The organism is Verrucomicrobiia bacterium (assembly GCA_019634625.1).
Lineage (GTDB): Bacteria > Verrucomicrobiota > Verrucomicrobiia > Limisphaerales > CAIMTB01 > CAIMTB01.
Genome location: JAHCBA010000019.1, coordinates 1 through 115,343, shown reverse-complemented (window position 1 = coordinate 115,343; position 115,343 = coordinate 1). Strand labels below are relative to the sequence as shown.

The window sequence follows — 115,343 nt, the reverse complement described above, 5'->3', positions numbered from 1 at the left end:
TGAGGTTGTTCACGCACTTGATGCCGTGGGCCTTCATCTTTGCCTTGCTCAGCGCCGGCAGGAGCATGGAGGCGAGGATGGCGATAATGGCGATGACCACGAGGAGTTCGATTAGGGTGAAGGCGCGGCGGGCCGGACCGGGATCGATACTATGCCGTGGGGGGAGCGGGAGCTGGCGCATGATAGGCATGGGACTGGTTTGGGTCAGGGTAGGGAAGCGGGCCCTGGGACGGCAATGGCCATTTCGAGGGCACAGTCGGGAACGGTGCATCCCGGAGTTGTGGGGGAGAGGTGCGAACGCCGCCAAGCGGCGCTTCGGAGGGCCGGGTTCCACGGGGCCGCAACGGTGTGGAGCGTTGGGTTGAGGACTCGCAGAGCTCGTCCCTCCGATTCGCTGCCTCCTCACCCACCACTCCGGGATGCACCGCAAGTCCGGGGGCGGAGCACGGGCCGCTTTACCGGGGAAGGGGACCCGGTAAGGTCGGGGGGACATGAGTGCCGCCGTCGAGTTTGCCACGCCGACCCAGCCGGATTGCGGGGGGCATTTTGGGCCATACGGGGGCCGGTACGTGCCGGAGACGCTGGTGCATCCGCTGGAGGAGTTGGAGGCGGAGTACCGGCGGTGCCAGGGGGATCCGGCGTTTCAGGAGGAACTGGCGTACTACCTGCGGCAATTCGTGGGGCGCCCGACGCCCTTGTACTTTGCGGAGCGGCTGACGCGGGAGCTGGGAGGGGCGAAGATCTATTTGAAGCGGGAGGATCTGCTGCACACCGGGGCGCACAAGATCAACAACGCGGTGGGCCAGGCGTTGATCGCACGGCGGATGGGGAAGACGCGGGTGATCGCGGAGACCGGGGCGGGACAGCACGGGGTGGCGACGGCGACGGTGGCGGCGATGTTCGGGTTGCAGTGTGTGATCTACATGGGGGCTGTGGATTGCGAGCGGCAGGCGCTGAACGTGTACCGGATGAAGCTGCTGGGGGCGGAGGTGGTGCCGGTGCAGGCGGGTCAGAAGACGCTGAAGGAGGCGGTGAACGAGGCGATGCGTGACTGGGTGACGCATGTGCGGACGACCCATTACATTCTGGGGACGGCGTATGGGGCGCATCCGTATCCGATGATGGTGCGGAACTTCCACCGGGTGATCGGAGACGAGGCGCGGGCGCAGATCCTGGAGCAGGAGGGACGGTTGCCGGATCAGTTGGTGGCGTGCGTGGGGGGGGGATCGAACGCGATCGGGTTGTTCTATGCGTTCCTGAACGACCGGACGGTGCGGATGTGCGGGGTGGAGGCGGGCGGCTTGGGAATCGTGCCGGAACAGCATGCGGCGCGGTTTCACGGCGGGTCACTGGGGGTGTTGCAGGGGACGCGCAGCTACATTCTTCAGGATGAGCACGGGCAGATCCAGTTGACCCACAGCGTCAGCGCCGGGCTGGACTATGCGGCGGTGGGGCCGGAGCACGCCTGGCTGCATGACCAGGGGCGGGTGGAGTATCGCTACGCCACGGACGGGCAGGCATTGGAGGCGTTTGCGCGGTTGGCGCGGCTGGAGGGGATCATTCCGGCGCTGGAATCGGCGCACGCAGTGGCGGAGGCGATCCGGAGGGCGCCGGAGATGGGGCGGGACGAGGTGATGATCGTGAACTTGTCGGGGCGCGGGGACAAGGACGTGGCGCAGGTGGCGGAGCGGCGGGTTGGGTCCTGAACGGGTGGATGTGGGGGGCGTGGGGCGGTGATTTGGGTTTCTCCTGGGGTCTCGACGGGACTGGGCGGGTGTGCCTAGGGTCACGGCTCCCGAGGGCCCGGGGCGATGGGTAGCCGGTGCCGGGGGGATGTATGATCAGACGGACCGAGAATCTGCGGGTGACGGAGGTGAAGCGCTTGACGCCGCCAATCCAGCTCAAGGGACGATTGCCAATCCAGGAGGCGGCGAACCGGACGGTGGTGGAGGGCCGGGAGGCGGTGCAACGGATTCTGGACGGGACGGACCGGCGTCTGCTGGTGGCGATCGGGCCGTGTTCGATCCATGACGAGCCGGGGGCGCTGGAGTACGCGGGCCGGTTGAACGAACTGCGCCGGGAGTTGGGGGACCGGTTGTGCCTGGTGATGCGGGTGTATTTCGAGAAGCCGAGGACGACGATCGGGTGGAAGGGGCTGGTGTACGATCCGCACCTGGACGGGACGGACGACGTGGAGACGGGGTTGACGCGGGCGCGGGAGATTCTGCTGGGGATCAATGCGCTGGGGTTGCCGGCGGGGACGGAGTTTCTGGATCCGATCGTGCCGCAGTACCTGGACGACCTGGTGAGCTGGGCGGCGGTGGGGGCGCGGACGACGGAGTCGCAGACGCACCGGCAGATGGCGAGCGGGCTGTCGATGCCGGTGGGATTCAAGAACAGCACCGACGGGAGTCTGCAGGTGGCGCTGGACGCGTTGTTGTCGGCGCGTCATCCGCACAGTTTTCTGGGGATCGATTCGGGGGGGCTGACGAGTGTGATTCGAACGACGGGGAACCCGTACGGGCACCTGGTGCTGCGGGGGGGGAAGGGGGGGACGAACTACGATCCGGACAGCATTGCGGCGGCGGTGGGGGCGTTGCGGAAGGCGGGGTTGCGGGAGGGGCTGATGGTGGATTGCAGTCATGCGAATTCGTCGAAGGTGTTCGCGCGGCAGGAGGAGGTATGGAACAGCGTGCTGGAGCAGCGGGTGGCGGGGAACCGGGCGGTGGTGGCGATGATGGTGGAGAGTCATCTGTACGAAGGGAACCAGCCGCTGGCGACGGACCGTTCGCAGCTCCGGTACGGGGTGTCGATCACCGACCCGTGCGTGGGTTGGGAGACCACGGAACGGATGTTGAGGCGGGCGCATGAGGCGTTGAAGCCGTGACACCGACGCTGCCAAGGGAGACGCCGTCGTACGTTCCGAGGTCGGGTTGGCGCTATGCGCTGGCGGGGTTGCGATACTGGCTGGCGATGGCGAACCCCTGGGTGCCGTTTCCGACGGCGCGGGCGCCGCGGGTGGGGTTGGAGTTCTGGATCCACAAGCGGGATGCGGTGGGCCGGGAGATTTTCAAGACCGCGCTGTACGAGCCGGAGATCACGGCGTTCCTGATCCGGGAATTCCGGGAAGGCGGGGGGCGTTTCATCGATGTGGGGGCGAACCTCGGGTACTACAGCTGCCTGTTTTCGAGGATGGCGGGACCGGGCGGGCGGGTGCTGGCCTTCGAACCGGAGCCGGACAACCACGCGCTGCTGCTGCGGAACCTGCACCGGAACGGGGCCGGAAATGTGATGCCGCGGGCGTGCGCGCTGGGGGAGAAGGACGGGACGGCGCTCATGGGGCGGCACACGCGGAGCAACCGGGGGCGGCACTCGATGCTGACCGCCCGGCCGGGAGTGGGGATTGACGTGCCGGTACGGCGCCTGGACGGCGTGCTGACCGAGGAGGGTTGGGCGTCGGAACCGGTGCGGTGCCTGAAGATCGACGTCGAGGGGTACGAGCTGGTGGCGATGGCGGGGGCCCAGGAGGCGCTGTCCCGGACGGAATGGCTGTTGATGGAATGGTCGCCGGGCCTGATGGATCCGGACCCCCGGCCGGCGGAGGTGCTGGAGGAACGGGTGGGGCGCCATTTCCGGCGCTGTTATCGATTGGACCGGGAACGGCTGAGCCCGCTGGATGCGGCGGAGCGGGCGGCGTTGGACCGGCAGACGAATCTGCTGTGGTCCAGGTAGGGCGACGATGCGCGTGCCGGGTCCATGGACCGGATGGATCGACCGCTGGAAGGCGTACTTCGATCCGCGCACCTGGCGGACGTACCGTCGTGTCCGCCGCGAGCGGTGGCGGAGGGAGGGTGTGGAGGGTGTGGAGGGTGTGGAGGGTGTGGAGGGTGTGGAGGGTGTGGCCGCGGGCGCGGGGTCGGGGGCAGGTCGGGAGGTGTTGATCGACATCACGGGGCACCTTCTCGATCGGGACGTCGGGCGGATCGCGTACTTTGTGTGCCAGTTGTTCCGGTGGACGGGATTCCGGGTGTGTTTGCGGGACCGGTTCCGGTTTGTGGGGACGCTCGAACGGAAGCTCTACAAGCGGCTGCTTCTGCGGCATCCGTTCGAAGTGGTGGCGGGCCCGTCGTCGATGGGGCGGGGGTTCTGGTGGGTGACGGACCGGGACCCGGGGCTTCTTCCGGCGGGATGCGAACGGCTGGTGCTGCTGGACTACGAGGAGGGGGTGCCGGGGGAAGGGGAGATCCATCTGCCGTACTTTTTCAATCCGATGGTCCACGAGCACGTCGGGGGAACGGATTTGTCGCGGTACCGGTCCGGGGTGCGGCCGTACCGGGTGTTTTTTGCGGGGACGGTGAACCGGCGTTACGACCGGGACACGATTCCCAGGCGGTACGGGATGCTGTCGCGGTGCCAGGTGCTGGAGACGGTGCGACGGCGGTTCGGTCCGGACGACCTGGTGGAAGTGAACGGGTACGAAGCGTTGAAGGGGCTGGGGGAACGGGGGCGGGGGCGGATTGTGTTGTTGTCGCCGGAGGCGCCGCTGCTGTCGGTGGAGGCGTGGTTGACGGTGCTGGGACAATCGGAGGTTTTGTTGGCGGCGCCGGGGGTGAGCATGCCCCTGGCGCATAATCTCTGGGAGGCGCTGGCCGTGGGGACGGTGCCGCTGCTGGAGTATGCGGGGCAGTTGGTGCCGCCGTTGGAAGGGGGGCGGGAGGCGCTGGAGTATTCCGGGGCGGACGGGCTTGAGCGGGCGTTGCGGCGGGTGTTGTCGCTGGGGGCGGAAGCGTTCGGGCCGATGCGGGCGGCGGGGTGGGACTACTATCGGCGGCACGGGACGGTGGAGAGCTTTGTGGCCCGGGTGGAAGGGGTGTCCGGCCCGCGGGTGCGGGTACGGGTGTTTCCGTTCGAGGCGGAGCGGTCGGGCGAAGGAGGGAAGGAACGACGATGAAACTGCGATGGTGGGAACGGTTGCTGGGGAAGAAGGCGCGTTTGTGGCGGCTGGCGCGGGACGTGCGGGCGTATTACGGGGGACTGCCGCCGGACCGGGTTTCCGAGGAGGAACGCGAGGTGCTGGGCTATCTCGAGACGCGGGGGATCGACATTCTTCCCTACCGATTCCAGGACGAGTACCCGGCGGAGGGACCGGAGGTGTTCGAGGATGCGTCGGTGGGGTTGCATTACATGATGTGGGACGGGCGCCGGTTGTATCATCGGCCGACGCGGCGGCCGGAGCGGGTCCGAAGGTACTTCCGGGGATTGCAGATCGAGCAGGATCCGAGGTCGCCGCACCGGTATCTGGATGCAGAATTTGATGTCGAACCGGGGGACACGGTGCTGGACGTGGGGGCGGCGGAGGGGAATTTCGGGTTGAGCGTGGTGGAACGGGCGGGACGGGTGGTGCTGTTCGAGCCTTCGCCGGTCTGGGCGGGGCCGTTGGCGGCGACGTTTGCTCCTTGGAAGGACAAGGTGCGGATCGTGGGGCGGGCGGTGTCGGATGAACGTTCCGGCGGGACGGTCCGGCTGGACGACGCGGTGGGGGAGGGAGAGCGGGTGGACTTCATCAAGATCGACGTCGAGGGGAACGAGGAGCGGGTGCTGCGCGGGGCGGCGGGGTTGATCGGGCGGCAGGAGCGGATGCGGATTGCGGTGTGCACGTATCATCGGCAGGACGATGCCGGGCGGTTGTCCGGGATGCTTGAGGGGATGGGGTTCCGGGTGCGGTTCACGCCCGGCTACCTGCTGTACCATCACGGGCGCGGGAACGAGTTGCGTCCGCCGTACCTGCGTCGGGCGGTGCTGCGGGCGAGCCGGGGATGAGGGAATGGGAGGCGTGGACGATGAAGGAGGATGAGATGGGTCTGGAGCTGTCGATCGTGCTGGTGAACTACCGGGGCTGGCGGCGGTTGGGCCGGTGCCTGGAGGCGCTGGGCGGGCTGGGGGAACTGCCGTTCCGCTGGGAGGCGGTGGTGGTGGACAACGGGTCCGGGGACGGGCAACTGGAGGCCTTCCGGCGGCGATTTCCTTGGTGTGCGTTCCATGAGAGCCCGGGGAACTGGGGTTTTGCGCACGGCTGCAATGTGGGGGCGGGGAAGGCGGCGGGGCGGCACCTGTTGTTTCTGAACCCGGACACCGAGGTGGATGCGGCGGCTCTGGAGCGGTTGTGGGAGCTGGCCGGGAGACATCCGGAGTACGGGGTGGTTTCGTGCGGGCAACGGGACGACCGTGGCCGCGACACCCGGCCGTACGGGGAGTTTCCATCGCTGACGAATCTCACCGGGTTGCATCGGTGGGTGCGGCGGTTGTGGTGCGGCCGAGGGGCGGGTGGCATTGAGGGCGGGAGGGGGGAGGGGGGAGACGGGATGATCTTTCCGGACTGGGTATCGGGATCCCTGGTCTGGATGCGACGGGAGGTGTTTGAGGGATTGGGCGGCTGGTGCGAGGACTACTGGCTGTACTTCGAGGATGTGGATCTGTGCCGGCGGGTGCGGGAGGCGGGGGGCCGGGTGGCGTTGGCGACGGGCGTGGAGATCCGGCACAACCACGGGGGGGCGACGAGGTCGAATGAACGGATCAAGGCGTTGACGAAGTGGGAGGTGCGGATTTCGCGGCATGTGTATATGCAGCGGCATTTTTCGGGGTGGCGCCGGGGGATGGCCCAGGCGTTGCTGGTGACCGCGTCGCTGGCGGGTCACCTGGTGACGGGGATGGCGGGTGTGTTGCTGGGGTTTGTGCCGGCGATGCGGGTCCGGGCGCGGATTGCGGGGCACATGCTGGGGTATTACGCGGGGGCGTTGCGGCGGGGGACGTGGTTGAGTCCGCGATCCCCGACGGCGCGGCGTGCGGGATGGGGGAGGGGATGGGCGGACCGGCCTTCGTCGCCGGCATCAGGGGCCTGACGGAACGGGAGTGCGTCGGAAGGCGACCGGGGGGCCGGCGTTTTGGGAGACGACGAGATCGGGGTGGCCGTCGGCATCGAGGTCGGCGGTGAGGATGGCGCGTTGATCGCCCCAGACGACCAGTCCGGATTCGGCGGCGGAAAGGGGGGTGAAGGTGCCGTCGCCGCGATTGCGGAGCAGCAGCGCGCGACCGGCATCGAGGCGGTCGTCTTCGTCGCGGGTGGCGAACCAATTCTGGGCGCAGGCGAGATCGGGGAGGCCGTCGCCATCGAGGTCGGCGGCCACGACCGACATCATGGGGCTCCATTGGGCGGGATCGGGCAGGGGCCGGTGCAGGAAGCCGGCAGGGAGGTTGAGGAAGACCGCCGAGGCGAGGGTGGTGGCGCGCAGGCGGTGGACGGGGGCCTTGGCGGGGACGAGCAGATCGGGGACCGAAGCGCGGGCGAATTCGCGATGGGAGGGGAAGAGGGCGGGGAGCCATGGGAGATCGCGGGCGAGGCGGTTGCGGGGCCGGATCGGAACCATGGCCTGGAGGGTGGCATCGAAGCGGGCCTCGATGATGGCGGTGGCGCCGGAGCCGGTGAAATCGCCGAAGACGAGTTCCCAGGGTCCGTCGGGGGAGCGTTGGTGGGCGGAGTTGAGGCCCCAGTTGCCGGCGACCAGGTCGATGCGGCCGTCGCCATCGAGGTCGGCGGCGGCGAGGGACTGCCAGAGTCCGTGGAAAGGTGCGAGGCCGCGTTCGCGGGTGGCTTCGACGAAGGTCGGGCCGCGCTGGAGGAAGATGCGGATGGGGCCCCATTCGCAGGCCAGGGCGAGATCGACGAGGCCATCGCCATCGAAATCCGCCAGGGCGATGCCCGTCACCAGCCCGACCTCGCGGAGGGGGGCGGACCGTACGGGGTCGAAGACGAGCTGGCCGTCGCGGTTGAGGAAGACGCGGGTGTCGGTGGGGCGTGGGTAGTGGTGGGGGAGGAAGCGGCCGGTGACGACGAGGTCGGGTTGGCCATCCCCATCGAGATCGGCCGTGGCCATGGGGCCGGTGGTGGCGGGATGGGCGGGGAGGGAGGGGCCGGGTTCCCAGCGGGAGCCGTGGTGGTCGAAGCGGAGGACGGACGGGAGGTCGGGGTCGGAGGTTTCGAGCCGGGCGAGGCCGGCGAAGAGGGAAACGCGGCCCGGGATGAGTTCAAGGGCGAGCAGGCTGGTGATGTCGTCGGGGAGGGGGTCGGGTGCGGGGATGGGTTCCGGTACGGGACGGCCTCCATCGAATCGGAGGGCGGCGAGTGTGCCGCCCCGCGCGCCGCCAAGAACCAGGAGCCCGCCTTGAGGACGGGCGATCCAAGCGAGGGGCGGACCGAGACGGCTGAGCCGGTGGGGAAGGAGGGGCTGGGTGACGAAGTCGTCGAACTCGGATTCGTGGTGGGTGAATGCGGAGGGCAGGGGGAGGGAGTGGAAGAGCGGTTGGGAGAGGGACGGCGGGGCGGGGGCGGGTTGGGGTTGGGGTTGGGGTTGGGCCCCGGCTTCATGGATTTCGTAGAGGCGTTGAGGCCGGACTCCGGCGACGCGGGAGTGGCGGCCGGAGCGCCAGAGCACCTCGATTTCGAGATGGGAGGCGGTGCCGGTGGCGAAGGCGATCTGGGGCTGGTCGGACGACAGGTAACGGGCGCCGGACCGGACTTCCTGTTCCTGGACGGGGACGGGACCGCCCTGGAGTCGCACTCGGGCGCCGAAGCCCTGGGTGTTGGGGGGAATACCGCGGAGACGGACGGCGACCCTGGGTGCGGTGGCGTCGTTGCGGTAGATGAGGGGACTGTCGTTCCAGGTATTGGCGACGAGGTCGAGGTCGCCGTCGTTGTCGAGATCGGCGAGGGCCATGCCATGGGTGATGCGGAGGGAGTCGAAGCGCCAGGCTTGGGAATGGTTGGCGAAGCGGAGATTTCCGAGGTTGCGCCAGGCGGCGTTGGGAGGGGTGAGGGGTGGGTAGTCGAGGAGGATGTTGCGGGCGGTCTCCTGGGCGCGCCGGGCCGGTTCGTTGGCACGCCGGGCGTTGATATCGAGATCGTTGAGATCGTGGGGATGCCCGTTGGAGACCAGGAGATCCTCGAAGCCGTCGAGATCCACATCGAGGAAGATCGGCGTCCAGGACCAGTCCGACATGGCCACACCGGAGAACCAGGCGATTTCGGCGTAGGTGCCGTCGCCACGATTCCACTGGAGGGTGTTCCTGGGAAACTCGGGTCGGGCCAGAAAATCGCCGGGGGGCCGGACGACGGGTTCCATGGGGCTGGCCTGGGCGGCGTGCCGGGTGTGGTCGCGGCTGAGCATCTCGACGACGACGAAGTCGAGGTGGCCGTCGCGGTCGAGGTCGGCGGCGTCGATGCCCATCGAGGCGTAACTCATGTTGCGGAGCGCCAGACGGGGTATGGCGCGGAAGGTGCCGCGGCCATCGCCGAGCCAGAGACGGTCGGGGGTTTGAAAGTCACCGCAGGTGTAGATGTCGGGATTACCGTCGCCATTGAAGTCGCGAATCTGAACCGCGAGGGTGAAGTCCTGGGGTGCCGAGGCCATCGGGCGACCGTCCTCGTCGAGAAAGTGGACGTTCCACGGGGCGGGGGTGAACCGTCCCTGGCCATCGTTCAGGAAGACGATGTCTGCTTCGCCGAGTTCGATGAGCTGCCCTTTTTCGATCCGGAGCCGGTGGGCATTAGGGCCTGTGACCTGGGGGCGTCCACCGACCGTGCGGAAGACGAGCCGGGCGCCGTCGCCGCGGATGGCTTCGATGCCGAAGCGACCGAGGTAGAGATCGAGGTCGCCGTCGCCATCGAGGTCGGCGAAGGCCGCCGAAGTATTGCCGCCGGAGGTGATGAGACCGGCGGCGGCGGTGACATTGGTAAACCGGCCGTTGCCGAGGTTGATCAGCAGGGCATCGGGTCCGAGGAAGGAGGTGACGTAGAGATCGGGCCATCCGTCGCCATTGACATCGGCCGCCACGGCGCCGGTGGCGACGAGGTGGGGGAGGGCGACGCCAGCCTGGGCGGTGATATTGGTGAAGCGCCAGCCGCCGAGGTTGCGGTACAGGGCGCTGCCGCCTTGTTTGTGGCACACGAAGATGTCGCACCAGCCATCGCCGTCGAAGTCGGCCAGGGCGACCCCCGCACCGTTCATGAGATTCCGTCGGGCGCCGTAACGGGCTGGGGAGAGTTGGTTGGTACCATCGATGCCGATGGACCTGGCGCAGAGGAGGGTGAAGCCGGTTTGGGCTGGGGGAGGATTCGGGAGGGGTGCCCAGGTGAAGCTGGCAGCGGGAGGGGCGGTGCGGTTGGCCGCAGGAGCAGACAGCAGGGCTCCCCCAGCGATGGCAACGCCAAGGCCACATGGACCGAACCAACGGGGCATGCCGGGACGTTGGCGGGAGGGGGAGGGGAGCGGCAAGCGCTGAACCTGAACGAACCGAGTAGATCCAGGATTGTTTAGGCGTTTGCGGAACACTCGATCGAGTCGAGTGGAGCGTCGGAGTGCGGTGACAACATTATTACGCCTGACTCATTACAAACAAGGCAAAGTCAATAACATAATGTCAGGCTTATTGAGTTGGTGGAGTTGGTGGTGGTAGAGTCAACAATATATATTTGGTCAGGCTTACTGAATGAAGTTAACAATATACTGTCAGGCAATTTGAAATTGACTGCTGCCAGCGGCTTGCCCGGGGGGGCCAGGGTTCTACTGTGCGGGCCATGAAGCGCGGCGTTCTGTATGCGACGGCCTTTCTGGTGCTGGTCAACGTGGCCCTCCTGCTGGCGTTTCTGTTTCGCACGCCGGATCGCGGGGCGGCGCGGAGCGGAGATGATGGGAGGGCGGGGGCGGGTCAACCTGGGGTGTATGCGGTGACCGGGGTGGTGAGTGAATTGAGGAGGGACGGCTCGAATGTGGTGATCCGGCATGAGGCGATTCCCGGGTTCATGGCGGCAATGACGATGACCTTCCGGGCGCGGGACACACGGGAGGTGGCGCGGTTGCAGGCGGGAGACCGGGTCAAGTTCCGGCTGTTGGTGACGGATGAGGAGAGCTGGATTGATGGGGTGGAACGGATCGGGGTGGGGGAGCTGGCGCCGACGTTCGAGTACGAGCATTCGCGGATTGTGCGGGATGTCGAGCCGCTGGAGGTGGGGGATTCGATGCCGGACTACGTGTTCACCAACCAGTTCCGGCAACCTGTGCGCCTGGGCGACTACCGCGGGAAGGCGGTGGGGCTGACCTTTGTGTTCACGCGCTGTCCACTGCCGGATTTCTGTCCCCGGATGCTGAAGAACTTCGCGGCTGTGGAAGCGGCGCTGCGGGCCAATGCATCCGGGCCGACCAACTGGCATTTGGTGAGCATGACGATCGATCCGGCGTTCGACACGCCGGAGGTGCTGCGGGCGCAGGCCGAGAGCTACCGGTACGATCCCCGTCGGTGGACCTTTCTGACGGGCGCATTGATCGACATCGATGCCCTCACCGAGCAGGTGGGCCTGGTGTTCCGCAGGCAATCGCCGGATGCCCTGCCGGACCACAACTTGCGGACGCTGGTGATCGACCCGGAGGGCCGGTTGGCGAAGATCATCGTGGGCAACACGTGGAAGCCGGAGGAACTGACCGCCGACATCCAGGCGGCGGCGAGGGGGCTGCCGGTCGAACGGTAACCGCAGGGCAGGGGCAGGGCTACCGGGGCCCGAATCTTTGGCTGAAAATAAGATGACAGTCGAAAAATATGTTGACCTAGGAAATAAAATATTAAGTCAGGCTTATAATGTTGACCGCGAGGTTGAGTTCTACGAGGCCGCAACGGTGTGGAGCGTTGGGTTGAGGACTCGCGGAGCTCGTCCCTCCGATTCCCTGCCTCCTCACCCACAACTCCGGGATGCACCGGGGTTGGGTTGCTGGGGCGGGGAGCTTTCGACACGACAGCCGGGCGGGGATCGGTCAGGGTCGGGGGAAGGGGAATCAGGACATGGCCACGCTCGTGTTTGACATCGAGACCGCGGCGATGCCGGCGACGGCATTCGACGAGGCTCAACTGGAATACCTGTTTCGGGATGCTCAGCGGTTTCCGGAGGGACCGGAACGCGAGGCGCGCCAGTCGGAGTTGGAGCGGCAGTTCAGTCTTTACCCGCTGACCGCGCAGGTGGTGTGCATCGCGATGGTGAACGCCGACAGCAGTCGCGGGCAGGTGCTGCACCTGGCGGACGATTTCGAGCCGGACGACGAGGGGGAGGTGAAGTTCGTGCCGTTCGCGGAGGAGGGAGAGCTGCTGCACGATTTCTGGGAACTGGCGAAGCGGTACGACCATGTGGTGACGTTCAACGGGCGGGGGTTCGATGTGCCGTTCCTGTACCTGCGCTCGGCGGTGCTGGCGGTGCAGATCTCGAGGAAGGACTGGTTGGGATACCGGTTTCAGACGGAGCCCCACTGCGATCTGGCGGAGCAGCTCACGTTCTATGGGGTGAGCGGGAGGGACGGCGCGGCGCGCCGGTTCAACCTCGATTTCTACTGCAAGGCGTTCGGCATCGCGTCGCCCAAGGGGGAAGGGGTGACCGGGATGGATGTGACACGGCTGATGGAGGAGGGGCAGCACCGGCGGATCGCCGAGTATTGCCTGCGGGACGTTCGGGCTACGGTGTCGTTGTACCAGATCTGGAAGGAGCGGCTGGCGGGGGTGAAGTAGGGGGAGTGGGGAGTGGGGAGTGGGGAGTGGCGAATCGGGGGGGGCAGGGGACGTTGTGATTTGTCCCTCGTGGTGCACGCCGTTCATGGGGACTGATGTCGGTGCCCACCGGGATTGGAGGGGAGTTTTTGGGGAGCTGGAGGCGATGCGATCGGGTTGAGGTTGGTGCAGGCAGGCGTCAGGGTCCGATGCCGTGATACCGAAGTGGCGTTCCCCCTGGCGGCTGGTCATGGCACAGATGCGGGTGGATCCGGGCGATTGCAGGGTGCAGCCATGTGGGGCCGATCGTGGCCGGGGAATGGGCGGGTTGGGAGACGATCGGATGCTCGATGGCGGTGGCGGGGGTGGGGGATGAGATATGCCGGGGGCCTTACGGGGAGGAGGCGCTGCTGCCGGTCAACCTGGTGCTTCCCGATCCCGCGGCGGGGAGGGGTGACGGAGGTGTGGTCTAAGCCGTAGCCATGCAGCAAGGTCGGGCGCGCTGGCTTGATCTTTTCGGGCAAGAGCTTCGTCGTTCGCTCGTTACGTATCCCGGTTTCGATACGCGCCTCGCTCACTCCTCGCCCTGCCCGAAAATCTGCGGCGCCATCGCTTTCCTCCTTACTGCATGGATACGGCGAAGGGGCGGGTGACTTTATGCGTGCCGCCAAACGACCATTGCGCCGGGCGGGCCGGGAGGGGTACCAGTCGGTCATCGCCATCGGGCGAGAACCGGAATGAAGACTCAGCGCACATCGAAGCGGACCCGCCCTGCGGGATTTACCCTGATCGAACTGCTGGTGGTGATCGCCATCATTGCGATTCTGGCGAGCATGCTGTTGCCGGCGCTGGCCAAGGCGAAGGAGAAGGCGCACCAGGTGAACTGCCTGTCGAACCTGAAGCAGCTCAATCTGGCGCTGTTGCTGTACGCGGAGGATTTCGACGGGATTTTTCCGGGGGCGGCGTCGCGGGGTTCGTATGAGCCCATGCGGGAGGACTGGATCTTCTTCAATGTGAACCGGGCGGTGTCGGACCGGGAATTCTTCAACAACCCGCGCAACAGCGCGATCGGGCCGTACATCGGGAGTTTCAACACCAATCTGTTCCGCTGCCCGGGGGACCGGGATGTGATCCAGCGGGCTCTCCAACACTCGCGCAATCCGAGTTCGGGCAACCCCTATCTCTACAGCTACTCGCTGACGAGCATTGTCGAGGGCGGGGTGAACAAGGGGATTTCCTCGATCTACGGGCCGGGGGTTCCACCGCTGCACTTCCGGATCACGCAGATCCGGAATCCGACGCGCAAGCCGACGTTTGTGGAGGAGAACGGCGAGGCGATCCGGGGGGATGTGATTGACGACGGCCGCTTTGTGGCGCCGGGGAACATCCTGAGCGGGCGGCACAGGTTCCAGACGGGTGTCCGGGTTCCGATGCCGACCTACCGGGACCGGGGTCGGGCTTCGGCGGGGTTTGCGGACGGGCATGTGGAGGTGATTGCGCCGAGCTACACGCTGCTGCCGGACAACTACGATCCGACGCGTTGAGGCGGTGCATCGGCGGTTCGACAGGCGGGGGCGGGGCTGGTAGAAGCGCCCGGTGATTCGCCCGAACATCCTGGGCTGGCGGCAGATTGCGGCCCGGCGACGGCTGCTGGTCGTGGCCGGGCCGTGCGTCATCGAGAGCGAGGCGATGTGCATCGAGGTGGCGCGGGCGATGAAGCGGGCCTGCGACCGGGTGGGGGCGGCGTATGTGTTCAAGGCGAGCTACGACAAGGCGAACCGGACTTCGGCGGAGTCGTTTCGGGGTCCGGGTATGGAGGAGGGGTTGGGGGTTCTGGCGCGGGTCCGGGAGCGGGTGGGGGTGCCCGTTCTCACCGATGTGCACACGGAGGAGGAGGCGCGGGCGGCGGGGGGGCGGGTGGACATTCTGCAGATCCCGGCGTTTCTCTGCCGGCAGACGGAATTGATCCGGGCGGCGGTGGGGACGGGGCGGATGGTGAATCTGAAGAAGGGGCAGTTTCTGGCGCCGGACGACATGGCGCAGGTGGTGAGGAAGGCGCAGGGTTTCGGCGGGAGCCGGCTGCTGGTCACCGAGCGGGGAACGACGTTCGGGTATCACAATCTGGTGACGGACATGCGGGCGTTTCCGATTCTACGGCGCACGGGTTGTCCGGTGGTGATGGACGCCACGCATGCGGTGCAGTTGCCGGGCGGCGGGGGGGACCGGTCGGGGGGGCAACGGGAGTATGCGCCGGTGCTGGCGCGAGCGGCGCTGGCGGCGGGGGCGGACGGGGTGTTTGTCGAGACGCATCCCGAGCCGGACCGGGCCCTGAGCGACGGTCCGAATTCGATTCCGCTGGACGCCATGCCGGCCCTGTTGCGGGGTTGGGCGAAGCTGTTTGAACTCTGCCATGTCTGATGTGACCCCTGAACTCCATGAGCGTCTGGCGCGGGTGCGGATCCTGCTGTGCGACGTGGACGGCATTCTGACCGACGCCTCGATCTATGTGGGCGAGGACGGGGAGTACAAGCGCTTCAATGTCCGGGACGGGCTGGGGTTGGTGATCTGGCGGCGGGAAGGCTACCGGGTGGGCTGGGTGTCGGCGCGGCCCTCGGCGGCGACGGCGCTGCGGGCGGACGAGTTGGAGGTGGATTTCCTGGTGCAGCAGAAGGGCTCGAAGGTGAAGGCGATCGAGCAGCGGCTGGCGGCGGATGGGGGCACCTGGGAGGAGGTGTGCTACATGGGGGACGACATTGTGGATTTGGGCCCGCTGGAGCGGGCGGGACTGGCGGTGTGCGTTCCGACGGGTCATCCGGAGGCCCTGGCCCGGGCGCATTACGTCACGACGCTGGGGGGAGGCCAGGGGGCGGTGCGGGAGGTGATCGAACTGATTCTGCGCGCCCAGGGCCGATGGTCGCGCATCGTTGGGGAGTATCTGGCATGAACGCGATCGCTGCCCTGGCGCGGGTCGCCGTGACGGTTGCCGTGACGGCCACCACGGTCGCGATGATCGTCCGGGAGGTTTCGGCGCAGGAGCGGACGGGTCCGCAGGTCACCATCGAGGGTGGGTTTCGGGCACCGATTGGAGACGGCACACGGACGGTGGCGGTGGTGAGCGGGCGGGATGCGCGGCCTAGCCTGGTGGCGGGGGTGATGGAGGTCACGGAGTTCCGGTTGGAGACGTTTCGGGACGATCCGGCGCGCACGACCCAGCTTGAGGTGACGTCGCCGCTGGCGGTTTTCGCCACCGCGGGCGGGCGCGGGGCGACTTCGGATCGGGAGATTCATTTGCGGAGTGCCGACGGCCGGTTCGAGGTGAGCGGGCAGGGGTGGTCATGGACTCAGGCGAGCGGGATGCTGGTGGTGTCGAACCGGGTGCGAACCCTGTTGCGTCGGGCGACGGGTGGGCCTGATCGGGCGCCGGTGGAAGTGACCGCGGGGCGGCTGGAGTACAACCTGCGGACGGGCGACACGCGGTTTGTGGGCGACTGTCTGGCCGTGGATCCGGGGGAAGCGACGTTGCGGGCGGGTCAACTGGTCTCGGCGCTGGGTCTGGACACGGATCGGCCGCAGCGGATCGAGGCGAGCGATGAGGTGGCGATCGAGCTGGTGCGGCCGGGGCGGTTGGGGCGCGCCACCGGGGCGCGGGCGACCTACGTGGCGGACACGCCGGGCGAACGGATTGTCCTGAGCGGGGCGACGACCTGGCAGTATGGACCGGGGGAAGGGGCGGCGGATGAACTGGAGCTGCATCCGGGGGAGGAATCGTATGTGGCGCGGGGTGCGGCGCGGCTGCGACTGCAGCCGCCGGTGTCCGAAGGCGAGGATACCGCGAGCCGGGAGCCTGTGGACGTGCTGGCGGAGGTCATTGAGGCGAGGCCGGGGCGACTGGTGTTTTCGGGGCCGGTGACCGCACGGCAAGGGGAGGGCCTCGAACTGGAGGCGGCAGCGATGGAGGTGTTGCTGGCAGACGATGCGGGCGCGTCGTGGGGTGCGGCGGCGGTCCGCCAGTTGACGGCGACCGGGGCGGTGCGGGCGCGGGTTCCGGTGGCGGGCGACCGGCTGGAGTTGGGTGGGGAGCGGATGGTTTACAGTGTGGGCGAGCACGCCCAGATCGACTTCACGGGAGACCCGGTGTGGCGGGCCCGGGGTTATGCGGGGCGGGCCGGCCGGCTGGTGATACATCCCGAGGTGCCGGCTTTCCAGGCATGGGAGCGGGTGAGGGTCCATTGGCAACCGGAAGGTTCGGGGTCGGACGGCGCGGGTGGGGCAGGTGGCGCGGACGGGGCAGGTGGCAGCGGTGCCGGGCCGATCGAGCTGGAGTCGGAGCGATTGCGGGTGGAGGGACGGGCGGCGTGGGTGACGGGCGGGGTGACGATCCGTCGGGCGGACTGGGAGTTGCGTTCGAGCGAGGTGGAATTGGGGTTGGGGCCGGAAGGGGGGCTGCGCGAGATGGCGGCCGGGGACGGAGTGGAACTGGATTATCGCATGACAGAGCGTCCCTCGGGGGGGGGCACGGAGGGGCAGCCGTTTTTTGCCACGTTGCTGCGCGAGGCGGCTGCGGAGGCGAGTTTGTGGCGGATGCGGGCGGACCGGATGCGTGCGGTGCTGGCGCCGGGGACCTCGGCGCTGGCCTCCCTGGACGCCGACGGCGCCGTGCGGATCGGGCATCCGGCATTGAGCGCGGAGGGCGGCGGGCTGGCGTACCGGGTTGAGGACGGGACGTTGCGCCTGCTGGAGGGGGCCCGGATCTCGATGATCGACGGGATGGAGATCGTGGGGCAGCCGGCGACGGCGCTGGCACTGGATCTGGCGTCGGGACGATTCCGGGTTGAAGGACCGGTCCGGAGGATGACCCTTCCGGCGCGGTCTCTGCCGGGGTCTGGAACGCCGGCGGAAGGAGCGTCGAGGCGCCGGCGATGAGAGGGTGGAGGTCCGGGAGAACGAGATCGACAGGTGTCATCATGGGATTGCTGAAAGTCGAGGAACTGAGAAAGAGCTACCGTGGGCGGGCGGTGGTGAACGGCGTTTCGATCCGGGTGGAGGCGGGCGAGGTGGTGGGGTTGCTGGGTCCGAATGGCGCGGGCAAGACCACCAGCTTCAACATGGTGGTGGGGTTGATCCGGCCGGACGGGGGTCGGGTGGAGTTTGAAGGGGCGGAGGTGACGCGGTTGCCGATGCATTTGCGGGCACGGCGGGGGATCGGGTACCTGACGCAGGAGCCCTCGGTGTTCCGGAAGCTGACGGTGGAGGAGAACATCCTGGCGATTCTGGAGACGTGCCGGGGGACGCGGGCGGACCGGGCGATGCGGCTGAAGTATCTGCTCGAGGAGCTGGATCTGACGCGGCTGGCGCGGAGCAGGGCGTACCTGCTCAGCGGCGGCGAGAAGCGGCGGCTGGAGATCACGCGGGCGCTGGTGACGCATCCGAAGCTGCTGCTGCTGGACGAGCCGTTCAGCGGCATCGACCCGATTGCGGTGCACGAGGTGCAGAAGATCGTGCGGCGGCTGCGGGAGCGCGGGCTGGGCATTCTGATCACGGACCACAACGTCCGGGACATTCTCAAGCTGGTGGATCGCGCGTACCTGATTTACCGGGGCGAAGTGGTGTACGAAGGCCCGGCCGAGCAGCTGGCCCGCGATCCGAAGGCCCGCGAGATCTATCTGGGTCCGGAGTTCAACCTGTAACCGCCATGGGCACGTTCAGCGACGTCATCATTCCGCAGGTCACGGTCGAGCAGTTCGTCAACGAGTGCGGGGAGCGCCTCGACATGAAGTTGATCTCGGGGGAATCGGGGATGAAGCGGCTGATCCGGGAGCCGACGTTGAACCGGCCGGGGCTGGCGCTGTCGGGGCACACGCGGTTTTTTGCGTGTCACCGCATCCAGGTGCTGGGGAGCATGGAGCTTCATTTTCTCCGGGAACAGACGGCGGCGGACCGGGCGTTGGCGTACAGCATTCTGTTTGCCTCGACGGTGCCGTGCGTGGTGATTGCGCGCAGTTTGCGGCCGGACGCGGGGATGCTGGCGGCGGCGGAGCATGCGGGGATACCGGTGTTCCGGACCCGGCAGATCACGATGAAGTACATCAACCGGGCGACGATTGTCCTGGAGACCATGTCGGCGCCGCGGACGTCGCTGCACGGGAGCATGGTGGACATTCTGGGGGTGGGGGTGGTGATCCAGGGGGAGAGCGGGATTGGCAAGAGCGAGGCGGTGCTGGCCCTGATCGAGCGCGGGTACGGGCTGGTGGCCGACGATTTTGTCCGGGTGCGATTGCACGACGACTGCGAGTTGCAGGCGTCGCCGAGTCCGCTGGCGCAGCATCTCATGGAGGTGCGGGGCATCGGGATTGTGGATGTGGCGCGGATGTTCGGGGTGCGGGCGGTGCAGGAGCAGAAGCGGGTGGACCTGGTGGTGAGCCTGAAGCCGTGGTCGGAAGTGGCCGACGTGGACCGGTTGGGGATTGACCAGGAGTTCGTGAAGATTCTTGGGATCGACATTCCGCACATTGTCATTCCGGTGCGGCCGGGCCGGGATCTGGCGCGGTTGATCGAGGTGGCGGCGCTGCAGGTGAAGCTGAGGGCGGCGGGGCACAATGCCGGGATGGAACTGAGCCAGCGGGTGCAGCAGCGCATCCAGGCCGGAATCGAGGCGAACCGGGGTGAGACGGAGCGGGGCGAGGAGGTGGAGCCGAGTCCGCCGGCGGGGTGGTGACGGGGTGCCGGGTGGGGTCAGAGCACCGGGCCGAGGATCCAGGGGGCGAACTCCTCGTCGCCGATGCCGGCGAGTTCGCTGAGGGTTTTCTGGCCGCCGGCCATGGCGAGGATTCGTTCGAAGATGCGGTGTCCCACGGCTTCGACCGATTCGGTGCCGTCGAGGATGGTGCCGGCATTGAGGTCCATGTCCTCGTTCATCCAGTCGAAGAGGGGGGTGGTGGTGGCGACCTTGAGGCAGGGCGTGGGTTTGCAGCCGTACACGCTGCCGCGTCCGGTGGTGAAGACGGCGACGTTGCAGCCGCCGGAGACGAGGCCGGTCATGCTGACGGGGTCGTAGCCGGGGGTGTCCATGAAGCAGAGGCCGCGGGTGGTGACGGGTTCGGCATAACCGAGCACGGCGTTCAGGGGGGACAGGCCGCCCTTGGCGACGGCGCCGAGGCTTTTTTCGCGGATGGTGGTGAGGCCGCCGTCCTTGTTGCCGACGGAAGGATTGTTGTCGATGGAGGCGTGGTGGCGGCGGACGTGATTCTCCCACCAGCGGATTCGATCGAGCAGTTGTTCCGCCACGGCCGGGGTGGCGGCGCGGGCGGTGAGGAGGTGTTCGGCGCCGTAGATTTCGGGGGTTTCGGCGAGGACGGAGGCGCCGCCGTGACGGACGAGGAGGTCGGAGGCGACGCCGAGGGCTGGGTTGGCGGTGATGCCGCTGGCGCCGTCGGAGCCGCCGCAATTGAGGGCGAGGGTCAGGCGGTCGAGGGGTTGGGGGGACCGGCGGAGGGCATTGGCGGCGGGCAGGAGGCGGGCGACGGCGTGGACGGCGGCTTCGACGGTTTTCCGGGAGCCGCCCTGGGCTTGGATGTTGAGGACGGCGGCGGGGATTTCGCCGTCGCGTGGGTCCTCGAGGAGTTCCTGCCGGAGGAGGGCGGTGGTCTGGTTGACCTCGCAGCCGAGCCCGATGAGGACGTAGCCGGTGATGTTGGGATGGCGGGCGATGCCGCCGAGCACGCGTTGGAGGAGGCGCGTGGGTTCGTCCGGCGACATGGCGCAGCCGCTCTTGTGGGTGAAGGCCACGACGCCATCGACGCCGGGGAAATCGCGGGCCAGGTCCGGACCGCGGAAACGGTCGGCGACGTAGCGGGAGACCGAGGCGGAGCAGTTCACGCTGGAGAGGACGGCGAGGTAGTTGCGGGTGCCGGCTTTGCCGCCGGGCCGCGAATAGCCGGGAAAGGTGCGTTGCTCCTCGAAGGGGGGTGGCGTGTGGGGTTGGGGCGGGGTGGCGGGGGCGTGCGGTGAGGAGGATTCACCCAGGGCGACGTTGTGGGTATGCACGTGGGCGCCGGCGGGAATGGCTTCCCGGGCGAGGCCGATGATCTGGCCGTACTTCAGGATCGGTTCGCCGCGTGCCAGATCGACGAGGGCCAGTTTGTGGAGGGGCGGGATTTTGTCGCGCACCACGAGCGACTGGGCACCGAGCTGGAGGGTTTGTCCGGGGAGGAGCGACCGCCGGGCGACGGCCACGGAATCGGACGGGTGCAACCGGATGACGGCGGGGAGGGGCGTCATGGAAGACGCTCACCACTCGCCATCGACGAGCAGGGAGGTGATGTTGCGGGCGAGGTTGCCGGCGAGGAGGGGCATGGACTGGCGCTCGGCGCTGGGGAGATCCGGCTGGATGCGGAGGAGGGTGTGACCCTGGACTTCACGGTCGAGGAGGACGCGACCGGAGGCTCGCTCGATGGCGGTGACGTGAGCGACGACCTGCCAGCGGTAATCGCGGAGGACGCGGGTATCCTGGGGCAGGAAACTTTCCTCGAGGCGGTCGATGCGCCGGACGACGCCGCTGACCACGATGTCGGCTTCGCTGCGGCGGGCGAGGCGGAAGGTGCCTTCCTGTTGGAGTTGTCCGCGCAGGGCCGTGGCGAGGCTGTCGGTGACGCGCGGTTCGAAGGTTTGGTTTTCGAAGGGGAGGACGGCGAGGGAACGTGCGCCGGCGGGGGCACCGGATGTTGGTCCCAGGCGGTAGGCGCAGCCGGCATGGCCAGCGACGATGGCCAGGGCCAGGAGCAGCGGTGCGGCGACGCGGGCCGGGCGGTTCATGGGGTGGGGGCGAGCGGGTCGAATGGAACGGCCGGGGTGACGGGCACGGAGGACTCGGCCTCGGCGGCGCGCTGGCGGCTGCGGCGCTGGCCGATGTCGGCGATGCGTTCGCGGGCTTCCTGGACGCGCGGGGCATCCGGTTCGTTGACGAACCGTGTGTAGAGGTCCACGACCTCGGCGTAGTAGATCACGGCGCCGTCGAGGCGGCGCTTGCGTTCGTAGTAGCGGGCGATGCGGTAACTGCCTTCGGCGCGGACGCGGTAGAGTTCGACGATATGGTCGCGGCACTCGGGGACACGGGGGTCATTGGGGAAGAGCGCGATGAAATCGGTGAAGGCGTCGATGGCCTTGCCGGCGGCGCTCTGATCGTACTCGGCTTCGCGGGCTTCCCGAAGGAGGGCCATGCCGGCGCGATGGAAGGCCTCGGCGGCGATCGCGGGCTGATCGTTGTAGCGGTCGGCAGCCCGTTCGTAGGCGCGGACGGCGAGGGTCCATTCGCGCTGCCGTTCGCGGGCGGTGCCGATGTTCATCTGGGCCTCGGGGGCGAGGGCGCTGTAGGGCCCGTTGCGGACGATCTTCTCGTACATGTCCACCACCTTGTCGCGGTCACGGCCGAGGGGGATGACGCCCCAGAGGTAGAACCACTTGCCGTCGAGGTAGAGGGTGGCGATGTCGAACTGGCGGCGCAGGACTTCCTCGTAGTTGTCGAGTTTCGGGTAACGTTCGATGAGATCCTGGTAGGCGCGGAAGCCGCGGTCGGCGCGACCGCGTTCCTCGTAGGCACGGCCGAGCAGGTATTGGGCCTGGGGTGCGAAATCGGACAATGGCCAGACGCGGGTCACCCGTTTGGCGGCCCGCGAGGCGAGGCGGAACTTGCCTTCGTCGAAGGCTTCCTGGGCCGTTTCGAGCTGATCCTTCGCGCGGTCCCGGCGCCAGCGTGCGCCGCCCACCGGTTCATAGGTCCAGCCTTCGCCGGGCCGGTAGATCAGGGGCGCCGGCGACCGGAACGGCAGGAGACAGAGGGCCAGCGCGATCAGAACCGGCCCGGACGAGCGAACGCGCATGGCGCGCACGCTAGGGAACGCTCTGCCGCGGCGTCAAGGAACCCGTCCCGTCGTTCGCATGCCGGCTTGCCATGGGGCAGGGATTCCGGGTTGGGTGGCGACGTCTCCCGCCGGTGCGATGGATCCATCGGGGAGCGACTCGAGCCATGCAATACCCATCCCAGTTCTCCCATTCCTTCGTCCTGCTGGCCGCCCTGGTTGCCGCCGGCACCGTCGTGGCCTCCGAGCCGACGGTGTTGACGTTTCAGCGCACGCAACTGAGCGACCAGTTCTGGGCGGAGGGCGCGCATTTCGGCGATCTGAACAATGACGGCTTCAACGACGTTATCGCGGGCCCGTGGTGGTGGGAGGGGCCGGATTTCTCCAGGCGCCACGAGTACTACCCGGCGACCGCGACGTTTGAGTTGAGGTTGACCCCGATGACGACGGTCCGGGTGCCGGGTTTCGAGGGGACGCTGGGATCGCGGAACACGTATTCGGACAACTTCTTCATCTGGACGTACGACTTCAACCGGGATGGCTGGCTGGACATCCTGCAGGTCGGGTTCCCAGGGCAGGAGACGGCATGGTACGAAAATCCGCGGGGACGGCCGGGCCACTGGAGGCGGCATGGGGTGCTGGAGGAGACCTCGAACGAGTCGCCGACCTTCACGGATCTGACCGGGGACGGGCGGCCCGAACTGGTGTGCATCAACGGGGGGCGGTACGGGTATGCGCGACCGGACTGGAGCGATCCATCGAAACCGTGGCGGTTTCATCCCATCACGCCGAACAAGAACTACGGGCGGTTCACCCACGGGTTGGGGGTTGGGGACATCAACGGTGACGGGCGCATGGACCTGATCGAGAAGGACGGATGGTGGGAGCAACCGGCATCGTTGGAGGGGGATCCGGTGTGGACCTTCCACCCGCAATTCTTCGGGACCGGGGGTGCGCAGATGTATGCGTACGATGTCGATGGCGACGGGTTGAACGATGTGATCACCAGCCTGGCGGCCCATGGGTTCGGGCTGGCGTGGTATCAGCAGTACCGCGAAGGCGGGCGGATCGGGTTCCATGAGCACATCATCATGAACAAGGAACCTTCGGAGAACCGGTACGGTGTGAAGTTCTCGGAGATCCACGCCATCGACCTGGTCGATATGGACGGGGACGGCGTGAAGGACATCGTGTTGGGCAAGCGGTTCTGGTCGCACGGGAGGACGGGAGACCCGGATCGGAACAATGCGGCGGTGTTATATTGGTTCCGGATTCACCGGTTGCCCGGCGGGGGCGTGGATTTCGTGCCGTACCTGGTGGACGACGATTCCGGGGTGGGCACGCAGGTGGTGGCGGGCGACGTGAATGGGAACGGCTGGCCGGACATCGTGGTGGCCAACAAGAAGGGGATTTACATCCACCACCAGGTGCGCCGCACGGTGGATCGGGCCACCTGGGAGAAGGCCCAACCGGCGCCCTTGCGGCAGTGACGATCCGTGCCGGGCACCGTGCACCCATCGCTCAGTCGGGCAGGCGCTGGCGGTAGCGCACCTGCAAGCGGACCGGCCCCGGCGGGGCGAGGGTCCGCGCGAAGCGCAGTTGAGGATGAGCCTCGACGGCGCGACCGAAGTCGCCGAAGGCGCCGAGGTCGGAAGGCGCGGATTGCGATTCGAGATTGCCGGAGACCGGGTGGAGTTCGAATCCCTTGGGAAAGGCCACGACCCATTCGAGCATGCCGGCGGTCAGCGGGATCTCGGGCAGGGCGAGGTCGAGTGACCCGATGAAGCCAAGGCGTTCCGGAGGCTGGGCCAGACGGATCGAGATGCTGACCGGACGCGACGGATGGTCGCGCGTGGGCAGGCGAACACGACACCAGCCGTCCTCGACCGGAGGGGCCGCGATTTCAGAGCCGTCCACCAGTACGGAGATGGGGCGTGCGCCTTCGGGCAGGCGGAGATGGAACAGGCCTTCGTGGGCGGCGGGCAGTTCGAACTCGGCAAAGTGCGTGCGGTCGCCATCGGCGTTGACGACCGTCAGGTGGCGGGCCTGGCGCAGCCCGATGCCGTACAGGCGCGACCGCGGGTCCGCCGCGTCGCCGGATTCTGGAACCGGGTGCGGGTCGCGATCGGGCCATTCCACGATGAGGACGGATGTGCCCTGCACGCCGACTTCGAAGTGCGCCCCGAGGTCATGCGGTGTGCGGGTCCAGACGTCGCCATGGCGGAAGGTCACGTCGGCCCGGTCGAGTTCGAGGAGCACGGTCCCCGGGAATGGTAGCAGCAGAGGGATCCGGGCCGTTCGCCGCCCTTCGGCGGTGTCCACTGGGACTCGGGCGGCGAACCGAACTGTGGCCCGGTCGCGAATCGAGGCGGTGAGCCCCACTCCCGGGGAGAGCTGAACGGACTCCATCGAGCCGTCGAGATCTGATTCCAGGACCCAGGACGTGATGTGCGCAGGGGTGTCGATGAGGGCGAGCGGGACGCTGCCGGGGCGGACAATTTCGAACGACGCCTCTCCTTCGACGGCGAGATGGCGGGCATCGGGACGGACTTGGTACCGGGCATGGCCGGGGGCGAGAAGGGGAGTGGCAGACGTGTTGGTGGCGGCGGGGGCAGGACGGGTCCACGTCTCCGGCAGCCGGATCTCGATGGATTCAGCGGGGGCACGGACGGGGGCCAACCCAGTGAGGAGCAGCAGGGCCGCGAGGCTGGGGGCAGGGGCTGTCGCACGACGGAGTGCCCGGTTCTGAAGGTCGATGAGAACGCCCAGCGTGAGCGTGCCGAGGCAGAGGAGAACCATGCCGCGATTCCATCCGGCGAATGCCGCCAGGGTCGGAAAGACCTGGTAGAGAATCAGGCCCAGCGGCAGGACAACCAGCCCGAGGCGCCGTCCGGTAATCCACCGGACATGGTTCGCCAGCAGGGCTCCCGGGATGACGGCCGCAAGCGTCACGGCGGCGGCCAGGGAGAACCGGGAACTCAGGTACACCACCAGGGGAAAGTAGAGGGCATACGCGGCGATCAACGTCAGCGTCTGCGGGACCCCGACGGATGGGAGCGGAAGGAGCATGGCCCCGACGGTGGCGAGGAAGAGGAGGCTGATGACGGGTCCCATCTCAAGCAACTGCAGCAGCGAGTGTTGAGGGCTGCGGCCATCCACCACCGCGGCGACCAAGGACTCCGGTCCAAGGAAGTCGAAGCGCTCCCAGACAAGGGGATCGCCGGCATCGGTGACCAGGCCGTCACCGGATTCGAAGTGGAGCGTGTCGATGCCGTGCCGGCGGAAGGTGATGCGGAGGTGGCGGTTCGGGAGTCCGTCGGACTCGACCACGCGGTAGGCGAGTTGTTGCAGCGAGGCGACCTCGTATTCCAAGGAGAACGAGGCGACCGAGCCTGTTCCGACTTTCCCGCTCCAGATCCATTCCTGCGGGGAGTCCTCCCGAATGCCGGGGATTGACGTCGCCAGTTGGAGGCGGTTGACCGGCCTTGACCCCGAGCGGTGGACGCCATCCAGGCGCGGGTGCGGGAACCGGAAGAGCAGGAAGACCTCCTCGGGAAGGGTGTTGGTGAGGGTGTAGATGGCACGAACGGTTCCGCCCATGTCGGTGACCGTGCGGAGACCGCGATGGTCCCGCCGGCCCCGCATGACGAACTCGATATCGCTGCGGTCCGGCTTGACGGGTTGAACGACGGCAATGTCGTCCGGGACGCGGCGCAGCATCAGGCGTGGCCCGTCCTGGACGAGGGATGCCCGGGGGGCGGGACCTGGGGCGCCGGAGAATTGGGGTCGATGCCGCATGAGTTGGTGGAGGCTGAAGAAGCCGCAGGAGACGACGATCCAGCCGAGGACGACGGCGGCGACCTTGAGTCGCATGGAGGAGGGGAGCGGGGATGCGGACATGGGCGTGAGAGTGAGGGTGATGCGACCAGGCGAGACCGAGCGCTGCGTACGGCATGCAGGTGACGCTGTGTACTATAGGATGCAAGGTAGTGTGCATAGCAAGCTAATAGGTATGAGATGGGTGATGGCCCGAATCCTTGGCGCTGGCGAAGGCTTTGGCTTGAGTGAGGATGGCTGAGGCCTTCCGGGGGGGGGCTTGGGTTTGAAGTTCGTTGGAGGGAGTGCGGGCGGGTTGAGGCACCCCATCGAGTCAAGAGTCAGGAAGGGGACAATCGGTCCGGGATGGAAAATAAAAAGCCTGGTGGAAAATAAAAAGCCTGGCAAAAAGAGGTATTGACCAAGCATTTAATAAGCCGGGCAGTTTAATGTTGATTGTTGACGATCCGCGACCCGGTGGTCTCCAGCGGTGGGACGGAGGGAGAGGATGGGATTGCTGGGGGATATCGAGCAGGAGCATTGCGACAATAATAAAATATAAAATGCCAGACCATATATAATTAAATCGGCAGGATTGGGGGGCGGAGAGGCACGCGGGGGTGGATTCGGAGGCGGTTCGGGCGGGATGGGTCAACAACAACGGATTCGCCCGGGGTGAGGGGGATGACTGCCGCTTGAACAGATCCCACCGTTGCAGATCTGGCACATCGACGACGGGGCCTTTCTTTGTACCTGGGGGTTGAAGGGGTTTGTTAAACAGCCTGGCAAATTGATATTGACCACGGAGGATGGGATTGATGGGGGATATCGGGCGGGAGTGTTGCGACAACAACAAAATGCCAGACCATCCACTTAGCATGACATCAACAACTAATTGGCTGACACACTATGCATTGTAACAGGGGGATATTGGGCGGGAGCGGCACGACAACAAGTAAATGCCAGACCATGTATTTAGTTTCCGATGCGGGTCCGGGGCCCCGCTCAACCGGCGTTCCGGCTTCAGCAGGCCATGGCCATGCGCCGGAGCCCGGCTTCAATCCCATTCCCGTACACGCGAAAGCGTGGACACCTGGCGGACGTTTGATTTCGATTTCTTGGGACATCGGCAGGGCGGGTCGCTCAGCATTCCCAAACGGAAAGGCCGGATCCCCTTGGGGGATCCGGCCGGATTGGCTGCGCCAGCCTGCGGATTACTCGGTGACCGAGATTTTGCGCGGCTTCAGGTGTTCGCGGCGGGCCAGGTGGAGGGTCAGGACCCCTTGGTCCACCCGGGCCGTGATCTTGTCGGTGTCGATCTCGGGATCGAGTTCGAACACCCGGCGGAAGTCTCCTTCCCCGGACTCGCGATAGTGCACGCCCTCGGTGGGCGTGATGCCTCGTCGGCCGAGCAGGGTGAGTTCGTTCCGGTCGAGGTAGATTTCCAGGCTGTCGCGGGTGACGCCCGGCATGTCCGCCTCGAGGAGATAACCCTCCGGGGTTTCGTAGATGTTGACCGGCGGAATCGCGTACTGGACGCGTTCGGTGGCGGCGTTTTCCGGTTCACGTTGGGCAACGGTTTTCATCGTTTGATCTCCTTCCTTGAAGGGTTCGTGTCTGGATGGGTCCCGGTTACTCGGCGCTGACGGCGATCTGCTTCGGGCGCGCCTCGGCGGCCACCGGGAGCGTGATGGTGAGGATGCCGTCCTTGTAGGAGGCCTTGACGCGGTCGGCCTCGACCGCCTTGGGCAGGGTGACGGAGCGCTGGAAGCGCCCGGTGAACCGTTCCGTCCGGTAGCCGGTAGCATCCTGGCGCTTTTCGTCTGCGCGTCGTTCCCCGGAGATGGACAGGACGCCGTCGTGAAGCCCGATTTCGAAGTCCTCCCGCTTCATGCCGGGGACTTCCAGTCGCACGAGGAGGTTTTCCTTGTCTTCATAGACGTCGAGGGCAGGGGCCCAGACATTGAAGAAGGGGCTGCCGACCAAGGGGTTGGCGGCGCCTTCGAACAGGCGTTGGAGGTCCTCCTGCAGGCGCGCCATCGGAGCAAGCGGCGAACGGCTCCAGAAGGAGGTGGGACGGGTGAGATTCAGAAGTGTCATGGCTGATCCTTTCTCGTTTGCGTTGTGTTGCAGACAAGAGGGAGGAAGCGGGTGGCATGCCAAGGGTGAAGACGAGTCATTTCGATGTCCATGTAGCTTATTTCCAGGATCTTGCAGAGAGGGGCGGCCGGTTGAAGCAAGGTGGCAAGTGCGCCAACATGACACAGTTGGATTTAATAAAAATATTGAGAGTCATATTGACTCTATTAAGGCCCATCGGGCCGGTGGGATGTGGGGGGAGGGGAGGGCTTGGGGGTGGTTTTGGAAGGCGGGTGTTCCGGGGGAGTCTGGTGTGGATGCAAGGCGCTGGGTGGCGAGCGGTGTGATGCTTCGCCGCTTCCTTTGGCCGGTGGGCGCCCTCAGCCCTCTGGTGGGGGGAGGTGGATGACGGTCAGGCGAAGCCCGTTGGCGTCGGCCCAGCCTCGATGCACGGCGATGCCCAGGCCAGGGGCGACCGTGGACGGATTCGGGAGGAGCCGGGGGTCCATCCACGAGTTCAGGGCAGCGGCGGCTCTGGCGGTCGTTTCCGTGAGGGCGGCCCAGCGGGTGGCATGGGCGAGGGCGGCGGCGAGGGGATTCCCGGGCGGTCCGAAACGGAGAGCGAGACTCTGGAGGTTGTGGTAGGCGAGGTATCCGCCTTCGGGGCCGCCGGCGAGGGTCAGGGCGGCGCGGAACCGAGGATCGCTTCGGAGCGGGCCCGGGATTGTTGGCTGGGTCAGGAGACGTTCCATGACTTGGGCATCGGGGGAGACGGCCACGTATCCGGGGGTTGCGGCAACGTGCACGAGGCCGGTGCTGCCCGGGGGCCATGGCCAGGGCAGCGCGGGCAGGGTGAGGCTGACCCAGGGGTTGCCGTTCCAGATCCGGGTGTCACGGGTGGGAGCCGGGGCGTTGGGAGGCAGGAACGCGGCGATGGCATCCGGAGTGGCGACGAGCTTGAGGGCGTGGGTGAGGGCTGCGGAGTCGCGGGTGCCGACGAAGAGAGTCCGGGTTGGCGGAGAATTCGTGGAGGAGCCGGAGACAGTGGCGACGATCCAGTCGTCGCCCAGCCGGTCGATCAGGTCGCGTCGGAAGTTGAAGTTGGGGTCTTCCCTGAGACCGGCGGTGCCGGTGAAGAGCTGGAGCATTCCGAGCAGCGAGGGGTTCAGATCACGGAGGAGACGTTCAAACCGCGTCCACGCCTCCGGACCGTCCCGGCGCAGCCGCTGGAAGGATTGGGCCTGGGCGGGGATGAAATCGGGGGGGACCAAGGTGCCGGGACCCGGTGCCAGAAGGGCCAGGAGGCCGCGACGTTCGGCGGCAGGCACGGCGAGGTGAAAGTCCAGGCGGCAACTGGAAGACGACGTGGCCCGGAGGGCCAGGGATGCCGAACGGACGGCCTTGAGTCCGAGGGCATCGACCATGCGGGGGAGTGGGGGCAGTGCGGGGAACGGACGATGGAGGGAACGGGTGGCGCTCAGCCGGTTGAGCCAGGCAGGGACGTTAAGGGCGGCATGAAGGAGAGTGTCATCGGGCGGCGGAGTCGTGCTGAGCCACGGGGGCACGGGTACGGGGTGGGATGCTGAGCGGTCGAGGCCTGCCAGGGCGGCTTCGAGGGCAGGGATTGAGGTGCTGACGAGCAGGTTGGCATGGAGCATGCCCACATGCAGGGCGTCGGGATCCGGGAATGGTTGCGGGGCCGGGGCCGGTCCGGTCCGGGGAAACGCGGCGTCGAGGGAGGTGCGAAGTCGGACCGGGTCGAGGGGCACCGTGTGGAATGGAACTCCTCCAATCGAAGTTCGTCGGGTTTCCGGAAGTGCGGCGAGGGCGGCGAGGCGGGTTTCGAAGTGCGGGCGGTGGGGTCCGGCGTCCATCAGCAGGAGGGGGGCGATCGGGCCTGGGCGGCCTTCGGCATTGGGTGGGTCGGGGATCAAGGCCAGGGTCCACTGCCCGATGGCGACGTTCATCCATGCGGGTCCGTCGATTCCGGTCAACGCCTGCAGGGGCATGAGGACATGGTGGTGCCACCGGTCGAGGAACTGGTTGCGGAAAGGGGCCATGGAGGGATCGGTCCAGGCGCGGGCAACGGCCTGGTGGCCCCAGAGGTCGCGGGTGTGGGCGAGGTTGGGGAAGCTCAGGAAGGCCAGGGTCTCGGCGGGGACCCAGTGCGCGGCCGGAGGAGCCTCCCGGGACGCGGCGGTGACCGGAAGGGTCAGGCTGGCGGTGAGGACGAGAGAGAGGGGCCGGGCGATCCAACGAAGGAATGAGGCGGGGCGCATGCCGTCGCACCGTATAGCGGCGGGAGGCGGGGCGGGCCAGAGCCAACCTCGGGGGCGGGGAGGGGGAGTGGGCGGCTGGGAGACTACGGCCGTCTTGCGGCGAGGACGGTTTCGAAGTCGCGACCCTTGGCCAGATAGACATTCAGGGCGAGCACGGTCAGGAGGGCGACCATGACGCCCACGGCGGAGCTGCTGAACGTGTTGTAGGTGGCATGGAGCAGGGAAGGCACAACGAGGGCCACGAGGAGGAGGGCTCGCTGGCGGGCGGGGTAGTGGGCGGCGAAGCCGATGAAGTAGCCGGCGATGCCGGTCCACATGGCGTGCAGGAACGGCAGCGAGGTCAGACGTAGGACATTCAGCATGTAGTAAACACCGGCGCCGTCCGCGGTGGCGCGTCCCTCGGGGAAGGAGATGCGGAGGTTGAGGGAGCTTTGGTAGGTGACGCCCTCGTAGATGCCGAATCCGAGGCCGCACATCAGGCCGTAGAACATCATGACCTGGGGGCGGGGGCGGCCTGGCCAGAGGAAGTAGAGCATGAACAACTTGGCCAGTTCCTCGACCCAGGCCACGCCCACGAGGTGTCCTGCCCAGCGGGTGGACAGGCTGGGTGCGGTGATCCAGATGGCGACCCATTCGATGGGGACGATCATGCGGGCGAGGGCGACCAGGCCGATCGAGAACACGGCCGATCCGACGAAGGCCAGCACGCAGGGAAGGAGGCGCACCTCGGGTTGGGAGAAGGTGATGTAGAAGAAGAGAGCCCAGAGGAGGGAGCTGTAGAGGGCGACGCCCCAGATGGAGCCGGCGAGGTCGCCGCTCCCGTGAAGGTAGATGAGCAGGACGAGCGGGAGCAGGCCGACGACGGCCAGCGCCAGGATGCGGCGGTTGTCGAGCCAGTGCAGCCGGCCGATGTCCTCGAGCGGGAGCATGAGGTGGCGGATCAGGCCGCGGGTCGAATGGGAGTCCGACGGAAGTGAAGGGGCTGATTCGGGGAGGCCGGATTCCCGGGGAAGCCGGGGCGGTGAGGCGTTTGAGAAAGGGCGGGCGGGCAGGTTGAGGACCTCGTTGAGGGGGCGGCCTGCCGGGTGGTCTTCCTCGGCGACGAGGGCGTGAGGATCGAGGAGCCCCCGGTCGCGGAAGAGGACGAGATCCTCGCGGGAGTATGGTCCTACGGCTCGACCCTCGGCATCGAGGAGGAAGTAGGCCATGGGGGAGGGGAAATCAGGTGGTGTTGGCTGCGCCTTCGGCCTCCTCGTATTCCCGTTGTTCGCGGCGCCACCAGACCTTGGCGATGAAGACGCTGATCTCGTAGAGGCCCTGCACGGGAATGGCCAGGAGGAGCATGGTGAAGGGATCGCCGGACGGGGTGATGAGGGCGCAGGCCACCATGTTGCCGACGATGAAGTAGGAGCGGTAACGGGTGAGCTTCTCGTAGTCGAGGACTCCGACCTTCACAAGGGTGAGGAGGATGACGGGCAGTTGGAAGCTGAGGCCGACCGCGAGCATCATTTTCAGGACGAAGTCGATGTAGTCCTCCGCCCGCCATTCATCGGCCTGGAAGCCGAGCCAGTTGGAGAACTGGACCGTGGCGAGCAGGGTGATCTGCATGATGATGAAGTAGCAGAACACCACGCCGACGATGAAGAGACCCACCCCAATGGCCACGGCCCGGTAGATGAACTGCTTCTCGTGGCGGCGCATGGCCGGAAGGACAAACTGCCCGATGAACAACATCACGAAGGGGGCCGCGAGGGACATGCCCCCGTAGAGGGCCAGTTTCAACGCGACGATGATGCCCCCGATCGGGCTGTAGTTCTTGAGCATCGGAACGTCGGGGTCGGTTCGGGGCGTGATGGAAAAAGGCTCCGGCTCGAGTTGGAGGGTGAAGTTTGTGCCGTCGGGCACGATGACCACCTGGAAGGAGGGGGGGAGGGCGGGAGCCGCGAGATTCGTGGCATGGCCTCCTATCGGGACACGGCCGATCACCATGTCGCCCGCGCGGATGACGGCGGTCACGTTGGTGGACGCGATCAACTGCTGGGACTGGATCAGCGGCCACGTCAGGAGCTGGACCAGTTGTCTGCCGGCGACGAGGCAGACGAACATCGAGACGATCACGGCCGCCAGGACCTTGATGACGGTCCAGCGCAGATCCTCGAGATGATCGAGAAACGGCTTGACGGGACCGCCGCCCTCGTCTTCCGGATCGACATCGGGCGGCGGCGGCGAATCCACAGCCATGCGGGGAGGGGAGCGGAGAGCTTAGGCGTGGGGGCGGGAGGAAGGCTCCTGCGCGGAAGGGGAAGCGTGCTCGGACGGCGCGTGGGCGGAGGGGTTGTGAGCGACGGGCCGGTCAGCGGGGCGTTCGGCCACGCGGCGGGGCGGTTCCTGCGGTGGGTGCTGGGGATCCTCCTCGATGGCCCGCTGGAGATCGTCCTGCACTTCGCGGGTCGCCTTCTTGAACTCCTTGAGGCCCTGGCCCAGGCCGCGGGCGAGTTCGGGTAGCTTCTTGGCTCCGAACAGGACGAGGACGACAACGAGGATTCCGATGATTTCGGGCCATCCGAGCATGGCCAGGAGGGGCAGATTCATAGTAACGACTTTCTTTCTGGGGCAACCTTCGCCGAGGGGGGGCCCATGTAAAGGACCAATGTCCCCTCTGAACGCTGAGCGATACGTTTCAGAGTGGCGGGTGGGAGGTTGGTGGTTGGGAGGACCGGACGCCGCGACTCATCGAGACCTATGAGGCCGCTGTCCGACGGCCATGTGAGCGATCCCTTGCCAAGGCCCACTCCGACGGGCAGGCATCCCGCACGACCCTGCGTGGAGCCCGTCGGGAGGCACGGGACGCCGCAAAGGCCCGAGGCCTCAGCGAGGCGACAGCAGGACGAATTCACCTCGGCGGTTTCGGCTCCAGGCGTATTCGTTCTGGCCTTGGACGGCGGGGCGATCCTCGCCGTAACTGATGGTGAACACGCGGCGCGGGTCGATCCCCTGGAGCGCAATTTCTTCGCGAACGGCCAGGGCCCGGCGTTCACCGAGGGATCGATTGTATTCCTCGGTGCCGCGTTCGTCGCAATGCCCCTCGACCTCGACGGAGGCGGCCGGGTTGGAGCGGAGGTAGTCAGCCACGGCGGTGACCTTGCCCCGCTCCGAGGTCTTCACGACAGAGCTGTCGAAATCGAAGTAAACCACATTGGCGGCAAAGAAGGAGCGATCTTCCCGGTACATCGAGCGGTCGAGGGGGCCCCCGGACATGGCGAGGTTCGTTCCGGGGGTCACGGGGGTTCCCAGCCCGCCGAGGTCGGTACCCTGAACGCCGGTTCCATCGCCGAACCCGCCGACGGTGTCGAAGCCGGCGAGATCGGACGGGCCGCCCGGTTGCGGGTACTGGATGTCGGAGGCGCCCATACGCGCGCCGTCGGGGAGTGGGGTGATACCGGTTGGCTTGCGGCGGCAACCCGACGTCAGAGCGATCACCAGGACGGCGGTCAGTGTGAACGCCTTGGTGAACAGTGCACTTTTCATGGTGATGTAGGTCGGAATCGGAGGAGGACTACCGCGCCCAAGTCGGCTGAGAACAGCTCCCCGAAAGACGGGGCAAATCCTTCGTTTGGCGGGTGGGAACGTCAAGCAGAGACAAAGCCCGGACCCCGCCCGAATGACGCCGGGTGTACACGATGTTGCGTGAGTTGGGTGCCCAGACGGGGTCTTCGCCCGGGACCAGGGCGGTGACGTCGCCTCCATTGGCAGGGACGACGCAGATCTCGAAGCCGCCGCCGCGCTGGGTGGTGAAGGCGATCTGCTGCCCGTCCGGGGACCAATCGGGTTCGGTGCCGTTGGTCACCCCAGCCAGGCGGAGGCGCCGGGGCGTTCCACCGCTGGCGGGAAGGGTATAGAGGGTCGAGGGTCCGCCGGAGCGCGAGGAGTAGCAGAGCGTTCGGTTGTCGGGCGACCAGCAGGGCGATGAGTCGCCCTGGCGATTGTTGGTGAGACGGGTGAGTCCGGAGCCGTCGAGATGGCTGACGTAGAGGTTGGGACTTCCGTCCTTGCTCAGGATCATGGCCACTCTCTGTCCGTCGGCGGAGACCGTTGCGGAAGTGTTCAGCCCGGCCTGACGTGAAAACGGGCGGCGGGAGCCGGAACTGAGATCGTGCAGGAAGATGTCGGGGTTGCCGAGTCGGTACGAGGTGTAGAGCAGGGTCAGCTTTCCGGGGACCCAGGTGGGTGCCGCCACGATGGATCCATCCCGCGTCACCTGCTGGGCGCCGTGCCCGTCGTAGTCCGACACGAAGATCTCCGACTTCCCCTGGGACAGTTCGCATTTGAACGCGATCCGGGTCTGGGCGATGCCGCGCCCGCCGAGGGCCTGCACGACGTCGTCGGACAGGGCGTGGGCCTGCTGCCGGGGGGTGCCTGCCGTGTAGGCGCGGCCGAGGAGCACGGTTCCGCCGCGGTCGGTCAGGCGCCCTTCCAACCGTGTTCCGGAGCCGGCCGCGAGTGTGTAGTGCGCCTCGGATTCGGGGACGATGCGGCATCCGGCGATTTCGAGGTCGAAGCGGAGGACCGCGGCGGCCTCGCCGGTGTAGCCGGTGAGGGCGATGGGGATGGGGGCCGGGCCTCCCAGGCGGGAGATGACGATCTGATTCTGGCCGAGGGTCACCGCCGGAATGGCGGCGGTCATCAGGCCGAGCCAGCGCCGACGGGAGAGGGGTATGGGGCAGGATGGCAACATGGGTACTCAGAGGGGACGTCTGTTCTGGAGATTGAAGCCGATGGTGAAGGTGACGGTGGCGTTGTCGGGAAGGGCGTCGAAGGGCTGAATGCGTTGCACGGCGCGCAGGGCACTTTCGACGGAGCGATCCAGAACGGCGTTGCCGGATCGACGGAGAATCCGGGAGTTCACGATGATGCCGGCGCCGCGAATGACCACTTCGACCTCGGTGGTTCCCGATGTATCGCCCGACTGCGAAGGGGTGGTCCAGGCGCGATCGTAGGCTTGGCGGACCTGCCAGGCCCGGGTGGCGGTTCCGCCACTTCCCGAAATCTGGACATCCACGGTGCTGCGGGTGGTGGATTGGGCGAGGGAGCCGGCGGCGTTGGCCAGTTGACGATCCAGGGATTGCCAACGGGGCGGCGAAGGCGCCTTGGTCGCGGGCTCGGGAGCCCGGGTGGCAGGCCGTTCCGCGGCCTTGGCCTTGCTGAAGTCGAAGGTGGGACTGGTGCGTTCGGGGGCCTTGGAGGCGGGGGGCGTTGACTTGCGGGCGGCGGCGGTGTCGGGGCGGGGCGTTTCCGGGAGGGCGGGACGGGGCGGGTTGTCGGTTCGGGGCCGCGGCGACTGAGCGGGCGGGGGTTGGGGCTGTCGGACGGGTGGAGTGACAGGTGGTGGGGTGACCGGTGGCGGAGTCGGGTCGGGTTGATGCGGCGGGGTTTCGCGGGGTTGCTCCCGGGGTGCTGGGGCGGGAGCGAGGGCGGCTTCCACGAGGGCGCTCGGGACCAGTTCGATGGGGGGGCCGGCGCTCAGCAGGTCGATGCGATGAGGGCGAAAGGCGGGCGCCAGGACGACCACGGCCAGCAATCCGGCATGGAGGAGCGCGGACGCTGCCAGGCATCGTCGTTGGAGTCGGGAGCCACTCATTCGGGGACGGTTCGGAAGTGGATGCGGGTGATGCCGCGACGCTGGCACCGATCGACGACGTTGGCCACGGATTCCCAGGAGGTTCGCCGGTCACCCCGGACGACGACGACCAGGCGGGGGTTGCGTCCGGCCTCATCGACCAGGCGGAGTTCAAGGGCGTCGAGGGACTGCGGTTCGCCATCGAGGAGGTAGGTGCCCTGGGGGGTCACCTCGACCGTTCTCAGGTCGGACTGTTCGAGTTGGGGATCGTCGGGACGTCCACCGCGGGGCAATTCGAGGGACATGCCCTGTTCGAGGAGCGGGGTGGTGATCACGAAGATGATCAGGAGCACGAACGCCAGATCGAGCAAAGGGGTGACATTGATATCCGACAGCGTCACCAGCGCATTCTTCTGGGAGAAGCGGCGCATGGGGGTCAGGGACGGGGTTCCTCCGCCGGGCCATGTTCCTCGAGGAACTCGACCTCCATCCGGGCGGCCACCTCCTGGGCGAAGTTGTCCATCTCGACCGTCAGGACCCGAAGGGTGTGAACGAGCCAGTTGTAACCGAACATCGACGGGATGGCGACCATCAGGCCTGCCACGGTGGTGATCAGCGCCCCGGCGACGCCGGGCGCCATCATCTGGAGGGTGGCAGCCCCGGTCACGCCGGCCGCCACGGCGGCGAAGGCGTCCATCACGCCCCAGACGGTCCCCAACAGGCCGAGGAAGGGGGCACCACTGACGGCGATGGCGAGGAGGATCAGGCCGGCTTCGAGCCTGAGAGATTCGCGGGCGACGCTTCGTTCCAGGGCTCCCTTGACCAGTTCCATGGATTTCAGGCTGAGTTCCCTGCCTTCGATGGCGGAGGACGGGTCGACCGTCGGGGAGGAGGACTGGAGGCGTTGGACCAGTTCGGCGCAGCCATCCTCGTAGATGCTGAAGAGGGGGCAGCCATCGACGTTGACCCGGCGGCTGTGGATTTCGACGACACTACGTTGCCTGAGGTACTCGGCCCGGAAGAGGGTATTGAGGCGCCTGGCTCTCCTCATCTGGAAGGCCTTGGAGGTCATGACCGACCAGGCGAACATCGAGAACACGATGAGGATGCCGATGACGATTTTGCCGGCTGGCGTCGCCCGGTCGAAGTTATCGAGCAAGCTGCTTTGGGCGAGGAGGCAGTAAAACGTCACTTGCATGCGGGGCGATCCACGACGAATGGCTGGCGCCGGGTGTACGGCCACAATCTGTTGAGGTCAAAACCTTTTCCGGTCCCAGCCTGGGGTTCTGCGGGGCGATAACGAAACAGATTGGGCGGAACGATGGCCTGAGGGACTCCTTCCGACCGTCCGGGAGAGTAACTTCTGGATGGGAGCCCATGCGTGGGCGGTGGGCGGGGCAATGTGTCTCACAGTGCGCCAAAGTGGCTCACCAGAGCGTGGGCGAAGGGTGGTTGGATGCTGTGGTTGAATTGCAAAGTGTTTATTTGAAGCGAGTTGGGAATTTTCAGCGGGTCTGGCATGGCGTGCGCTTGCCAGGAATGGGTATGGCGAAAGTCTTAGGCATCGATTTGGGAACGACGAATTCCTGCATGGCGGTGATGGAGGCGGGAGAACCCATCGTGCTGGAGAACTCCGAGGGTCGCCGGACGACGCCGTCGGTGGTGGCTTTCACGAAGACGGGGGAGCGGATCGTGGGGGAGGCTGCCAAGCGTCAGGCGGTGACCAACCCGCGCAACACGGTTTACTCGATCAAGCGGTTCATGGGGCGGAAGTTCTCCGAGGTGCAGGAGGAGATCAAACGGGTGCCGTACCGGGTGGTGGAGGCTTCGAACGGGGATGCCCACGTCGAGGTGGAGATGAACGGGGAGACGAAGCGGTTCAGTCCCCCGGAGATCTCGGCGATGATCCTGGCCAAGCTGAAGGCGGACGCCGAGATGCGGCTGGGCGAGACGATCACACAGGCCGTGATCACGGTTCCCGCTTACTTCAATGATTCGCAGCGACAGGCAACGAAGGATGCGGGACGGATCGCGGGCCTGGAGGTGCTTCGCATCATCAATGAACCGACGGCTGCGTCTCTGGCCTACGGGTTGGACAAGAAGAAGGATGAACTGATCGCCGTGTATGATCTTGGCGGCGGGACCTTCGATATTTCGGCCCTAGAGATCGGTGAGGGAGTCTTCGAGGTCAAGGCAACGAATGGAGACACGCATCTTGGGGGGGACGACTGGGACAACCGGCTGATCGACTGGATTCTGGACGAGTTCCGGCAGGACACGGGGATGGATCTGCGGCGTCAGCCGGATGCGCTGCAGCGCATCAAGGAGGAGGCCGAGAAGGCGAAGATCGCGCTGAGCTCGTCCCAGCAGTACGACATCAATCTCCCTTTCATCACGGCCGACGCCAGCGGTCCGAAGCACATTCAGAAGGCGCTGACCCGGGCCCGGCTGGAGCAGCTGTGCGACGATCTTTTCGAGCGGACCATCGCGCCTGTGCGGAATTGCCTGAAGGATGCGGGCATCACCAGCGACAAGATCGATGAGTTGGTTTTGGTGGGAGGGATGACGCGGATGCCCCGGGTGGTGGAGACTGCACGGAGTTTGGCGAACAAGCAGCCGCACCAGGGGGTGAATCCGGACGAGGTGGTGGCGATTGGGGCGGCGATCCAGGGAGGAGTGCTCAAGGGCGACGTCAAGGATGTGTTGCTGCTGGATGTGACACCGCTCTCGCTGGGAATCGAGACGCTCGGGGGTGTGTTCACGCGGTTGATCGAGCGAAACACGACGGTTCCGACGCGGAAGTCGGAAATCTTCTCGACGGCGAGTGACAGTCAGCCGGGGGTGGAGATCCACGTCCTGCAGGGGGAACGCCAGTTTGCGCGGGACAACAAGACGATCGGGAAGTTTCAACTCACGGACATTCCGCCGGCGCCGCGCGGGGTGCCGCAGATTGAGGTGACGTTCGACATTGACGCCAACGGGATCCTGCATGTCAGCGCGAAGGATCTTGGGACCGGCAAGGAACAGAAGATCACCATCACGGCGTCCAGCGGTCTGTCGAAGGACGAGGTGGAGCGGATGCGCCGGGACGCGGAGTCACACGCCGAGGAGGATCGGCGCCAGCGGGACATTGTGGAGGCACGGAACGAGGCGGACAACGCGGTGTACCGGTCCGAGAAGATGTTGAAGGAGGCGGGCGCGAAGCTCGGCGCGGACAAGAAGGCGGCGATCGAGGGGGCGGTGAAGGCGGTTCAGAGCGCATTGAAGGACGGGGACGCGGCGGCGATCAAGGCGGCCAGCGAGGCGTTGAACCAGGCGTGGCAGGCGGCCTCGGAGGAGTTGTACAAGGCCGCGGGGGCTGCGGCGGGCGCCGGAATGGGGGGAATGGATGGCGGAGCAGGGCAGCCGGGAGGAAACGCGGGGTCCGGCGATTCCGGGGGTTCTGAGGCGCAGGCCAAAGGGGGCAAGGAGGAAGGGACGATCATCGACGCCGAGATCGTGGACGAGAAGAAGAAGTAAGCGGGGCCGGGACAGGGATCGGCCGTGAGGCGGATCTGTTCCCGGAATGGATTTCAAGGATCCCCATCCCGTGTGTGCGGGCGGGGACGATTGAGAGCAAAACGCAGCGATCGTAACAACCGAAGGCAAAGTAACTATGGCACTGAATGTCAAACCTCTGGGGGACCGGGTTCTTGTCGAGCCCGTCGAGGAAAAGGAAGTGAAGAAGGGCGGGATCATCATCCCCGATTCCGCGAAGGAGAAGCCGATGGAAGCGGTGGTCCGGGCCCTGGGAACGGGCAAGGTGGACGACAACGGCAAGAAGGTCCCGTTTGAGGTGAAGGTCAACGACCGGGTCCTGATCAGCAAGTACGGGGGCACGGAGATCAAGCTGGACGGCAAGGAATACAAGATCCTGGGTGCCGACGACATTCTGGCGATCCTCGAATAGACCTGCGAAAACTTACACAACCAAGGAAGAATCAGACATATGGCAGCCAAGCAAATTGTGTTCGACGAAGCCGCGCGGCAGGCACTGCTCCGCGGGGTGACCGTGCTTTCGAAGGCCGTGGCGGCGACGCTCGGTCCGAAGGGCAGGAATGTGGTTTTGGACAAGAAGTTCGGATCCCCCACGGTGACCAAGGACGGCGTCACGGTGGCGAAGGAGATCGAATTGTCCGATCCGTACGAGAACATGGGCGCCCAGATGGTGCGCGAAGTCGCGAGCAAGACGAGCGATGCGGCGGGGGACGGCACGACGACGGCGACGGTCCTGGCCGAGGCCATCTACCGGGAGGGCCTGAAGCACGTGACCTCCGGCGCGAATCCGATCGGCATTCAACGTGGCATTCAGAAGGCCGTGGACGCCGCGGTCGAGCAGCTCGCCAAGATCTCCAAGAAGGTGAAGGACAAGGAGGAGATCAAGCAGGTCGCCACGGTGTCCGCCAACTGGGACACCACGATCGGCAACATCATTGCCGAGGCGATGGACAAGGTGGGCAAGGACGGAACGATCACCGTGGAAGAGGCGAAGTCCATCGACACCACGCTCGACGTGGTGGAGGGGATGCAGTTCGACAAGGGTTACCTTTCCCCGTACTTCGTGACCAACGCGGAGACGATGGAGACGAAGCTCGAGGACGCCTACATCCTGATCTACGAGAAGAAGATCAGCTCGTTGAAGGATCTGCTGCCGATCCTCGAGCGGGTGGCCAAGGTGGGCAAGCCGCTCTTGGTGATCTCCGAGGAGGTCGAGGGTGAGGCGCTGGCGACCCTGGTGGTGAACAAGCTGCGCGGCGTGCTGAATGTGTGCGCGGTGAAGGCCCCCGGCTTTGGGGACCGACGCAAGGCGATGCTCGAAGACATCGCGATCCTCACGGGCGGCCGGTGCATCACCGAAGATCTCGGGATCAAACTGGAGAACCTCCAGTTGGATGACCTGGGCCGGGCCAAGAGCGTGGTGGTCGAGAAGGAAAACACCACCATCGTCGAGGGCGGTGGCAAGAGCTCCGAGATCCAGGGCCGCGTGAACCAGATCCGCCGGCAGATCGAGGAGACCACGAGCGACTACGATCGCGAGAAGCTCCAGGAACGCCTGGCCAAGCTGGCGGGCGGCGTGGCGGTGATCAACGTGGGTGCCGCGACGGAGACCGAGATGAAGGAGAAGAAGGCCCGTGTCGAGGACGCCCTGCACGCGACCCGCGCGGCCGTCGAAGAGGGCATCGTTCCCGGCGGCGGCGTGGCTCTGATCCGCTGCATGGCGGCGATCGACTCCGTCGAAGGAGCGAACGACGACGAGAAGATCGGGGTCGAGCTGGTGAAGAAGGCGATCGAGTTCCCCCTGCGGGCGCTGGCGAGCAACGCCGGCGTGGACGGCTCCCTGGTGGTCCAGGAAGTGCGTCGCCGCAAGGGCAGCGACGGATACAATGTCGCGACCGGCGACTACGAAGACCTGGTGAAGGCCGGCGTGGTGGATCCGAAGAAGGTGACCCGCACCGCGCTGCAGAATGCGGCATCGATTGCGGCGCTCATGCTGACGACCGAGGCGCTCATCACCGAGATTCCGGAGAAGGAAAAGAAGCCGGCTGCCGATCCGCACCATGGCGGCGGCGGAATGGATTACTGATCGGGCGGCAGGAACCCGCAGACACGATCCCATGCACACGAGGGGCTGGCACTGAGCCAGCCCCTTTTTCTTTGGGCGTCGGCCGGGGCGGGCGAATTCGCGGGAGGCGCGACGCTGTCATGCCCGGCCCGCGGAAGGGTTCTCCGCGCGGAGAGGAGACCCGTGCCTCCCATTCAGGGACCGCGGAGGGCGGCGGCGAAGTCGGGGTGGGTTTCGAGAAGGATCTGGCGGATGACGCGGCGTTCGTCGTCGGCGAGGTAGGCGTAACGCTCGGGAGGGGATTCGGCGGAGAGAATCGCGTCGAGGCGTCGGAGGACGCTGGTCTTGAGTTCACGGGGCAGGGCGGCAAAGGCCTCGGAATGGATCAGGTAGCTGCAGCGCCAGCGGAAAAGTCGGGTTTGAAGGTCGAAGTCGCGGAGGCTGCGTCCCTGGGTGTCCGGACGGCGGGAGGCGGCGAAGGCGCGTTCGAAATCGCCGGCGCCGCGGATGCCGCCTTCAGGGAGCCGGATTTCGCCGTGGTAGAGGAGGGCGTCCACGATGCGTTCGGTTTCGCCCTGGACGACGCGGAGGGCGGTGCCGACCGGGACATCGCTGACGGGTTCGCCCAGTTCGAGCTGCAGCTGGCGCTGGTAATGGCTCCAGCGGCGGACGCGGAGGGCGCCTTCGGAGACGCGGTTGTGCATGACCACCTGGTGTTCGAGGACCATGAGGGCGACGATGTCGCTGTCCGGGCGCGGATAGCGGGCGGTGGCGAAGAAGGGGTCGAGGCGGGAGAGGTTGGCACCGGCCTCGGTGTCCACATCGGCGCCCCCGGGGACGGGTGTGGCGAAGAGATTGCCGAGATGCCGGGATTCGCCGTGCTGACCGGTGACGTACCAGCCGCCCCAGCGTCTTTCGAAGGGGGTGTCGTGTCCGACCAGGACGCTGCCGGCGGAGGTGATGGGTTCGCCGCGGAAGTCTGGGAAGACGGAGCGGATCATCAGGCCGGGCCAGTGACGGGTCATGGAACCGCCGTGGCAGGAGAGGCAGTCGGCGTCGCGGACGAACTGCAGGGGGCGGTCCGGGCGACGGGCTTCGAGGCGATAGAACACCATGCCGAGGTTGGGGTCGGTGATGGTGGCCTCGATGAGGCCGCCGGGTACCCAGCCGATGTAGAGGTCGTCGGAGAAGTAGATGGCGCGGGGTTGACGGGGGTGGATGAGGTCGCGTTGGAGGCTGGTGCGGGAGAAGACGAGGACCTGGGATTCCACGGGGACATCGAGTTCGGCCAGGAGCCATCGGAGCAGGTCGGCCTCGGTGCCGCGTGGGCGGTTGGCGGACCACGCCTCATCGAGGCGGGCCAGGCGATCGGAGGGGGTGGCGGTGCTGTAATGGATGGGGGGAAGCTCGTAATCGGGGATGCCCTGGGCCGGGGAATCCGGTGGCAGGGCGAGCAGGCAGAGGAGGATGCCGGCAGCGAGGGGGATGCGACAGACTGGGTGTGGGAGGCGTGGTGCCACGAAATGATGCATGCGCCGAGTGAGGCGATTGTCGAGGTGGAGTGCCTTGACGCAAATCAGAAGTTGGAGGGTTTTTGCCACCTCGGTGTATCCCGGAGTTGTGGGCGAGAAGGCAGCGAATCGGAGGGACGAGTTCCGCGAGTCGTCACCCCAACGCTCCACACCCTTGCGGCCTCGTGGAACCCGGCCCTCCGAGGCGACGCTTCGCGAAGTTCGCGCCTCTCCCCACAACTCCGGGATGCACGGATCCCGATGTCCAGGTGGGATTCCATCTTGCGTTCGGTGCTGCGCAATATTACTCATCGTATTGAGTTAATTGTATGAAACGACGCGTGCTGTTGGACCGGCTGCTCAAGCGCCTTTCCGAGAAGCGACGGTTTATCCAAGTCCTTGCCGGACCGCGGCAGGTCGGCAAGACCACGCTCGTCCGCCAGGCCATGGGCGAATGCAAGCTGCCTTCGCACTATGTCTCAGCCGACGAACCGACCCTTCGCGATCGGACCTGGATCGAGCAGCAGTGGGATCTTGCCCGCCTGAAGGCTGGTCAACATCCCGCGGGCGCACTCCTGATCATCGACGAGGTCCAGAAAGCGTCGGATTGGTCGAGCATCGTAAAGTTCCTCTGGGACGCCGACACCCGGGCCGGAATCTCTCTCAAAGTCGTTCTTCTGGGTTCGTCGCCGCTCCTGCTCCAGACCGGACTCTCCGAGAGTCTGGCCGGGCGGTTCGAGGTCATCGCCATCCCGCATTGGTCCTATGGGGAGATGCGCGAGGCCTTCGGATGGAACCTGGAGCAGTACCTATTCCATGGGGCATACCCCGGTGCGGCGCCCCTGATTGAGGAACCCGGGCGGTGGCGCGAGTACATCGTCCAGTCGCTGATTGAGACCACCGTCGCCCGGGACATTCTGCTGCTGACCCGCGTTGACAAGCCCGCCCTTCTGCGCCGCCTGTTCCATCTTGCGTGCGAGTACTCCGGGCAGGTGCTCGCCTACCAGAAAATGGTGGGACAACTGCAGGATGCGGGGAACACCACGACCCTGGCCCATTATCTCGAACTCCTCGAAGGCGCCGGGCTGGTGGCGGGACTTCCCAAGTACGCCGCCGGCAAGGTCCGTCAGCGCGCGTCGAGTCCGAAGCTTCAGGTTCTGAACACCGCTCTGATGACCGCTCAGGCGGGGCGTTCCCTGTCGCAGACCAGGGAGGATGGCGACACCTGGGGGCGCCTGGTGGAATCGGCGGTGGGCGCCCACCTGCGCAACAGCGCGGCGGGGACCGGCATCGAGGTCAGCTACTGGAGGGAACGGAACCACGAGGTGGACTTCGTATTAAGCCAGGGCCCCGCCGCGGTGGCGATCGAAGTGAAAAGCGGCCGGCGCCGGGATACGCTGGCCGGGATGGAAGCCTTTGCCCGCGCCTTCGAGCCGCAACGCAAGCTGATCGTCGGCAGCCAGGGCATTCCCCTTGAGGAGTTCCTCCTCCAACCCGCCGGCCATTGGCTGCCGTGATTCCGGTCCGCCTTTCGTCCGCCTTTCGTCTTGACCGATCCCCGTACCCTTCCCGCATTTTCCCATCAGATTCGGGAGCCCGCTCCCCTTATTTCCATCGCCCCCGCACCGCGGGTCCCAACGGTCATCGTCCTCCCTTCACCCACTTCCATGTCCTCGTTCCGTCGCGCCCAACGCCTCGCTCTGCGCTGGCGGCGCATTGCCTTGATCCTGCTGGCGCTTGCCGCGGTCCTTTCCGGCTGGCTTGGCGTTCAGTCCGTCACCCGCTCCGCCATTCCCGGTTGCGAGACCGCCGGGTGCGGGGACGTCCTCAACAGCCGGTGGTCGATGGTCTTCGGGGTGCCGGTCGCCTTCTGGGGCGCCGTGGCCTATGCCGCGCTCGCCCTCTTTGCCGGCCGTGCCTTGTCCCACCCGCAGGCCGGCCGCGCGAGGTTTCTTGCCCGGGTCCTGGCAGGACTCGTCCCGGGCGCTGCCGCGTGGTTCATCGCACTGCAGATCTTTCACCTCAACGCCTTCTGTCCGTGGTGTTGCGCCATCCATGTGCTGGCCTGCCTGGGAACCCTGTGTCTCCTGCCTGCCCGGCGCCAACCGGCTCCCCGATCCTCGCCAACGCCCTTCCGCGCCGCCGTTCGGTCCCGGGCCCCGGCGTTCGCGTTGGCCTGTGTCCTCCTGGGCGGACTGGCCGGCATTCAAGCCCTTGGCCCGGCCCCGACCCCTCCCCAGGCGCGCAGCGCCGTCCGCGTCGTCAGCACCTCGGCTTCGACCGCTCCCGACACGCTCCTTCTCCAGGGCGGGCGCTTCGCGTTCGATCCCTCCGCCCTTCCCCGGACTGGCCACTCCGAGGCCTCGCACCAGGTCGTCGTCATCTCGGATTACACCTGCTCCCATTGCCGTCGCGCCTCCCTTCTCCTTCACGAAACCCGCTCCCAGGCCGCCCTGGACGGTGTCGCCTACGTGCATCTGCCCGCCGCCTCCACGCCCAACGCCCGCGCCATCCACCATCTCCTGCTCGCCGCCTGGCACCTCGACCCCGCCGTCTGGAACGTCACTTCCCTCGATCTCCAGCTCGAACGCCTCCCCGCCCAGGCATCCGCCGTCCGCGCCGCCCTCGTCGCCCGGCTTGGCCACGAACGACTCGATGCCATCCTGACCCGGCATCAGGCCGATTTCGATCAGCTCCTCGAATCCACCCGCCAGGTCCGGGCCAGCCACCGCGAACTCACCGGAAGCGGGGGCATCCCCCAGTTCGTGCTTGGCAATCAGGTGATCGTCGGCGCCCCCGCCGACACCGCGGAAGTCCTTCGCTGGTTCGAGGACCACCTCGGCCTGGCAGCCGCCTCGACGCCACCGGCCAACCTCGTTCCCACCCCGCTTCCCGCCCCGGATCCCGCGCCCGTCCGTCCTCCCGGACCGGCCGGGCTGCCTCCGCTTCCGACGTCCGCCTTCGCCTCGGTCGCCTCGATCCACTCCGCAGCGCAGCTCTCCACCGCCGCGTCCACCGCCGCGTCGGCCGCCCCGGAAGCCCGTGTCCTGACGGAACCCCCGCCCGCTTCCCGAAGAGCCCTTCGTCCTGCCGGCCCGACCTCCGCCACCTCCGCCAACGCCTCCGATGCCGGCTCCGGGTCAGGCTCCGGGTCAGGCTCCGGACTCGCCGTCCATGACGCCATCCTGGCGCCCTACGCCCCGGCCATCCCCAGCCTGATTCCCAGTGTCGAGGCCGGTTCCACCCGGTTCACCCGCATCGGCACCGCCCGCGCCGGCGGACCCCCGGTGGGAAAGGTCTTCCAGCTTGTCAACCAGGGCAGCGCGCCCCTGCGCCTCGATTCCATCACCCTTGCCGCTCAATCCCTCAATCCCCGTCTCGCCCTCCACGAACTCGACGGCCCCCCGCGCCAGACCACCCCTGAACTCGCGCGCCGCGCTCCCCCGGGCCCCATTCCCTGGCAGCTCCCCGGGCGTACCCTCCAGCCCGGCGCCAGCCTCCATGTCCTCGTCAGCCTCACCCCGCCCTCCCTCGACGAACTCCGCCGCGCCAGCCACGCCATCTACCGAAGCCATGTCCCCACCGACGCTCCAGAGCCATCGAATCCCGCCGCCCAGCTCGCCCGGATCGAAACCGGACTCCACGCCAGCCGCCTGATCCAGCTCTACGGCGCCCTCCAACGGGCCGCTCTCGAAATCGCCTCCGACGACCCCGAAACCCCTCTCTACCGCCTCAACCTCCTCGGCGCCTTCGCCCCGGAACGCCCGCTGGCCTGCTCCGCCGACAACAACAACTGGGTCCCCCAGGGCTTCTCCTGCGCCAACCAACCCAACGGCACCCTCTGCGGCAGTCCCGACGAGGACGGCCGCCACTCCCGCATCTGCAACCAGGGCGAATGCGTCCTCATGGGCGACCTCAACGGCGACGGCCGGCTTTCCCTCGACGACATCGCCGCCTATCTCGGCGATCTCGATGGCGACGGACACCGCGACGACACCGATGCCCCCCGCCAGCCCGCGCGCCCCCGCAACGCGTGGCTCCGTTCCGGTGACTTCACCTGCGACGGCGCCTTCACCGGCACCCCGCACCTCAACGGCCTCAACCTCCTCGCCACCCTCATCGCCGAGTATTCCGACGCCGAAGCCTACAACTCGCGGGTGATCGAATGGTGCACCGGCCGCGATCTCATCCTCGAGCAGGCCCGGCAACGTCTCGATCCCGGGGCCGTCAACCGCCACCCCAACCACGGCCTCGGCTACGCCTTCAGGAACGGCTACATCGACTTCGACGCCATGAAGGCCGCCACCGGCCCCATCACCGCCACCTCCCCCCTCATCTACAAAACCCCCGACCTCGTCTGCCTCGACTCGATTGGCAAGTTTGACCCCGAGACGGGCGCAGAGCTGCCCCTGAGCTCGACATGGGAATTGGATGAGCGCGGCCTGCTCAGCGGCCGCTATTTGAGCACGAGCGTGGTGAGCAATTTTACGAATAGTCTCGGTATTCCACCCTTGTTTAGAATGTATTCCAACGACTTCCGCGTCCATTTCTTAGGAGAAGACTACCAGGAGAAACTGGATCAGGGCCTCGTCCCACCGCTCTATCTGCCCCCCGGGTTGAAGTTGGAATCCACGACCCCCCGTCGCGAAGCCCTCCTCTGGGCCTCCCAGGTGCAGATGTACTACGACATCACGCGCTACCGTAATGTGTTCTTCAACACGCACTTCGCCAAAGCCCTCAAGCTCCCCGCCGAGGCGGAGAAGAATGTGCTGTTTCGGCAGTTTCGCCCGGATCTTGTGGGTCTGACGAGATTTGCTAAGCCTGAGATTATAATGGAAGAAACTTTCGCTGCTGCTAGCTTGCTTAAGCCGGGAGTCGTTTTGATTGAGCCGCAAGAGAACAGGATTTATCCATCAGTGCGAGTGCGGACTTCTGAAGGAGGATTCGACCTTGATGATGTATATGGCATCGCATTTGATACTTCGGCTGTTGCAGCTGATTATGCGGGGTTAATGGCGTACTGGATTATTAGGGACAAAAGGGGTTTTCCAGGGGAAACGAGTACTTGGGCAACAAATGAGTGGAAGGTAAATGTCTTGCCAGCTGTGAATGATGGGTTGTCTACTTGGGAGGCTTATCGGTTGACCAGCAGCGAGCAGGTGCTGGACTCATCGTCCTACATTGTCTCCCGCTGGTACAATGCATCTGGCTGCAAGGATGGCACCATATCCTGTAGGCATGCTCTGACGATTAATAATCCCATGATTTTTCAGGAGTTAACCAATAACTCCACTTTTTTTCCGTTTTTCGATCACGCCTTCGAGGGTTCCGCGAGGAGGTTTAATTCCCTCGGTGGGGGTGACATTGCTTCATTCTTTTTTGCGGCGGTTCTGAGAGATCTTAGTCAAGACCTTGGACTCGGTGATTGGTACTCGAGCTTGATTTTTTGGAAGGTCTTGGATTACATCGCCGATCAATCGAGCTATTCGATGGCGGACTTCCTCAAACACCTCACTCAAGCAGTGAGGACTCTTTTACCGGAAGGCACAGAAGACAGAGTTCGTGTGGCCTTGGCATCCAGAGGTCTTTTGTCGGAGGGAATTGATAAGATTGCCCTCTCGATGCCTTTTGCTACTCGAGATTCATCAGGCCAGGAGATGGCCTCGACACATCCAGCCATTCAGACACAGGAATTGGGATCGGAGGGCTTTCAAATTGGGACCTATGTTGGTGAGAGTGATGCGCGATTTTATGCTTTCCATTTTTTGAACCACTCCCGTCTTGGCCCATGCGATTCTCTCGAAATTACAAATGGATCGTTCCAGACCAATGGCAGTTACCTTCCCTTGACTGAAGGCCAACCGTTTCGAAAAATCTTTGTTGGGCGTGAGATGGCGAATATAACTTTGCTGGCGCCGGGCCATCATTTTTCTTGGAAGCTGAGCACAAAACGCTGCCCCACAAATTTGGATGCGGATTACAGAATGGACGTTTCAGTATTTGGTTTTCGAGTGACCAGTGCAATAAAAGATGGTTTTGGAGTTGAAATCCGACCGGTCGTAGAGGATCAGTATGTTCTTTCGCCGGTTGATCCGTTTGGGATGCGGCATTTTAAGATCCAATCTCGTGAGATGGGAGCCACCGAGTTTGTCGACAAGGGTGTTGTCTCTCTAGGAACCTCACGTGAATTTTCCAGAAACGTTTACTTGATCCGTTTGTCTGAAGAGGAAGACGGATTGCTGATACCACCATTTAGTATAGCGACGGATAGCCTGCCAAGAACTATCGACTGCGTGTCATTGCTGTGTGATGACTAATCTCTGCAATAGGATCGGTTTCCGTCAGGACCCAGTTCATGGGGCCGTGCAGTCCGGCGGAGCTCCTGCGCCATAAATGCTCACAAAGACGGTTGAATTTTGGCCAATTCCACCTCCTCTGGCGTCGCAAATCTCCCAAATTTTTCCTTGATCGTCGATCGCCATCGCATGCAGGTTACCGTCAATGATAGCTTCGGCACCCATCATGAATCGGCCTGTGCCTGTTCGGAAGCCATAATCGTTCTGCTTCGGTAGGGCGCCCATGCCGGGAAAGTCTGAGAATGCTTTTCGGCCAGATATCAATAACTCCCGTTCCCCAATAATCAGATTAAACCGCTCGTTGCCCTTGGGCCTTAGCGACAGAGTGGGTGTATTCACGCGTGTGGTTTCAAAGAGCTCCGTATACGGATAGGGCCACCCCGGGTACCTCCCCGCGGCGACGGCCTCTGCGACCATTTGTTGTTCTTTGTAGGCGGCGACGAGAAGTTCGGTGGCTTCGCTGACGCGGGCGTCGAAGGTGAACTTGTTATAGAGAGGAATCGAGATGGAGGCGAGGGCGCCCACGATGACGACGGCGATCATGGTTTCGTGGAGCGTGATGCCGCGCTCAGCATGATGGCGGGTGAGGAAGCTGCGAGGGGCGGCCGAGAAGGCGAGGGGGGTGCGTTTTGAGGTGCGCAGAGAGGGGCCGCCATGCCGAAGGAAGGAGCGTCGCTGGGGGATGGGCTGTGTGATCGTCTGTCGGGCAGAGGCCGGGCGGGTGCCTAGGAGCTGCGGCCACCTTTCGAGAAAATCCAAAGACAGCGTGCTGGCCAGGGTTTCGATAAAGGCTCGGCAGGCCGTCGCGACCCATCGGACCAGCGGTAATTGGGCGACGATCCGGGAGGTGTGCCTCCCGGATCGAGGACGAGGACAAGTTCTACGACCCCTGGCGGGGTCGTGTGCGAGGCGGGACATTTCCCCGGGGGTCGAACCCGGGGAGCCGGGCTCGACCCCCGGCTAATCTCTGGAAACCCTCCGGGTTTCTCCCGGATCCTTGCCACTGCCTGGAGCAGTTCGAGCCTCCAGCATGCGGACCCGGGGTCAGATCTGTGAATTTGACAAATCAAGTCTCGGCGCCTGAAAGGAAGCCGAATGTCAAATTCAGAGATGTGACCCCGGGGATTGGGGACGGGTCTGCCGGTTCGAGGACGAGTTCTGCGACCCCTGGCGGGGTCGTGTGCGGCGTGGAACTCTTCCCCGGGGGTCGAACCCGGGGAGCCGGGCTCGACCCCCGGCTAATCTCTGGAAACCCTCCGGGTTTCCCCTGGAGTTTGGCCATTTCCGGGAGCAGTTCGATCCTCCATTGGCGGGCGCTTCCCCGGCATGATGTTCCGATCGGGGTCGGGGTCGGTATCGGAATCGGTATCGACAGGAGTGTGGCCGGCTGAAGCCGGGACACCAGATGGGTCGGGGATTGGGGGCGGGTGGTTGGGTGTCCACGCTTCAGCGTGTCGGGGCATGAGGATTGGAAGGGGAGAGCTGCGCGAGGCGGTGGGACGGGATGGGGGATTGTCGCGGCCGGCTGAAGCCGGGACACCCAACGGGCCGGGAAGGCGCGGGTGCCGGCCCCGAGAATCTGGGCGCTGGCCAGGGTGCGGAAGCGGTTGGGGGAGGCTTCGGCGACGAGGCATTCGCCGCGTTCGGTGAGGATGATGAGAAGCCCTTGTCGGCGCCGAACCGGTCCTGGGTGGCAACGGACCAGGGGAAACGGCCGGGGGTTCCTGCCCGTCCAGGCGAGGGTCGGTTCGCCCTCCGACTGCAGGAGCGTCAAGGCGTAGCGGGCCTTCCAGGCGCCGGCTTCTTCTGTCACCGGTCACATCAAAAGGGACCACCTGCGGTCGAAATGGGTGCGTTCAAAGGGTTGAAGCGATCCCGAGGAGATGACACAGCAGCCAGCTCGGTACTCCGGGGCGCGAGGCTCAGGACATCAGATTGTCAGACAATACAGATTTGACCCCATTGCTGTGGTTCCGGGCTTGGGTTGGGTTGGGGGGCCGGATAGGCTGGAGGTCTGTGATGCGACGATCGAGTGCTCCGCCCGGGGCTGAGCCGGGCTTGAAGGGTTCCCGCCCGGTCCGGGTGGGGATGGTCTCGCTGGGCTGCGCCAAGAATCTGGTGGATGCGGAGATCATGGTCGGTTCGCTGCTGCGGGATGGGATGGAGGTGGTGAATGATCCGGGCGAGGCGGATGCGTTGATCGTCAACACGTGTTCCTTCATCGATGCGGCGCAGGAGGAGAGCGTGGATACGATCCTCGAATCGGCGGAGTTCCGGGCGGGACACCGGCCGGGGCAGGCGGTGATTGTGTCGGGTTGCCTGACGCAGCGGTTCCGGGACGAACTGCCGTCGTTGCTGCCGGAGGTGGATGCCTTCATGGGGATCGACCAGGTGGAGGAGGTGGGGCGGATCGTCGGGGAGGCGGTGGCGCGGCGTGCGGGGCTGGAACAGGCGGGGGCGGGAGTGAGGAAAGGGAAGGCGGACGGCGGTGTGGGGCGGAAGGGGGCGGTGAAGGCGCGGTTGGCGGCTTTGGAGGCGGACCCGGGCAAGGGTGGGGCGGCGGGCGGCGTTGGGGCTGGGCGGGGGACGGAGGCAAGACCTGGGGCTGGGGCAGGGGAGGGGCTGGCGGTGGAAGCGAACCGGCGTCCGAAGTACCTCCCGCGCTGGGATTCGCCGCGGTTCCGGCTGACGCCGCGGCATTTCGCGTATGTGAAGATCGCGGAGGGCTGCAATCACCCGTGCAGTTTCTGCATTATTCCGAGGATGCGCGGGAGCCATCGGAGCCGGGCGCAGGCGGACATTGTGGAGGAGGCGCGGCGGTTGGTGGGCGAGGGGGTGCGGGAGCTGAACCTGATTTCGCAGGACTCGACGTATTACGGGATGGACTTGCGGCCGGGCCATCGGAGGACGATTTCGTCGCCGGACCGATTTGCGGAGGCGACGCGGGCAATGGGGGGGGACGCGACGACGTTGGGGAGCCTGCTGGAAGCGCTGGACGGGTTGTCCGGGGATTTCTGGATCCGGTTGTTGTACACCCATCCGGCCCACTGGACGGACGGGTTGATTGCGACGATGGCGGGGTGCCGGAAGGTGGCACGGTATGTGGACATGCCGTTGCAGCACATCCATGACGACATGCTGGCGCGGATGCGGCGGGAGACGGACGGCGGGTACATCCGGGATTTGATCGGGCGATTGCGGGCGGGGATTCCGGGGGTGGCGTTGCGGACGACGTTCATCGTGGGATTTCCGGGGGAGACGGCGGCGCATTTCGAGGCGCTGCTGGGGTTCCTGCGGGAGGCGCGGTTCGAGCGGATGGGGGTGTTTGCGTATTCGAAGGAGGACGGGACGGTGGCGGGCCGTATGGCGGGCCAGGTTCCAATACGGACCCGGCAGCGGCGCCGGGAGCGGGCGATGGCGGAGCAGCATGCGGTGGCGCGTGAGATTGCGGCGTCGTTTGTGGGACGGGAGATGCGGGTGCTGGTGGAGGGGAAGGCAACGGCAGAGGCACTGGCGGCGGCGCGGGTGCAATCGTGGGAGCACGGGTTGATGCGGGAGGCGGGGACGGAGGGGTTGCCGGGGAAGCGCCGGAGCTACTGGGTGGGGCGGGGTGAGGCGGACGCGCCGGACATCGACGGCCGGGTGTACCTGACGCGGCCGGCGCCGGTGGGGGAGTTTGTCACGGTGCGGGTAATCGGGCACACGGACTACGACCTGATTGCGGAGCCGGCGGCGGAGTAGAGGAGGGGGGCCCTCGAGATGGATGCTGCCCAACCAACCATCCGGCACGCGACGGTGGCGGACGCGGAGGCGGTGTCGCGCATTTTCGCGGGGCCGAAGGCGATCTGGGGGACGTTGCAGATCCCGTATGCTCCGGTGGAGACGTGGCGGGAGCGGCTGAGTCAGCCGGAACGCGGCTTCATCCCGCTGGTGGCCTGCATGGACGGGGAACCGGTGGGGATGCTCGGCCTGCATACGCACCCGGATCGGCCGCGGGTCCGTCATGCGGCGACGCTGGGGATGGCGGTGCGGGATGACTGGCAGGGTCGGGGGGTGGGGACGGCGTTGATGGAGGCTGCGCTGGATATGGCGGATCGTTGGCTGCAACTGACCCGCGTCGAGTTGAATGTGTTCGTCGGGAACGATGGGGCCTTGCGGCTTTACCGACGGTTCGGGTTCGAGGTGGAAGGGAGGCTTCGGCAGGCGGCGTTTTGCGATGGGCGGTTGATCGACGTGCTGGTGATGGGGCGATTGAGGCCGCCATCGGAGCCGGGCGGCAGGGGGGACGACCACGTAGGGAACGAATCATGATCGACGCGGTGAGAGGCGAGGCGGCCATCGAGACCCGGGGCCTGACGCGGCAGTTCGGGGAGCGGCGGGCGGTGGACGGGTTGTCGTTGCGGGTGGAGGCCGGGACGTTTTACGGGTTTCTCGGGCCGAACGGGGCGGGGAAATCGACGACCATCAAGATGCTGACGGGGCTGCTGGCGCCGACGTCGGGATCGATGCGGGTGTTGGGGGCCGATCTGTCGGATGGGGAGCAGGCGCGGGAGGTGAAGCGGCGGATCGGGGTGGTGCCGGAGAACCTTGGGTTGTTCGACAATCTCACCGGGCGGGAGTACCTGACGTTCATCGGGCGGATGTACGGGGTGCCGCTGGCGACGGTGCGGGAGCGGTGCGGGGAATTGCTGGCGGTGATGGGGCTGGAGGGGGAGGAGCGGAAGCTGACGCTGGAGTACTCGCACGGGATGCGGAAGAAGCTGGCGTTGGCGGCGGCCTTGCTGCCGGATCCCGACCTGTTGTTCCTGGACGAGCCATTTGAAGGGGTGGATGCGGTGTCGTCGCGGATGCTGCGGGACACGCTGCGACGGTTTGTGAAGGGGGGCGCGACGGTGTTTCTGACCTCGCACGTGCTGGAGATTGTCGAGAAGTTGTGCAGCCGGGTGGGGATCATCGCGGCCGGGCGGCTGGCCTGCGAGGCGTCCATGGAGGAGATCCGGCGCGACGGGAGCCTGGAGGACCGGTTCATCGCGGCGGTGGGGGAGGAGGCGGGTAGCCCGGCGCGGCTGAGCTGGCTGGAGGACGAACGGTGAATCTGGAGCAGCTCCGGGCGCTGCTGTGGCTGCGGTGGCGGCTGACCCGCAACCAGTGGAGCCGGGGTGGGACGATCCAGGCGGTGCTGACGGCGATCGGGATGGGGTTGGGCATGTGCATGGGGGCGGCGGCGGCGGTGGGCGGGTTGGTGGTGGGGTACGGGCCGCTGTCGCGGGCGGAGCCGGTGACGATGCAATGGGTGTGGGACGGGGTGGTGGCGGGATTTCTATTGCTCTGGCTCATCGGGCTGGTCACCGAACTGCAACGGTCGGAGACGATCGACATGACCCGGTTGATGCACTTGCCGGCCACGCTGCGGGATGTGTTTCTGCTGAACTATGTCGCGTCGCATCTGCAGTTCAGTCTGGCGTGGGCGGTTCCCGGGGCGTTGGGGCTGGCGGCGGGACTGGTGTTGGGGCGCGGATGGGGGATGCTGCCGCTGCTGGCGCTGGTGTTTGGGTTCTTCTTCATGGTCACCGCCTGGACGTACTGCCTGCGGGGCTGGCTGGCGGCGTTGATGGTCAATCCGCGAAAGCGTCGTGCGGCGATCATGATGGTGACCGTGGGCGCGGTGCTGGTGTTCCAGGTGCCGAATCTCGGCTCCCAATGGTGGATGCGGGGTCACCGCGAGCGGATGGCCGGATTGAGCGGGGAGCAGCGGGTGGAGGCGCTGCGGGAACAGCGGGCGGCGGCGGCGGTGATGGTGGAACGGGTGCATCGGGCAGTGCCGTTCTTGTGGCTTCCGGCGGGGGCGCGTTCGCTGGCGGAAGGGCGGATGGGCATGCCGTGGTGGGCGGCGGCGGGGATGACGGGACTTGGGGCGCTGGGGTTGTGGAGGGCGTATGGGGCGACGCTCCGGTTCTACCGGGGGGAGGAACGGGGGCGTCGTGGGCGGGGCCAGGGAAAGGCGGGCCAACCGGGGGCGACGTCCGGGCGACCTGCGGGGCCGGTCTGGGTGGAACGCGGGGTTCCAGGAATGTCGGGGGAGACGGCGGCGATGGCGTGGGCGTGTCTGCGATCGATGCTTCGGGCGCCGGAGGTGAAGATGGCGCTGGCGATCAACGTGGTGGTGTTTGTGGTGGTCGGGGGCGGTTTGGCGATGAACGCGAAAGGGGCATTGCCGGAGCCGGTGCGGGCGTTGATGCCGGCCGGGGCGGTGGCATTGACGTTTTTCGGGATGATGCAGGTGATGTTCAATCAGTTCGGATTCGATCGGGACGGATTCCGGGCGCTGGTCTTGCTGCCTGCCCGGCGGAGCGGGGTGCTGCTGGGGAAGAACCTGGCCGTGGCTCCCGTCGCGCTGACGGTTCTGGGGGTGTTGCTTGGGCTGCTGACCGGACTGGGAGGCATGGCGTGGACCGGTTGGCTGGAGGCGATGGGGTTGTTTGTCGCGGCGTGGGCCCTCTTGAGTCTGGCGGGGAACGTGGCCTCGATCCTGGTGCCGTATCGCTTCCAGCCGGGTTCGACCAAGCCCACCAAGATGACCGCATTGACGACGTTTCTGATCCTGCTGGTCACGTCGATGTTTCCGGTGGTGATCGCTCCGCTGATGCTGCCGGCAGCGGCGGGGATGGTCCTTGAACGTGGGTGGGGTTGGCCTGGGTGGGTGGTGTCGCTGGGGGGGGCGACGGCACTGGCGGCGGCGTCGGTGACGGGATACCGCTTCGCGTTGGAACCGATGGGGCAATGGCTCGCTCGGCGTGAGCGGGCGATTCTGAAGGCGGTGACCGAGCAGGTGGAATGAGCTGCCTTTGCGGGTGGCGGGTGGGGTGGGGCGCGGCTTGACGCGGGACCTGTGAGGGTGATGTGCCGGAACCCAACTGCGAGGGCTGTCCGGGCGGTGGTTCTCTCCGAATCGAAATCGACTTTCTATCCACCCATCCCGCCGCTCCCGAAGCAAATAAAGAGACAGTCCAAATTTCTTTGGCCAAACGCTCCGGCTTGGCACCCGCACAAAGATCCATCCGGCCGCTCATGACTTTCGACAAGGCGGTGAGGTGAGAGGTGAGAGGTGGGGGGCAGACGGATAGCGGTGTCAACAATAATATGTCAGTCTTATTGACAGAATGGTCAATTAGAAACTGCCAGACCAATTCTGCGAGGCACTGGAACCGCAACTGCGAGTCAACAATAGCGTGTCGGGCTGATTAACCTCGACCCACAACGCCGGGATGCACGGGAGAGAGGGAGGCGCAACGGCTTCGGCGGCGGCTTTGGCTTGGACCGGGGGGACGGGGCATGGCATAAGGCCGGTCACCGAGGACCCATCAACCCATCACGCATCAGCACGGGAGCGCACCATGTTTCGGCGATTGACGAACGTAATCCGGGGTTTTGTGGCCCTGTTTATCGGGGGGGTGGAGAAGAGCGCGCCGGAGGCGCTGCTGGAGGTCGAGAAGGAGAATCTCCGGAAGCAGATTGCCAACTACAACCAGGGACTGGCGGCGCATGCGGGGATGTGCGAACGGCTGATGGCGCAGGTGAAGAAGCTGGAGCGGGAGGACGAGGAGTTGAGGGCCAAGGCGACGGCCAACCTGCGGGCGGGGAACCGTGAATCGGCGGGGCAGTACGCCCTGCGGCTCCAGACGGTCGGGCGCGAATTGACGGAGAACCGCGCGCAACTGGCGGAGGCGGAGACGACCTACCGGCAGTTGGTGACGGCGCGGGACGCGTCGATCCAGGCGGCGAAGGCCAAGATCGAGGCGCTCAAGAGCAGTCTCAATGAGTTGAAGATTCAGCGGGCGACGGCCGAGTTGGGCGAAATGGCTTCTGGGATGATCACCAGCATCGGGGGTTCCGGCGACACGCTGAACCGGCTGCATGAGATGGTGGAGGAGGAGCGCCAGAAGGCGGCAGGCCGATCGCGGGTGGCGCGGGATTCCCTGGACCTGGGCGATCTCGAGGCGAGGGAGCGGGAGCAGAAGGCCATGGCGGAGATCGCCCTGGCGGACTTTGCGGCGCGGGAGGGGATCGCCCTGGAAGCGCCGGCCGCCCAGGCCCCGGGACCGGGACCGGGTCCGGATGCGCCGCCGCCAAAGCGCATGGGGCCGCAATCGGAAGGCCGTGCCTGAGGACGGCGGTGAATGAGGTCAGGACCGGGGGCGCAGCCGGGTGACCGCGATGTCGGCGCAAACCACAGCGAAAGGGTGGCCGGCCTGGGCGGCGGAGATGGCGGCGCTTTACGAGAGCCACGCCGCCAGCCAGTTCGTGCTGCACGGCAACGTGGAGGATCTGCTGCCGGCGGGGGTTCGTCCGGAGCGGCCGCTGGCGCCATTGAGGTCGTTCCTGATCGAGTCCGTGATGCCGGGGTTCGAGGTGGTGCTGAGCTACGACGTCGGGAACGGGGTGCGCGTCGAGCGGGGCGGGGCGTTGCTTCAGGAATGGCCGGCATTGCGGGATGCGCCCGAATGGCCGAAGTCGGCGCGGGGCGCGGTCGAGCGGTTGACCCATTACTTCCGGTACGCGGCGAATCTGGCGCGTCTGGGTCAGGCGCGGCGCCAGGTGGGGTTGGTGGTGTGGGCGGCTCACCTGCTGGCCCCGGCGGAGGCGGGGTCGCACCCGGAGACCGGGGCGGTCGCACTGCTGTTGCGCGAGTGGGCGGGGGAGGAACTGACCGAGGCGCTGCCGCTGGCGACGTGCCTGGTCTGCGAGAACCTCCACGATCTGCACCCGATGGTGTGGGGGAATCCGCGGGTGGCGGTGTTGCACGTGCCGCTGCCCGGGGTGGACGAGATGACGTCGGTGCTGCGTCGGGCGTCGGCGGGGCATGCGCAGGCGATGCGGGTGTTTGCGGGGCGGGAGGTGGCCCTGGCGGAGGGATTGCGGGGGATGAGTTTTCGGGCGGTCGAGCGGCTGTTGCGGCGGCACGAGCATCGGGGGGAGGCGATTGACGAGGCGGCGGTGGCGGCGGTGCGGAAGGCGAATGTGGAACGCGAGTGCCGCGACCTGATCGAGTTCGTGGCGCCGACGCGGGATCTGGGGGCGGTGCTGGGGCTGGACGGGGTGAAGGCCTGGCTGCGGCAGGATCTGGCGTTGTGGCGGGACGGAGATCTCGAAGCGTTGCCGATGGGGTATCTGCTGTGCGGTCCGGTGGGAACCGGGAAGACCTTCCTGGTGGAATGTCTGGCCGGGGAGGCGGGGGTGCCGGTGGTGAAGATCCGGAATTTCCGGGACCGCTGGGTGGGAAGCACGGAGAGCAACCTGGAGCGGATTTTTCGTCTGCTGCCGGCGCTGGGGCGGTGTTACGTGTTCATCGACGAGGCGGACCAGGCGCTGGGGCGGCGGGATGGGAGCGGGCAGGACTCGGGGGTGTCCGGGCGCGTGTACGCGATGATGGCGAAAGAAATGAGCAACCCCGCGAACCGGGGTCGGGTGGTCTGGGTGCTGGCGTCCAGCCGGCCCGATCTCATCGAGGTGGATTTGAAGCGTCCAGGTCGCATTGATGTCCGTCTGCCGCTGTTCCCCTGTGCCACGCGCGCGGAGGGATGGGAGCTGCTGCGGGGGCTGGCGGCACGGCGCGGGCTGGAGGTGGACGAGGCGACCGGGCGGGAGATCGAGGCGGTGGTGCCGGAATGGTTGACGCCGGGGACGGCGGAAGCGCTGGCCGTAAAGGCATACCGGCTGGGGCGGACCCGGAAGCTGGGGGCGGGCGAAGCGCTGCGGGAGGCGGTGGCGGACCACCAGGCGCCGGTGCCGAGGGAAGTGCTGGAGCGGCAGGTGCGGCTGGCGGTGGGGGAAGCCACGGATTTGTCGTTGGTGCCCGAGGCGTTTCGTGGGTTTCATGAAGGCGGTCGCGGGGGGGGCGGCGGGGCGATGGCGGGAAGTCGAGGTGACCCATGATGGAAGTCCTGCGAGAAGCGATCGCGCTGCCGAACCTGCCGTTCACCGTGCTGCTGGCCGGGGTGGTGGGGTACTGGCTGATGGTGGCGGTCGGGGTGCTGGACATGGAGGGAGGGGAGGGCTCGATGGAGGTGAATGGCGATGTGGGCGGGGGATGGCTGTCGGGGATCACCCAGTTTCTCAACCTGGGGCGGGTGCCGGTGATGGTGGTGGTCAGTCTGCTGGCGCTGTTCCTGTGGATGTTCTCGATGATCGGGACGCATTACTGGGCTGGAAACTCCCTGGCACGGGCGCTGGTTCTGCTGGTGCCGAACCTGGCATTGAGCCTGGGGCTGACCTGGGTGGCGTCGCGGCCGGTGGCGGCGTTCTTCCGGAAGCTCAGCGCGGAGGGCGACGAGCATGTGCCGCTGATCGGGCAGACCTGTGAGATCACGACCAGCACGGTGACCGAGGCGCTGGGGCAGGCGCAGGTGACCCGGAAGGGGTCGCCGGTGGTGTTGAACGTGCGACCGCTGGAGGGGGAGCGGCTGGCGCGCGGGGACACGGCCTTGATTGTGAGCAAGGACGCCGGGCGCGGGGTGTACTACGTGCGGCGGGTGAGTTCGGAGACGCTGTGAACGGGGGAGCGAGGACAAGGCCGGGAATCGTTGCCGGGCGAGTGGCCCGGGGACGGGAACCGGCGGAATTGGAGAGACGAACGCAATGAACACGTTGGCGGCGGGATTCATGGAAGGCCTGATGGCCCTGGGCGGCGTGGTGGTGCTGATCGTGCTGGCCGGCATCGCCGCGCTGGTGCTGCGGTGCTACCGCAAGGTCGAGCAGGGAAAGGCCCTGGTGCGAAACGGCTTCGGGGGGACCAAGGTGTCGTTCTCCGGGATCGTGGTCTTCCCGGTCCTGCACCGGGCGGAGACCATGGACATCTCGGTGAAGCGGGTGGAGATCGACCGGCAGGGGAAGAACGGCCTCATCTGCATGGACAACATGCGGGCGGACATCAAGGTGGCGTTCTTCGTGCGGGTGAACCAGACGCCCTCGGATGTGCTGAAGGTGGCGCAGTCGATCGGATGCGTACGGGCCTCGAGCGAGCAGTCGATGGTCGAGCTGTTCGACGCGAAGTTCTCCGAGGCCCTGAAGACCGTGGGGCGGCAGTTCAACTTCGTGGACCTGTACAATTCTCGGGAGAAGCTGAAGGAGGGGATCATCAGCGTCATCGGCACCGACCTGAACGGGTTTGTGCTCGAGGACGTGGCGATCGACTTCCTCGAACAGACGCCGATCGCGCTGTTGAACCCGGACAACATCCTCGATTCCGAGGGCATCAAGAAGATCACCGAACTGACGGCGGCGCAGAAGGTGCTGTCGAACCACATCGACCGGGACCGGGAGAAGACCATCACCAAGCAGAACGTCGAGGCGCAGGAGGCGATTCTCGAATTGAACCGGCAACTGGCCGAGGCGGAGGAAAAGCAGAAGCGCGAGATCGCCTCGATCAAGGCCCGCGAGGAGGCCGAGGCGCGCAAGGTGCAGGAGGAACAGCGGCTGCGGTCGGAACAGGCCCGCATCGCCACCGACGAGGAGGTGCAGGTCGCCGAGGAGAACAAGAACCGGCAGGTCATCGTCGCGCAACGGAACCGGGAGCGGACGGACGCGGTCGAGCGGGAACGGGTCGAGAAGGACCGGCTGATCGAGCAGACGGAGCGGGAACGGGTGGTGACCCTGGCGCAGATCGAGAAGGAGAAGGTCGTCGAGGCGCAGAAGAAGGCGATCCAGAACACCATCCGGGAGCGGTTGGAGGTCGAGAAGACCGTGGTGCTCGAGCAGCAGCGGATCAAGGATGCCGAGGCGTTCGCCACGGCCGACCGGGACAAGAAGGTGGCGATCACGGCGGCCGAGCAACTGGCCGAGGAGGCGCTGGTGCGCGACATCAAGGCGGCCGAGGCGGCGCGGAAGGCGGCCGAGCTGCGGGCGGAACAGGAACGCTTCGTCACGGTGCGCGGGGCCGACGCGGCGCGGGAGGCGGCGGAACGCCGGGCCCAGGAGTTGCTGATCGCGGCGGAGGCGGAGGAGGCGGCGGCCTTGAAACAGGCGGCGGCCCGGAAGGAACTGGCGGCGGCCCTCAGTGCGGAGACGGCGGCCGTCGGACTGGCCGAGGTGCAGGTCATCGAGGCGCGGGCGGAGGCGACGCGCAAGCAGGGATCGGCCGAGGCCGAAGTCATGCAGTTGAAGTTCGGGGCCGAGGCCGAAGGCATCACGCGGAAGGCCGAGGCGATGAAGGAGTTCGACGGCGTCGGTCGCGAGCACGAGGAGTTCAAGCTGCGGTTGAACCAGCAGCGGGATCTGGAACTGGCGGGCATCGAGGCCCGGAAGGCCATCGCCGACAGCCAGGCCGCGGTGCTGGGGGAGGCGTTGAAGCATGCCCGCGTGGACATTGTCGGGGGCGAGACGCAGTTCTTCGACCGGTTGACCAGCGCCATCACCGGGGGCAAGGCCATCGACCGCTGGGTCGATCACAGCCGCACCCTGGCCGACGTGAAGGAGACCTTCTTCAACGGCGACCCGGAGTATTTCCGGACGCAGGTGCAGGGATTCATCGACCGGTTCGGGATCCGGACCGAGGACCTGAAGAACCTGAGCGTGGCGGCGCTGCTCGGACGGCTGATCGCCGGGGCCGAGGATGCGTCCGTGCGCGGCTTGCTGACCCGGCTGCTGGCGCGGGTCGAACGGGCGGGGACCGCCGAACTTCCGGCGACCGACTGGCGGGAGGCGCTGACGGCCGCCGCCACTTCCGGGCCGGTGGCGTCCGGCGGTGCAACCTCCGGCAAGCCGGCATGAGCGCGGTGCGAGAGGAGAAGACCGCGATCGGCCGGACCGGGATCGCACCCGGGGGTGTCGTCGCGGTCCGGACGTGTGAGGGCTGAGGCGCGATGGCGACCGAGCAAACGGCTGGGAGTGACGGGCAGGACGTTCTCGAGCGGGGGACGTATGAGATCCTGCGTCAGCGGCTGGAGGGGCAGGGGGCGGAGCTGCGCCGTCGGCTGGAGGGATTGAACGCCGCGCGGCAGGAGGTGTTCGGGTCGATCCCGACCACGCTGCTGGCGACCGAACGGCTGACCACGCGGAACAACTGTGTGCCGCGGGACATGTTTCCCATCGGGAACCGGCGGTTCCTGTTCGGGTACAACGTGCAATTCGGGCTGCGGACGGAGATCCAGCTCGAGGATGTGTTCGGATTGTACGAGCTGCGGGACCGGCAGTTCCACGAGTTGCCGCTGGACACGCTCCGGGTCGGGGAGTTCGAGGGGCAGTTCCGGGACCTCTACAAGTACTACAAGGAATCGGTGTTCAAGCGGTTCTCCCGGGTCGGGCCGCACCTGTTCATGGTGTTCCGGGTCGGGAAGAGCCTGTCGGACATCAAGACCTTCAAGTGGGTGTGCGCGGACGGCCGGCTCGAGTATCTGGGGAACCGGTCCGACCACGAGTACCGGTACCCGCCGCAGCACGAATTCGAGTGGCGCCGGACGCATCGGGAACTGCACCGGGCGGGGCTGCATCCGCACATCGCGATCGAGGACACGCTGTTCGTCGAGTGCGTGGGCGGCGATCTCACCATCAAGGTCGAGGACAACACGGCCTCGGGCGAGGGGATCTACTCGGAGCCCGTGGAGAACGCGGACCAGACCCTGGACGACGCGGAGTTCCACTATGCGCGGGTGGGGAGCCTGCTGCTGCTCAAGGTGCGTCCGTACCAGGAGCGGGCGTGGCGTCATTTCGTGTTCAACCGGAGGATGCAGGAGGTGCGGCGTATCGATGCCTTGGGGGATGCCTGCGTGCTGTTGCCGGACGATCAGGGGATCGTGTTCCCGGGCGGGTACTACCTGCAGAGCGGCGAGTCCAAGGGGTTCGAGACCGGGTTGAGCGACATGCATTTCGACCGGCGGATTGCGGCGCCCAACGGGGAGGATCACCTGTACGTGTTCCATCAGCGGGAGAGCGGGCGGTACCTGCTGATGTCGTACAACGCGATCGCCCAGCGCATCGAGTCGCCGACCGTCTGCCAGGGGTTCTCGACCTTCGAGAACGGGGAGATGGCCATTCTGCGCGCCGACCCCGCGCCGCAGAAGCATCACGTCGTGCAGATCTGGCAGACGCCCTACGCGGCGTCGGACTGGCAGCCGCCGGTGCGGGGCGACTCGTTCCTCCAGCGGATCGGGAACCCGGAACTGGTGAGGGCGCTGGCGGAGGGGCAGGAGCTGTTGACGCTGATCGGGCGCCGGGACACCTACGCCGATCTGTATCTCGACCTGGTGAAGCGGTCGGGCGACATGGCGGACGCCTACTTCTGGCTGGGGCGGGAGGACACCTTCGATCTGCGGTCGGTGGTCGGGGAGATCCGGGAGACGGCCTCGGCGGCGCTGGCCGAGTTCGAGAAGGTCGTCCGGATCCGGCGCGCGACTGCGGCGGAAGTTGCGCGGCTGGAACGGGAGTCCGGCGCGTTGTTCGAGCGGTTGGCCACCACGGCGGCGGCGCGGATCGAATACTTTGTCGAGGGGCTTGCCGGGCTGCGCGGGCTGCGCGGGGATTTGATTGCCGCCCGGGAACTGCGCTACGCCGACACCGGGCAGTTGGCGGCCCTCGAGGAACGGGTCACCACGCGGGCGGAGGAACTGGCGCGGGAGACCGTGGGGTTCCTGCTCGGGGAGGAGGCGTTGCGACCCTATGCCGAACGCATCGAGGCGTTGTCGGGGGCGGTGGAGCAGCTCGGGCGGGTGCGCGAGGCGAAGGAGACCGAGGCCGAGGTGCAGGGGATCGCCGGAGGGTTGGAGACGCTGCTCGAGGTGATGGGACAGTTGAAGATCGACGATGCGACCCAGGCGACGGCGATCGTCGATCGGATCTCGGGGCTGTATGCCGGATTGAACCGCGTGCGGGCGGCCTTGCGGCAGCGGATGCGCGCGTTGCGGGGGGCGGAGGAGGCGGCGGAATTCTCGGCGCAGAAGCGGCTGCTGCAGCAGGCGATGGCGCAGTCGCTGGACCTGAGCGACACGCCGGAGCGATGCGACGAGCACCTGAACCGGCTGCTGGTGCAGGTGGAGGAGCTGGAGGCGCGGTTCGCGGATTCGGACGAGTTCGTGCTCGAACTGACCGAGCAGCGGACGGCGTTGAGCAACGCCTTTGAGACCCGGAAGATCGAGCTGGTCGAGGGCCGGAACCGGCGGGCCGCCGCGTTGCAGGAGGCGGCCGGGCGCATTCTCCGGGCCGTCGAGCACCGGGTCCGGCAGTTCGCGACGGTGTCCGAGATCCACGGGTACTTTGCCTCGGACCCGATGACGCACCGGGTGCGGGAACTGGTGGAGCAGTTGCTGGGGTTGCGGGACACCGCGAAGGCGGAGGAGATCGACGGGCGGTTGAAGGCATTGCGGGAAGAGGCGGTGCGGCAGCTTCGGGACCGGCAGGAGCTGTTCGCGGGAGGGGCGGAGGCGATGCAACTCGGGCGGCACCGGTTCCTGGTGAACACGCAGGAGCTGGATCTCACGCTGGTGCGGCGGGGGGAGGGGATGTTCGCGCACCTCACGGGGACGGGATATTTCGCGGCCGTGGACGATCCGGAAATCCAGGCGCTGCGCGACGTCTGGGACCAGGAACTGGTGTCGGAGACGCCGCAAGTGTACCGGGCGGAGTACCTGGCCTGGGGACTGTTTCGGGAACTGGAATCAGGCGGGCGCCTTGACGAGGCGCTGGGATGGAACGAGGCGCAGCGGATCGAGGCGGTCCAGCAGTTCATGGCGCCGCGGCACGACGAGGGATATGTGAAGGGCGTGCACGATCCGGACGCGGCCCGGTATCTCGAAGCCCTGGTGGAGGTGCATTCGCAGGCGGGCCTGCTGCGGTACAGTCCGGCGTCACGGGCGCTGGCGGCGGTGTGGTGGGAGGGGGAACGGGACAGTGAGGCAGGGCGGCGCTGGGCGGCGCGGGCGCGTTCGATGGCGGGACTGCGCCGGGCCTTCGCGGCGGATCGCGACGCGGAGGAGGGATACGCCGGGGAGCTGGCGGGGGGGATGGCGCGGTTCTGCGAGGACACCGGATTGTTTCCGGTGACCCTGGCGCGGGAGGCGGCGGGGTACCTGTTCCGGCAGTTGCAGGAAGAGGGCCCTTTCGTGGTCAGCGGGGAGGCGGATGCGCTGTTCCGGTCGTTCGGCCAGCACCTGCAGTTGCATGGGTACCGCTCCGGTCTCGACCGGGCACGACAGGAACTGGCGGAGGATTTGGGGGCGCGGTACCGGGCGTTCCGGGACTGGGTGGCGGCTCATGCGCGGGAAAGCGCGCCGGGATCGGGCGGTCATGTGGATGAGGTGGCGGCGCTGCTGCTGCGGGACACCCCGGTGGCGACGGGGGTGGTGCAGGTGACCCTGCGGCGCGAGCTGGGTCCGATGGCGGGGATGCATGCGACCGTGCCGGAAGGGCGGGCGACCTTTGATTATCTGGATTTCACGCGGCGCCTGACGGAGCACACCGGGGAGGCGGTGCCGCGGTTCCGTCGGTTGCAGGCGCGGAAGAGGGCCTGGATCGAGCGGGAACGGGAGGCGCTCCGGCTGGAATCGTTCCGGCCGCGGGTGATGGGTTCGTTCGTGCGGAACCGGCTGATCGACTCGGTGTACCTGCCGCTCATCGGGGACAACCTGGCCAAGCAGATCGGCGTGGCCGGCGACGCCAAGCGCACCGACCGGAGCGGGCTGCTGCTGGTGGTGTCGCCGCCCGGGTACGGGAAGACGACGCTCATCGAGTATCTGGCCAACCGGCTCGGGCTGGTCTTCATGAAGATCAACGGGCCGGCCATCGGGCACCGGGTGGTCACGCTCGACCCTGCCGAGGCCTCGGGCTCGGCCGCCCGCGAGGAACTCGAGAAGCTGAACCTTGCGCTGGAGATGGGCGACAACGTGATGCTCTATCTCGACGACATCCAGCATCTCAGTCCCGAGTTCCTGCAGAAGTTCATCTCGCTCTGCGATGCCCAGCGCAAGATCGAGGGCGTCTTCCGGGGGCGGGCCCGCACCTACGATCTGCGCGGGCGGAAGGTCGTGGTGGTGATGGCCGGCAATCCCTATACCGAGAGCGGGGACCGGTTCGAGATTCCGGACATGCTGGCCAACCGGGCCGACACCTACAATCTGGGCGACATCGTGGGGGCGCACGCGGCGGCGTTCCACGACAGTTACCTCGAGAACGCGGCCACATCGAACCCGGCGCTCGGACGGATCGCCGCCCGGAGCCGCCGGGACGTGCTGGCAGTGCTGGCGCTGGCCTCGGGCGCGACCCGTGACGGGGTGGACTTCGAGGCGGACCATTCGCCGGACGAGTTGAACGACGCGATTGCCGTGGCGCGCCGCCTCTTCCGGATTCGGGACGTGGTCTTGCGGGTGAACGAGGAGTACATCCGTTCGGCGGCGATGCAGGACATGTACCGCACCGAGCCCGCGTTCCGGTTGCAGGGGTCGTACCGGAACATGAACCGCCTGGCCGAACGGGTGGCCGCGGTGATGACCGAGGCCGAGGTCGAAGCCCTCCTGCAGGAGCATTACCGCAACGAGTCGCAGACCCTCACCCGGGACGCGGAGGCGAATCTGCTCAAGCTGCGGGAACTGACCGGAGCGCTGACCGCCGCGGAGGCGGAGCGGTGGCGCGCCATTGGTGAGACCTTCCGGCGGCAATTGCGGTTCGGGTCCGATGCGGACGGCGACCCGGTGAGCCGGGTGGTGCGGCAGTTGGCGGGGTTTCAGGACGGGATCGAGGGGATGCGGGACGCGGTGCGGGACGGACTGGCCCGGCTGCCTGAGGCGCTTCGCCCGGCGGACCCGCCTCCCCCACCGCCCCCACCCCCTCCTCCTTTCGTGTCCGTGGCGCCCAACATGACCTTCATTGTGGCACCGGGGTCGCTGCCGTTGGTGCCCGCTCCGGCAGGCGCGACGGCACCCGCGGAGGTTCCGATCCCTGGTGCCGAGGCGGCGCCCGGGGCCCGGGTGTCCGATGGCATCCGCGAAGTGCGGATCAGCCAGGAGACCCTGCGACGGATTTGGGAGTTGATCGAAAGCCAGCCGACGTCCGGACCTCCTTCCGGTGCTTCCGGGGACGAGCCTGGCGAACCCGGCGAGCACACCATCCAGGTGCCGCGCGGGGAGTGATTGGGGGAATGGAGCAGGGAGTTTGGGCGCGGCAGTGGCCAGCTGAAGCTGGGAGAACGAACTGGGGGGGGACACGGGGGGACACCGGCTCCAGATCCGCTGCACAAACCCCAAACCCCCTTCGCCCCAAGGAACACCCAGGCGGTCATGTGCCGGATCGGCAAATGCGGGATCTGTCCGAACGCCCCGAGATCCGAGTCCCAGAGTAAATAAAATAGAAGGTCAGGCTCACTGTTATTGATGCAACCAGGCAAAATAAAGTCAGGAATAATATTGTTGACTCGAATTAAATAGAAAGTCAGGCTCACTGTTATTGACGCCGCGATTTCACTGCAACCCCTGCAACCCGGCACCCTCCATCCCACGAATCCCGACCAGGCGCGGTGGATGATTTCGTGTCGCTGGTCGTCAACAATACAATACAATGCCTGGCCGTATAAAATAGGAGTCAACAATAACAGGAGCCACTCGTCTCGTTGGGGAGGTCCGGTCAATTATATTATGCCGGCCATTGTAAACTCAGAGGGGCACCGACGATCGGGGAACGGGCGGTACGCATTCGGTCTTGGTTGGGGGGGGTGGTTCACCTGAACGTCACGGAACGGTCGCGGGGCTGTGACGTGCGGCGGGCGTGCTGACGGGTGGCGGTTTGGATCATGACGACGCGAGGAGAGGACTGGGACCGGAGGAGGAAACGTGTCCGGATCAGGACGCGGGGATTTCGACGTGACCGGGTTCGGGGCGGGTGGATGGGGGTGGTCGTGGTGGCTGTGATGGCGACGATGGGGCTGAAGGCCCAGCCGCCTGCGAGGTTGGATCCCGCGTTGCCGGACTATGAACGGGTGGCGGGGGTGTCGGGGACGTTGACGTCGATCGGGTCGGACACGTTGAACAACCTGATGGCGTTGTGGGCGGAGGGGTTTCAGGCGGTGTATCCGAATGTGAAGATCCAGATCGAGGGGAAGGGGTCCTCGACGGCGCCGCCGGCCTTGATCGAGGGGACGGCGCAGGTGGGGCCGATGAGCCGGGCGATGAAGGGGACGGAGGTGGAGGCGTTCGAGCGAAGGCACGGCTACCGGCCGACGGAGATCCGGGTGGCGATCGATGCGCTGGCGGTGTTTGTGCACCGGGATAATCCGATCGGATCGTTGAGCCGGCAGCAGTTGGACAGCATCTTTTCGAGCACGCGCAAGGCAGGCGGGGGCGCAATCGAACGTTGGGGGGACTTGGGGCTGGGCGGCGGATGGGCGCGGCTTCGACTGTCCCTGTATGGGCGGAACAGCGCGTCCGGCACGTACGGATTCTTCAAGGACGCGGCCCTTCGCGGCGGGGATTTCCGGGCGTCGGTCAAGGAGCAACCGGGGTCCTCGGCGGTGGTGCAGGGGATCGCCAACGATCTGGCCGGGATCGGGTATGCGGGGATCGGCTACCGGACGTCCGGGGTGCGGGCGGTGGCGTTGTCGGGCCGGGATTCAACGGCGTACGAGGCCACGGTGGAGAACTGTCTTTCCGGGCGGTACCCCCTGGCGCGGTTTCTCCATGTGCATGTCAACCGGCGTCCCGGTCAGCCAATGGACACGCTGACGGCGGAGTTCATCCGATTCATGCAGTCACGGCAGGGGCAGGAGGCGGTGGTGAAGGAGGGGTACTATCCGTTGCCGGCGTCGGTGGCGGCCGGGGAACTGGGGAAGCTGACGCCATGAAGACCGGGAGGCGATGGACGGCGTCGAGGTCGGTCTTGTGGATGGACGGGTTCATGAACCGGTTCATTCCGGTGGGCGGGATGGCGGTGATCACCGTCGTGCTGGGGATCTTTCTGTTCATCCTGTGGCAGGCGTTGCCTTTGTTCGGCGGGGCCCGGGTGGAGGCGCTGGGTTCGGTTTCCGTGCCCCCAGGGGACTACCGGGTGCTGGGCTTGGACGACAACGGCGAGCGGCCGTTTCTGGTCGAGGGTACAGGTCGGATCTGGTCGGTGGATTTCGCCGGGGGGGGCGGCGTGGAGGCAGTGGATCCGGGATGGGGGGACGGCGGAGAGATCACGGCCCTCCATTTCCGGGCGGCGCGGCAGGAACTGGCGGTGGGCACGGAGGACGGGCGGTGGTCCGTCGTGACCTTTTCCAATGAACCGGTGTGGGTCGGGGAACGGCGCGAGGCGCGGCTGACAGCGCGGGCGACTCCATGGGGACGGGTGGGGCCGGCGGGATCTGCGGTGCGGGCGTTGGGGTACGGGGACGGGGGCGAATCCAGGCTCATGGCGGCGATTAAGGAGGTGGAGGGTCGCACCGAGCTGCATGCGGTCAGCGTGGTGCAGGAGCGGACCCTGTTTGGCGAGGTGACGATGGAGATTCAGGAGGAGCATGACCTTTCCGCGAGGACGCGAGGACGGCTGGATCGGGTGCTCGTCGATGGGCAGGGAGAGGGGATGGTGGTGTCGAACGATGAGGGCGAAGTCTTCTATCTTCTGCGGGAAGGCGGGGGATTCGGGTTGCGGCAGACGTTCCGGCCTTTTGGCGATCTGGCCGACCCGGGAATTGGATCGATGGAATTCCTGTTCGGGGATGCCACGCTGATCGTGACCGGGAGGAACGGGGAGAACCGGTTGTTCAGCTTGTACGTGGAGCCCGAGCGTCAGCAGCGGGAGTTCGGCTGGACGAAGACCTTTCCGGCGCTGGCGGGGCGCGCCGCATATGTTGTGTCGAGCCCGCGGAACAAGGCGTTCCTGGTGGGGCATGGGGACCGGGCGAGTCTTCGGTACGGCACGACGGAAGCGGTGCGTTGGGAGGCGACGCTGCCGTTCGAGCCGGTGCTGGCGCGGGTGGGTGGGCGGTATGACCGGCTGGTCTTCCTGGATGCCGAACATCGTCTGCATCTCCACGCGCTGAGGGATCCGCATCCGGAGGCGGGCTGGAGGGGGATGTTTGGAAGGTTGTGGTACGAGGGGGCGGATGGGTCCGGGCATGTCTGGCAGTCCACGGGGGGATCGGACGAGTACGAGCCCAAGCTGTCGTTGGTGCCGCTGTTGATGGGGACGGCGAAGGGGACGCTGTACGCGATGCTGTTCGCGACACCGATCGCGTTGCTGGCGGCATTGTACACCTCGCAATTTGCGCCGCCGGGACTGCGGCAGACGATCAAACCGGTGATGGAGATCATGGCCGCCCTGCCGTCGGTCGTGCTGGGGTTCCTGGCGGCATTCTGGCTCGCGCCCTTGCTGGAGACGCGGGTGCCTTCGGTGCTGTTGATGCTGGTGGGGATTCCGGCGGTGGCCGTGGCGATGGGAAAGGGACTGGAGAGCCTGCCAGCCCGATACCGGGCGCGGCTGTGTTCGGGGCGTGAGATTGCGGTATTGGCGCCGCTACTCGCCGGGGTGGCGTGGGGGTGCTCGGCCTTGGGACCGGTGATCGAGCGATGGTGGTTTGTGGTGAGCGATCCGGTCACGGGCGAGGCTTTGGCCGATTTCCGGCTTTGGTGGCCGGAGGCGGTGGGGGCGGCGTTCGAGCAGCGCAATGCGATGGTGGTTGGGTTCGCCATGGGATTCGCCGTGATTCCGATCGTCTTCTCGATTGCGGAGGATGCGCTTTCGAGCGTTCCGGCGACGTTGTGGAGCGGTTCCCTGGCGCTGGGAGCGAGTCGATGGCAGACGGCGATGAGGATCGTGGTGCCGACGGCGTCGGCGGGGATTTTTGCGGCGCTGATGATCGGGCTGGGCCGGGCGGTGGGGGAAACGATGATTGTGGTGATGGCGACGGGGAACACGCCGATCCTGGAGTGGAACCCGTTTTCGGGAATGCGGGCGCTTTCGGCGAACCTGGCGGTGGAACTGCCGGAGGCGCCGCATGGGGGAACCCTGTACCGGACCCTGTTTCTGGGGGCGATGGTCCTGTTCCTGATGACCTTCCTGATGAACACCGTGGCGGAGTTGCTGCGGCAGCGGCTGCGGGAGCGGTACCGACTGGTATGAAGACCTCGGTGGAACGCAGGTCGGGAAGCCCGGTGGGTGAAGTTTGGGTGTGGGTGTCAGCCATGGGACTGATGGCCGGGGTGGCGATGATTCTGCTGTTGCTGGGGCTGGTGGGGGTGCAGGGGGTTCTGGCGTTTTGGCCCCGCCGGGTGGTGACGATCACGCTGATGGAAGACGGGGAGGCGGTGGAGGCGGCGGGAATGGAGCAACTGGGAGGGGAGATCGTCCGGCGCCAGGCGAGGGTGGGTCCGGGGCAGACGGGGCGGGGCGGGGCGGGGGAGGAGTGGCACGTGTTCACGGGCAGCCGGGAGGTGTACGGGCTGGCGTTTCGTTTTGTGGATGGCGCCCGGGTGGTGCGGATGGAGCACCCCCTCGATGTGTGGCGATGGGAACGGCAGGCGCATGGGCCCGTATTCGGGTATCCGGTGCGGTTGGAGGGCGCCGGAGGCGAGACCGTGCCTGCTGGCGCCGCGAACTTCTGGGAGGTTCTCGAGAACCGACTCGAGGCGGTGGAACGGGATCGGCGACGGATCCGGCGTTTGGAAAAGGACGAGATCGGGGCGGTCAGCGGGGAGATGGAACGGCTGCGGCGTCGGCTGGCGGCGTGGTCGCTGCGGCACGGGGGGGATGCCGTGGAGAATGCGGAGGTGCGCAGGTGGCGGGAGCGTCAGAGCGACCTGGAGGACGCGTACGAACGGCTGGCGGCGGAGGCGCGGGAGTTGCGGGACCGGGTCGGGCAGAACCGGCTGGTGTACCGGCTGCTGACGGGATCAGAGCAGACCCTCGAGCTGGGGCAGTTGCGGGGGTACTACGCTCCGAACCGGCTCGACTTCGGAGGGCGTGTGACGCGGTTTCTGCATCGGGCCTGGGAGTTTCTCAGCGAGGAACCGCGGGAAGCAAACACCGGCGGGGGGATCTTTCCGGCGATCTTCGGCACGTTCATCATGACGCTGCTGATGAGCGTGGCGGTGATGCCGTTTGGCGTGGTGGCGGCCCTTTACCTGGGGGAGTACGCCTCGCGGGGGCCGTTGGTGGGCTGGGTGCGGATCGCGGTGAACAACCTGGCCGGGGTGCCCTCGGTGGTGTTCGGAGTCTTTGGACTGGGGTTCTTCGTGTACCTGGCCGGCGGCACGATCGACCAGCTTCTGTTTTCGGACCGGCTGCCGACACCCACCTTCGGGACGGGGGGGATCCTTTGGGCGTCGCTGACGCTGGCCTTGTTGACCGTGCCGGTGGTGATTGTGGCGACGGAAGAGGCGCTGGCGGCGGTGCCGAGGGGGGCGCGGGAGGGTTCGCTGGCGTGCGGGGCATCGAAGTGGCAGACCCTCCAGCGGATCGTGCTGCCGGCGGCGACGCCCGGAATTCTGACCGGGCTGATCCTGGCGATGGCGCGCGGGGCGGGGGAGGTGGCGCCGCTGATGCTTGTGGGCGTTGTGAAGCTGGCGCCCGATCTGCCGTTGAGCGGGCGTTTTCCCTTCGTGCATCTGGATCAGAAGTTCATGCATCTCGGGTTCCACATTTACGATCTGGGGTTTCAGTCGCCCGATTCGGAGGCGGCGCGGCCCATGGTGTTCGCCACCACCCTGCTGCTCATCCTGGTGGTGGTGGTTTTGAACTTCACCGCCATTGTCATTCGCGGGCGGCTGACGCGAAGGTATCGCGGCAGCGCGTTTTGAACCGGAAAGACCGTCCATCGTGAGCGAGACCGTCCCACCGAACCCGCCGGAGAATCCGGGCTCCGGGGCGCTGAACCGGCACGGACTGGAGGATGTGCCGTGCATCGAGATCGAGAGTTACGACTTCTTCTATGGGGCGGTTCAGGTTCTGCACGGGATCGACCTGCAGGTTGTGGACCGGCAGGTGACCGCGTTCATCGGGCCGTCGGGCTGCGGCAAGACCACGCTGCTGCGAAGCCTGAACCGGATGAACGATCTGATCGAAGGCGTGCGACACCGGGGCGACATCCGGATCCGGGGCGAGAGCGTGTATCATCCGCGGACCGAGGTGATCGCCCTGCGACGGCGGATCGGGATGGTGTTCCAGAAGTCGAACCCCTTCCCGAAGAGCATCTACGAGAACGTCGTGTACAGCCTGCGGGTGGCCGGGGTACGGGACCGCGGGGAACTGGATGCGGTGGCCGAGCGGAGCCTGCGGGCGGCGGCGTTGTGGGACGAGGTCAAGGACCGTCTGCACGCCAGCGCGCTGGAGTTGTCCGGCGGGCAGCAGCAGCGGTTGTGCATTGCACGGGCCATCGCCAACGAGCCGGAGATCCTGCTGATGGACGAGCCCTGTTCGGCGTTGGATCCACTGGCCACGGCGCGGATCGAGGAGCTCATCCTGAACCTGAAGCGGGACTACACGATCCTGGCGGTGACGCACAACATGCAGCAGGCGGCGCGGATCTCGGACCGCACCGCCTTCTTCTACCTCGGGCGACTGGTCGAGTTCGGCGAGACGCGGCAGATCTTCTCCAACCCGCGTCATCGGCAGACGGAGGCCTACGTCACCGGGCGGTTCGGCTGACGCCGCGGTGCATCGACGCATTCTCGGAGGGCCGGATCCGGGAGACCGGCGGAGGTTGACGGTGTGTTCGACAGGGGTTTTCCTGTTTCGCGTTATGACGAAACACGCGTCGCCATGCGGGAATTGATGAACATCACCGGGGCGCTGGCGGACGAGAGCCGGGTCCGGGCGTTGCTGGCGTTGCGGGGTGGCGAGTTGTGCGCGTGCCAGGTCATCGAACTGCTTGGGCTCGCCGGGTCCACGGTGTCGCGGCATCTGGCCGTGCTGCATCAGGCCGGGCTGGTGCAGATGCGGAAAGAGGGGCGGTGGGTGTATTACTCGCTTGCGGGAGGCGACGCACCGGCGCGGGTTCGGTCGGCCTTGAAGTGGATCTTCCAGGCTGCGGGGGAGGAGGCGCGCGTGGCTGAGGATGAGCGGGCGCTGGCACGGATTCTGAAGGTGGATCCGGTCGAGCTTTGCCGTCGCCAATGCAGGAGGTGAGTTGAAGAGGTGAAAGAATGGGGACTTGACTTCGGGGGAGGCGCCCGGGACTTTCCCAACATCCCTGAAGGCACGGTGCGCACGGCCCCACTGCCGTTGACGTTGGCGAATCCTGAACATTATGAAATCGAATCTTCTTTCCTGGAGGGGCGGCATCGCTGTCTGGATGGCCGTCGGACTGGTGTGGATGGGCGGGCTTGCCGGTGCGGCGGCGGCGAATCCTGCGGCCGTGCAGGCGGCGATCCAGGCACAGAACCGGAACACCCCGGCGCTGATGCGGTTGCCCGGGGTGGTGGGGACGGCGGTGGGACTCGACGTTCAAGGACAGCCTGAGATCCGGGTCTTCACGGAGTTTCCCGGGGTGGGCGGGATTCCTGCGCGCGTCGAGGGATTGCCGGTACGGGCCGAGGTGACCGGGATGTTCGTGGCGCGTCTGGACAGTTCGCCACGAGACATCTGGACGCGTCCGGTGCCGATCGGGGTCTCGACGGGACACCGTCAGATCACGGCGGGGACCCTGGGCTGCCGGGTGGTGGACAGCGAAGGAAACCTGTACGCGCTGAGCAACAACCATGTGTTTGCCAACAGCAACAATGCGTCCGTCGGGGATCCGTGGATTCTGGACGATGGGGACATTGTGCTGCAGCCGGGTCCGTACGACGGCGGGGTGTGGCCGACGGACAGGATCGGCTGGTTGTTCGACTTCGAGCCCATCCTGTTCGGGGGCGCGAACAACGTCATGGATGCGGCGATCGCGTACGCAGACTGTTCCGATGTCGGGTCGCACACTCCGGGGGACGGGTATGGGGCGCCCGGGACAGTTCCGGTGGCGGCCTCGTTGGGGATGGCAGTGCAGAAGTATGGGCGGACCACCGGGAGGACATTTGGGACGGTGGACGGGATCAACGCCACGGTGAACGTCTGCTACGAACTGCGGGGGCCGGTTCGATGTGTGAAGCTGGCCACCTTCGTCGGCCAGATCATCATCACGCCGGGGGCCTTCAGCGCCGGCGGGGATTCGGGCTCGCTGATTGTGACCCAGGATGAAAGCCGCTCTCCGGTGGGGCTGCTGTTTGCCGGCAGTTCCGTAAGCACCATCGCCAATCCGATCGGGCCCGTGCTGGCGCGATTCGGTGTGACGGTGGACAACACGACCGGGTGCGATCCGGGGGGGGACGATGATCCGCCGGTAGAGGAGAACGATCCTCCGGTGGTGGGAATCCAGAGTCCCGGGGACGGCGGGGTCTTTGCTTACAACGCCATCATCACCTTCTCGGGCAGCGCCATGGATCCTGAAGACGGCAATCTTTCGGGGTTGCTGCAGTGGACATCGAGCGTTCAGGGAGAGATCGGAGCGGGCGGCGGGTTTTCGCGATCGCTCGATGCGGGCCTCCACACCATCACGGCGTCGGTGACGGACTCGGGCAATCTGACTGGGAGTGCCTCGGTGGACATCACCGTGGAGGCGCCACCCCCGCCGAGCGGCATCACGCTGACGGCTGTGGGGTACAAGGTGCGCGGGCGACAGAGCGTGGACCTGAACTGGAGCGGGGCTTCGGCGACGCATGTCACGCTGATCCGGAACGGGGTGACGGTGGGGAGCATTCCCAACACCGGTTCCTACACCGACAACCTCAACGCCGTGGGGGGAGGTTCCTACACGTATCAGGTCTGCGAGGGTTTGACCTGTTCGAACACGGCACAGGTGACGTTCTAGGAGGCGTCGCGGGACGGTCAGGGGGTGTCAACGGAATGGACGATTCGCCGTCGGCAGATCGGTGGGCACGGAACATGCCGCCGAGGTTACCGGAGTCGTAGGGAGAGGTGAACGTCGCGAAGCGTTGCCCCGGAGGGCCAGGTTCCATGGGGCCGCAACGGTGTGGAGCGTTGGGTTGAGGACTCGCGGAGCTCGTCCCTCCGATTCGCGCCCTCCTCACCCATGACTCCGGGACGCACCGGACCTGCCGGCCGCGGCGTGTTTTGTCTGGTCAAGAAGTGTGGCGGCGCAACATCCTCCCTCCCGGCATGGGAGGGCGGAGCACCAACAGCACGTTGACGACGGTTCGGGACCTTGTGGTGGCCAATCGTCTGGGCATCCATGCCCGCCCGGCGGCGATGTTCGTGCGGATTGCGAGCCGGTTTCACAGCGAGATCCTGGTGGAGAAGGACGGCGAGCGGATCAACGGGAAGAGCATCATGGGGTTGATGATGCTGGCGGCGGGGCCGGGGAGCCGGTTGCGGCTGATGGCTTCCGGGGAGGATGCCCAGGATGCGTTGCGGGCGCTGGAGGAGTTGGTGACGGTGAGAAAGTTCGACGAGGAATAGCGGGCTGCTATCCTCGGCGCCGTGGCGGAAGAGATCTCGCTCGATGACCTGAGCCAGCGTGTTTGGGACGGTGCCCGGATCGGGACGGAGGAGGCGTTGGCGCTGGCAACGCTGCCCCTCGAGGAACTCGGCGCACTGGCGCAGCGCCGGCGGCACCTGGTGCGGCACGGGCTGCATGGGGGCAGGGGCGACGAGGTGGTCACCTACATTGTGGACCGCAACGTCAACTACACGAACGTCTGCAATGTGTATTGCAAGTTCTGCGCGTTCTGGCGGACGGAGAAGGACGCCGATTCGTATGTGATCGGGCTGGAGGAACTGGATCGGAAGATCGAGGAGACGATCGCTCTCGGGGGAACGCAGATCCTGCTTCAGGGGGGGCATCACCCGAAGCTCACCAAACAGTGGTACCTGGATTTGCTCGGCCATGTGCGGGACCGGTTTCCGGGGTTCAACATCCATGGGTTCAGCCCGAGCGAGTTCATTGCCTTCTCGGAGTTCTTCGGAGAGCCGGTGGAGAGGGTGCTGACGGACTTTGTGGGCGCCGGGCTGGGAAGTGTTCCCGGCGGGGGTGGGGAGATCCTGGTGGATTCGGTCCGCAAACGGATTGCGCCCCTGAAGGCGATGACGGCGGACTGGATGGGCGTGATGGATTCCGCCCATCGGCTCGGTCTGGCGAGCACGGCGACGATGATGTTCGGGCATGTGGAGACGTTGGAGGATCGGGTGCGGCACCTTGAGGTTGTCCGCGCCCAGCAGGATGCGTCGCTGGGGCGGTTGGACCTGGAGGGGAACACCCCGATGGCGCGGGCGGCGGCCTACGGTCGTTCCCTGGAGCAGGGAACGCTGCGGGGCGGGGCGTTCACGGCGTTCATCGCGTGGACCTTTCAGCCGGACAACGCGGTGCTGAAGGCGCCGACCGTGGGGGCGCACGAGTACCTGCGGATGCAGGCCCTGGCCCGGATCTACCTGGACAACGTCCCGTCGGTACAGAGTTCCTGGGTGACGCAGGGGCAGGAGATCGGGCAGGTGGCCCTGACCTACGGTGCCAACGACCTGGGCAGCATCATGATCGAGGAGAACGTCGTCAGCGCGGCGGGGACGACGCACCGCATGGGCGTGGCGGACATGACACGGCTGATTCGAGACCTCGGCTACGAACCCCGCCAGCGGGACAACTGGTACCGGTTGGTGCCGGCCGGGTGAAGGGTCGGGGTTCGAGCGGTGCATCCGGGAGTTGTGGGGAGAGGTGCGAACTCCGCCAGGCGGCGCTTCGGAGGGCCGGGTTCCACGAGGCCGCAAGGGTGTGGAGCGTTGGGATGAGGACTCGCAGAGCTCGTCCCTCCGATTGGCTGGCTCCTCACCCACAACTCCGGGATGCACGGGGGTTCGAGCCGAGGTTCAGTTGGGGGTTGTGTGCGGGGGACGGGACTGGCAGAAAGCGCTTGGACACCCGACGGATCTGACATCTCAAACCCGAACCGAAGCCACGCCGAGCCATGGAACGAACAGTCACCGGCGACGATTCGCTTCAGACGCGCGCCAGCCTGTTGGTGCGGCTCCGGGACTTGGATGATGCCGAGAGCTGGAACCAGTTTTACCGGACCTACGAACGAGCGGTCCGGGGGTTGGCGCGGAAGCGGGGCCTGACAGACGCCGAGGCGGAGGAGGTGGCGCAGGAGGTTTTCAAGCGCATCGCCGAGACGATACACGGCTTCCAACCGGCGTCCCGGTCCGGTTCCTTCCGGCGCTGGCTCTATCAACTCGCCCGGTGGCGGACCGAAGACAAGATCCGGGAGCGCGGGCGACTGGTCATGGAGCCGATCGGCGATCCCACCACCGGCAAGGATCCGTTGGTCCAGCGCATCGCTGCGCCGGACGACATCGAGGAGAGCCTCGAGGCGGATGCCCGGCGCCAGTTGATTCATGTCGCCCTCGAACGGCTGAAGCGGAAGGTGAATCCGCGCGATCTCCAGATTTTTCAGCTTCTCATCGTCGAGGAATGGCCGGTGACCAAGGTGGCCCGGTTCTTCCGCATCCTGCCGCCCTCGGTGTACGTGGTGCGGCATCGCGTCGGCCGGATGCTGCGGGCCGAACTCGATGCCATCGAGCGGGACCTTCAACGCGGCGCCCGGGAATCTTGAGCGCCGCGTGAGCCGCCACGCCTCATACCCGCCGCCGCCCGACATCCCCGACTACACCCTGCTCAAGCCCATCGGCCGGGGCAGCTATGGCGAAGTCTGGCTGGCAAGGAGCGTTACCGGCGTCTTCCGGGTCATCAAGGTCGTCCGACGCGACCGCTTCGAGGACGCCCGACCGTTCATGCGCGAACTGGAGGGCATCAGCCGCTTCCAGGCGACGGTGTCGGGACGGCCGCGTCAGCTCGCCCTCCTGCATGTCGGGCGCAATGAGGCCGCCGGTTATTTCTACTACGTGATGGAGCCGGCCGATGATGCCGAGTCGGGCTCCGAGATCGATCCCGACCGCTACGTTCCGCTCACCCTGAAGGAGTTGTTCACCCGGCGCGGACGCCTGCCTGCCACCGAATGCGTCCAGCTTACCCTTGAACTCGCCCGCGGCCTCGCCGTCCTGCATGAGGCCAACCTTTCCCACCGCGACATCAAGCCTTCCAACATCATCTTCGTCCAGCGGGTGCCCAAGCTCGCGGACGTCGGACTGGTCGCCGACAACGAGGCCACCATGACCTGCGCCGGCACGCCCGGCTATGCCCCGCCCGAGGGGGCGGGTTCGCCCGCCGCCGACATCTACAGCCTCGGCAAGGTCCTCTACGAACTGGCCACCGGACTCGACCGGATGGAGTTTCCCCGCCTTCCATCGGACCTCCCCGACGGACCCGATGTCGCCCTCCTCGGGGAAATCAACGCACTGGTCCTTCGCGCCTGCCATCCGGACCCCACGAGGCGACAGCAGTCCGGGCAGGCGCTCGCCCGGGAACTCGAATTCATCCAGGCGGGCCGCTCGGTCGCCTTCTACGAGGGATTGCGAAAGCGCGTCCGCGCCTTCGCCCTCGCCGCCGGCACGGTCACGCTGTTGACCTCCCTGGTTGCCGCCCTGCTCGTCTGGCGCTCCGGCATCCTGGAACGTGCCAACGACGCCACCCGCCGCGCTCTCTATCGCTCCGATCTCGCCGTCGCCCAGCTCGCCATGGCCAGCGGCGATCTCGGCCGCGCCCGCGCCGCGCTCCAGCGTCAGATTCCGGAACCCGGCCAGACCGACCTGCGCGGCCTCGAGTGGGACATTCTCACCCGCGAGGTTCGTGGCGAAGGCACCCCCCTGCCGTCCCTCACCAACGGCGTTGCCGTCCGCAAGATCGTCGTCGATCCCACCGGCCGCCGTGCCGCGGCCAATTTCGCCGACAACCGGGTCGCCGTCTGGGATCTCGAAACGCGCCAGATCACCCACCAGTTCGAAAACGTCCAGGTCCTCGGCGGCTTCTCGCCCGAAGGCTATCTCGTCGTCGATGAACCCACCCGCGCCCTCCGCTTCGAAGACCTCGACGCCCCCCACCCCCATACCCAGCGCCGCGTCGAGACGGGACAAAGGTTGGTGGCATACTTGAATGATGGGAGAATCGTAGTGCTCTCCAGAGAAGGAGACTTGGTCCTGTCTGCCTTAAACATTCTAACGGGACGAGTTGACGGACAATTCAACATCAACGCACGGTATCCTGACTTTGTTATTTCCGCGATCGATGTTTCACCAGACGGAAGGCGTATAGCGGTTGGGCTGCTTAAAGAGGCAGGAGCAGCTCGGAAACGAATCTTAGTCTCATTGGATCTAGAGGCAAATGTGGTGTTGTGGGATAAAGTCGTTGATGGGCGCATTATTTGGGTAAAAGCCGCTCCTGATGCTGAGCATTTTTCTGTCAATATTGGAGGGCTAACACCGAGAATTTATAGCTACTCGGCGAATAGACCAAATGTCCCGTTAGTGGGACATACGTCTAGGGTGCAAGATGCTGCCTACTCCTGGATGGGAGACTTGTTTGCTACTGCTGGAGCAGATCAGGCAGTGCGAGTGTGGAGCGTTGATTCAGGCGAGTTGGTGAGTACACATAGAGGACTAGGAAGACCAGTTATAAGCCTCGATTGGCTGCCTGATGGCAAGAGACTAGTCGCTGGAGATGATCTCGGAAACTTCCACATCTTCGATATCCCCTCTACAGAGCCTCCTGACATATACAGCGGTGCATATGCGGATGTGCATGGAGATATCACTTTTGATCCGACGGGAGCACTAATTGCTGTAACTGAAAGCACGAATAGGGTAGCGCTGATTTCTGCAGATGATCTGACTGCAAAAGTGCCGGTTGATGGAATGTTTCAGCCGATCACGTTTTCAGGAGATGGAGAATTAATATTTGGATTTGCAATGGATTGGTCTGTACTCTCATTTTCTCGGATTAGCGGAGAGTTCACCAAGCTTAAAGTACGTCCGCCAGAGGAATTCTCGGTGAATTCATGGACCGTTTCGGAGGCCGAAGGGCTCGTTGGTCTAGCGGGGGGCGATGGTCGGGTTTGTATTATCGATTTGACGTCTGCAAGCCTTGTTACCTTAAAAGAATCAGACTCTAAGGCGATTTGGGGTCTCGCATTCGCGCCAGGATCAGCGGAACTTTGGACGGGATCGGAAGCTGGTGCAATTCGGCGTTGGAATGCGAGGACTGGTGCTTGGCTTGAGAATGTTTGTGATATAAATGAGGATCTGCAAACAATCGCACTATCTGCCGATGGAAAATGGTTGGCAGTTGGGATTTTCGGTGATTCAAGCATCAAAATCTGGGATCGCATCAAGACTAGGTGGGTGGCCAAGCTCTTTTCGCATCGAAGATTTGTCTCTTCACTGGTGTTCAGCAAGGACTCGAGGCGGCTAATCTCTGGGGGCGTCGATGGTAGGGTTGTGCTTTGGCGAGTTCCGGAGTTTGAAGAGGTTGCAGCGTTCGAGGTTGATCAGGCTGATAATCCTACAGGAGACGAGGGGGTATCAATCCTTCGCCTTTCGCCAAATGAAACTGCTTTGGCAGCGCTAACAGAGGACGGCCGAGTGCGCCTGTGGCGCACGCAAGGCACACTAGTTAGCCGTCCGTAGCATTGGAGATTGGGCTAGATTTCTTTGTGCCGGAATTTGCGCGACTTTCCAACCTAGACATTGAGCAATGCCTATATCGGCTCTGTTCCAGGCAAGCAGTATAGAGATGGGTAACTATATGCCCTACCTGGGGCAATCATTACTGTGCTCTTCTGGCATAGAAGGTCATCTCTTGTGGTGGGCTGCTGTAAGGTTCATCTCATCGAACGAAGTGAACTTCACCGAGGCGACCAGTTCCATTGCGGTCGATGTTTGCATCGTCGATAGTTCCAGCTATGGCGGAAGTGCCAAGCTCCTCATGCGCTCGGGCACTTGAAGGTGGAGTGCTAAAGCCGAGTTGGGTAAACAGGTGAATGATGATAATTATCAGCTCCATAATTTTCGTAGTTGATGGTACTCGATAAGGAATTCCGGATCAATGAGGAATTCAAGATTACTCTAATCAGGCTATTCCCTTAGTTGGTTGCATTCAGCAGGGAAAGCGGTGGAGGATGTGATGATTGCTGCGGGAATTCGTCGCCTGTGGAACGGGTTGGGCTTGTTGAAGTGCTAAGAGTTGATGAAGTCATGAATAAAAGCCGTTCTTATGATCGATGAGTGTAATTGAAATGGCTGTGTGAATATTGTGGAATGAAAGTGATCGACCGTGGAATGAGTACTTTTTGTATAAGTGAGGTAGGGATTGCGGTAGAAACCCGGTGGTGCCAAGTGTGATTTCAGCGGACTACGGGGTTGCGATTAGGAAATTCTCCTGCGATAAGCTCTTTGCGTAGGGCATTTGCACAATTTGGATTGGGCGGACACTGGATCGGATCAGCGGCTGGAAGGCGGTGTGAGCCATTGGTCGAGGCGGCGGCGGTCGCGTTTGGTGGGGCGGCCGGTGCCATGGGGGCGTTGGGGGGATGGGGAGGCGGTGGGGCGTGCCTGTTCGAGGGCTTCGGGCGGGGTAAGGTCTTCGAGGAATTCGGGGAGACGGGCGGCGGCGAGGCGGCGTTCCGGGAGGGCGCGGATACGGAGGGTGCGGGTGAGAGGGCCGGAGCGGACGGAGAGGGTATCGCCCACGCGGACATCGCGGGAGGGTTTGGCGGGGTGATCCTGGATGCGGATATGTCCGTTGCGGCAGGCTTCGGCAGCCTGGGAGCGGGTCTTGAAGCAGCGGGTGGCCCAGAGCCACTTATCGATGCGCAGGAGGTCCGGCATGGGAGGGAGGTTGAGGGGGGATGGGGAAGGGTGCAAGGCGAGGGGGGCAGGGGACGGAGGACGGAAGGTGGAGGACGGAAGGCGGAGTGTGAGGGTGGAGGTGGGGCTGGATTTTGGGGAGGGGAGGGCGGCAGGATGGGGAAATGATCCGAGCGCGAGAGATGGGAATGGGGCCATGGAGCCGGCGACTTGCGGGACTTGTGGTGTGGGTTGGGGTGGGGTTGGGGATGGGGCCATGGGGTGCTTTTGGGGCGGAGCGGTTGGAGGTTCGGGACGGGGACCGGGTGGTGTTCCTGGGGGACACGTTTTTCGAGCGGGAAGGGGTGTACGGATCGATTGAGGCGCGGTTGACGGCGGCGTATCCGGACCGGCGGGTGGTCTTTCGGAATCTGGCCTGGGCGGCGGACACGCCGATGGGGCGGTCGCGTGCGAGTTTCGACTGGAACAAGCCGGGGGAGGAGTGGTTGAAGCGGGTGCGGGAGCAGGTGGCGCTGGTCCGGCCGACGGTGGCGTTGTTGAGCTATGGGATGACGGCGGCGTTGGAAGGGGGGGAGGGAGGGGTTGCGGGGTTTCTGAGGGAGATGGGGTTGCTGATGGACACGGTGGAGGCGGTGGGGGAGGGGAGGGTGCGTTTCGTGGTGGTGGGGCCGATCCAGCAGGCCGGGGAGAGACCGGATTCGGAGCGGACGCGGGCGTTGGAGGCGGTTTCGCGGGGGTTGGAGGGACTGGCTGGGGAGCGGGGGGCGGTTTATGTGGACGGGCTGGGGCTGTCGCGTCCGCTGACGCGGATGCCGTGGAACGGGTACGAATCGCCGGTGGTGCTGAACGAGCGGGGGCATGCGTATGTGGCATCGGGGATGGTGCGGGCGTTGACGGGGAGGGCGGTGACGGGGGAGCGGGAGGAGGGGATGGCGTTGTTGGAGGAGGCGATCCGGCACAAGAACGAGCAGTTCTTTCACCGATGGCGGCCGGCGAACTGGACGTACTTGTTTGGGTTTCGGAAGCACGAGCAGGGGCGGAACGCGGTGGAGATCCCGAAGTTCGAGCCGCTGGTGGAGGAGTGGGACGGCCGGATTGCGACGTTGCGGGATGTGCGGCGTCCGGACCCGGCGACTCGAAGCGAGGTGGAGGCATGGACGGCGCGGGCGCGGGCAGGGGGAGAGCATGCGGGGCGGGGCGATGGCGGGGCGGAGGGATTCCGGCCGCAGGGGGTGCCGAACTTCGAGGTGCATCCGGGGTACGAGGTGACGCTTTGGGCGGAGAACCCGCAACTGTTCAAGCCGATCCAGATGAACTGGGATCCGCAGGGACGGTTGTGGGTGGCGAGTTCGAGGATCTACCCCCAGATCCGGCCCGGGCAACCGGCGGAGGATGCGGTGGTGGTGCTGGAGGACACGACGGGGGACGGGCGGGCGGACCGCTCGACGGTGTTTGCGGAGGGGTTGGTGATTCCGACCGGGGTGGTGCCGGACGGGAAGGGGGGGTGTTATGTGGGGGCGAGCCACGAGCTGCTGCACTTGGAGGATGGGAATGGGGACGGGCGGGCGGACCGGCGGAGGATTGTATTGAGCAGTTTCGGGACGGAGGACACGCATCACAATCTGCATACGCTGCGGTGGGGGTACGACGGGCATCTGTACATGAACCAGTCGATCTACACCCATACGCACATCGAAACGCCGCACGGGGTGCGACGGCTGAACTCGGGGGGGATCTGGCGGTTCCATCCGGAGACGTGGCAGCTTGATGTGTTCACGAGGGGTGCGTGCAATCCGTGGGGGCACCACTGGGATCGGTACGGGAATCACTTCTTCACGGACGGGGCGGGGTTCAAGGGGGTGTACCAGGCGATGGAAGGGGCGACCTATTTCACGTATGCGAACATGCGCCGGGAGGCGGAGAGCATCAGTCCGGGGACCTACCCGAAGTTCTGCGGGTTGGAGGTGTTGCAGAGCCCGATGTTTCCGGCGGAATGGCAGGGGCAGCTGGTGACGTGCGATTTCCGGGCGCACCGGATTGTGCGGTTCGGGTTGCAGGAGGTGGGATCGACGTTCCGGACGGTGGAGATGCCGGATCTGCTGCGGACGACGGACGTGAGCTTCCGGCCGATCGACGTGCGGATGGGACCGGACGGGGCGCTGTACATCGCGGACTGGAGCAATCCGATCATCCAGCACGGCGAGGTGGATTTCCGGGATCCGCGCCGGGACAAGGAACATGGGCGGATCTGGCGGGTGGCGGCGACGGGATCGCGTCGGGCAACGCGGGAGGTGGATCTGGGCCGGTTGAGCACGGTGGAGCTGCTGGAGCGGACGTTGTCGGCGAACGGATGGGAACAGGAGCAGGCGCGGGTGGTGTTGCGGCACCGGAACGCGGACGAGGTGCTGTCGGCGGCGGAGTCATGGCGGCGGGGGCACCGGGATCCGCGGGCGGCGTTGGAGGCGGTCTGGCTGGGCGCGGCGTTCCGGCGTCCGTCGTGGGAAGGGATGGCGGGTCTGGCGGGGTCGGAGGATGGGCGACTCAGGGCGGCGGCGGCGCGGCAACTGGGGCGTTGAGGGGGCGGGTTGGGGAAGAGATTTTCGTTTCGCGCGAGAACCGGCTGGCGGGCGTGTTTCCGTGCCGGTTAGCATGCTGCGCGGAAGCTGGAACCCAGGATGAACACGCTTGCTCGAATTGAACTCGAAGGCCGGACGTACGAACTCCCGACGGTCCGGGGCTCGGAGGACGAGCGGGCCATCGATATCGCGTCGCTGCGGAAGGAGACCGGTTACATCACGCTGGACGACGGGTATGGGAACACGGGTTCGTGCCGGAGCGCGGTGACGTTCATCGACGGGGAGAAGGGGATTCTGCGATACCGGGGCATTCCGATCGAGGCGTTGGCGGAGCATTCGTCGTTCGTCGAGACGGCATTTCTCCTGATCTACGGGCATCTGCCCAAGCGGGACGAGATCCGGCGGTTCTCGGATTTGCTGACCGAGGAGGCGGTCCTGCACGAGGACATGAAGCATCACTTCGAGGGGTTCCCGGCGCAGGCGCACCCGATGGCGATTCTGTCGGCGATGATCAACGCCAGCAGTTGCTACTATCCGGGGTTGATGGGCCGGGTGAACCGGGAACGGTTCGAGGTGCATGCGGCGCGGTTGATTTCGCAGGTGCGGACGATTGCGGCCTTTTCGCACCGGAAATCGCGGGGGATGCCGATCATCTATCCGAATCCGGCGTACAAGTACACGGCCAACTTCCTGCACATGATGTTCTCCCAGCCGTACCGGGAGTACGAGTTGAAGCCGGAGATGGTGCGGGCGCTGGACCTGATCTTCCTGCTGCATGCGGACCACGAGCAGAACTGCTCGACGGCGACGGTGCGGATGGTGGCCTCGAGCGAGGCGAACCTGTTCGCGAGCGCGGCGGCGGGGGTGTGTGCACTCTGGGGGCCGCTGCACGGGGGGGCGAACCAGATGGTCATCGAGATGCTGGAGCAGATCCGGCAGGGGGGCGACGACGGGCGCCGGTTCATCGAGGAGGCCAAGGACAAGAGCAGCGGCAAGCGCCTGATGGGTTTCGGGCACCGGGTGTACCGGAACTACGATCCGCGGGCGAAGATCATCAAGGAGGCGTGCGACCGTGTGCTGGCGACCCTGAAGATTTCCGATCCCCTTCTGGATATTGCCAAGAGGCTCGAGGAGGCGGCGCTGAGCGATTCGTATTTTGTGGAGCGGAGGCTCTATCCGAATGTGGATTTCTACAGCGGCATCATCATGCGTGCGTTGGGCATCCCCACGGAGATGTTCACGGTGATCTTCGCCATCGGGCGGATGCCCGGCTGGATCGCCAACTTCAAGGAGATCCTCGATGATCCCAAGTCGCGGATCTACCGGCCGCGCCAGGTGTACATCGGGGCGACGCTTCAGGAGTACGTGCCCCTTGAACAGCGTGGGTGAGGGGAGCGGTGGAAGCCGGGAACGGGCGTTTCGGGAAAGGGCTTGCCGATCCCGGATGCGTTTCTATTCCGGGGTGAGGTTGGCGCGTTCGCGAACGGCTTCGAGCAGGCGTTCCCAGTGGGGACGGAGGAACGGCGGGGCGTTGAGGCTGTCGAGGGCGTAGGATCGGTCGGCGCGGGCGAGGTCGAGGACCGCGGTGATGCGTTCCTCCTGGTACCAGCCGGCTTCGGCGAGGGGCATGCCGTTGGGTTCGCGGATGAAGGACTGGCCGCTGGAGGTTTGGAGGCCGTCGGGCGACTGGCCCACGGTGTTGGCGACGCAGTGGAAGATGCGGGAATTGGGTCCGACCGGTTGCTGGGCGCGTCCGGAGGTCCGTTTCCAGATCACGGCTTCGACCTCGTCGGAACTGCAGGAGGGATGGAAGAGGATCCTGGCGCCGAGCATGGCCGGGAGGCGGTACAGTTCGGGGTGCCGGCCATCGCGGCAGATCACCAGGGTGCAGGGGATGCCGTCGATCTCGAAGAGGGACAGCTTGTCGCCGCCGCGGCAGTAGCGCTGTTCGTCACGGCCGGCCATGTGAACCTTGGCGTATTGGTGGACGATTTCTCCCTTGGGCGAGATGACGTGGGCGAGGTTGAGAAGCCGGTCCCGCGAGGGTTGGAGGGTGCCGGCAATCACCCATAGGCCGGCTTCGGCCGCGGCTTCGCGGGTTCGGTCGAGAGAGCGTTGGATGGCGTCCGGGGAGAGGCGGATGACCTCGGGGAAGTAGTATCCGGTAAGGTTGGCCTCGGGGAGGAGGACAACGCGGCTGCCCTCGGCGGCGGCGGCGCGGATATGGTGGAGGGTGCGGTCGAGATTGTGATCGAGGGAGCGGGCCCAGTGGAGCTGGACGCAGGAAACCTGGAGGGTGGCCGGCGGAGGCATGAGTCTGGATGTGGGGACGGACGCCGGTGCGGCGCGCGAGTGGGGGCTCAGGCGACGCCCATCAGGTGTTGCAGGACCATCTGGTCGAGATCCTGGTAGTTACGTTCGGCGATCAGCCCCTGGGCGGTGGATTCGTCGAAGGTGCGGGCCTTGGCGAGGAGGATTTCGAAGGTGCGTTTGCTGTTGACCAGATGGTGGACCCAATGTTCGGGCCGGGTGGTTCGGAAGGGATGGACATCGAAGGCCACGTAGGCGCCCTTCCTGGCGTACTGATTGCGCTCGAGGGCGCGGACCTGGTTGAAGGCGACCCGGAGATTGGCGCTGCCGAAGGGTTTATCCTGGTCGAACTTGAGCCCGTTCTGATCGTTGAGGTGGACAGACCAGAGTTTGCCGAAGGCGCAGGCGAAGTCGATTTCGTCGGCGGGATCGAGGCCGGCGAGGATGGCGTGGGCGCTTTCGATGAGGCAGCCGACGCGTTTGGGATCGGAGGTGAGTTGGGCGAGGGCGAGGGCGTGGCCGATGGTGGGGATGTAGGCCACGTCCATCGGTTCATTGGGCTTTGGTTCGATGGCGATGCGGACCTTCTTGTCGTGGGCCAGCATGGCGTCGATGGCCTCGACCAGGTAATCGACGCATTTGCGGGCGTTCTTGGATTCGCGGATGTAGGAGCCTTCGCGGGCGAGCCACAGGACCAAAAGGTTGGTGCCGACGGCCTTGCCGATGTCGATGCAGCGCTTGGAGCGATCGATGGCGTACTGGCGGCACTTGCGATCGTTGCTGGTGTAGGCGCCGTCGATGGTCATCGGGCTGAACCAGAGCCTGGGGGCGACGATTTCCGCGGCGACACCGGCGTCCCGGAGTCGCTTGCCCATTTCGCGAGCTTCCTTGGAAATCTGGATGTCCGACTTGGCATCGATGTCCGGGACGACATCGTCGTCGTGGAACATCATGGCATCGAAGCCGGCGTCCTTCAGTTGCTGGAGTTTCCAGCCGAAGGTCTGGGGTTGCCGGACCGGGGGGCCGTAGGGATCCTGGCCTTCGCTGAGATTCCAGGGACCGAAGCAGAAGCGGTACTCTTGGGACGCGGCCGTCATGTGTCTCGGGAGGGTACGAGAATCTGGCTGTGCGGTGTAGCGAATTTCGTGGGGTGCCTGAACTTGGCAAGTTACGCCTCACGCCTGGTGGATCGGAGGCATGCGGCGGGACGGAATTGGTGCCGTCGCCTGGAACTTCCGGGAAGTGGTGCCCCGGCCAGGACTTGAACCTGGAACCAACTGATTAAGAGTCAGCTGCTCTGCCATTGAGCTACCGAGGCGTGGCGGCCGGATGAAGAGCCGCGGCAGCGATGAAAACGGTTCCGGGAGGATGGTGGCAATCCAATTTTCCCAAATTTGCCCCAAGGTTGCAGTGCGGAATCCGGGGATACGGCGGCTTGCGGACGGGGGGACGGGGCGGCACGCTGCGCCGCTCGGTTGGCAATGCGCCTCAAGATCCTCCATCGCACCCGGTACCGGTATTCACAGCCGGTTTCGGAGAACTACAATGAGGTGCGGCTTCAGCCGGTGTCCGATGAGGGGCAGGAATGCCATGGGTACAGGCTGGTTACCGAACCGGTGGCGAAGGTGGAGCGGTACCATGATTTTCATTTCAATTTGGTGGACCATTTCTACCTGAAGGAACCGCACGGGGAACTGGTATTGGAGAGCTGTTCGGAAGTGACGACGCGGGCGCGGGCGGCGGATTCTGAGGTGCCTTGGTTTCCGGTGGCGCGTTTGGGCGAGTGCCAGCGGTTGGAGCGGTGTTACGACTTTCTACAGCCGAGCGAGTACGTGTCGTTGGGGGTCGAGGTATGGCGGGTGGGGCAGGACCTGGTGTCCGGGGTGGACGATGCATGGCAATTGGCCTTGCGGATCATGGGGCACATTCACGAGACGTTTGTTTACGAGGCGGGATCGACGACGGTATCGACGACGATGGAGGAGGCTCTGCGAGAGCGGCGCGGGGTCTGCCAGGACTTCGCGCACGTGATGCTGGGGTTGTGCCGTTCGACGGGGATTCCGGCCCGGTATGTAAGCGGGTATTTGCATGTACCGGCAGGGACAGCGTTGAGGGGAGATCTGGCGTCGCACGCGTGGGTCGAGGTGTATCTGCCGAGGCACGGGTGGATGGGACTGGATCCGACCAATAACCGGATGGCGGACGAGCACCACGTGAAGGTGGCGGTCGGGCGGGATTACGCGGATGCGGCACCGGTTCGCGGGAACTTCAAGGGGCGGGCTGAACAGACGATGACAGCCGAGGTGCGGATTGAGCCAGTCAAGGGAGTGGAGGATTGACGGCAACATGGGCGTTTCCCCCACGTTTCAGCTTCGCAATTCCCGACGATCCCGCCGCATATGCGGCCCCTAGCCCACCGCATCAACCCGAAGATCGCGCAGGACGGTCAACCCTGGGATCGGGGCGCCTCGAATGATCCGCGCGCCGCTCTTGCGTCGCTTCCCGAACTTGTCCCGGTGCCGCTCCCACATCTGGTTCACAAACTCCTTCGATCCCAGGAACACCCCATCGGTCATGTGCCGGATCCGTAACCGCAGGATCTGGCCCAGCGGCAGTTGTCCGCCCCGCGCCAGTTCCGCCCGGATCGCCTCCGGGTCCAGCACACGCTTGTCGCTCCGCCCTGACGTCCCGCCAATCACGTAAAGCGCCAGGCGATATTCTGCTGACGCCGCGCTCCAGTCGGTTGCCCCCAGAAATCCCATGATTCCGCGGCGGATGACTTTGTCGCCGGTGAGGGCGGCGGCGTAGCCGCAGAAGCGGTAGTCCTTGGGATCGTTGACCAGGCCGGCGCGGACGGGGTTGAGGTCGATGTAGGCGGCGATGGCGCGGAGGGTGCTGGTACAGTCTTCCACCAGGACACTGCGGAAGCGTTCGCCCCAGAGGTAGCCGGTGCGGTCATGACGGCGGTTGTACCAGCGGGAGAAGCGTTGTTTGAACTCCTGGAGGAAGATGGAGAGGTCGGCGATGCGGGAGAGGACGGATTGGCGGATGTCGTCGGGGATGGGTTGGCCCTTATTGAGGGCGGCGCGGGCGAGGGAGGGAAGGGTGGCCTTTGGGCCGTAGAAGTCCTCGAGTTTGGCGAGGATGACGTCGTCCGGGATGGAGTCCGGGAGGGGCTTGGGCGGGACGCGGATGAGGAGATGGAAGTGGTTGGACATCATGCAGAAGGTGATGATGTCGATGTCACAGAAGCGGGCGAGGTGGTGGAGGATGTTGAGGAGCTTGTGCTTGGCGGAGTCGTCGAGGAGGGGAAGGCGGCCGGCGACGCGGGACATGCAGTGATACGTCGCCGGGAGGGTGGGGTCGGCTGTGATGCGGGGGGTTCTCATGGGTAGTTGAGGGAAGGACGTGATTGAGGGTGCGATATGCGGGCCGTGGGATGGGTGCGGTAAGAATGGAGTGAGCAGGGTAAAGGCGGGGGATCAATATTAAAGAGACTGACCTAATGCAAGGCTATACTGGTCTCTTGGTCTTTGGTTCGAAACTACCCCTACGGAATTTTCCTGCGCGGATTCCATCACTCCTGGCGCGGGTGATCCACATCGATTCACTCCTCTTGCTTCGGGATGGTTCGGGGAGCAGGCGATTGGCGGCTTGGCGTTTGACGGGTTGGGGTGGTGGCCGTTGTATTGGCGCCTCGCAAGCCATGACCATGAAGACCCCGATTCCCCGCCGTCGCGCCTTCCGCACTCTGGCCCAGGGGGCCGCTGCCGCCGCTGTTGCCGCCGATCTTGGGCGTCGCGTTGCTGCCGCCGAGAGGGTTGGGGGGCTTAAGGGGCGTATCAACCATTCCGTTTGCCGCTGGTGCTACGGGCGGATTCCGTTGGAGGAGTTGTGTCGGGCGTCGCGCGAGATGGGGATCTCGGCGATCGACTTGCTGGGGCTGGAGGAGATCCCGACGGCGAAGCGGTTTGATCTGGAATGCTCGATGGTGAGCGGCATTCCCGGGGGCATTGAGAGGGGCCTGAACCGGGCGGCCAACCACGAGGGCATCCAGAAATGGTTCGAGGAGGCGGCGCCGAAGGTGGCGGCGCTCGGATGCAAGAATGTGATCTGCTTTTCAGGGAACCGCGCGGGGATGTCGGACGAGGAGGGGATCGAGCAGTGCACCGCGGGGTTGAAGAAGTTGCTTCCCATCGCCGAGCGCCACGATCTGGTGCTGGTGATGGAGTTGCTGAATTCGCGGGTGGATCACCGGGACTACATGTGCGACCGGACGCCCTGGGGGGTGGAACTGTGCCGGCAGGTGGGGTCGGAACGGTTCAAGCTCCTTTACGACATCTACCACATGCAGATCATGGAGGGGGATCTGATCCGGACATTGCGGGCGAGCGCACCGTACATCGCGCATTACCACACGGGCGGCGTGCCGGGCCGGAACGAGATCGACGAGAGCCAGGAGATCTACTATCCGGCGGTCATGCGGGCGATCCTGGAGACCGGATTCAAGGGGTACGTGGCGCAGGAGTTCATTCCAAAGCGCGAGGATGCCCTGGGGTCGCTGGCACAGGGGGTGCGGATCTGCGACGTCTGAGTGCGGGCCGGTCCGGGAACGGCGCAGCCGGGAGGTTGGTCCACCGCAAATCGCTCCATGCACCTGCCGCTGTGGATAGTCGGGCTGGCCCTGCTGGCATGGGGTTGGGAGATCGGCCAGTTGGCGCTGGCGGTGCCGCTGGCGCTGCTGGCCGCGGCGCCGCAGTGGACAGGGTATCGGTTCGCTCTGGGTCGGAACGAGTTTCACCGGGCTCTGGATGTGTGCTGGGTGCTGGCGTTCGGGGGGCTGTTGCTGATCTACAGCCTGGAAGATGTTGGGAATGTGCTGCGGAGCGCGGCGCGCTGGCTGCCGGTGATGGCGGTGCCGGCGGTGCTCGCCCAGGGGTGGTCCGAGAGCGGGCGCATTCCGCTCAGCGCGGTGCTGCCGTGGCCGTCATGGCGTCGGCGTCCTGAGCCGGACGGGCCGCCGTTCGATGCGGGCTCCCTGGTGGTGATCCTGAGCCTGGTTTCCGCCAGCACGGCCGGCGCGGAGCGGCCTTGGTTCTTTGCGGTGATCGTTGGTGTCCTGGGCGTCTTCCTCTGGTCGCGGCGTGCCCGGGGTCACCGGGCATGGGCCGCTGCGATGGTCCTGGTGCTGGCGGCGGCGGGAGGCTGGATGGTGGCCCGGGGTCTGGCGGTCACGCAGCAGTGGATCGAGGACGGGTTGATGGCGTGGACGACCCGCTGGTACCGGGAGGGGGCGCCCTACCGGGTTTCGCCGACAGCGATCGGGCGGACGGGCCGGGTTGGAGGTTCGAGCCGCATCATTTTCCAGGTGCGGATCGACGGCGGTCGGGCCGTGCCAGCGCTGTGGCGGACGGCGACGTACACGGAATGGCGGCATGGGGAGTGGTTTGCCACGGGGACGGGGTTCGAGAAGGTGGATGGCCTGGAGGATGAATGGATACTGGACCCGGCTCCGGGCCGGGCGGGGGCCTTGCAGGTCGAGTGGGTGCGCCATTCCACCCGAGGGCTGATGCCGTTGCCGCACGGGACGCGCGTACTGCGGGAGTTGATCGCGGAGAGCGTGGAAATGACCCCGATGGGGACGGTCCGGGCTGACACGCGGGCGGGGGTGGTGGGATTCCGGGCGGAGTATGCGAGGACGGCGGCGGTGGAGCTGGAGCCGCGGGAGGGCGATCGGGAGGAGGTTCCGGCCGCGGAGCTGCCTTTGATTGCGGAGCTGGCGGAGGAACTGGGTTTGAGCGGACGTCCCGCGGCGGAGGTCTTGAACGAACTGCGTCGCCATTTTGCGGACCATTTCCGGTACACCACCGATCTGGTGGACAGTCCGGCGGACGATCCGCGGGCCGGCACGGCGCTGGGCCGGTTCCTGGTCGGGCATCGGACGGGGCACTGCGAGTACTTTGCGACGGCCGGGGTGTTGCTGCTGCGCGCGGCCGGGATTCCGGCGCGGTACGCGACGGGTTTCCTGCTGGATCCTGCGGAGCGGGCGGGGGGCGTCATCACCGTGCGGGAGGTGCAGGCCCATGCGTGGGTGCGGGTGTGGATGGGCGATGCGTGGCACGATTTCGATCCGACGCCGGCGGTGGATTTCCTGGAGGAACCGTCCGGGTCGTCGGGTTGGCAGCGGCGCTGGCACGAACTCAGATTCGCATTGCAGCGGTGGTGGTGGCTTGGGGAGAAGGCCTGGTTGCGGCAGGCGCACTGGCTCACGCTTCCGCTGCTGGCGATGCTGCTCTGGAGGTTTCGGCGGTTGCGGGCCGCCCGGCTGCGGGCTGAGGTGGGTCCGGGTTCGGGTCCGCGACCGGCCTGGCCGGGATTGGATTCGGAGTGGCTGCCCATCGACGCCGTGCTGACGGATCGGGGGTTGGCCCGGCGTCCGGACGAGCGTCCGGGTGTCTGGCGGGACCGGCTGGCGGGTGCGGGATGGGGGCCGGAGGAGGTGGGACGAGCGTGGACGGCGAGCGGACTGCATGACCGCCTGAGGTTCGATCCACGCGGGCTGGCGGAGAACGAGCGGGAGACGCTCCGCGTCGTCTCCTCCGATCTGGGGCGGGCGTTGGGATTGGCGCGGGGTGGGGATGGGGTGAGGCGCGGGGGATGACGGAGGACCGCGAGAAGGCGGATTGGGGATGCGAATCAGATGGGTTGGGAGGGGGCGGGGCGATGGCGCCACCAGAGCATGAGTTCGAGGCCGGTGCGATTCGGGTAGGAGCGGGGGATCCAGCCGCGCAGGAGCTCGAAGTGGGGGGTGAAGCGCTCCATGAGTTCCTCCTGAGTGCAGCCGAACGGGGGGCCGTCACCGTCGTCCCGGAGCATGTAGTGAATGGCGAGGAAGTGGCCGCCGGGTTGGAGCCAGCGGCGGACGGCGAGGACGTAGCGATCGCGGTCAGCGGGAGGGATGGCACAGAAGAGCGTGTGTTCGAACACCCAGCCGTACCGGGTCGAGGGTTGGTCGCCGAGGAAATCGCCTGCCGAGTAGTGAATCTGCCAGGCGGGATCGGATGGCGCTTCGCAGCAGCGGCGGATGGCGGACGGTGCGAGGTCGAGGCCGGTGGAGGCGAAGCCGTGACGGGCCCAGGAGCGGACATCGTGACCGGTACCGCAGCCGGGGATTAGGACCGTGCCGCGTGGGAGGCTGGGATGATGGTCGAGGAAGTCGATGAGCCCGGGGGCTCCGGAGCCTTTTTCCCAGGGGGTTTCGCCGGATCGATAGCGGTCTTCCCAGGCACTGGCGGACAAGGATTCCACCGGGCGAGGTTAGGGAAGAATTGCCGGGAAAGCCCGACTGTTCGCGGTAGGGTGGGTGGCGTGGCGAGAGTGCTTAGACATTGCGGGGTGGCGATCGGGGTCCTGGTCGGGTGGGTGCAGGCGGGGCCGGTTTGGTCGGCGGGGATCGCGTCGCGCCAGCCGGAGTCGGTGCTGGTGGGGGGGCTGGCGCTGGGCGCTTCAGCGGCGGCATGGGAACCCCTGGGTTTGATCGAGGCGATCGAGGCCACGCACCGGGCCGGTCTGCGGCTTCTGGAGGTCCGGATGGGGGGGCCGCTCGGGCGGGAGCATCCGGAAGGGTGGTTGGGTCCGGAGATGGGTGAGCCGCAGCAGGCGGCGTTGCGGCTCAAGGTGGCGACGACGGGGGTCCGCCTGGTGGCGGCACGGGTGCGGTTCAGCAACAACCCCGGGGCCAATGCGCGGTTGTTCGAGTGGGCGGAGCAACTGGGGATCCGCGTGCTGGTGGGGGAACCGACGTTGGATCAATTGGATCATCTGGAACGGATGGTGCGTCGTCACAACATCGGGCTGGCCCTGGCGACCGTGCCGGTGTCCGGACCGGGGTCGCGACTGGGCGGGACGGATCCGGCACGACTGATGAGCTGGCTGCGCGGGCGCGATCCGCGACTGGGGGTGGTGGCGGATGTCCTGGAATTGACCCGGGCAGGTGTGGATCCGCATGAAGCACTGGCGGTACTGCGGACGCGACTGCTGGGGGTCCATGTCGGCGATCTGAGCGCGATCTCCCCGCAGGCCCGGGCGGTGGGATGGGGGAGCGGCCGGCTGGACTGGCGTCGGCTGCTCAGTCAGCTGGATGAACAGCGGTTTGATGGGTACGTGGTGATCAGCGGGCCGGACGGGGAAGCCGGGTACGGGGACTCGCTGGGGGAGGCGGTGAAGGCGATACGAGGGGAGATGGAGGGGATGCGGGAGGCGAACCGGCTTCGTCGTGCCGCAGAACAGGCGCGTCCGGCTGCGGGGTTGCGGTACGAGGTGCTGGTGCAGGGGGACATTCCGGAGCCGGTGCATGTGGCGGTGGATCCGGACGGGGCGGTGTGGTTTGCGGGGAGGCGGGGGCAGTTGTGGATCTGGGAGTCTTCGACGGGGAGGCATCGACTGGCGGGGCAGTTCGGTGTGAACGCCACCGGTCAGAGGGGACTGTATTCCTTCGCGTTCGACGGCGGGTTCCGGACGAACGGGCACCTTTACGTCCATAGGGCCCCGATGATTCCGGTGGGGCATGCGAACCGGGTTTCGCGATTCACAGCGGTGCGGGACGGAGGGGAATGGAGGGTGCCCCTGGCGTCGGAACGGGTGCTGATCGAGATGCCGAGTGCGGACCATGGGCAGGGGCAGGGCGGGGGACTGCTTTGGAACGGTGCCGACGGGTGCCTCTACGTTGGGGTGGGCGACCAGCAGGTTCCGGAGTGGACCGAGCGATTCTACGACGACCCGTCCAGTCCGCCGCAGGACCTGGGCAGCTTGTGGGGCAAGGTCCTGAGGTTGAACGTGGACGGGGGGGTGCCTGGGGACAACCCGTTCGTGGGTCGGGCCGGGGCGCGTCCCGAGGTGTATGCGTACGGTTTCCGGAATCCGTTTTCGCTGACCTTGCGGCGGGGTCGCGGCGAGGTGCTGGTGGGGGATGTAGGGTATGACCGACCCAGGGACCGCGAGGAGGTGAACCTGGTGAAGGCGGGAGGGAACTACGGCTGGCCGCGTTGTGACGGGCGGGGGCGCGACACGTTATCTGGAGCGGGTTGTCCGCTGCCTGACGCAATGGGGCCCTGGTACAGCTATGCGAGGGAGCGTGGGGCCGGGGTGGTGGTGGGACCGTATCTGGAGGGCGAGCCGGGGACGGGATGGCCGGACGAGCTGGGGCGGGGTTTGGTGTACGGGGACTTCGCGCGCCGGGTGGTGCGGCTGGCTCGGACCGGTGCGGAGGATGGGGAAGTGAGTGGGAGCGTGGCCCTGGTCACCGGGCTGGCCGGGGGGCCGACCGCTCTGGCGTGGGATGGGGAGGGAGGGATTTACCTGGTGGAATACGGCGGCTGGCTGGCCGGGCATCCCCGGGACCGGCTGTCGCGGTTGGTGCCGGTCAGGTCGGGCGCGGACGGCGGTCGTCCCTGAACCGGAACGGTTGACCGCCGAGCAGAGAGGCGCTGGTGGTGGTGGGGCACACGTATTTCTCGATGTGCTCGACGATGAGGTCGGTGCCGGTGAAGTGATCGACGTGGGGCCAGCTTTTCGGGTTGTACATGGTGTCGGTGAGGTCGCGCACGAGCATGGTGGGGCGGCCATTTTCGACCATGCGACGCAGGCCGAAGGGCCGGCCAAGGACGCACATGTTGGTGTGAACTCCGACGAGGAGGACGTTGGGGAGCTGGCGATGCTCGAGGAGGTTCCAGATTTCGACCCCGGAATCGCTGATGGCGTCTTCGTCGCGGATCTCGATGACATCGATCTGGCGCAGCCACGGGGCGTTGGGATTGCGGCCCTGTGCTTTCAGCCAGTTGGACCATTCGGTCTGGGCTGGTTCGGGGGTGTCGCAACCGCCGTCGGACTGGTCGATGGGGTAGGTGCCATTTTCTTCTGCGGGAATGCGGTGGCACCAGGAGCTGATTTCGGGGGGAAGGTTGGGTGCCTTGGGGGCTTCCTGGGCACGGCGCCGGGCGGGAAGGTGTTCGTAAGGGGTGAGGCAACTGCTGGGGGCATGGATGATGAAAGCGCCGCGCGAGCGGGCTTCGACGACGAAGCGATTCAGGTGGGGGGCCAGTTCAGCGACCCGGTCGGTGGCGTTCTTGCAGTGGTGCAGGTCCCACATATCGCAGATGATCACGGCCGTCTGCCTTGGGGCCCAGGAGGCGGTTTCCTCGATGATCTTCCAGGTTCCGTCGGGCTGTTCCGTACGGCGCCGGGCCTGCCAGGCGATCGGGTGCGGGGCGGCGTCGGCGCGCAGGGGCGCGGGGACGGTCAGGGCGAGGCCGGCCAAGCCCACGGTTCCGGCTCGGAGAAATGCTCGTCGTTGCATGATGGGAGAGGGGTTGCGGCGAGGATTACGGGCCTTTGGGGGGGCGCCGGCAAGCGGAACTGTGGCTTTGGAGGTCGGGCCCGAATCCTTGGAGAGCGATCTGGCTTGAGGATGGATGAGGCTTTCTGGGGACGTGAGGGTTCGAACTGCCGCTTCGGGGAAGGTTTGGACGAGGGCGAGCGGGTTTGGTGCAGACCATCGAGGGGAGAACCGGACCAAGTAGAATAGGCCAGGCCTAATACAATTGACTGATCCTCTATTAGTGGGATCGGCAAAGTAGGATCGAAGACCCGTGGCGAGATGGGATTTCCGTGGAGTGCCGGGCTGGAACGAGCCGTCATCAATAAGACGCCTGACTATATAGCTGGGTAGCGGTCAGCAAAAATGGCCTGACTATTTATATCGTCATCACTCTCGCCGCTTACGCGCCGATTCGGTGCATCCCGGAGTTGTGGGTGAGGGGGCAGCGAATCGGAGGGACGAGCTCCGCGAGTCCTCAATCCATGGCACCACTCCGCTGCGGCCTCGTGGAGCTCGGCCCTCCGAGACGACGCCTCGCGAAATTGGCACCTCTCCCCACAACTTCGGGATGCAAGGGAGGCGATCAGGGGCGCGAGTGGTGCCTTTACAGGGGGTCTGGGTGACTGTCAGGGTGAGGTCAAGGAGGTGCTTGTGAGGGAGGGTTCCGTAGTGACGATTCCTAGGTGCGTGAAGGTGCTGGCGGGTTGCGCGGTGTTCCTTCGATGGGGGACAGGGGCGGAGGCGGCGTTGACGCCGGGGCCGGAGGATGTGCCGGTTCCGGAGCCGGCATGGCAGACACTGGCGGGGGATCCGCTGCCGGACATCACGCGCTTTCTGAAGGTGCGGCGGGCGAGCCAGCCCGATCTGTCACCGGACGGGCGTTGGGTGTCGTACCTGACGACGACGACGGGGCAACCGCAGTTGTGGGTGACGGCGGTGGAGGGCGGGGCGACGCGGCAACTGACCTTTCTCGAATCGAGCGTGACCTTTCAGTCGTGGAGTCCGGCCGGGGATTGGATTGCCTATGGGACGGACCGGGACGGCAACGAGCGGGAGGGGTTTTATCTGATTTCGCCGGATGGATTCGAGGAGCGGGAGGTGTTGCCGCCTTCGGAGCATTTCCGGGTGTGGGGCGGGTGGTCGCCGGACGGGCGTCGGATGGCGTATGCCTCGACCGAACGGAACGGGGAGGACTTCGACATCTACACGGTCGAGGTGACGGCGGATGGGCGGGCGGGGGAGCCGCGGAGGGTGCATGAGGGTTCCGGGGGATTGTACGCGACGGGCTGGAGCCGGGACGGACGGTGGCTGGTGCTGTCGCAGGCACGGGGCGAGGCGGACAACGATCTGTCGCTGCTGGACTGGGAGACGGGGATGTTGCGCCCGGTGTTCCGGCCGGCCGATGCGTCCACGTACCGGGGGATCCAATGGAGCCGCGGGGGGGAGGGATTCTATCTGGCGACGAACCAGGACCGGGATTGGGCGGGATTGGCGTTCCACCGACTGGACGGGGATGAGCTGCAATGGGTGGAGTCGCCCGATGCGGAGGTGGAGGACGTGGGATTGTCGGAGGACGGGCGGTACCTGGCGTGGACGGTGCAGCGGGAGGGGTACTCCAGGGTGCGGGTGCGCGATCTGGAGCGGGGCGAGGATCTGGAGGTGGCGCCGTTGCCGCGCGGGACCTACGGGCTTCGATGGGCGCATCGGCGCGGGGTGCTGATGGTGCAGGTGACGGGGCCGCGGGTGCCGGGGGACGTGTGGGTGTGGGAGCCGCGGGGGGTGGCGTGCAGGGTGACGCATTCGGACACGGCGGGGTTGCGCGTGGAGACGTTCGTCGAGCCGGAGTCGATCCGGTATTCGAGTTTCGATGGGGAGACGGTGTTCGGGCTCTTGTACCGGCCGGGTGGTGCGCCGGCCGGGCGGAGCCCGGTGCTGATCCATCTGCACGGGGGGCCGACGGCGCAGTCGCGTCCGGAGTTTGACCCGGTGCTGCAGTATCTGCTGACGCGGGGGATTGCGATCCTCGACCTGAACTACCGGGGATCGACGGGGTACGGGAAGCGGTACACGCGTCTGGACGACCGGCGGCTGCGGCTGGACGGGGTGCGGGACATTGGGGCGGCGGTGGACTGGCTGCGGACGCGGGCGGACCTGGACGGGTCACGGGTGGCGGTGATGGGGGGATCGTACGGGGGGTATCTGACGTGCGCGGCGCTGACGGAGTTTCCAGACCGGTTCCGGGCCGGGGTGAATCTGGTGGGGGTGGTGAACTGGATTCGGGCGCTGGAGGAGGCGTCGCCGCAGCTCAAGGCGAGCGACGTGATCGAGTACGGCGACATTGACGATCCTGAGGACCGCCGGTTTTTCGAGTCGATCTCGCCGATCCGGAAGGTGGATCGCGTGGTGGCGCCGATGCTGGTGGTGCATGGGGCGAATGATCCGCGGGTGCCGGTGGGGGAGGCGGACGAGTGGGTGTCGGCGATTCGCGCGCGCGGGGGCGAGGTGCGCTATCTGCGATTCCCGGACGAGGGCCACGGGATCCGGAAGTTGTCGAACAAGATCATCGCCTACCGCCGGATTGCGGCGTTCCTGCAGGAGCGGCTGGTGAAGGGGAAGCCTGAAATCTGAGACCTGAAGCCTGAAACCTGAAATCTGAGGTTGAGGTCTGGCCTCCGACTACTGACTTCCGACTTCCAACTACTGAATACTGAATACTGAATACTGACTACTGACTTCGGGACTCAAGGGGCGGTGTTGCGGAGGAATTCGGTGATGGCGTTGGCGTAGAGGGTGGGGCTGGCATCGGGCTGATCGTTGTGGTCGCCGTGGATTTCGCGGAGCCACTTGGGGGTGCGGGCGGCGGCGAGGTTGGCCTCGGCATGGTGGAAGCGGACGAGGGTGTCGGAGCGGCTGTGAAGGATGAGGAGGGGCACGCGGATTTCGGGGAGCCGGGCGCGGGTGTCGTAATGGAGGCGGGAGAGGGTGCGGACGGGGAGAAAGGGGAAGAGTTCGACGCCGAGATCGGGGATGCTGGTGAAGGTGCTGCGGAGGATGAGGCCGCGGAGTTCGGGGCGGCGCCGGGCGAGTTCGGAGGCGACACCGCCCCCGAGGCTTTCGCCGTGGGCGACGATGCGGTTTTCGGGGAAGCCGCGTTGCACGAGCCAGTCCACGGCGGCTTCGGCGTCGAGGTAGGTTCCGTTTTCCGTGGGCCAGCCGCGGCTGTGTCCGTAGCCGCGGTAGTCGTAGGCAAAGACATGGACGCCGAGGTCGAGGAGGAGGGCGTAGAGGGAGAGGCGATGGCTGATGTTGCCACCGTTGCCGTGGCTGATGAGGACCGCGAGATCGGCGAAGGGGGCGTCGGGGGCGGCGGGGAAGTACCAGCCGCTGAGTTCGACGTTGTCGCGGGTGGAGAACCGGACGGCGTCCCAGGGACGTCCGAGGGCCTGGCCGGTGACGGACCAGGAGCGGGTGGGTTGAAAGACGTTGGCGCGTTCGAACCAGAGGAAGAAGAGCCAGAGCCCGGCGGGAATGGCGAGGAGGAGGAGGAGCGATTGCCACATGGGGCGGGGCGGGGGACGGCGCGGGGGACGGGGCGCGGGAGTGGGAGGAGACGGGACGGGATCGGGCATGGGCGGGTCAGGGTGTGGCGGACCCGGAGCCGGGGCCGGGATGGAGGGTGAGGCGTTCCCCGAGTTGAAGGATTTGAAATGGCTGATTCAGGCGGCGGCAGGCGTCGGTGAAGGCGTCGGGGCTGGCGGTGTTGAAGTCGAAGAGGTCGTAGTGGCAGGGGAGGACGAGCCGGGCGCGGATGTCGTGGGCGAGCTGGGCGGCCTCGGGTCCGGAGAGGTTGCCGGCGACGCGGCGTTCCGGGGCGCGGCCATTGATGGGGAGGATGGCGAGGTCCGGGGCGAAGGGGCGGAGGCGCTCGACCATGTCGTCGTAGCGGAGGGTGTCGCCGCTGTGGTAGATGCGGAACGAGCCGAACTCGAAGACGTAGCCGAGGCAGGCGAGGTGGCCGTCGGCGTCGCGGTCGAGGGTTTCGTGGGCGGCGGGGACGGCGTGAATGCGGAGGGGGAGGGTGGGATGACGGAAGGCCGGTTCGGACTGGGGAGCGGGCGGGGCGTCGAGGCCGACGAGGCGATCGCCGGGGAGGCCGCTGCGTTCGCGGGCGAGGGCGAGTTGGGAACGGGGGCAGAGGAGGAGGAGGAGGGGATTGGAGGCGGCGAGGGGGCGGAGGGTATCGGGATCGAGATGGTCGGTATGGCTGTGGCTGGAGGTGACGACGTCGATGAAGTCGAGGCGGGCGGGATCGACGACGCGGGCGGAGAGGCGGACGTGGGGTTTGTCGGTGCCGGCGTATTTGCGGGTGAGGGAATCCGACAGGTAGGGATCGATGAGGAGATGGAGGCCGGGGGTTTGGAGGAGGTAGCCGCTCTGGCCGAGCCACCAGAGGTGGAGCCGGGTGGAGGGGGCGGGGGTGCCGCGGGCGGCGGCGATGTCGGCGAGGAGGGCGTCGTCGTGGAGGAGAGGCTGGATCATGGGGCGGGCGCGAGGGGCCAGGCGGTTTCGTGTTCGATGGCGAGGAGGCGGTTGTATTTGGAGAGGCGTTCGGAGCGGGTGATGGAGCCGATTTTGATGTGGTCGCCGTTCCAGCCGGTGGCGAGGTCGCTGAGCCAGTGATCCTCGGTTTCGCCGCTGCGGGCGCTGATGGTCACGTGCCAGGAGGCGGCGCGGGCGAGTTCGAGGGCTCGGGCCGCCTCGGAGAGGGTGCCGATCTGGTTGACCTTGAGGAGGAGCGCGTTGGCGGCGTGGGAGGCGACGGCGCGGCGGATCCGTTCGGGATGGGTGCAGAGGAGGTCGTCGCCGAGAATGAGGCAGTTTTCGCCGAGACGCTGGAGGAGGAGCGGCCAGTGGTCCCAGTCGTCTTCGGCGAGGCCATCTTCGAGGCTGACGATGGGGAAACGTTCCACCCAGGCGGCGAGGCGGTCGATCATGGCGGAGCTGTCGAGGGCGGCGCCATCGAGGTGGTAGCGGTGGTCGTGGTAGAAGTGGGAGGAGGCGACATCGACGGCGAGGGCGATGTCGCGACCGGGGACGAGTCCGGTTCGGCGGATGGCTTCGACGGCGTCGTCGAGCATGGTTTCGGTGGAGGGGAAGTCCGGGGCGAGTCCGCCTTCGTCGGCGACGAGGGTGCGGGAGCGGTAGCGTTCGGAGACGAGGCGGGCGGCGGCTTGAAAGACGGCGCAGGCATGGGCGAGGGCATCGGCCATGGTATGGGCGGCGAGGGGGACGAGGAGGACATCCTGGATGGCGATCTGGCCGCCGGCGTGTTTGCCGCCGCTGAAGAGATTGATGGTGGGGCGGGGAAGGCGTGGTGGGGAGGCGGTATGGGGGAGGAGGCCGGAGAAATGGCGGTGGAGAGGGAGGCCGCGTTCGGCGGCATGGGTGCGGGCGAAGGCGAGGGAGACACCGAGGACGGCATTGGCGCCGAGGCGTTCGAGGGAGGGAGTTCCGTCGAGGCGGAGGAGGGTGGTGTCGAGTTGGGACTGGGATTCGAAGGACTGGTGGAGGAGGGCATCGCGGATGGGGCCGGTGACGTGGGCGACGGCGCGGAGGCAGCCGAGTCCGGCGTGGCGGTGGGGATCGGCGTCGCGGAGTTCGCGGGCCTCGGCGGTGCCGGTGGAGGCACCGGAAGGGACCTGGGCGGAGGCGCGGGCGCCGGAGTCGAACTGGCAGAGGACTTCGAGAGTGGGACGGCCGCGGCTGTCGAGGATTTCGAGGGCGTCCAGATGGGAGAGGGTGGGCATGGGGATGGGAATCAGCGGGAGAGGCGTTGGAGCGCGTCGAGGAAGGCGGGGGCGACCGCGGTCATGGATTCGGGCGGGTTGGCGAGGAGTCGGACGCCGGCGCGGCACTGGCGGGACTTGGCCTCGGGGGAGAGGTATTCGACCTGGGATCGTCCGGCGGCGCGGGCAAGGAGGCAGGCGAGGGTATGGCGGACGGCGCGGCGTTCGGCGGCGGGGCTGGCGAGGCGGCTGCCGGCGGCCTGGTGGTAGGCGGTCCAGAAGCGGGTGACGGCGGAGGCGAAGGCGAGTCTGCGAACGGCGAAGCGATGGGCTTTGCAGAGGAGATGGGCGGTGGCGAAGCCGACATCGAACATGGGATCGCCCCAGTGGATGACCTCGTGGTCGAGGAGGATCAGGCGGTTCTGATGGACGAGGATGTTCTTGGGGCTGTAATCGCCGTGGACGAGGGTGCGGCCGGGGGCGCGGGTATCGGCGACGAGACGTTGGAGGAAGGGGGCGGCGTCGGGGAGGCGGGTGGCGGTGTAGGTGTAGAAGGGTTCGAGCCGGAGGTTTTCGAAGTAGGTACGGTCGGCGAAGGGTTCCTTGAGGGGGGTGGCCTGGGCAGCGGCGTTGCGATGGAGAGTTCCGAGCAACTGACCGAACTGGCGGACGAGTTCGGGAACAGGGGCGGCGGCGAGGAGGAGGGTTTTCCAATTGTCGTGGGGTTCGGGCACGGCCTCCATGGCGATGAGATGGTGGGTGGTGTCCTCGAAGAGGAAACGCGGGATGGCGCCGGGCGGGGCGAGCGTGGCGAGGGTACGCATGCCGAGGGCCTCGCGGTGGACCCGTTCGGGCGGGCAGAACCAGTCCACGGGGACCCGCAATTTCGAGAGGGCCTGCTTGAGCACCCAGGAGTCGCCATTGGGGCGATCGATTCGGACGGTCCGGTTGGAGACGCCGCCGGCGAGGATGCGGATGCGTGGGGATTCATCACGAGCGATGTGGTGCCGGGTACGGAGCCAGGCGACGAGTTGGGATTCGTCTTCGATATCCAGGGGGGTGCCCACAACGGAGCAAGGCGCCCATATCGAGCGGGGCACGGGCAAGGAAAAAGGCGGAGGGCGGGAGACGGAAGACGGAAGACGGAAGACTGAAGTTGGAGGAGGAGGGGTGGGAAAGGGCAAGGGGGCGACAGGATGGGGCAAGGACGGGACTGTTCCGTGGGGGTGGGGGCGGTAGAAGAGGGGGGTGCAAAGAATGAAGTTTGAAGTCGGGGTGATGGCGGTGCTGGCGGCGTGCGGGTTAGTGTGGGGCATGCCGAGTTGGGCCGCTGATTTTCCACCTGAGATGCCGGAGTCGCTGACGAGTTTCGGGGCGGCGATGGTGGGGGAGGATCTCTATGTGTTTGGGGGCCATCGTGGGGCGGCGCATCAGTACTCGTCGGAAGGGGTGAGCGGGGCGTTGTGGCGATTGCCGGTGCGGGCCGGTGGGGAATGGGTTGAACTGGCAGGGGATGAACCGGCGCAGGGCACGGCGCTGGTGGCGCACCGGGGCGGGGTGATCCGGGTGGGGGGGATGGCGGCCCGGAACGCACCCGGGGAGAAGCACGATTTGCATTCGCTCGATCGGGTGGCGCGGTTTGAACCGGGGACGGGCCGATGGGAGGCATTGCCGTCGTTGCCGGAGGCGCGGTCGAGTCACGATGCGTGGGTGTTGGACGGCCGGTTGTACGTGGTGGGGGGCTGGACGTTGTCCGGGGCGGGGAGCGGCGGGGTGTTCCGGCGGGAGATGGCGGTGATGGACCTGACGGCGGGGGAACTGGAATGGGAGGTTCGACCTCAGCCTTTTGCACGTCGGGCCCTGGCGGTGGTGGGGGCGGAAGGGAGGTTGTATTGCATGGGAGGGATGGAGGAGCAGGACACTTCGAGCCGGGTGGATGTGCTGGATGTGGCAACGGGAGCATGGCGGGAGGGTCCCAGCCTGCCACGGGCGCCGATGCGGGGGTTTGGTGGGGCGGCGGTGGTGGCGGGTGGGCGGGTGTATGTGTCCGGGTTGTCGGGGAAAGTCTGGCGATTGTCGGCGGACGGGGGGGCGTGGGAGGAGGCGGGCGAATGGGCGACGCCCCGTTTTTTTCACCGGATGGTGGCCTTGGATGCGCGGACCCTGTTGGCGGTGGGTGGGGCGAACGGTCAGGGGCAGTTGCGGGATGTCGAAACGTTGCGGATCGGGGGGGTGATGGTTCGGGACTGGCCGCAGTGGCGGGGTCCGGACCGCGACGGGCGATCGCGGGCAACGGGTTGGGGGAAGGCATGGCCTGCGGAAGGCTTGCCGTTGGCGTGGCGGGCGCGGGTTGGGATCGGGGTGTCCTCGCCGGTGATGGTTCGGAACCGCGTGTATGCGACCGGGAATGACGGGGGTGGGAACGACAGCGTGTTCAGTTTCGATCTGGCGACCGGCCGGGAGGTGTGGCGGCACACCTTCGAGGCAGCCTCGACCCATCATGCGATGGCGATCGTGCCATCGGGGCCGGCGGCGACACCGACGGTGGTGGGTGGGCGGGTGCTGGTGTTGTCGCGCGAGGGGGAGTTTCGAGTGCTGGAAGCGGCAACGGGTACGGTGGCGTGGCGCCGGCACCTGGTGGGGGATTTGGGTGGCAAGCGCCCGGTGTACGGTTATGCGCAGTCTCCCCTGGTGCATGGGGGGAGGGTGATCCTGGATGTGGGTGGGGAATCCGGGGCGGCGGGCACGACGGTGGCGCTGGAATTGGCAACGGGTGCGGAGGTGTGGCGGGGCGGGGCCGGGGAGGCGGGGTACAGTTCGGCCCGGGTTGTGGTTCGTGAGGGCGAGGCGTATGTGGCCCTGTTCAAGGGGGAGGGATTGGAGGTGCTGGCGGCCGGAGACGGACGGACGGTGGCGACGCACGCGATGACGACGCGGGATTTCTGCAACGCGCTGACGCCAGTGGAGGTGGGGGGACGGATCCTGGTGTCCAACACGGGGTCCGGTCCGGCGGCGCTGTTGGCGTGGCGACCGGGTGAAGGGGCGATGGAGACGGTGTGGACCCATGGGGCATTCGCGCAGTTGTTCAACACGGCGGTGGTCCATGAGGGGGCGTTGTTCGCTTTCAACGAGCAGCGGCGAAGCGAGGCGGAGTTCACCTGCGTGGATGCGGAGACCGGCGAAACGCTGTGGGTAAGCGACGCGGTGCCGACGGGAACGTTTGTGCTGGCGGATGGGCACTGGATTTTCCAGACCCGACAGGGCGAGGTCGTGCTGGCGCCGGCGACGCGGGACGGGTTGGGGCCGGTCGGGCGATTCCAGGCGGTGGGCGGGCGCTGTTATGCGACGCCGGCGTTCAATGGGCTGTTTCTGGCGGTACGGAACAACGAGGGGGAACTGGCGGTGTTCGATGCCAGGGTGGGAAGGCGGTAGGGAGGTAGGCGGTAGGGAGTGGCCGGATCAAATCGGGCGGGGAACCGGGCGCAGGAAATGCAAACGCCCATCGCAGGCCGCGGGGGCTGGCGCGATGGGCGTGGACGGGTGGGTAAGGCAGGTCGGCCGGAAAGCAGATCAGCCGGCCACGACGAAAGCGCCTCCGGCAAGAACCACGGCGACTCCAGCGAACCGGAGCCAGGGGACGGGCCGGAGTGGGCGTCCGCGCTGGGCAGCGAGCCCGACGGCGACGCCGAGGCCGTGGAGGATTGCTGTGGCGACCACAAATCCGGATGCGTAGGCCAGTCCGGTGGCGGAGGCGCCCATCTCAGCGCCGTGGGCTTGGCCGTGACCGATGGCGAAGAGGGCGGTGAGGCTGGCAGCGAGCCAGAGCGGGGCGCGGACCGCGGTCATCAGGAGGAGACCTAGAACGAAGACCGATGTCAAAACGAGGCCCTCGGCCATCGGGAGGGTCCAACCCAGGGTGGCGAATGTTCCACCGGTCACCATCACTCCCAAGAAACAGGCCGGCAGGGCCCAACGGGCGCGACCTCCGAGTTGAGCGGCCCACAAGCCAACGGCCAGCATGGCCAGCAAGTGGTCCCATCCTCCAAAGGGATGAACAAAACCATGAGCGAACCCGGATGGAGTCGTATGTCCGGGATGGGCGAATGCTGCAAGGGGCATGAACAGGGCCAGAAGCCCGCACACCGTTCGGGTCTGCGTCCGGGGGAGCAAGGGGAGTTTCATAGTCTTGGGATGGAATTCGGTCCTGAACCGACTCCGGTCGGCAGACCGTCCCGGGGCCGGGGGTGGCCCGGGCAGAGCGCCGTCCGACGAGAGGACACTAGGCAAACCGGATGGGTGCAGGCAACAGCGATGCCGCAGGTTCGTGTATTCCGGAACGTGGCGGAGGAATTCGCGAACTCGGGAGGGGCAAAACTTTGAGCGGCGCGGATCCGTGCTGGAAGGTACGGCCGCATACGCTGCTTGATTTCATGGGACACCTCACCCGCGGGGATGGTCTTTGCGGTTGAATCAAGCACGTCACACCCGCCGACCGGGCGGGTGGCCGGTCCGGAGTCCATCCATCCGCTGTTGTTGACAAAGAGGCAGACAATCCATGTTGACTGTTGACTGAGGTCAACGTGAATCAACCTGTCTTATTATTATTGGGAATTTCTGTTGTGGGATTTCGAGGGGGGCACTAGAACCCTTCATCCTCGTTGAGCGCGTCCATGACCGTCGGTTCCGTCGGAGTCCGGTGGTCGGTGGTCGACGTGGGTTCGCGGCAGCGGGGGGCAGGGGGAAGGGAGTTTGATGAGCTCGGAAACGACGACCCCGCTTTTTCCTCAGCGGCCCTACGCGACACGGGTGGTTCCGTTCCGGACGGGGGATGGACGGGAACTCAATGTCCTGCACGTGCGGGGCGAACGGCCGCCCGACCGCGGTCCGGTGCTGCTGGTGCATGGTGCCGGGGTGCGGGCGAACATCTTTCTGGCCCCGGTGGAGACGACCTTCGTGGACGTGCTGATACGTCACGGGTACGACGTGTGGCTGGAGAACTGGCGGGCGAGCATCGATTTTCCGGCGAACCCGTGGACGCTCGATCAGGCGGCGGTCTACGACCACCCGGCGGCGGTGGGAACGGTCCTGAGGGAATCGGGGGCGTCATCGTTGAAGGCGGTGATCCATTGTCAGGGATCAACGGGGTTCGCGATGTCGGCGCTGGCGGGGTTGGTGCCGGAGGTGACGACGATTGTGAGCAACGCGGTATCCATTCATCCGGTGGTGCCGGCGTGGTCCGGGGTGAAGTTGAGGTACCTGCTGCCGTCGATCGGCCCGTTCACGGACTATCTCAATCCGCATTGGGGGGTGAAGGCGCCCACGCTGTTTGCAAAGCTGGTGACATTGTTCGTGAATCTGAGCCATTGGGAGTGCCGCAACAGCGTGTGCAAGGGGGTGAGCTTCACCTATGGCGCGGGGCGGCCGGCCTTGTGGCGCCACGAGAACCTGAACGAGGCCACGCACGAATGGCTCAAGGGGGAGTTCGACGCGGTGCCGCTGTCGTTCTTCCGGCAGATTGCCGCGTGCGTGCGCCACGGGAGCCTGGTGTCGGTGGAGGGGCATGACAGCCTGCCGCGGGACTTCGCGGCGCAACCGCCCCGCACGGAGGCGCGGTTCGCCTTTTTTTCCGGCGAGCAGAACCGTTGTTTTCTACCCGAAAGCCAGGAGCGATCCCACGCGTACCTGAGTTCGTTCCGCAGGGATTACCACACGCTCCACGTGGTGCCGGATTACGGTCACCTGGACATGTTCATGGGGAAGGATGCCGCGCGTGATGTGCATCCCCTCATGATCGAGGAATTGGACCGGACCTGCTGACGACGTTTGCCGGGCGGGAATCCCCTCAATCGACCCCAATCGCATACCTCCCATGAATCCTCGAAAACGGCTCCAGGAACAGTCGGGCCAGCATGCCCTGGTGGATGGCATTCCGTTCACGCTCCCGGTGCGATGCACGAAGTCGCCGGTGCTGATGGCGTTGTTTCCGATCAACGCGGACAAGGCGCGGGGATTCATGCCCGGCAAGGAGGTATCGCCGCTGCGCTTCCGGGACCGGGGACTGCTGGTGGTGACGGTCATTGACTACCAGAGCACGCCGATCGGGCGGTACATCGAGTACAGCGTGGGGATTGCGTGCAACCACGGGGCCGACACCGGCTCGATTTCGCCGGCGGAATGGCTGACGAAGGGGGTTGATATCGGGCAGTACGTGATCGAGCTGCCGGTTTCCTCGGAGATTTCGGTCAAGGGCGGGAAGGGGATCTGGGGGATGCCGAAGCGGCAGGGGAGTTTGAACTTCGTGGTGGGGGAGCGGACGGTGAGCAGCCAGTACGACGTGGACGGGGCCTTGTTCGCGTACATCGAGATGGAGCGTCCGGCGCATCTGCTGGTGCCGTTGCGGATGAGTGCGGCCAATTTTTGCGCGTTTCGGGGGATGCTGATGAAGTCGCGCATCTTCTTTGAGGGGCGGGCGGGGGTCTGCCTGCTGGAGAGCGCCCGGGCCCGGTTCGTCCTTGGGGATCATCCGAGGGCGGAGCGCATGAAGGACCTTGAGATCGATCAGAAGGCGCTGATGACGGCGTTCATTCCCTCGGCGGACGGGTTGTTGGATGATCATATCGAAAGCTGGTTTCTGACCTATGACCAGGCGCCGTCGGAGGTGCCGGAGGGGATGGAGAGCGTGATGGCGCTGGGTTTGAGTGAGGCGTGGCCACCGGCTCCGACCGCGCCGGTGCCGGGGACGCCGGTGGCATGACAGGTGTGAGGGGTTGCGGAGGTCGGCCCTTCGCCCCTTTGTATGGGGGTTTGGGGCGGGACGGGGTGGGGGCATTTCGAATCGGATTTCGGACCACTGGCCAATTGTGGCTTGCGGCGTGGTTCAGGCTCTGCTTCTTACCGGGTCGGCCCAACGGGCGAAACGTAAGCGCACGGGGTCGAGAGACGTACTGAAGTTGTGCCATGCATCGTCCCGAATCGACCCACGGTTCCTCGTCGCCCCGGTATTCCGCGAAGAAGATGCGGAAGCCGGTCAATTTCTTCTGCCGCGCCCCGCAGGCCGAGCGGGTGGCTTTGATCGGGGACTTCAACGGGTGGGATCCCAGCGTGCATTTGATGGAACGCGGGCCGGACGGGGCATGGCATTTGCAGGTGCCTCTGCACCATGGGCACCACCAGTACGTGTTCCTGGTGGACGATCAGCCGGTGCTGGATCCCAAGGCGCAGGGCGTGGCGCGGAACGAGCGGAACGAGCGGGTGAGTCTGATGTCGGTCAGTTGAGCGCGGCGGAGGCGCCGCTGGAATTCGATCTTTCGTGGACGGGCGGGGTCGGCGGAGACTGGCGGTCCGATGGGCGAGATTGTGTTGAGCGAGAAGCTGCTGGCCGGGCTGGCGGGGTGGGAGGTGGTGCAGCAGGCGCGGGGGATTCTGGCGCAGAACCGGGTGTTGAGTTCGCATTGGGCGGCGCCGGTGTTGCGGGGGGTGGTGCAGTCGGGGACGACGAGTTACCGGGCGGGCCTGACGATCCACCGCGAGAACGACGCGGAGAACCTGTGCACGTGCCGGCCTTCCCGGGAATGGGGGACCTTGTGCGCGCATTCGGTGGCGGTGGGATTGCACGCGATCAAGCCGGCGGCCCCTGCGGGTGGCCCGGCGGGAACGGCAGGACGGGCGGCGGCGGAGGCGGGGCCAGGATCGGTGCGGGCGGGGAGCAAGGACGCGCGGCGCCTGCGTCGGGCTCCGGAGGGGGCGGAGGATGGGGAGCCGTTGGAGATTCATGTGATTCTGCCGCCGAACCTGGCGGAGGGATTGGAACGTGGGCGGGGCACGGCGTTTTTCGAGGGGGCATGGAGCCGGGGGCGGACGCCGCTGGCGTCGCTGCCGCCGGACCGGGTGTTCCGGCTGGCCCCGGAAGACCTCCGGTTGATTGAGGTGGCGGAGTTGTTGTCGGGTGGGGACACGCCGTCGATGGTGCAGGTGGGCGGGGTGGATTTCGCGACGTTGATCGAGGCGCTGGTCGGGCATCCGCGGGTGACGGTGGGGAAGAGCCGTGCGCTGGCGGTGACGCGCGAGGCATGGCGGGCGCCGCTGCGGGCAATGCTGAAGCCAAGCGGGGAGATCGTGGTGGACTGGCGGGGGAAGGGACGTCCGCCGGCGGTGGTGATGGGGGAACGGGGGGCCTGGGTGGTGGGGGCGGACGCGATCCGGCCCTTGGGATTGCCGAAGGAGTGTCTCGGGGTGCTGGCGGGTCCGATGCGATACACGCGGGGGCAGGTGCCGACGTTCCTGAGCGGGGTGTGGCCGGCGCTGGAACGGGGTGCGGAGGTGGAGGCGGATTTTGCGGTGACGGATTTCGTGCTGGCACCCCAGGCGCCGAGATTCGAATTGCGGCTTGAGGGGGGGCTGGCGTCGTTGACGGCCCACCTTCAATGCGTGTACGGGGCGCGGGTGATGACGGTGGGAATGAACGACGCCTCCGAGGGGGTCTGGCTGCCGGACCCCGGGGATCCGCGGCGGTATGGGACGCGGGATTTGGCGGCGGAACGGGCGGCGCTGGGGCGGTTGACGCGGCATGGGTTTGCCGGGCCGGACGGGCAGGGGCGGTATCGGTTGGTCGGGCAGAATCCGGTGCTGACCTTTCTGGCGCGGGAATTCGGGCGGCTGGAACGGGAGTGGAAGGTCACGCTGGACGAGCGGTTGGAGCGGAGCGCGGAGAAGAACCTCGAACGGATCGAGCCACGGTTCTCCATCGCGCCCTCGGGGGAGCAGTGGTTCGACCTGCAGGTGAGCTTCGGGAGCGCCGGGGGGGAACGATTGCCGATGACGGAGGTGCAGCGGTTGTTGCGGGGCGGACAGAGTTACACGCGATTGGGGAATGGGAAGGTGGCGGTGCTGGACACCGGGGCGGTGGAGGAATTGGAGCAGATTCTGATCGATGCGGCGCCCCGACAGCAGGAGGGGGGGTACCGGCTGAGCCAGGCGCAGGCGGGATTCGTCGAGGCGACGTTGCGCGAACAGGGGTGGGAACCGCAGGCCCCGGCATCGTGGCGGGAACGGGCGCGGATGCAGACCGGCGAAGTAGCGATCGAATGCCCGCCCCTGGGGCCGATCGAGGGGGTGCTGCGTCCGTACCAGAAACGGGGCGTGGCGTGGCTGGGATTTCTGCGCCAGCACGGATTCGGGGGAATTCTGGCGGACGAGATGGGGTTGGGGAAGACGCTTCAGACGTTGGCGCATCTGGGGCGGGGACGGGTGCGGGGCGGGAGCGGGCGCGACGAGGGTTGGGGGGTGCACCTGGTGGTCTGTCCGACGTCACTGGTGTCGAACTGGGTGGCGGAGGCGGGCCGGTTCGCGCCGTGGCTGAGGGTGCTGGCGCTGGAGGGGTCGGCTCGGGAGGATCGGTTCGAGCGCATCGGGGAGAGCGACCTGGTGGTGACCAGCTATGCGCTGATCCGGCGGGACCTGGAGCGGTACCGGGGAATCGAATTCGACACCGTGGTACTGGACGAGGCGCAGCACATCAAGAACCGGCAGACCCTGAACGCCCAGGCCGTGAAGGCGATCCGGTCACGTTACCGGCTGGTCCTCACCGGGACGCCGTTGGAGAACTCGGTGCTGGACCTGTGGAGCATCTTCGACTTCTTGATGCCCGGGTACCTGGGGGGCGCGCAGGATTTTCGGGAGCGGTACGAGGCCCCGATCGTCCGCGAACGCGATGCGGCGGCGCAGTCGCGGCTGGCCCGGCGGGTGCGCCCGTTCCTGCTGCGACGATTGAAGCGCGACGTGGCCCCCGAGTTGCCGGCCCGGATCGACCAGGTGGTGTGGTGCGAACTGACCGAAGCGCAGGCGGCGGTGTACAAGCAATTGCTGGAAGCGACCCGACGGGAGGTGACGGAGGCCGTGGGGGCGCAGGGTCTGGCGAAAGGGAGGATGGTGGTGCTGACGGCGCTGCTGCGTCTGCGTCAGGCCTGCTGCGACCTGCGGTTGCTGGGAGTGGATGACGAGGACGGAGGGAGGATGCCGGAGGATGGAAGGCAGAGGACTGAAGACGGAGGGCGGAGGATGGAGGAGGGGGAGGAGGGGGAGGAGGGGGAGGAGGGGGAGGAGGGGGAGGAGGGGGGGAAGATGGCGGCGTTTCTGGAATTGCTGGAGGAGGTGCTGGACGGGGGGCACCGGGTGCTGGTTTTCAGCCAGTTCACGAAGGTGTTGGCCTTGCTGCGGGAGGCGTTGGAGCGTGAGAAGGTGCGGTACGAGTACCTGGATGGATCGACAAGGGAGCGGGGGGAGGTGGTGGGGCGGTTTCAGGGGACGCCGGATATCCCGGTGTTCCTGATCAGCCTGAAGGCGGGGGGGGTGGGATTGAACCTGACGGCGGCGGACACGGTGATTCACTTCGATCCGTGGTGGAACCCGGCGGTGGAGGATCAGGCCACGGACCGGGCCCACCGGATCGGGCAGGCTCGGGTGGTGACCAGCTACAAGTTGATTGCTCGGGGGACGGTCGAGGAAAAGATCCTGCAATTACAGCAGCGCAAGCGCGAGGTGCTGAAAGGGGTGCTCAGCGGCGAGGAACAGTTGGCGGGGTCCCTGACCTGGGAGGAGATGCAGGAACTGCTGCTTTGATGAGGGCACGGGCTGGTTTGTGGAGGGGCGGGGCGAATGGGGAATGGCGAATGGCGAATGGCGAATGGCGAATGGCGCGTCGTGGGGCGCCTACTGCACCCGCATCGGGGAGGGCGGCTCTGAAGGTGCTGGACCATGGAGATGCCATGGGGTCCTTGGAGCCGGTCCTCCTTCCTTCACAGGCTGGTAGCCAAGATCGAGAGGCCCATCCGGTACAGCCGGCTCATCCTGCCGAACCGCGGGGTCATCCTTGAGGGAAAGGTGGTGGGAGGTGGCAACCGGTGCTGGTTGCCGAGGCA

The 115,343-nt window shown here is 66.2% G+C and carries 82 protein-coding genes and 1 tRNA gene (1 of these 83 running past the window's edge); 52 read left to right on the top strand and 31 right to left on the bottom strand.

Features of this window, described 5'->3' with window-relative positions; genetic code table 11:
• On the bottom strand, positions 1-190 hold the 5' portion of the coding sequence (locus tag KF833_13020; GenBank protein MBX3746220.1) for a type II secretion system protein. It extends 614 nt beyond the left edge of the window; 190 of the gene's 804 nt are visible here — the first part of the coding sequence; the start codon lies at positions 188-190; the stop codon falls past the left edge of the window.
• Between the two features lie 301 nt (positions 191-491).
• Between KF833_13020 and trpB the strand changes: the two genes are divergently transcribed.
• The 6 genes from trpB to KF833_12990 all read left to right on the top strand — a co-directional run bounded on the left by trpB (position 492) and on the right by KF833_12990 (position 6,899).
• On the top strand, positions 492-1,706 hold the full coding sequence (gene trpB / locus KF833_13015; protein ID MBX3746219.1) for a tryptophan synthase subunit beta: 1,215 nt from the start codon (positions 492-494) through the stop codon (positions 1,704-1,706).
• Positions 1,707-1,837: 131 nt separating this feature from the next.
• On the top strand, positions 1,838-2,887 hold the full coding sequence (locus tag KF833_13010; protein ID MBX3746218.1) for a 3-deoxy-7-phosphoheptulonate synthase: 1,050 nt from the start codon (positions 1,838-1,840) through the stop codon (positions 2,885-2,887).
• Complete coding sequence (locus KF833_13005) at positions 2,884-3,732, top strand: FkbM family methyltransferase (GenBank protein ID MBX3746217.1); 849 nt, start codon at positions 2,884-2,886, stop codon at positions 3,730-3,732. The genes KF833_13010 and KF833_13005 overlap by 4 nt, the downstream gene beginning before the upstream one ends.
• 7 nt (positions 3,733-3,739) lie before the next feature.
• Complete coding sequence (locus KF833_13000) at positions 3,740-4,951, top strand: hypothetical protein (protein MBX3746216.1); 1,212 nt, start codon at positions 3,740-3,742, stop codon at positions 4,949-4,951.
• Positions 4,948-5,820 (top strand): FkbM family methyltransferase, encoded by an 873-nt coding sequence (locus KF833_12995; GenBank protein ID MBX3746215.1) that lies wholly within the window; start codon positions 4,948-4,950, stop codon positions 5,818-5,820. Before KF833_13000 ends, KF833_12995 begins: the two co-directional genes overlap by 4 nt.
• 20 nt (positions 5,821-5,840) lie before the next feature.
• Positions 5,841-6,899, top strand: coding sequence for a glycosyltransferase family 2 protein (locus KF833_12990; GenBank protein ID MBX3746214.1), 1,059 nt, complete (start codon positions 5,841-5,843; stop codon positions 6,897-6,899).
• Here KF833_12990 and KF833_12985 read toward each other — a convergent pair.
• Positions 6,888-10,292 carry a VCBS repeat-containing protein gene (locus KF833_12985; GenBank protein MBX3746213.1) on the bottom strand — a complete coding sequence of 1,135 codons (3,405 nt, stop codon included), beginning with the start codon at positions 10,290-10,292 and terminating at the stop codon, positions 6,888-6,890. The two genes, KF833_12990 and KF833_12985, sit on opposite strands and share 12 nt — an antisense overlap.
• Positions 10,293-10,630: 338 nt before the next feature.
• Here KF833_12985 and KF833_12980 point away from each other — a divergent pair, with 338 nt between their 5' ends.
• The 9 genes from KF833_12980 (at position 10,631) to hprK (ending at position 19,294) form a co-directional block, all read left to right on the top strand.
• The gene (locus KF833_12980) at positions 10,631-11,578 is read left to right on the top strand and encodes an SCO family protein (GenBank protein MBX3746212.1); all 948 of its coding nucleotides are present in this window, start codon (positions 10,631-10,633) and stop codon (positions 11,576-11,578) included.
• A 308-nt stretch (positions 11,579-11,886) separates the two neighbouring features.
• Positions 11,887-12,600, top strand: a complete 714-nt coding sequence (locus KF833_12975; GenBank protein ID MBX3746211.1) for a ribonuclease H-like domain-containing protein — start codon at positions 11,887-11,889, stop codon at positions 12,598-12,600.
• A gap of 275 nt (positions 12,601-12,875) precedes the next feature.
• Positions 12,876-13,052, top strand: a complete 177-nt coding sequence (locus tag KF833_12970; GenBank protein MBX3746210.1) for a hypothetical protein — start codon at positions 12,876-12,878, stop codon at positions 13,050-13,052.
• Positions 13,053-13,316: 264 nt separating this feature from the next.
• Positions 13,317-14,123 (top strand): type II secretion system protein, encoded by an 807-nt coding sequence (locus KF833_12965; GenBank protein MBX3746209.1) that lies wholly within the window; start codon positions 13,317-13,319, stop codon positions 14,121-14,123.
• Positions 14,124-14,175: 52 nt separating this feature from the next.
• On the top strand, positions 14,176-14,997 hold the full coding sequence (gene kdsA / locus KF833_12960) for a 3-deoxy-8-phosphooctulonate synthase (protein ID MBX3746208.1): 822 nt from the start codon (positions 14,176-14,178) through the stop codon (positions 14,995-14,997).
• Positions 14,990-15,523 (top strand): HAD hydrolase family protein, encoded by a 534-nt coding sequence (locus KF833_12955; GenBank protein ID MBX3746207.1) that lies wholly within the window; start codon positions 14,990-14,992, stop codon positions 15,521-15,523. The genes kdsA and KF833_12955 overlap by 8 nt, the downstream gene beginning before the upstream one ends.
• A complete protein-coding gene (locus KF833_12950) occupies positions 15,520-17,502 on the top strand; it encodes a hypothetical protein (protein MBX3746206.1) in 1,983 nt (660 codons plus the stop codon). The genes KF833_12955 and KF833_12950 overlap by 4 nt, the downstream gene beginning before the upstream one ends.
• Positions 17,499-18,266, top strand: a complete 768-nt coding sequence (gene lptB, locus KF833_12945; GenBank protein ID MBX3746205.1) for an LPS export ABC transporter ATP-binding protein — start codon at positions 17,499-17,501, stop codon at positions 18,264-18,266. Before KF833_12950 ends, lptB begins: the two co-directional genes overlap by 4 nt.
• 5 nt (positions 18,267-18,271) lie before the next feature.
• Positions 18,272-19,294: an HPr(Ser) kinase/phosphatase gene (hprK, locus tag KF833_12940; GenBank protein ID MBX3746204.1), complete on the top strand. Its 1,023-nt coding sequence runs from the start codon at positions 18,272-18,274 to the stop codon at positions 19,292-19,294.
• Between the two features lie 17 nt (positions 19,295-19,311).
• Here the strand turns inward: hprK and KF833_12935 are convergent, their stop codons facing one another.
• The 3 genes from KF833_12935 to KF833_12925 are packed head-to-tail and all read right to left on the bottom strand — an operon-like array spanning position 19,312 to position 22,454.
• A complete protein-coding gene (locus KF833_12935; protein ID MBX3746203.1) occupies positions 19,312-20,856 on the bottom strand; it encodes an altronate dehydratase in 1,545 nt (514 codons plus the stop codon).
• A gap of 9 nt (positions 20,857-20,865) precedes the next feature.
• Complete coding sequence (locus tag KF833_12930; protein MBX3746202.1) at positions 20,866-21,390, bottom strand: hypothetical protein; 525 nt, start codon at positions 21,388-21,390, stop codon at positions 20,866-20,868.
• The gene (locus tag KF833_12925; GenBank protein ID MBX3746201.1) at positions 21,387-22,454 is read right to left on the bottom strand and encodes a tetratricopeptide repeat protein; all 1,068 of its coding nucleotides are present in this window, start codon (positions 22,452-22,454) and stop codon (positions 21,387-21,389) included. The genes KF833_12930 and KF833_12925 overlap by 4 nt, the downstream gene beginning before the upstream one ends.
• Positions 22,455-22,600: 146 nt before the next feature.
• Here KF833_12925 and KF833_12920 point away from each other — a divergent pair, with 146 nt between their 5' ends.
• Positions 22,601-23,923 (top strand): VCBS repeat-containing protein, encoded by a 1,323-nt coding sequence (locus KF833_12920; protein ID MBX3746200.1) that lies wholly within the window; start codon positions 22,601-22,603, stop codon positions 23,921-23,923.
• A gap of 31 nt (positions 23,924-23,954) precedes the next feature.
• Here the strand turns inward: KF833_12920 and KF833_12915 are convergent, their stop codons facing one another.
• The 12 genes from KF833_12915 to KF833_12860 all read right to left on the bottom strand — a co-directional run bounded on the left by KF833_12915 (position 23,955) and on the right by KF833_12860 (position 37,422).
• On the bottom strand, positions 23,955-26,333 hold the full coding sequence (locus tag KF833_12915; GenBank protein MBX3746199.1) for a hypothetical protein: 2,379 nt from the start codon (positions 26,331-26,333) through the stop codon (positions 23,955-23,957).
• 1,130 nt (positions 26,334-27,463) lie between these two features.
• Positions 27,464-27,835 carry an Hsp20/alpha crystallin family protein gene (locus tag KF833_12910; protein ID MBX3746198.1) on the bottom strand — a complete coding sequence of 124 codons (372 nt, stop codon included), beginning with the start codon at positions 27,833-27,835 and terminating at the stop codon, positions 27,464-27,466.
• Positions 27,836-27,881: 46 nt separating this feature from the next.
• Entirely contained in the window at positions 27,882-28,349 is a 468-nt protein-coding gene (locus KF833_12905; GenBank protein ID MBX3746197.1) for an Hsp20/alpha crystallin family protein, read from the bottom strand.
• A gap of 359 nt (positions 28,350-28,708) precedes the next feature.
• Complete coding sequence (locus tag KF833_12900) at positions 28,709-30,607, bottom strand: hypothetical protein (protein ID MBX3746196.1); 1,899 nt, start codon at positions 30,605-30,607, stop codon at positions 28,709-28,711.
• Between the two features lie 83 nt (positions 30,608-30,690).
• Complete coding sequence (locus KF833_12895; protein MBX3746195.1) at positions 30,691-31,815, bottom strand: PrsW family intramembrane metalloprotease; 1,125 nt, start codon at positions 31,813-31,815, stop codon at positions 30,691-30,693.
• A gap of 13 nt (positions 31,816-31,828) precedes the next feature.
• Positions 31,829-32,848 carry a twin-arginine translocase subunit TatC gene (locus tag KF833_12890; GenBank protein ID MBX3746194.1) on the bottom strand — a complete coding sequence of 340 codons (1,020 nt, stop codon included), beginning with the start codon at positions 32,846-32,848 and terminating at the stop codon, positions 31,829-31,831.
• A gap of 21 nt (positions 32,849-32,869) precedes the next feature.
• Positions 32,870-33,199 carry a twin-arginine translocase TatA/TatE family subunit gene (tatA, locus tag KF833_12885; protein ID MBX3746193.1) on the bottom strand — a complete coding sequence of 110 codons (330 nt, stop codon included), beginning with the start codon at positions 33,197-33,199 and terminating at the stop codon, positions 32,870-32,872.
• 276 nt (positions 33,200-33,475) lie between these two features.
• Complete coding sequence (locus tag KF833_12880; GenBank protein MBX3746192.1) at positions 33,476-34,135, bottom strand: OmpA family protein; 660 nt, start codon at positions 34,133-34,135, stop codon at positions 33,476-33,478.
• A gap of 28 nt (positions 34,136-34,163) precedes the next feature.
• The gene (locus KF833_12875) at positions 34,164-35,342 is read right to left on the bottom strand and encodes a PD40 domain-containing protein (GenBank protein MBX3746191.1); all 1,179 of its coding nucleotides are present in this window, start codon (positions 35,340-35,342) and stop codon (positions 34,164-34,166) included.
• Between the two features lie 6 nt (positions 35,343-35,348).
• Positions 35,349-36,245: a TonB family protein gene (locus KF833_12870; protein ID MBX3746190.1), complete on the bottom strand. Its 897-nt coding sequence runs from the start codon at positions 36,243-36,245 to the stop codon at positions 35,349-35,351.
• Positions 36,242-36,655, bottom strand: a complete 414-nt coding sequence (locus KF833_12865; protein ID MBX3746189.1) for a biopolymer transporter ExbD — start codon at positions 36,653-36,655, stop codon at positions 36,242-36,244. The genes KF833_12870 and KF833_12865 overlap by 4 nt, the downstream gene beginning before the upstream one ends.
• A gap of 5 nt (positions 36,656-36,660) precedes the next feature.
• Complete coding sequence (locus tag KF833_12860; GenBank protein MBX3746188.1) at positions 36,661-37,422, bottom strand: MotA/TolQ/ExbB proton channel family protein; 762 nt, start codon at positions 37,420-37,422, stop codon at positions 36,661-36,663.
• Between the two features lie 347 nt (positions 37,423-37,769).
• On the opposite strand from KF833_12860, the gene dnaK reads away from it, so the two are divergent.
• The 3 genes from dnaK to groL all read left to right on the top strand — a co-directional run bounded on the left by dnaK (position 37,770) and on the right by groL (position 41,847).
• Positions 37,770-39,743 carry a molecular chaperone DnaK gene (gene dnaK / locus KF833_12855; GenBank protein ID MBX3746187.1) on the top strand — a complete coding sequence of 658 codons (1,974 nt, stop codon included), beginning with the start codon at positions 37,770-37,772 and terminating at the stop codon, positions 39,741-39,743.
• A 136-nt stretch (positions 39,744-39,879) separates the two neighbouring features.
• On the top strand, positions 39,880-40,173 hold the full coding sequence (locus tag KF833_12850) for a co-chaperone GroES (GenBank protein ID MBX3746186.1): 294 nt from the start codon (positions 39,880-39,882) through the stop codon (positions 40,171-40,173).
• A 39-nt stretch (positions 40,174-40,212) separates the two neighbouring features.
• A complete protein-coding gene (gene groL, locus KF833_12845) occupies positions 40,213-41,847 on the top strand; it encodes a chaperonin GroEL (protein MBX3746185.1) in 1,635 nt (544 codons plus the stop codon).
• A 173-nt stretch (positions 41,848-42,020) separates the two neighbouring features.
• On the opposite strand, the gene KF833_12840 is transcribed toward groL, so the two are convergent.
• On the bottom strand, positions 42,021-43,346 hold the full coding sequence (locus KF833_12840; GenBank protein ID MBX3746184.1) for a hypothetical protein: 1,326 nt from the start codon (positions 43,344-43,346) through the stop codon (positions 42,021-42,023).
• 320 nt (positions 43,347-43,666) lie between these two features.
• Here KF833_12840 and KF833_12835 point away from each other — a divergent pair, with 320 nt between their 5' ends.
• Entirely contained in the window at positions 43,667-44,854 is a 1,188-nt protein-coding gene (locus KF833_12835) for an ATP-binding protein (GenBank protein MBX3746183.1), read from the top strand.
• Positions 44,855-45,004: 150 nt separating this feature from the next.
• Positions 45,005-49,654 (top strand): hypothetical protein, encoded by a 4,650-nt coding sequence (locus tag KF833_12830; protein ID MBX3746182.1) that lies wholly within the window; start codon positions 45,005-45,007, stop codon positions 49,652-49,654.
• A gap of 36 nt (positions 49,655-49,690) precedes the next feature.
• Here KF833_12830 and KF833_12825 read toward each other — a convergent pair whose 3' ends face one another.
• On the bottom strand, positions 49,691-50,236 hold the full coding sequence (locus KF833_12825) for a hypothetical protein (protein ID MBX3746181.1): 546 nt from the start codon (positions 50,234-50,236) through the stop codon (positions 49,691-49,693).
• A 1,545-nt stretch (positions 50,237-51,781) separates the two neighbouring features.
• Here KF833_12825 and rimO point away from each other — a divergent pair.
• The 19 genes from rimO to KF833_12730 all read left to right on the top strand — a co-directional run bounded on the left by rimO (position 51,782) and on the right by KF833_12730 (position 82,201).
• The gene (gene rimO / locus KF833_12820; protein ID MBX3746180.1) at positions 51,782-53,434 is read left to right on the top strand and encodes a 30S ribosomal protein S12 methylthiotransferase RimO; all 1,653 of its coding nucleotides are present in this window, start codon (positions 51,782-51,784) and stop codon (positions 53,432-53,434) included.
• Between the two features lie 18 nt (positions 53,435-53,452).
• Positions 53,453-54,004, top strand: a complete 552-nt coding sequence (locus KF833_12815; protein MBX3746179.1) for a GNAT family N-acetyltransferase — start codon at positions 53,453-53,455, stop codon at positions 54,002-54,004.
• Complete coding sequence (locus KF833_12810) at positions 54,001-54,786, top strand: ABC transporter ATP-binding protein (protein ID MBX3746178.1); 786 nt, start codon at positions 54,001-54,003, stop codon at positions 54,784-54,786. Before KF833_12815 ends, KF833_12810 begins: the two co-directional genes overlap by 4 nt.
• Positions 54,783-56,531 (top strand): hypothetical protein, encoded by a 1,749-nt coding sequence (locus tag KF833_12805; GenBank protein ID MBX3746177.1) that lies wholly within the window; start codon positions 54,783-54,785, stop codon positions 56,529-56,531. The genes KF833_12810 and KF833_12805 overlap by 4 nt, the downstream gene beginning before the upstream one ends.
• A 556-nt stretch (positions 56,532-57,087) precedes the next feature.
• Entirely contained in the window at positions 57,088-57,858 is a 771-nt protein-coding gene (locus KF833_12800; GenBank protein MBX3746176.1) for a PspA/IM30 family protein, read from the top strand.
• Positions 57,859-57,907: 49 nt separating this feature from the next.
• Positions 57,908-59,626: an ATP-binding protein gene (locus tag KF833_12795; protein MBX3746175.1), complete on the top strand. Its 1,719-nt coding sequence runs from the start codon at positions 57,908-57,910 to the stop codon at positions 59,624-59,626.
• Complete coding sequence (locus KF833_12790; protein MBX3746174.1) at positions 59,623-60,243, top strand: DUF1449 family protein; 621 nt, start codon at positions 59,623-59,625, stop codon at positions 60,241-60,243. Before KF833_12795 ends, KF833_12790 begins: the two co-directional genes overlap by 4 nt.
• A gap of 85 nt (positions 60,244-60,328) precedes the next feature.
• Entirely contained in the window at positions 60,329-62,458 is a 2,130-nt protein-coding gene (locus KF833_12785; protein MBX3746173.1) for a flotillin family protein, read from the top strand.
• A gap of 92 nt (positions 62,459-62,550) precedes the next feature.
• Entirely contained in the window at positions 62,551-67,803 is a 5,253-nt protein-coding gene (locus tag KF833_12780; GenBank protein ID MBX3746172.1) for a DNA repair ATPase, read from the top strand.
• 749 nt (positions 67,804-68,552) lie between these two features.
• On the top strand, positions 68,553-69,506 hold the full coding sequence (locus KF833_12775; protein MBX3746171.1) for a phosphate ABC transporter substrate-binding protein: 954 nt from the start codon (positions 68,553-68,555) through the stop codon (positions 69,504-69,506).
• Positions 69,503-71,764 (top strand): ABC transporter permease subunit, encoded by a 2,262-nt coding sequence (locus KF833_12770; GenBank protein ID MBX3746170.1) that lies wholly within the window; start codon positions 69,503-69,505, stop codon positions 71,762-71,764. The genes KF833_12775 and KF833_12770 overlap by 4 nt, the downstream gene beginning before the upstream one ends.
• Positions 71,761-73,440, top strand: a complete 1,680-nt coding sequence (gene pstA, locus KF833_12765) for a phosphate ABC transporter permease PstA (GenBank protein MBX3746169.1) — start codon at positions 71,761-71,763, stop codon at positions 73,438-73,440. Before KF833_12770 ends, pstA begins: the two co-directional genes overlap by 4 nt.
• Positions 73,441-73,510: 70 nt before the next feature.
• Positions 73,511-74,287 carry a phosphate ABC transporter ATP-binding protein gene (gene pstB, locus KF833_12760; protein ID MBX3746168.1) on the top strand — a complete coding sequence of 259 codons (777 nt, stop codon included), beginning with the start codon at positions 73,511-73,513 and terminating at the stop codon, positions 74,285-74,287.
• Positions 74,288-74,401: 114 nt separating this feature from the next.
• Positions 74,402-74,767, top strand: coding sequence for a helix-turn-helix transcriptional regulator (locus KF833_12755; GenBank protein ID MBX3746167.1), 366 nt, complete (start codon positions 74,402-74,404; stop codon positions 74,765-74,767).
• Positions 74,768-74,888: 121 nt separating this feature from the next.
• On the top strand, positions 74,889-76,484 hold the full coding sequence (locus tag KF833_12750; GenBank protein ID MBX3746166.1) for a hypothetical protein: 1,596 nt from the start codon (positions 74,889-74,891) through the stop codon (positions 76,482-76,484).
• 308 nt (positions 76,485-76,792) lie between these two features.
• Positions 76,793-77,092 (top strand): HPr family phosphocarrier protein, encoded by a 300-nt coding sequence (locus KF833_12745; protein ID MBX3746165.1) that lies wholly within the window; start codon positions 76,793-76,795, stop codon positions 77,090-77,092.
• 21 nt (positions 77,093-77,113) lie between these two features.
• Complete coding sequence (locus tag KF833_12740; protein ID MBX3746164.1) at positions 77,114-78,298, top strand: CofH family radical SAM protein; 1,185 nt, start codon at positions 77,114-77,116, stop codon at positions 78,296-78,298.
• Between the two features lie 293 nt (positions 78,299-78,591).
• The gene (locus KF833_12735) at positions 78,592-79,236 is read left to right on the top strand and encodes a sigma-70 family RNA polymerase sigma factor (GenBank protein MBX3746163.1); all 645 of its coding nucleotides are present in this window, start codon (positions 78,592-78,594) and stop codon (positions 79,234-79,236) included.
• Positions 79,237-79,243: 7 nt separating this feature from the next.
• On the top strand, positions 79,244-82,201 hold the full coding sequence (locus KF833_12730) for a protein kinase (GenBank protein MBX3746162.1): 2,958 nt from the start codon (positions 79,244-79,246) through the stop codon (positions 82,199-82,201).
• Positions 82,202-83,014: 813 nt separating this feature from the next.
• Here the strand turns inward: KF833_12730 and KF833_12725 are convergent.
• Positions 83,015-83,401, bottom strand: a complete 387-nt coding sequence (locus KF833_12725; protein ID MBX3746161.1) for an RNA-binding S4 domain-containing protein — start codon at positions 83,399-83,401, stop codon at positions 83,015-83,017.
• 143 nt (positions 83,402-83,544) lie between these two features.
• On the opposite strand from KF833_12725, the gene KF833_12720 reads away from it, so the two are divergent.
• Positions 83,545-85,956: a hypothetical protein gene (locus tag KF833_12720; GenBank protein MBX3746160.1), complete on the top strand. Its 2,412-nt coding sequence runs from the start codon at positions 83,545-83,547 to the stop codon at positions 85,954-85,956.
• Between the two features lie 99 nt (positions 85,957-86,055).
• Positions 86,056-87,345, top strand: a complete 1,290-nt coding sequence (locus KF833_12715; protein ID MBX3746159.1) for a citrate synthase — start codon at positions 86,056-86,058, stop codon at positions 87,343-87,345.
• A 63-nt stretch (positions 87,346-87,408) separates the two neighbouring features.
• On the opposite strand, the gene KF833_12710 is transcribed toward KF833_12715, so the two are convergent.
• From KF833_12710 to KF833_12700, 3 genes are all read right to left on the bottom strand, one after another.
• Positions 87,409-88,269, bottom strand: coding sequence for a carbon-nitrogen hydrolase family protein (locus KF833_12710; GenBank protein MBX3746158.1), 861 nt, complete (start codon positions 88,267-88,269; stop codon positions 87,409-87,411).
• 47 nt (positions 88,270-88,316) lie between these two features.
• Positions 88,317-89,363, bottom strand: coding sequence for a TIM barrel protein (locus tag KF833_12705; protein ID MBX3746157.1), 1,047 nt, complete (start codon positions 89,361-89,363; stop codon positions 88,317-88,319).
• Between the two features lie 146 nt (positions 89,364-89,509).
• Positions 89,510-89,584 (bottom strand) — tRNA-Lys (locus KF833_12700).
• Positions 89,585-89,747: 163 nt separating this feature from the next.
• On the opposite strand from KF833_12700, the gene KF833_12695 reads away from it, so the two are divergent.
• Positions 89,748-90,605 (top strand): transglutaminase family protein, encoded by an 858-nt coding sequence (locus KF833_12695; GenBank protein MBX3746156.1) that lies wholly within the window; start codon positions 89,748-89,750, stop codon positions 90,603-90,605.
• A 69-nt stretch (positions 90,606-90,674) separates the two neighbouring features.
• On the opposite strand, the gene KF833_12690 is transcribed toward KF833_12695, so the two are convergent.
• Positions 90,675-91,655: a transposase gene (locus tag KF833_12690; GenBank protein MBX3746155.1), complete on the bottom strand. Its 981-nt coding sequence runs from the start codon at positions 91,653-91,655 to the stop codon at positions 90,675-90,677.
• A 323-nt stretch (positions 91,656-91,978) separates the two neighbouring features.
• Between KF833_12690 and KF833_12685 the strand changes: the two genes are divergently transcribed.
• Both KF833_12685 and KF833_12680 read left to right on the top strand, forming a co-directional pair.
• Positions 91,979-92,860, top strand: coding sequence for a TIM barrel protein (locus KF833_12685; protein MBX3746154.1), 882 nt, complete (start codon positions 91,979-91,981; stop codon positions 92,858-92,860).
• A gap of 57 nt (positions 92,861-92,917) precedes the next feature.
• Positions 92,918-94,927, top strand: a complete 2,010-nt coding sequence (locus tag KF833_12680) for a transglutaminase domain-containing protein (protein ID MBX3746153.1) — start codon at positions 92,918-92,920, stop codon at positions 94,925-94,927.
• 35 nt (positions 94,928-94,962) lie between these two features.
• On the opposite strand, the gene KF833_12675 is transcribed toward KF833_12680, so the two are convergent.
• Positions 94,963-95,565, bottom strand: coding sequence for a methyltransferase domain-containing protein (locus KF833_12675; GenBank protein ID MBX3746152.1), 603 nt, complete (start codon positions 95,563-95,565; stop codon positions 94,963-94,965).
• Between the two features lie 69 nt (positions 95,566-95,634).
• Between KF833_12675 and KF833_12670 the strand changes: the two genes are divergently transcribed.
• Complete coding sequence (locus KF833_12670; GenBank protein ID MBX3746151.1) at positions 95,635-97,719, top strand: PQQ-dependent sugar dehydrogenase; 2,085 nt, start codon at positions 95,635-95,637, stop codon at positions 97,717-97,719.
• Here KF833_12670 and KF833_12665 read toward each other — a convergent pair.
• Positions 97,688-98,620, bottom strand: a complete 933-nt coding sequence (locus KF833_12665; GenBank protein MBX3746150.1) for a hypothetical protein — start codon at positions 98,618-98,620, stop codon at positions 97,688-97,690. The genes KF833_12670 and KF833_12665 overlap by 32 nt on opposite strands.
• A 690-nt stretch (positions 98,621-99,310) precedes the next feature.
• On the opposite strand from KF833_12665, the gene KF833_12660 reads away from it, so the two are divergent.
• Positions 99,311-101,269 carry a S9 family peptidase gene (locus KF833_12660; GenBank protein ID MBX3746149.1) on the top strand — a complete coding sequence of 653 codons (1,959 nt, stop codon included), beginning with the start codon at positions 99,311-99,313 and terminating at the stop codon, positions 101,267-101,269.
• A 113-nt stretch (positions 101,270-101,382) separates the two neighbouring features.
• On the opposite strand, the gene KF833_12655 is transcribed toward KF833_12660, so the two are convergent.
• The 4 genes from KF833_12655 to KF833_12640 all read right to left on the bottom strand — a co-directional run bounded on the left by KF833_12655 (position 101,383) and on the right by KF833_12640 (position 105,494).
• Entirely contained in the window at positions 101,383-102,201 is an 819-nt protein-coding gene (locus KF833_12655; GenBank protein MBX3746148.1) for an alpha/beta hydrolase, read from the bottom strand.
• Between the two features lie 76 nt (positions 102,202-102,277).
• Entirely contained in the window at positions 102,278-103,180 is a 903-nt protein-coding gene (locus KF833_12650; GenBank protein ID MBX3746147.1) for an MBL fold metallo-hydrolase, read from the bottom strand.
• On the bottom strand, positions 103,177-104,448 hold the full coding sequence (locus KF833_12645; protein ID MBX3746146.1) for a phosphopyruvate hydratase: 1,272 nt from the start codon (positions 104,446-104,448) through the stop codon (positions 103,177-103,179). Before KF833_12645 ends, KF833_12650 begins: the two co-directional genes overlap by 4 nt.
• Positions 104,449-104,459: 11 nt before the next feature.
• Positions 104,460-105,494 (bottom strand): phosphotransferase, encoded by a 1,035-nt coding sequence (locus KF833_12640; GenBank protein ID MBX3746145.1) that lies wholly within the window; start codon positions 105,492-105,494, stop codon positions 104,460-104,462.
• Positions 105,495-105,684: 190 nt separating this feature from the next.
• On the opposite strand from KF833_12640, the gene KF833_12635 reads away from it, so the two are divergent.
• Positions 105,685-107,859 (top strand): PQQ-binding-like beta-propeller repeat protein, encoded by a 2,175-nt coding sequence (locus KF833_12635; GenBank protein ID MBX3746144.1) that lies wholly within the window; start codon positions 105,685-105,687, stop codon positions 107,857-107,859.
• A 138-nt stretch (positions 107,860-107,997) separates the two neighbouring features.
• Here KF833_12635 and KF833_12630 read toward each other — a convergent pair whose 3' ends face one another.
• Positions 107,998-108,609: a HupE/UreJ family protein gene (locus tag KF833_12630; protein MBX3746143.1), complete on the bottom strand. Its 612-nt coding sequence runs from the start codon at positions 108,607-108,609 to the stop codon at positions 107,998-108,000.
• Positions 108,610-109,179: 570 nt separating this feature from the next.
• Here KF833_12630 and KF833_12625 point away from each other — a divergent pair.
• From KF833_12625 to KF833_12610, 4 genes are all read left to right on the top strand, one after another.
• Entirely contained in the window at positions 109,180-110,244 is a 1,065-nt protein-coding gene (locus KF833_12625; GenBank protein ID MBX3746142.1) for an esterase, read from the top strand.
• Positions 110,245-110,296: 52 nt separating this feature from the next.
• Entirely contained in the window at positions 110,297-111,181 is an 885-nt protein-coding gene (locus KF833_12620; GenBank protein MBX3746141.1) for an acetoacetate decarboxylase family protein, read from the top strand.
• A 203-nt stretch (positions 111,182-111,384) separates the two neighbouring features.
• Positions 111,385-111,702 carry an isoamylase early set domain-containing protein gene (locus KF833_12615; GenBank protein MBX3746140.1) on the top strand — a complete coding sequence of 106 codons (318 nt, stop codon included), beginning with the start codon at positions 111,385-111,387 and terminating at the stop codon, positions 111,700-111,702.
• A 69-nt stretch (positions 111,703-111,771) separates the two neighbouring features.
• Positions 111,772-115,044, top strand: coding sequence for a DEAD/DEAH box helicase (locus KF833_12610; GenBank protein ID MBX3746139.1), 3,273 nt, complete (start codon positions 111,772-111,774; stop codon positions 115,042-115,044).
• The last annotated feature ends 299 nt before the right edge of the window (positions 115,045-115,343 follow it).

Excerpts from the sequence above, each read along its gene's own strand:
- KF833_12625 (MBX3746142.1), top strand. The coding sequence starts at position 109,180 with ATGAGCTCGGAAACGACGACCCCGCTTTTTCCTCAGCGGCCCTACGCG.
- KF833_12830 (MBX3746182.1), top strand. The coding sequence starts at position 45,005 with ATGTCCTCGTTCCGTCGCGCCCAACGCCTCGCTCTGCGCTGGCGGCGC.
- rimO (MBX3746180.1), top strand. The coding sequence starts at position 51,782 with ATGGTCTCGCTGGGCTGCGCCAAGAATCTGGTGGATGCGGAGATCATG.
- KF833_12635 (MBX3746144.1), top strand. The coding sequence starts at position 105,685 with ATGAAGTTTGAAGTCGGGGTGATGGCGGTGCTGGCGGCGTGCGGGTTA.
- KF833_12645 (MBX3746146.1), bottom strand. The coding sequence starts at position 104,448 with ATGCCCACCCTCTCCCATCTGGACGCCCTCGAAATCCTCGACAGCCGC.
- KF833_12650 (MBX3746147.1), bottom strand. The coding sequence starts at position 103,180 with ATGATCCAGCCTCTCCTCCACGACGACGCCCTCCTCGCCGACATCGCC.
- KF833_12895 (MBX3746195.1), bottom strand. The coding sequence starts at position 31,815 with ATGGCCTACTTCCTCCTCGATGCCGAGGGTCGAGCCGTAGGACCATAC.
- KF833_12695 (MBX3746156.1), top strand. The coding sequence starts at position 89,748 with ATGCGCCTCAAGATCCTCCATCGCACCCGGTACCGGTATTCACAGCCG.
- KF833_12925 (MBX3746201.1), bottom strand. The coding sequence starts at position 22,454 with ATGCGCGTTCGCTCGTCCGGGCCGGTTCTGATCGCGCTGGCCCTCTGT.
- KF833_12710 (MBX3746158.1), bottom strand. The coding sequence starts at position 88,269 with ATGCCTCCGCCGGCCACCCTCCAGGTTTCCTGCGTCCAGCTCCACTGG.
- KF833_12990 (MBX3746214.1), top strand. The coding sequence starts at position 5,841 with ATGAAGGAGGATGAGATGGGTCTGGAGCTGTCGATCGTGCTGGTGAAC.
- KF833_12890 (MBX3746194.1), bottom strand. The coding sequence starts at position 32,848 with ATGGCTGTGGATTCGCCGCCGCCGCCCGATGTCGATCCGGAAGACGAG.
- KF833_12860 (MBX3746188.1), bottom strand. The coding sequence starts at position 37,422 with ATGCAAGTGACGTTTTACTGCCTCCTCGCCCAAAGCAGCTTGCTCGAT.
- KF833_12620 (MBX3746141.1), top strand. The coding sequence starts at position 110,297 with ATGAATCCTCGAAAACGGCTCCAGGAACAGTCGGGCCAGCATGCCCTG.
- KF833_12745 (MBX3746165.1), top strand. The coding sequence starts at position 76,793 with ATGGGAGGGCGGAGCACCAACAGCACGTTGACGACGGTTCGGGACCTT.
- KF833_12655 (MBX3746148.1), bottom strand. The coding sequence starts at position 102,201 with ATGTGGCAATCGCTCCTCCTCCTCCTCGCCATTCCCGCCGGGCTCTGG.
- KF833_12785 (MBX3746173.1), top strand. The coding sequence starts at position 60,329 with ATGAACACGTTGGCGGCGGGATTCATGGAAGGCCTGATGGCCCTGGGC.
- KF833_12965 (MBX3746209.1), top strand. The coding sequence starts at position 13,317 with ATGAAGACTCAGCGCACATCGAAGCGGACCCGCCCTGCGGGATTTACC.
- KF833_12615 (MBX3746140.1), top strand. The coding sequence starts at position 111,385 with ATGCATCGTCCCGAATCGACCCACGGTTCCTCGTCGCCCCGGTATTCC.
- KF833_12985 (MBX3746213.1), bottom strand. The coding sequence starts at position 10,292 with ATGCCCCGTTGGTTCGGTCCATGTGGCCTTGGCGTTGCCATCGCTGGG.
- KF833_12880 (MBX3746192.1), bottom strand. The coding sequence starts at position 34,135 with ATGAAAAGTGCACTGTTCACCAAGGCGTTCACACTGACCGCCGTCCTG.
- KF833_12795 (MBX3746175.1), top strand. The coding sequence starts at position 57,908 with ATGTCGGCGCAAACCACAGCGAAAGGGTGGCCGGCCTGGGCGGCGGAG.
- KF833_12915 (MBX3746199.1), bottom strand. The coding sequence starts at position 26,333 with ATGTCCGCATCCCCGCTCCCCTCCTCCATGCGACTCAAGGTCGCCGCC.
- KF833_12900 (MBX3746196.1), bottom strand. The coding sequence starts at position 30,607 with ATGCGCCCCGCCTCATTCCTTCGTTGGATCGCCCGGCCCCTCTCTCTC.
- KF833_12780 (MBX3746172.1), top strand. The coding sequence starts at position 62,551 with ATGGCGACCGAGCAAACGGCTGGGAGTGACGGGCAGGACGTTCTCGAG.
- KF833_12920 (MBX3746200.1), top strand. The coding sequence starts at position 22,601 with ATGCAATACCCATCCCAGTTCTCCCATTCCTTCGTCCTGCTGGCCGCC.
- pstA (MBX3746169.1), top strand. The coding sequence starts at position 71,761 with ATGAAGACCTCGGTGGAACGCAGGTCGGGAAGCCCGGTGGGTGAAGTT.
- KF833_12610 (MBX3746139.1), top strand. The coding sequence starts at position 111,772 with ATGGGCGAGATTGTGTTGAGCGAGAAGCTGCTGGCCGGGCTGGCGGGG.
- KF833_12680 (MBX3746153.1), top strand. The coding sequence starts at position 92,918 with ATGCACCTGCCGCTGTGGATAGTCGGGCTGGCCCTGCTGGCATGGGGT.
- KF833_12725 (MBX3746161.1), bottom strand. The coding sequence starts at position 83,401 with ATGCCGGACCTCCTGCGCATCGATAAGTGGCTCTGGGCCACCCGCTGC.
- KF833_12665 (MBX3746150.1), bottom strand. The coding sequence starts at position 98,620 with ATGCAACGACGAGCATTTCTCCGAGCCGGAACCGTGGGCTTGGCCGGC.
- KF833_13000 (MBX3746216.1), top strand. The coding sequence starts at position 3,740 with ATGCGCGTGCCGGGTCCATGGACCGGATGGATCGACCGCTGGAAGGCG.
- KF833_12950 (MBX3746206.1), top strand. The coding sequence starts at position 15,520 with ATGAACGCGATCGCTGCCCTGGCGCGGGTCGCCGTGACGGTTGCCGTG.
- hprK (MBX3746204.1), top strand. The coding sequence starts at position 18,272 with ATGGGCACGTTCAGCGACGTCATCATTCCGCAGGTCACGGTCGAGCAG.
- groL (MBX3746185.1), top strand. The coding sequence starts at position 40,213 with ATGGCAGCCAAGCAAATTGTGTTCGACGAAGCCGCGCGGCAGGCACTG.
- KF833_12800 (MBX3746176.1), top strand. The coding sequence starts at position 57,088 with ATGTTTCGGCGATTGACGAACGTAATCCGGGGTTTTGTGGCCCTGTTT.
- KF833_12775 (MBX3746171.1), top strand. The coding sequence starts at position 68,553 with ATGGGGGTGGTCGTGGTGGCTGTGATGGCGACGATGGGGCTGAAGGCC.
- KF833_12715 (MBX3746159.1), top strand. The coding sequence starts at position 86,056 with ATGAACACGCTTGCTCGAATTGAACTCGAAGGCCGGACGTACGAACTC.
- KF833_12930 (MBX3746202.1), bottom strand. The coding sequence starts at position 21,390 with ATGAACCGCCCGGCCCGCGTCGCCGCACCGCTGCTCCTGGCCCTGGCC.
- tatA (MBX3746193.1), bottom strand. The coding sequence starts at position 33,199 with ATGAATCTGCCCCTCCTGGCCATGCTCGGATGGCCCGAAATCATCGGA.
- KF833_12770 (MBX3746170.1), top strand. The coding sequence starts at position 69,503 with ATGAAGACCGGGAGGCGATGGACGGCGTCGAGGTCGGTCTTGTGGATG.
- KF833_12955 (MBX3746207.1), top strand. The coding sequence starts at position 14,990 with ATGTCTGATGTGACCCCTGAACTCCATGAGCGTCTGGCGCGGGTGCGG.
- dnaK (MBX3746187.1), top strand. The coding sequence starts at position 37,770 with ATGGCGAAAGTCTTAGGCATCGATTTGGGAACGACGAATTCCTGCATG.
- KF833_12755 (MBX3746167.1), top strand. The coding sequence starts at position 74,402 with ATGCGGGAATTGATGAACATCACCGGGGCGCTGGCGGACGAGAGCCGG.
- lptB (MBX3746205.1), top strand. The coding sequence starts at position 17,499 with ATGAGAGGGTGGAGGTCCGGGAGAACGAGATCGACAGGTGTCATCATG.
- KF833_12935 (MBX3746203.1), bottom strand. The coding sequence starts at position 20,856 with ATGACGCCCCTCCCCGCCGTCATCCGGTTGCACCCGTCCGATTCCGTG.
- KF833_12750 (MBX3746166.1), top strand. The coding sequence starts at position 74,889 with ATGAAATCGAATCTTCTTTCCTGGAGGGGCGGCATCGCTGTCTGGATG.
- KF833_12975 (MBX3746211.1), top strand. The coding sequence starts at position 11,887 with ATGGCCACGCTCGTGTTTGACATCGAGACCGCGGCGATGCCGGCGACG.
- KF833_12910 (MBX3746198.1), bottom strand. The coding sequence starts at position 27,835 with ATGAAAACCGTTGCCCAACGTGAACCGGAAAACGCCGCCACCGAACGC.
- KF833_12995 (MBX3746215.1), top strand. The coding sequence starts at position 4,948 with ATGAAACTGCGATGGTGGGAACGGTTGCTGGGGAAGAAGGCGCGTTTG.
- KF833_12905 (MBX3746197.1), bottom strand. The coding sequence starts at position 28,349 with ATGACACTTCTGAATCTCACCCGTCCCACCTCCTTCTGGAGCCGTTCG.
- trpB (MBX3746219.1), top strand. The coding sequence starts at position 492 with ATGAGTGCCGCCGTCGAGTTTGCCACGCCGACCCAGCCGGATTGCGGG.
- KF833_12720 (MBX3746160.1), top strand. The coding sequence starts at position 83,545 with ATGATCCGAGCGCGAGAGATGGGAATGGGGCCATGGAGCCGGCGACTT.
- KF833_12815 (MBX3746179.1), top strand. The coding sequence starts at position 53,453 with ATGGATGCTGCCCAACCAACCATCCGGCACGCGACGGTGGCGGACGCG.
- KF833_12870 (MBX3746190.1), bottom strand. The coding sequence starts at position 36,245 with ATGAGTGGCTCCCGACTCCAACGACGATGCCTGGCAGCGTCCGCGCTC.
- KF833_12735 (MBX3746163.1), top strand. The coding sequence starts at position 78,592 with ATGGAACGAACAGTCACCGGCGACGATTCGCTTCAGACGCGCGCCAGC.
- KF833_12690 (MBX3746155.1), bottom strand. The coding sequence starts at position 91,655 with ATGAGAACCCCCCGCATCACAGCCGACCCCACCCTCCCGGCGACGTAT.
- KF833_12865 (MBX3746189.1), bottom strand. The coding sequence starts at position 36,655 with ATGCGCCGCTTCTCCCAGAAGAATGCGCTGGTGACGCTGTCGGATATC.
- KF833_13010 (MBX3746218.1), top strand. The coding sequence starts at position 1,838 with ATGATCAGACGGACCGAGAATCTGCGGGTGACGGAGGTGAAGCGCTTG.
- KF833_12705 (MBX3746157.1), bottom strand. The coding sequence starts at position 89,363 with ATGACGGCCGCGTCCCAAGAGTACCGCTTCTGCTTCGGTCCCTGGAAT.
- KF833_12630 (MBX3746143.1), bottom strand. The coding sequence starts at position 108,609 with ATGAAACTCCCCTTGCTCCCCCGGACGCAGACCCGAACGGTGTGCGGG.
- KF833_12685 (MBX3746154.1), top strand. The coding sequence starts at position 91,979 with ATGAAGACCCCGATTCCCCGCCGTCGCGCCTTCCGCACTCTGGCCCAG.
- KF833_12825 (MBX3746181.1), bottom strand. The coding sequence starts at position 50,236 with ATGATCGCCGTCGTCATCGTGGGCGCCCTCGCCTCCATCTCGATTCCT.
- KF833_12850 (MBX3746186.1), top strand. The coding sequence starts at position 39,880 with ATGGCACTGAATGTCAAACCTCTGGGGGACCGGGTTCTTGTCGAGCCC.
- KF833_12810 (MBX3746178.1), top strand. The coding sequence starts at position 54,001 with ATGATCGACGCGGTGAGAGGCGAGGCGGCCATCGAGACCCGGGGCCTG.
- KF833_12835 (MBX3746183.1), top strand. The coding sequence starts at position 43,667 with ATGAAACGACGCGTGCTGTTGGACCGGCTGCTCAAGCGCCTTTCCGAG.
- KF833_12980 (MBX3746212.1), top strand. The coding sequence starts at position 10,631 with ATGAAGCGCGGCGTTCTGTATGCGACGGCCTTTCTGGTGCTGGTCAAC.
- KF833_12875 (MBX3746191.1), bottom strand. The coding sequence starts at position 35,342 with ATGTTGCCATCCTGCCCCATACCCCTCTCCCGTCGGCGCTGGCTCGGC.
- KF833_12790 (MBX3746174.1), top strand. The coding sequence starts at position 59,623 with ATGATGGAAGTCCTGCGAGAAGCGATCGCGCTGCCGAACCTGCCGTTC.